The sequence below is a fragment of the Chryseobacterium sp. MFBS3-17 genome (assembly GCF_020687745.1).
In the GTDB taxonomy this organism is placed as follows: Bacteria; Bacteroidota; Bacteroidia; order Flavobacteriales; family Weeksellaceae; genus Marnyiella.
In genome coordinates, this window is record NZ_JAJEWK010000006.1 from 1 (window position 1) to 115,343 (window position 115,343).

111 protein-coding genes (1 of these 111 running past the window's edge) are annotated in these 115,343 nt (G+C 41.7%); 77 read left to right on the top strand and 34 right to left on the bottom strand.

The features are described 5' to 3' along the window. Positions 1-80: 80 nt before the first annotated feature. The 6 genes from LKO26_RS03550 to LKO26_RS03575 form a co-directional block, all read right to left on the bottom strand. On the bottom strand, positions 81-308 hold the full coding sequence (locus LKO26_RS03550; protein WP_227586465.1) for a hypothetical protein: 228 nt from the start codon (positions 306-308) through the stop codon (positions 81-83). Between the two features lie 467 nt (positions 309-775). Next, complete coding sequence (locus LKO26_RS03555; protein ID WP_227586466.1) at positions 776-1,882, bottom strand: hypothetical protein; 1,107 nt, start codon at positions 1,880-1,882, stop codon at positions 776-778. A gap of 48 nt (positions 1,883-1,930) precedes the next feature. Next, complete coding sequence (locus LKO26_RS03560) at positions 1,931-2,140, bottom strand: hypothetical protein (RefSeq protein WP_227586467.1); 210 nt, start codon at positions 2,138-2,140, stop codon at positions 1,931-1,933. A 52-nt stretch (positions 2,141-2,192) separates the two neighbouring features. After that, complete coding sequence (locus LKO26_RS03565; protein ID WP_227586468.1) at positions 2,193-2,885, bottom strand: hypothetical protein; 693 nt, start codon at positions 2,883-2,885, stop codon at positions 2,193-2,195. A 3-nt stretch (positions 2,886-2,888) separates the two neighbouring features. Beyond that, positions 2,889-3,140 carry a DUF3853 family protein gene (locus LKO26_RS03570; protein WP_227586469.1) on the bottom strand — a complete coding sequence of 84 codons (252 nt, stop codon included), beginning with the start codon at positions 3,138-3,140 and terminating at the stop codon, positions 2,889-2,891. Then, positions 3,137-3,424, bottom strand: a complete 288-nt coding sequence (locus tag LKO26_RS03575; RefSeq protein ID WP_227586470.1) for a DUF3853 family protein — start codon at positions 3,422-3,424, stop codon at positions 3,137-3,139. Before LKO26_RS03575 ends, LKO26_RS03570 begins: the two co-directional genes overlap by 4 nt. Positions 3,425-3,558: 134 nt before the next feature. Between LKO26_RS03575 and LKO26_RS03580 the strand changes: the two genes are divergently transcribed. Further along, the gene (locus tag LKO26_RS03580) at positions 3,559-4,005 is read left to right on the top strand and encodes a hypothetical protein (RefSeq protein ID WP_227586471.1); all 447 of its coding nucleotides are present in this window, start codon (positions 3,559-3,561) and stop codon (positions 4,003-4,005) included. Between the two features lie 93 nt (positions 4,006-4,098). Next, a complete protein-coding gene (locus LKO26_RS03585) occupies positions 4,099-5,367 on the top strand; it encodes a site-specific integrase (protein ID WP_227586472.1) in 1,269 nt (422 codons plus the stop codon). A gap of 25 nt (positions 5,368-5,392) precedes the next feature. Here the strand turns inward: LKO26_RS03585 and LKO26_RS03590 are convergent, their stop codons facing one another. Together LKO26_RS03590 and LKO26_RS03595 are read right to left on the bottom strand one after the other, a co-directional pair. Beyond that, on the bottom strand, positions 5,393-5,749 hold the full coding sequence (locus LKO26_RS03590; RefSeq protein ID WP_262907405.1) for an SOS response-associated peptidase: 357 nt from the start codon (positions 5,747-5,749) through the stop codon (positions 5,393-5,395). Positions 5,750-5,983: 234 nt separating this feature from the next. Beyond that, on the bottom strand, positions 5,984-7,267 hold the full coding sequence (locus LKO26_RS03595; RefSeq protein WP_227586474.1) for an ATP-binding protein: 1,284 nt from the start codon (positions 7,265-7,267) through the stop codon (positions 5,984-5,986). 95 nt (positions 7,268-7,362) lie between these two features. Here LKO26_RS03595 and LKO26_RS03600 point away from each other — a divergent pair, with 95 nt between their 5' ends. Genes LKO26_RS03600 through LKO26_RS03620 form a run of 5 tightly spaced genes read left to right on the top strand, consistent with a single transcriptional unit; the run spans position 7,363 to position 15,380 of the window. Further along, positions 7,363-8,634, top strand: a complete 1,272-nt coding sequence (locus LKO26_RS03600) for an SIR2 family protein (RefSeq protein ID WP_227586475.1) — start codon at positions 7,363-7,365, stop codon at positions 8,632-8,634. Further along, positions 8,621-10,405: an ATP-binding protein gene (locus LKO26_RS03605; protein WP_227586476.1), complete on the top strand. Its 1,785-nt coding sequence runs from the start codon at positions 8,621-8,623 to the stop codon at positions 10,403-10,405. The genes LKO26_RS03600 and LKO26_RS03605 overlap by 14 nt, the downstream gene beginning before the upstream one ends. Then, positions 10,402-10,623 carry a KTSC domain-containing protein gene (locus LKO26_RS03610; RefSeq protein WP_227586477.1) on the top strand — a complete coding sequence of 74 codons (222 nt, stop codon included), beginning with the start codon at positions 10,402-10,404 and terminating at the stop codon, positions 10,621-10,623. Before LKO26_RS03605 ends, LKO26_RS03610 begins: the two co-directional genes overlap by 4 nt. Before the next feature lie 2 nt (positions 10,624-10,625). Next, on the top strand, positions 10,626-11,651 hold the full coding sequence (locus LKO26_RS03615; RefSeq protein ID WP_227586478.1) for a hypothetical protein: 1,026 nt from the start codon (positions 10,626-10,628) through the stop codon (positions 11,649-11,651). A gap of 6 nt (positions 11,652-11,657) precedes the next feature. Next, entirely contained in the window at positions 11,658-15,380 is a 3,723-nt protein-coding gene (locus LKO26_RS03620; RefSeq protein ID WP_227586479.1) for an Eco57I restriction-modification methylase domain-containing protein, read from the top strand. On the opposite strand, the gene LKO26_RS03625 is transcribed toward LKO26_RS03620, so the two are convergent. Further along, positions 15,369-16,256, bottom strand: a complete 888-nt coding sequence (locus tag LKO26_RS03625; RefSeq protein WP_227586480.1) for a TaqI-like C-terminal specificity domain-containing protein — start codon at positions 16,254-16,256, stop codon at positions 15,369-15,371. The genes LKO26_RS03620 and LKO26_RS03625 overlap by 12 nt on opposite strands. An 82-nt stretch (positions 16,257-16,338) precedes the next feature. Here LKO26_RS03625 and LKO26_RS03630 point away from each other — a divergent pair, with 82 nt between their 5' ends. The 13 genes from LKO26_RS03630 (at position 16,339) to LKO26_RS03690 (ending at position 31,392) form a co-directional block, all read left to right on the top strand. Next, on the top strand, positions 16,339-16,935 hold the full coding sequence (locus tag LKO26_RS03630) for a master DNA invertase Mpi family serine-type recombinase (protein ID WP_227586481.1): 597 nt from the start codon (positions 16,339-16,341) through the stop codon (positions 16,933-16,935). Between the two features lie 34 nt (positions 16,936-16,969). Then, positions 16,970-17,305, top strand: a complete 336-nt coding sequence (locus LKO26_RS03635) for a hypothetical protein (protein WP_227586482.1) — start codon at positions 16,970-16,972, stop codon at positions 17,303-17,305. A gap of 12 nt (positions 17,306-17,317) precedes the next feature. After that, positions 17,318-19,372 carry an ATP-binding protein gene (locus LKO26_RS03640; RefSeq protein ID WP_227586483.1) on the top strand — a complete coding sequence of 685 codons (2,055 nt, stop codon included), beginning with the start codon at positions 17,318-17,320 and terminating at the stop codon, positions 19,370-19,372. Then, complete coding sequence (locus tag LKO26_RS03645) at positions 19,359-20,285, top strand: hypothetical protein (protein ID WP_227586484.1); 927 nt, start codon at positions 19,359-19,361, stop codon at positions 20,283-20,285. Before LKO26_RS03640 ends, LKO26_RS03645 begins: the two co-directional genes overlap by 14 nt. A gap of 752 nt (positions 20,286-21,037) precedes the next feature. Further along, complete coding sequence (locus tag LKO26_RS03650; protein WP_227586485.1) at positions 21,038-21,889, top strand: substrate-binding domain-containing protein; 852 nt, start codon at positions 21,038-21,040, stop codon at positions 21,887-21,889. A 29-nt stretch (positions 21,890-21,918) separates the two neighbouring features. Then, positions 21,919-22,806, top strand: a complete 888-nt coding sequence (pstC, locus tag LKO26_RS03655) for a phosphate ABC transporter permease subunit PstC (protein WP_227586486.1) — start codon at positions 21,919-21,921, stop codon at positions 22,804-22,806. Then, positions 22,803-23,648, top strand: coding sequence for a phosphate ABC transporter permease PstA (gene pstA / locus LKO26_RS03660; protein ID WP_227586487.1), 846 nt, complete (start codon positions 22,803-22,805; stop codon positions 23,646-23,648). The genes pstC and pstA overlap by 4 nt, the downstream gene beginning before the upstream one ends. Continuing rightward, on the top strand, positions 23,638-24,396 hold the full coding sequence (pstB, locus tag LKO26_RS03665) for a phosphate ABC transporter ATP-binding protein PstB (protein WP_227586488.1): 759 nt from the start codon (positions 23,638-23,640) through the stop codon (positions 24,394-24,396). The genes pstA and pstB overlap by 11 nt, the downstream gene beginning before the upstream one ends. Before the next feature lie 92 nt (positions 24,397-24,488). Then, complete coding sequence (locus tag LKO26_RS03670) at positions 24,489-24,932, top strand: GbsR/MarR family transcriptional regulator (RefSeq protein WP_227586489.1); 444 nt, start codon at positions 24,489-24,491, stop codon at positions 24,930-24,932. A gap of 1 nt (position 24,933) precedes the next feature. Beyond that, positions 24,934-26,163: an efflux RND transporter periplasmic adaptor subunit gene (locus tag LKO26_RS03675; RefSeq protein WP_227586490.1), complete on the top strand. Its 1,230-nt coding sequence runs from the start codon at positions 24,934-24,936 to the stop codon at positions 26,161-26,163. Between the two features lie 9 nt (positions 26,164-26,172). Further along, a complete protein-coding gene (locus LKO26_RS03680; protein WP_227586491.1) occupies positions 26,173-29,319 on the top strand; it encodes an efflux RND transporter permease subunit in 3,147 nt (1,048 codons plus the stop codon). A 51-nt stretch (positions 29,320-29,370) separates the two neighbouring features. Next, a complete protein-coding gene (locus LKO26_RS03685) occupies positions 29,371-30,774 on the top strand; it encodes an efflux transporter outer membrane subunit (RefSeq protein ID WP_227586492.1) in 1,404 nt (467 codons plus the stop codon). A 27-nt stretch (positions 30,775-30,801) separates the two neighbouring features. Next, a complete protein-coding gene (locus tag LKO26_RS03690; protein ID WP_227586493.1) occupies positions 30,802-31,392 on the top strand; it encodes a Crp/Fnr family transcriptional regulator in 591 nt (196 codons plus the stop codon). A gap of 166 nt (positions 31,393-31,558) precedes the next feature. Here the strand turns inward: LKO26_RS03690 and LKO26_RS03695 are convergent, their stop codons facing one another. Then, positions 31,559-32,425 carry an RNA polymerase sigma factor RpoD/SigA gene (locus LKO26_RS03695; protein WP_227586494.1) on the bottom strand — a complete coding sequence of 289 codons (867 nt, stop codon included), beginning with the start codon at positions 32,423-32,425 and terminating at the stop codon, positions 31,559-31,561. 373 nt (positions 32,426-32,798) lie between these two features. Here LKO26_RS03695 and LKO26_RS03700 point away from each other — a divergent pair, with 373 nt between their 5' ends. From LKO26_RS03700 to typA, 3 genes are all read left to right on the top strand, one after another. After that, positions 32,799-34,349, top strand: a complete 1,551-nt coding sequence (locus tag LKO26_RS03700) for an aldehyde dehydrogenase family protein (protein ID WP_227586495.1) — start codon at positions 32,799-32,801, stop codon at positions 34,347-34,349. A 36-nt stretch (positions 34,350-34,385) separates the two neighbouring features. Then, positions 34,386-35,714, top strand: a complete 1,329-nt coding sequence (gene lat / locus LKO26_RS03705; RefSeq protein WP_227586496.1) for an L-lysine 6-transaminase — start codon at positions 34,386-34,388, stop codon at positions 35,712-35,714. A 253-nt stretch (positions 35,715-35,967) separates the two neighbouring features. Then, the gene (gene typA / locus LKO26_RS03710; RefSeq protein ID WP_227586497.1) at positions 35,968-37,773 is read left to right on the top strand and encodes a translational GTPase TypA; all 1,806 of its coding nucleotides are present in this window, start codon (positions 35,968-35,970) and stop codon (positions 37,771-37,773) included. A gap of 110 nt (positions 37,774-37,883) precedes the next feature. Here typA and LKO26_RS03715 read toward each other — a convergent pair whose 3' ends face one another. The 3 genes from LKO26_RS03715 to LKO26_RS03725 form a co-directional block, all read right to left on the bottom strand. Next, positions 37,884-38,786 (bottom strand): hypothetical protein, encoded by a 903-nt coding sequence (locus tag LKO26_RS03715; RefSeq protein WP_227586498.1) that lies wholly within the window; start codon positions 38,784-38,786, stop codon positions 37,884-37,886. A gap of 390 nt (positions 38,787-39,176) precedes the next feature. Then, the gene (locus tag LKO26_RS03720; protein WP_227586499.1) at positions 39,177-40,151 is read right to left on the bottom strand and encodes an OmpA family protein; all 975 of its coding nucleotides are present in this window, start codon (positions 40,149-40,151) and stop codon (positions 39,177-39,179) included. 2 nt (positions 40,152-40,153) lie between these two features. Beyond that, on the bottom strand, positions 40,154-40,342 hold the full coding sequence (locus tag LKO26_RS03725) for a hypothetical protein (protein ID WP_227586500.1): 189 nt from the start codon (positions 40,340-40,342) through the stop codon (positions 40,154-40,156). 273 nt (positions 40,343-40,615) lie between these two features. Between LKO26_RS03725 and LKO26_RS03730 the strand changes: the two genes are divergently transcribed. The 4 genes from LKO26_RS03730 (at position 40,616) to LKO26_RS03745 (ending at position 46,297) form a co-directional block, all read left to right on the top strand. Continuing rightward, positions 40,616-42,184: a glycoside hydrolase family 10 protein gene (locus LKO26_RS03730; protein WP_227586501.1), complete on the top strand. Its 1,569-nt coding sequence runs from the start codon at positions 40,616-40,618 to the stop codon at positions 42,182-42,184. 15 nt (positions 42,185-42,199) lie between these two features. After that, the gene (locus LKO26_RS03735; RefSeq protein WP_227586502.1) at positions 42,200-42,967 is read left to right on the top strand and encodes a TIGR02757 family protein; all 768 of its coding nucleotides are present in this window, start codon (positions 42,200-42,202) and stop codon (positions 42,965-42,967) included. A 24-nt stretch (positions 42,968-42,991) separates the two neighbouring features. Next, positions 42,992-43,534: a DUF1003 domain-containing protein gene (locus LKO26_RS03740; protein ID WP_227586503.1), complete on the top strand. Its 543-nt coding sequence runs from the start codon at positions 42,992-42,994 to the stop codon at positions 43,532-43,534. 147 nt (positions 43,535-43,681) lie between these two features. Further along, positions 43,682-46,297, top strand: a complete 2,616-nt coding sequence (locus tag LKO26_RS03745) for a choice-of-anchor L domain-containing protein (RefSeq protein WP_227586504.1) — start codon at positions 43,682-43,684, stop codon at positions 46,295-46,297. Between the two features lie 342 nt (positions 46,298-46,639). On the opposite strand, the gene rsmA is transcribed toward LKO26_RS03745, so the two are convergent. Beyond that, positions 46,640-47,410, bottom strand: coding sequence for a 16S rRNA (adenine(1518)-N(6)/adenine(1519)-N(6))-dimethyltransferase RsmA (rsmA, locus tag LKO26_RS03750; RefSeq protein ID WP_227586505.1), 771 nt, complete (start codon positions 47,408-47,410; stop codon positions 46,640-46,642). A 165-nt stretch (positions 47,411-47,575) separates the two neighbouring features. Between rsmA and LKO26_RS03755 the strand changes: the two genes are divergently transcribed. The 5 genes from LKO26_RS03755 (at position 47,576) to rluF (ending at position 51,258) form a co-directional block, all read left to right on the top strand. Beyond that, a complete protein-coding gene (locus tag LKO26_RS03755) occupies positions 47,576-48,472 on the top strand; it encodes a cell division protein FtsX (RefSeq protein WP_227586506.1) in 897 nt (298 codons plus the stop codon). A gap of 2 nt (positions 48,473-48,474) precedes the next feature. Further along, positions 48,475-48,777, top strand: coding sequence for a DUF3098 domain-containing protein (locus LKO26_RS03760; RefSeq protein ID WP_227586507.1), 303 nt, complete (start codon positions 48,475-48,477; stop codon positions 48,775-48,777). A 91-nt stretch (positions 48,778-48,868) separates the two neighbouring features. Continuing rightward, on the top strand, positions 48,869-49,684 hold the full coding sequence (locus LKO26_RS03765; protein WP_227586508.1) for an undecaprenyl-diphosphate phosphatase: 816 nt from the start codon (positions 48,869-48,871) through the stop codon (positions 49,682-49,684). 117 nt (positions 49,685-49,801) lie between these two features. Then, positions 49,802-50,515 (top strand): tRNA pseudouridine(55) synthase TruB, encoded by a 714-nt coding sequence (truB, locus tag LKO26_RS03770; RefSeq protein WP_227586509.1) that lies wholly within the window; start codon positions 49,802-49,804, stop codon positions 50,513-50,515. Positions 50,516-50,535: 20 nt separating this feature from the next. Beyond that, on the top strand, positions 50,536-51,258 hold the full coding sequence (gene rluF, locus LKO26_RS03775; RefSeq protein ID WP_227586510.1) for a 23S rRNA pseudouridine(2604) synthase RluF: 723 nt from the start codon (positions 50,536-50,538) through the stop codon (positions 51,256-51,258). Positions 51,259-51,290: 32 nt separating this feature from the next. Here the strand turns inward: rluF and LKO26_RS03780 are convergent, their stop codons facing one another. Both LKO26_RS03780 and LKO26_RS03785 read right to left on the bottom strand, forming a co-directional pair. Beyond that, on the bottom strand, positions 51,291-52,664 hold the full coding sequence (locus tag LKO26_RS03780) for a helix-hairpin-helix domain-containing protein (RefSeq protein ID WP_227586511.1): 1,374 nt from the start codon (positions 52,662-52,664) through the stop codon (positions 51,291-51,293). A 93-nt stretch (positions 52,665-52,757) separates the two neighbouring features. Further along, the gene (locus tag LKO26_RS03785; protein ID WP_227586512.1) at positions 52,758-53,099 is read right to left on the bottom strand and encodes a MerR family transcriptional regulator; all 342 of its coding nucleotides are present in this window, start codon (positions 53,097-53,099) and stop codon (positions 52,758-52,760) included. Between the two features lie 127 nt (positions 53,100-53,226). Between LKO26_RS03785 and LKO26_RS03790 the strand changes: the two genes are divergently transcribed. Continuing rightward, a complete protein-coding gene (locus LKO26_RS03790; protein WP_227586513.1) occupies positions 53,227-54,048 on the top strand; it encodes an SMP-30/gluconolactonase/LRE family protein in 822 nt (273 codons plus the stop codon). On the opposite strand, the gene LKO26_RS03795 is transcribed toward LKO26_RS03790, so the two are convergent. Next, positions 54,045-55,355 carry a DEAD/DEAH box helicase gene (locus tag LKO26_RS03795; protein ID WP_227586514.1) on the bottom strand — a complete coding sequence of 437 codons (1,311 nt, stop codon included), beginning with the start codon at positions 55,353-55,355 and terminating at the stop codon, positions 54,045-54,047. The genes LKO26_RS03790 and LKO26_RS03795 overlap by 4 nt on opposite strands. A gap of 257 nt (positions 55,356-55,612) precedes the next feature. On the opposite strand from LKO26_RS03795, the gene rpsA reads away from it, so the two are divergent. The 3 genes from rpsA to LKO26_RS03810 all read left to right on the top strand — a co-directional run bounded on the left by rpsA (position 55,613) and on the right by LKO26_RS03810 (position 59,043). Further along, positions 55,613-57,394 carry a 30S ribosomal protein S1 gene (gene rpsA, locus LKO26_RS03800; RefSeq protein ID WP_227586515.1) on the top strand — a complete coding sequence of 594 codons (1,782 nt, stop codon included), beginning with the start codon at positions 55,613-55,615 and terminating at the stop codon, positions 57,392-57,394. 124 nt (positions 57,395-57,518) lie between these two features. Beyond that, a complete protein-coding gene (locus LKO26_RS03805; protein ID WP_227586516.1) occupies positions 57,519-58,427 on the top strand; it encodes a DUF3078 domain-containing protein in 909 nt (302 codons plus the stop codon). Positions 58,428-58,608: 181 nt separating this feature from the next. Continuing rightward, positions 58,609-59,043, top strand: a complete 435-nt coding sequence (locus LKO26_RS03810) for a VOC family protein (protein WP_227586517.1) — start codon at positions 58,609-58,611, stop codon at positions 59,041-59,043. A 70-nt stretch (positions 59,044-59,113) separates the two neighbouring features. Here the strand turns inward: LKO26_RS03810 and rplS are convergent, their stop codons facing one another. Next, positions 59,114-59,467 (bottom strand): 50S ribosomal protein L19, encoded by a 354-nt coding sequence (gene rplS / locus LKO26_RS03815; RefSeq protein WP_227586518.1) that lies wholly within the window; start codon positions 59,465-59,467, stop codon positions 59,114-59,116. Between the two features lie 306 nt (positions 59,468-59,773). On the opposite strand from rplS, the gene LKO26_RS03820 reads away from it, so the two are divergent. The 3 genes from LKO26_RS03820 to LKO26_RS03830 are packed head-to-tail and all read left to right on the top strand — an operon-like array spanning position 59,774 to position 61,516. Further along, positions 59,774-60,475 carry a CoA transferase subunit A gene (locus LKO26_RS03820; protein WP_227586519.1) on the top strand — a complete coding sequence of 234 codons (702 nt, stop codon included), beginning with the start codon at positions 59,774-59,776 and terminating at the stop codon, positions 60,473-60,475. A 2-nt stretch (positions 60,476-60,477) separates the two neighbouring features. Further along, the gene (locus LKO26_RS03825; RefSeq protein ID WP_227586520.1) at positions 60,478-61,134 is read left to right on the top strand and encodes a CoA transferase subunit B; all 657 of its coding nucleotides are present in this window, start codon (positions 60,478-60,480) and stop codon (positions 61,132-61,134) included. Between the two features lie 19 nt (positions 61,135-61,153). Next, a complete protein-coding gene (locus LKO26_RS03830) occupies positions 61,154-61,516 on the top strand; it encodes a cupin domain-containing protein (RefSeq protein WP_227586521.1) in 363 nt (120 codons plus the stop codon). A gap of 90 nt (positions 61,517-61,606) precedes the next feature. Here the strand turns inward: LKO26_RS03830 and xth are convergent, their stop codons facing one another. Next, entirely contained in the window at positions 61,607-62,371 is a 765-nt protein-coding gene (gene xth / locus LKO26_RS03835; protein WP_227586522.1) for an exodeoxyribonuclease III, read from the bottom strand. 41 nt (positions 62,372-62,412) lie between these two features. On the opposite strand from xth, the gene LKO26_RS03840 reads away from it, so the two are divergent. From LKO26_RS03840 to LKO26_RS12800, 3 genes are all read left to right on the top strand, one after another. Then, on the top strand, positions 62,413-62,679 hold the full coding sequence (locus LKO26_RS03840; RefSeq protein ID WP_227586523.1) for a hypothetical protein: 267 nt from the start codon (positions 62,413-62,415) through the stop codon (positions 62,677-62,679). A gap of 173 nt (positions 62,680-62,852) precedes the next feature. Further along, positions 62,853-63,512 (top strand): hypothetical protein, encoded by a 660-nt coding sequence (locus LKO26_RS03845; protein ID WP_227586524.1) that lies wholly within the window; start codon positions 62,853-62,855, stop codon positions 63,510-63,512. Between the two features lie 92 nt (positions 63,513-63,604). Beyond that, the gene (locus LKO26_RS12800; protein WP_227586692.1) at positions 63,605-63,847 is read left to right on the top strand and encodes an SdpI family protein; all 243 of its coding nucleotides are present in this window, start codon (positions 63,605-63,607) and stop codon (positions 63,845-63,847) included. A gap of 20 nt (positions 63,848-63,867) precedes the next feature. Here the strand turns inward: LKO26_RS12800 and LKO26_RS03855 are convergent, their stop codons facing one another. Continuing rightward, on the bottom strand, positions 63,868-64,428 hold the full coding sequence (locus tag LKO26_RS03855) for a lipocalin family protein (protein WP_227586525.1): 561 nt from the start codon (positions 64,426-64,428) through the stop codon (positions 63,868-63,870). 448 nt (positions 64,429-64,876) lie between these two features. After that, complete coding sequence (locus LKO26_RS03860; RefSeq protein ID WP_227586526.1) at positions 64,877-66,421, bottom strand: PglZ domain-containing protein; 1,545 nt, start codon at positions 66,419-66,421, stop codon at positions 64,877-64,879. A 206-nt stretch (positions 66,422-66,627) separates the two neighbouring features. Between LKO26_RS03860 and LKO26_RS03865 the strand changes: the two genes are divergently transcribed. From LKO26_RS03865 to LKO26_RS03905, 9 genes are all read left to right on the top strand, one after another. After that, entirely contained in the window at positions 66,628-67,839 is a 1,212-nt protein-coding gene (locus LKO26_RS03865) for an HD domain-containing protein (protein ID WP_227586527.1), read from the top strand. 55 nt (positions 67,840-67,894) lie between these two features. Then, positions 67,895-68,926: a UDP-3-O-(3-hydroxymyristoyl)glucosamine N-acyltransferase gene (gene lpxD / locus LKO26_RS03870; protein WP_227586528.1), complete on the top strand. Its 1,032-nt coding sequence runs from the start codon at positions 67,895-67,897 to the stop codon at positions 68,924-68,926. Further along, complete coding sequence (locus tag LKO26_RS03875; RefSeq protein ID WP_227586529.1) at positions 68,919-70,316, top strand: bifunctional UDP-3-O-[3-hydroxymyristoyl] N-acetylglucosamine deacetylase/3-hydroxyacyl-ACP dehydratase; 1,398 nt, start codon at positions 68,919-68,921, stop codon at positions 70,314-70,316. The genes lpxD and LKO26_RS03875 overlap by 8 nt, the downstream gene beginning before the upstream one ends. Further along, positions 70,317-71,105 carry an acyl-ACP--UDP-N-acetylglucosamine O-acyltransferase gene (gene lpxA / locus LKO26_RS03880; RefSeq protein WP_227586530.1) on the top strand — a complete coding sequence of 263 codons (789 nt, stop codon included), beginning with the start codon at positions 70,317-70,319 and terminating at the stop codon, positions 71,103-71,105. It abuts the gene before it with no gap. A gap of 8 nt (positions 71,106-71,113) precedes the next feature. Further along, the gene (locus tag LKO26_RS03885) at positions 71,114-71,470 is read left to right on the top strand and encodes a hypothetical protein (RefSeq protein WP_227586531.1); all 357 of its coding nucleotides are present in this window, start codon (positions 71,114-71,116) and stop codon (positions 71,468-71,470) included. A gap of 32 nt (positions 71,471-71,502) precedes the next feature. Then, complete coding sequence (efp, locus tag LKO26_RS03890; protein WP_227586532.1) at positions 71,503-72,066, top strand: elongation factor P; 564 nt, start codon at positions 71,503-71,505, stop codon at positions 72,064-72,066. Between the two features lie 140 nt (positions 72,067-72,206). After that, positions 72,207-73,106 carry an LpxD N-terminal domain-containing protein gene (locus LKO26_RS03895; protein ID WP_227586533.1) on the top strand — a complete coding sequence of 300 codons (900 nt, stop codon included), beginning with the start codon at positions 72,207-72,209 and terminating at the stop codon, positions 73,104-73,106. A gap of 468 nt (positions 73,107-73,574) precedes the next feature. Further along, positions 73,575-74,447 carry a succinate--CoA ligase subunit alpha gene (gene sucD, locus LKO26_RS03900; protein ID WP_227586534.1) on the top strand — a complete coding sequence of 291 codons (873 nt, stop codon included), beginning with the start codon at positions 73,575-73,577 and terminating at the stop codon, positions 74,445-74,447. Between the two features lie 15 nt (positions 74,448-74,462). Beyond that, positions 74,463-75,131 carry a porin family protein gene (locus LKO26_RS03905; protein WP_227586535.1) on the top strand — a complete coding sequence of 223 codons (669 nt, stop codon included), beginning with the start codon at positions 74,463-74,465 and terminating at the stop codon, positions 75,129-75,131. Positions 75,132-75,194: 63 nt separating this feature from the next. Here the strand turns inward: LKO26_RS03905 and LKO26_RS03910 are convergent, their stop codons facing one another. Continuing rightward, positions 75,195-75,539 carry a winged helix-turn-helix transcriptional regulator gene (locus LKO26_RS03910; protein ID WP_227586536.1) on the bottom strand — a complete coding sequence of 115 codons (345 nt, stop codon included), beginning with the start codon at positions 75,537-75,539 and terminating at the stop codon, positions 75,195-75,197. A gap of 116 nt (positions 75,540-75,655) precedes the next feature. Between LKO26_RS03910 and LKO26_RS03915 the strand changes: the two genes are divergently transcribed. Both LKO26_RS03915 and LKO26_RS03920 read left to right on the top strand, forming a co-directional pair. Next, positions 75,656-76,009 carry a tRNA-binding protein gene (locus tag LKO26_RS03915; protein WP_227586537.1) on the top strand — a complete coding sequence of 118 codons (354 nt, stop codon included), beginning with the start codon at positions 75,656-75,658 and terminating at the stop codon, positions 76,007-76,009. 86 nt (positions 76,010-76,095) lie between these two features. Next, positions 76,096-76,686 (top strand): hypothetical protein, encoded by a 591-nt coding sequence (locus LKO26_RS03920; protein ID WP_227586538.1) that lies wholly within the window; start codon positions 76,096-76,098, stop codon positions 76,684-76,686. A 90-nt stretch (positions 76,687-76,776) separates the two neighbouring features. Here LKO26_RS03920 and LKO26_RS03925 read toward each other — a convergent pair whose 3' ends face one another. The 6 genes from LKO26_RS03925 to LKO26_RS03950 all read right to left on the bottom strand — a co-directional run bounded on the left by LKO26_RS03925 (position 76,777) and on the right by LKO26_RS03950 (position 82,435). Continuing rightward, positions 76,777-77,988 (bottom strand): acetyl-CoA C-acyltransferase, encoded by a 1,212-nt coding sequence (locus LKO26_RS03925; protein ID WP_227586539.1) that lies wholly within the window; start codon positions 77,986-77,988, stop codon positions 76,777-76,779. 42 nt (positions 77,989-78,030) lie between these two features. Continuing rightward, positions 78,031-78,351 carry an aromatic acid exporter family protein gene (locus LKO26_RS03930; RefSeq protein ID WP_227586540.1) on the bottom strand — a complete coding sequence of 107 codons (321 nt, stop codon included), beginning with the start codon at positions 78,349-78,351 and terminating at the stop codon, positions 78,031-78,033. Between the two features lie 216 nt (positions 78,352-78,567). After that, a complete protein-coding gene (locus LKO26_RS03935) occupies positions 78,568-79,503 on the bottom strand; it encodes a 3-oxoacid CoA-transferase subunit B (RefSeq protein WP_262907406.1) in 936 nt (311 codons plus the stop codon). Further along, positions 79,463-79,915: a CoA transferase subunit A gene (locus LKO26_RS03940; protein WP_262907407.1), complete on the bottom strand. Its 453-nt coding sequence runs from the start codon at positions 79,913-79,915 to the stop codon at positions 79,463-79,465. Before LKO26_RS03940 ends, LKO26_RS03935 begins: the two co-directional genes overlap by 41 nt. A 376-nt stretch (positions 79,916-80,291) precedes the next feature. Continuing rightward, positions 80,292-81,296, bottom strand: a complete 1,005-nt coding sequence (locus LKO26_RS03945) for an alpha/beta fold hydrolase (RefSeq protein ID WP_227586541.1) — start codon at positions 81,294-81,296, stop codon at positions 80,292-80,294. A gap of 44 nt (positions 81,297-81,340) precedes the next feature. After that, complete coding sequence (locus LKO26_RS03950) at positions 81,341-82,435, bottom strand: MBL fold metallo-hydrolase (RefSeq protein ID WP_227586542.1); 1,095 nt, start codon at positions 82,433-82,435, stop codon at positions 81,341-81,343. A 173-nt stretch (positions 82,436-82,608) separates the two neighbouring features. Between LKO26_RS03950 and LKO26_RS03955 the strand changes: the two genes are divergently transcribed. The 5 genes from LKO26_RS03955 to LKO26_RS03975 all read left to right on the top strand — a co-directional run bounded on the left by LKO26_RS03955 (position 82,609) and on the right by LKO26_RS03975 (position 86,277). Further along, positions 82,609-83,037 carry an SRPBCC domain-containing protein gene (locus LKO26_RS03955; RefSeq protein ID WP_227586543.1) on the top strand — a complete coding sequence of 143 codons (429 nt, stop codon included), beginning with the start codon at positions 82,609-82,611 and terminating at the stop codon, positions 83,035-83,037. 232 nt (positions 83,038-83,269) lie between these two features. Beyond that, complete coding sequence (locus LKO26_RS03960) at positions 83,270-84,292, top strand: glutaminyl-peptide cyclotransferase (protein WP_227586544.1); 1,023 nt, start codon at positions 83,270-83,272, stop codon at positions 84,290-84,292. A gap of 46 nt (positions 84,293-84,338) precedes the next feature. Continuing rightward, positions 84,339-85,121, top strand: a complete 783-nt coding sequence (locus LKO26_RS03965) for a hypothetical protein (RefSeq protein ID WP_227586545.1) — start codon at positions 84,339-84,341, stop codon at positions 85,119-85,121. Between the two features lie 122 nt (positions 85,122-85,243). Further along, on the top strand, positions 85,244-85,858 hold the full coding sequence (locus LKO26_RS03970) for a deoxynucleoside kinase (protein WP_227586546.1): 615 nt from the start codon (positions 85,244-85,246) through the stop codon (positions 85,856-85,858). A 71-nt stretch (positions 85,859-85,929) separates the two neighbouring features. Then, a complete protein-coding gene (locus LKO26_RS03975) occupies positions 85,930-86,277 on the top strand; it encodes an ArsC/Spx/MgsR family protein (RefSeq protein ID WP_227586547.1) in 348 nt (115 codons plus the stop codon). Between the two features lie 6 nt (positions 86,278-86,283). Here LKO26_RS03975 and LKO26_RS03980 read toward each other — a convergent pair whose 3' ends face one another. From LKO26_RS03980 to LKO26_RS03990, 3 genes are all read right to left on the bottom strand, one after another. After that, positions 86,284-87,180, bottom strand: a complete 897-nt coding sequence (locus tag LKO26_RS03980) for a TIGR01777 family oxidoreductase (RefSeq protein ID WP_227586548.1) — start codon at positions 87,178-87,180, stop codon at positions 86,284-86,286. Positions 87,181-87,197: 17 nt separating this feature from the next. After that, on the bottom strand, positions 87,198-87,506 hold the full coding sequence (locus tag LKO26_RS03985; RefSeq protein ID WP_227586549.1) for a DUF493 family protein: 309 nt from the start codon (positions 87,504-87,506) through the stop codon (positions 87,198-87,200). A gap of 65 nt (positions 87,507-87,571) precedes the next feature. Next, positions 87,572-88,261 (bottom strand): DUF4197 family protein, encoded by a 690-nt coding sequence (locus LKO26_RS03990; protein ID WP_227586550.1) that lies wholly within the window; start codon positions 88,259-88,261, stop codon positions 87,572-87,574. Between the two features lie 266 nt (positions 88,262-88,527). Between LKO26_RS03990 and purB the strand changes: the two genes are divergently transcribed. Both purB and LKO26_RS04000 read left to right on the top strand, forming a co-directional pair. Then, on the top strand, positions 88,528-89,955 hold the full coding sequence (gene purB, locus LKO26_RS03995; RefSeq protein ID WP_227586551.1) for an adenylosuccinate lyase: 1,428 nt from the start codon (positions 88,528-88,530) through the stop codon (positions 89,953-89,955). A gap of 78 nt (positions 89,956-90,033) precedes the next feature. After that, the gene (locus LKO26_RS04000) at positions 90,034-93,723 is read left to right on the top strand and encodes a phosphoribosylformylglycinamidine synthase (RefSeq protein ID WP_227586552.1); all 3,690 of its coding nucleotides are present in this window, start codon (positions 90,034-90,036) and stop codon (positions 93,721-93,723) included. Between the two features lie 65 nt (positions 93,724-93,788). On the opposite strand, the gene LKO26_RS04005 is transcribed toward LKO26_RS04000, so the two are convergent. Beyond that, positions 93,789-94,145 carry a diacylglycerol kinase family protein gene (locus LKO26_RS04005; RefSeq protein ID WP_227586553.1) on the bottom strand — a complete coding sequence of 119 codons (357 nt, stop codon included), beginning with the start codon at positions 94,143-94,145 and terminating at the stop codon, positions 93,789-93,791. A 112-nt stretch (positions 94,146-94,257) separates the two neighbouring features. Here LKO26_RS04005 and dnaN point away from each other — a divergent pair, with 112 nt between their 5' ends. The 6 genes from dnaN to LKO26_RS04035 all read left to right on the top strand — a co-directional run bounded on the left by dnaN (position 94,258) and on the right by LKO26_RS04035 (position 102,902). Beyond that, positions 94,258-95,385 (top strand): DNA polymerase III subunit beta, encoded by a 1,128-nt coding sequence (gene dnaN, locus LKO26_RS04010; protein WP_227586554.1) that lies wholly within the window; start codon positions 94,258-94,260, stop codon positions 95,383-95,385. A 76-nt stretch (positions 95,386-95,461) separates the two neighbouring features. Continuing rightward, on the top strand, positions 95,462-96,109 hold the full coding sequence (locus LKO26_RS04015) for a J domain-containing protein (RefSeq protein ID WP_227586555.1): 648 nt from the start codon (positions 95,462-95,464) through the stop codon (positions 96,107-96,109). 291 nt (positions 96,110-96,400) lie between these two features. Further along, entirely contained in the window at positions 96,401-99,256 is a 2,856-nt protein-coding gene (gene gcvP, locus LKO26_RS04020; RefSeq protein ID WP_227586556.1) for an aminomethyl-transferring glycine dehydrogenase, read from the top strand. Between the two features lie 95 nt (positions 99,257-99,351). Further along, positions 99,352-100,707: a dGTP triphosphohydrolase gene (gene dgt / locus LKO26_RS04025; RefSeq protein WP_227586557.1), complete on the top strand. Its 1,356-nt coding sequence runs from the start codon at positions 99,352-99,354 to the stop codon at positions 100,705-100,707. Between the two features lie 102 nt (positions 100,708-100,809). Next, positions 100,810-101,727 (top strand): SPFH domain-containing protein, encoded by a 918-nt coding sequence (locus LKO26_RS04030; protein ID WP_227586558.1) that lies wholly within the window; start codon positions 100,810-100,812, stop codon positions 101,725-101,727. Positions 101,728-101,852: 125 nt separating this feature from the next. Then, on the top strand, positions 101,853-102,902 hold the full coding sequence (locus tag LKO26_RS04035; RefSeq protein WP_227586559.1) for a bifunctional transcriptional activator/DNA repair enzyme AdaA: 1,050 nt from the start codon (positions 101,853-101,855) through the stop codon (positions 102,900-102,902). Positions 102,903-102,907: 5 nt separating this feature from the next. On the opposite strand, the gene LKO26_RS04040 is transcribed toward LKO26_RS04035, so the two are convergent. Then, positions 102,908-103,342, bottom strand: coding sequence for a type I restriction enzyme HsdR N-terminal domain-containing protein (locus tag LKO26_RS04040; RefSeq protein ID WP_227586560.1), 435 nt, complete (start codon positions 103,340-103,342; stop codon positions 102,908-102,910). 7 nt (positions 103,343-103,349) lie between these two features. Between LKO26_RS04040 and holA the strand changes: the two genes are divergently transcribed. Then, the gene (gene holA / locus LKO26_RS04045; protein WP_227586561.1) at positions 103,350-104,387 is read left to right on the top strand and encodes a DNA polymerase III subunit delta; all 1,038 of its coding nucleotides are present in this window, start codon (positions 103,350-103,352) and stop codon (positions 104,385-104,387) included. 2 nt (positions 104,388-104,389) lie between these two features. Here the strand turns inward: holA and LKO26_RS04050 are convergent, their stop codons facing one another. Further along, on the bottom strand, positions 104,390-106,597 hold the full coding sequence (locus LKO26_RS04050) for a M20/M25/M40 family metallo-hydrolase (protein WP_227586562.1): 2,208 nt from the start codon (positions 106,595-106,597) through the stop codon (positions 104,390-104,392). 111 nt (positions 106,598-106,708) lie between these two features. Here LKO26_RS04050 and udk point away from each other — a divergent pair, with 111 nt between their 5' ends. From udk to LKO26_RS04100, 10 genes are all read left to right on the top strand, one after another. Beyond that, positions 106,709-107,326 (top strand): uridine kinase, encoded by a 618-nt coding sequence (udk, locus tag LKO26_RS04055; RefSeq protein ID WP_227586563.1) that lies wholly within the window; start codon positions 106,709-106,711, stop codon positions 107,324-107,326. Positions 107,327-107,328: 2 nt separating this feature from the next. Continuing rightward, positions 107,329-107,685 carry an FtsB family cell division protein gene (locus LKO26_RS04060; protein WP_227586564.1) on the top strand — a complete coding sequence of 119 codons (357 nt, stop codon included), beginning with the start codon at positions 107,329-107,331 and terminating at the stop codon, positions 107,683-107,685. Positions 107,686-107,712: 27 nt separating this feature from the next. Beyond that, positions 107,713-108,879: a methylmalonyl-CoA mutase family protein gene (locus LKO26_RS04065; protein ID WP_227586565.1), complete on the top strand. Its 1,167-nt coding sequence runs from the start codon at positions 107,713-107,715 to the stop codon at positions 108,877-108,879. Between the two features lie 96 nt (positions 108,880-108,975). Continuing rightward, positions 108,976-110,049 carry a class I SAM-dependent methyltransferase gene (locus tag LKO26_RS04070; RefSeq protein WP_227586566.1) on the top strand — a complete coding sequence of 358 codons (1,074 nt, stop codon included), beginning with the start codon at positions 108,976-108,978 and terminating at the stop codon, positions 110,047-110,049. 65 nt (positions 110,050-110,114) lie between these two features. After that, entirely contained in the window at positions 110,115-110,345 is a 231-nt protein-coding gene (locus tag LKO26_RS04075) for a hypothetical protein (protein WP_227586567.1), read from the top strand. 138 nt (positions 110,346-110,483) lie between these two features. Then, on the top strand, positions 110,484-111,863 hold the full coding sequence (locus tag LKO26_RS04080) for a dipeptidase (RefSeq protein WP_227586568.1): 1,380 nt from the start codon (positions 110,484-110,486) through the stop codon (positions 111,861-111,863). Between the two features lie 138 nt (positions 111,864-112,001). Beyond that, a complete protein-coding gene (locus LKO26_RS04085) occupies positions 112,002-112,922 on the top strand; it encodes a T9SS-dependent choice-of-anchor J family protein (protein WP_227586569.1) in 921 nt (306 codons plus the stop codon). Positions 112,923-113,061: 139 nt separating this feature from the next. Next, positions 113,062-113,970 (top strand): T9SS-dependent choice-of-anchor J family protein, encoded by a 909-nt coding sequence (locus LKO26_RS04090; protein WP_227586570.1) that lies wholly within the window; start codon positions 113,062-113,064, stop codon positions 113,968-113,970. A gap of 133 nt (positions 113,971-114,103) precedes the next feature. Further along, positions 114,104-115,033, top strand: a complete 930-nt coding sequence (locus LKO26_RS04095; protein ID WP_227586571.1) for a T9SS type A sorting domain-containing protein — start codon at positions 114,104-114,106, stop codon at positions 115,031-115,033. A 60-nt stretch (positions 115,034-115,093) separates the two neighbouring features. Continuing rightward, positions 115,094-115,343 carry the beginning of an SDR family oxidoreductase gene (locus LKO26_RS04100; protein WP_227586572.1) on the top strand. 461 nt of this gene lie beyond the right edge of the window, so the window shows 250 of its 711 coding nt (coding positions 1-250); it begins with the start codon at positions 115,094-115,096; the stop codon falls past the right edge of the window.

The following is a 115,343-nucleotide window of genomic DNA, read 5'->3' on the forward strand; positions in this document are numbered from 1 at the left end:
CCTTTAAAACACCTGCAATCTTTGCAGGACTGAATGTGCTCTTTTTCATTGTCTTAATTACGATTTAAAGTTAATTAATTTTATACTTTTAAACCGTACTGTTTTCGGGGGAGCTTACAAAAACTTCGCCCTGTTCCAAAATCAAAAGCTCTATTTTTGACGAAATCCACCGAAAGACTCGGGGTTTTTTCTGTTCTGTCCAAAGCAAAATAAAACGCCATTTTACCGTTTTCTTTCGCCGGAAACAATTGAAATGATTCCAAAACGATTTTGATGCTTATTTTTTCTTTGATTTTTTTACAATTCATTTTTTTTTCTTTTTAAAGCAACTATTTAATCCACATTTCCCTTTTAAACAAAAAAAAGCTTTTAATTACTTTTATAATACTTTTAGTTTTTCGTTATATCGACTTCTGACAAGATATCAAGCGTCAATTTGACATGAGCACAATTCCGAAAGCGGGATGAGTACAAATCCGAAATATAAATGAGTGCAAATCCGAAAACTGACCAATTTCCGCATGAGCACAAATCCGAAGTCGTGTTTATTAGTTTGTACAAATCATGATGAATTTTTACTCTTATCCACAATTCTTTAAGGTTATCCACATTTTAAAGTCTGTTTGAATTTTGGAATGAGTGCAATTCCGAAAATATGGTTACTAAATTTCGATTATTTAGCATTTTTAGCGGTAAATGAGTCCAAATCCGAATTCGGAATGAGTGCAATTCCGAAAATAGTATGAGTGCAATTCCGACTTGCTCAACTTTTTCTTTAGATAATTGAAGGAAAACCGTTCGGTAAAATTTCTCCCATTTTTGTTTTTTGATATTGCTCTACTAAAATTTTTTGAATTTCTTTTAAGAATAATTCACCCTGATATTTTGTTGATTTAAGTTCTCTTTTTCTATTGATCCGAATAAATTCTTTGAAAGCATTTTCGATCTTTTCTCTCGTTTGAGGAATGTTTTTGTACTGATAAACCAACTGAATCATTTCCTGTTCCTTTAGATTGTATCTCGACTTAAAGTAATTTAATCTTCGACTAATGTTTTTATCTTCATTACGACCTTTCGAGATTTGAAAATTTTCAAGCATTCCAATACTTTTAACGTTATACGGTCTGATAATAATCGTATCTTTTTTGCATTCAAAGTTGAAAGAAATGGTATTGAATTGATGAAGATTAGTTTGAACGGATTTTAAAAATTTGAAACAAAAATCATTGGTAGTTTTATAATTCAAGCCAAATTTTTTATTTAAAGTTGAAAGTTTTAACGCTGTTCCCGTTTCAGGAATTTTTGAAAGCCATATTGCAAAGATGATGTGCTTGTTATTACGGATATTGTACACCAAATTATAGAGCGCATAATTGTATTCCGGGATAACCATCAATTTTTTCAGCCAATAACTACTTATTAAAAACGAAGTGTATCCTCTTTGGTCATAGCTTGGTGTGGAAATAAGTCCGCCAAAAGTTTTTATTTCTTTTCCTTTTGAATTGACTGATTTATACCAACCCATTTTAAATTTAGCTAGAAATTCATACGCATCAATGACTTGTTTGGTAGAACCACTTGGCGAAATTTTGCTGTTTCGGATTTTGATTAAAGCAAAACTATTGTTCTCGGTCTCAAATTCTTCATCGAATAGGGAAAGTTGTTTGGGTCGGTCTTCAGGACGGAATTGCTCGTTGCTGATAATTGAAATAATATTGAAAATCACTCGCAGTGCGTTAATCGGAATGTCGGCTGCTTCTTGATTTTCAAAAATAAAATCATCTACAAAATGATTTCCCAATCGAATCTTGTCGAGGGACTTTTCATCATTGTTTTCAAATTTCTTTCTTATAAGTCGTAAGTCTTTATCAGAAATACCCATTTATCTTTTTCAGTTTTTTAAGTCAACTCTAGGAATTATTGATAAATTTCAATAGACTAATGTGATTTTTTCAGTTTCGAGAGGTTTATTACCATCGTTGGTATTGTAATATTTGAAATCATTTTTATCTTCAAATCTAAAAACCCGCTTCTCAACTTTTCCAAAATTTGAAACCTTAATTTTTTGAATGCCTTGATATTCTGCAAGTTTTCCGTTAATGCTCACTTTCTGTCCGATTTTTAAATCTGCTATTCTCATTTTTGTTTAATTATTTGTATTCATTGTAATTAAAAAATGTTCTTAATCTTCATTAAGCGATCACTTGAGGTCGTTTAATACTTGGAATGGATTGGGTCAAGGTTTTGTTTTCATCATGATTTATTAGATAGGGTAGGATGCTTTTTAATATTGATTTCCAATTGGAAATTGGTTTTCCTGATTTGTTTCTCCAATGATCTTTTAACCAACTCTCATATTTGGTTTTCAGTTGATTATCTAAACTTTTATTGTAAGAATCTAATGTTTTCGCATATTCTATGAAGTCGTTTAAAGAAGGTATATCATTATTTTTGACTGTAGATTTAGTTTTTCCTGAATTAAAAACTTTATTTTTTGATTTTGATTCATTTTCCCTAATTCTAATTGTTTTTTCTAGATCGTTCGATTTGCATTTAGAATTACGTTCAATAATTGTTTTTTCTTGTTTTTCAACTTCAATTACTTTTAAAGGATAATGTAGAATCAACCGATAATAACATGGATAGCCACTTTTGGTTTCAAATTGAATTAATCCATAATTTCGAAGTTTTTCTTTGGTGGTTTTTACCGTTTTTCTAGTGACTCCTAAATTTTTACTTGTTACAATATCTGAAATTTTGAAATCGTAACGATTATTTTCATAACCTGTTTTCAAAAGAAACAAATACATTGCAATAGCTGTAGAACCCAAATCATTATTTTGATTGAATTTCCAAAAGCGATCGATCAATTCAAGGTAATACATAGATTACTTTTTACCGAAAAGCGTTAAAGCTCTCTTTATGTCAATAATGATAATATTACCATTTTGGATAATCGCTTTATCCAAAATACCGGATGATTTTATTTCAGACGCTTTAGATATCGAACAGCCCAAAATCTTAGCAAGTCCTTTTAATCCGTACTCGTACTTCTTATCTGAATTAACACTTTTTGAAACTTCTAAAAATTCTTCGACAGTTAATTTCCATAGCGGAGTTTTTGGGTCTATTGTTTTCATTCACTGTCTTTTTTGAAAAGCTCTAGTGCTTTTTCGGCATCAACAATAATTTTTCGTCCATTTTGAATAATAGCTTCATCAAAAATCCCTTTACTTTTAAGTTTTCCAGCGTGATTTTTTGAACATCCTAATAGTTTTGCTAATCCTAAGAGTCCGTAAACATACTTGTCTCCAATCAAATTTTGAATGATTGGTTTTTCCTCAATATTTGGCTTTCTGGAATCTAAAATTTCTACAAATTCTCCGATGGTCAATTGCCATATGGGTTTATTATAATCTTCCATTTTTCAATTTTTTTATTGAAATTTATTATTAAATGTGCTTATTTACATTTATTTTGCTACATTTGTATTGCAAATATAGAATAAATATTGATAAAAATCTATGTTTTTAAATTGAAAAATTAATTTTTTTAGATATGACAATTACTGAAAGATTACAAATGTACATGACTCACAAAGGCTTAAACCCTAATAAAGTTACCGTTGAAGCTGGTTTGTCAGTCGGGTTGATTGGAAGAGCTCTCAAAAATAATTCTGGACTCAATTCAGATACTATTGAAAAAATTCTATATGCTTACGCCGATTTAAATCCGGAATGGTTTACTACTGAATCTGGCGAAATGCTAAAAACCAACAACCAAACAATTAATAACGGCGATGGTAACAATGTCAATAGTAATATTAACGGTAATGTTGGTGGAAATGTAACCATATCCCATAGTGAGTTTTCTGGAATGATCGAGCTTCAAAAAGGTTATCAAGAAATTCAGAAGGAATTGAATGAAAGACTTAGCATTAGCCAGGAGCAACTTACCGAAAGTATGAAACAGGTAACGATACTTGTAGAGCTTCTGAAGAAGTAATACCAACGAACATAAAAAAATATTTTATCTCAGATACGCTGCTATCTGAAGGTAATTTCTATTGCTCTAATCAAAAACTTTAATTCTTATAAATTGAATATTAAATACCATAGTCAGTTTCTTCTCGACAAAGAGAAAGGTAAGCATACCGCAAAAATTCGTTACCGAATCAAATGGGAAGGAAATGTAGTGGCGTTTAGTTTAGGATATAGAGTAGAAATTGAAAAGTGGAGTAGGGAGACCCAAAGATGTAAAGCCAATACTACCCACGGCACAAAGAAAGTTTCAGCAAGTTTAATCAACAGAAAGATCCAAAAATATGAAACCGCTTGTGAGAAAGTTTTTCAGAAATGTGAATTAGAAGGATTTATTCTTAGAGAAGATAATTTCAGAGAACTTTTCAATGCGGAAATAGGTAATGCTCCTAAGAAAGAAATTAAAATTGAAAAATTGTTTTTTGATGTTTACGATGAATTTACAAAAGAAGAATCTGTAAGAAATCAATGGACAAAATCCACAGAAGGAAAGATGCAAACAATCAAAAAACATTTGACAAATTTCAATGCTGATGTAACTTTTGATTATTTTTCTGAAGAAGGACTTTTGAATTATCAATTATTCCTGCAAAACACTTTAAAATTCAAGAATTCTACAATTTTAAAGAATTTTTCTTTTCTGAAATGGTTTCTGAAATGGGCAACAAAGAAGAAATATAATAAAAATGACGCTTTTGTTACATTTAAACCAAGACTAAAAACTACTCAAAAAAAAATTATTTTTCTTACTCCTCTAGAGTTGAAAAAACTAAAAGAATTTAAAATTCCAAAACAGAAGAAATATCTAAATAGGGTAAGAGATGTATTTCTATTCCAATGTTTTACTGGTTTAAGATATTCTGATGTTGCAAACTTAAAAAAGAGTGATGTAAAAGATGGTTTTATAGAAATAACTACCGTTAAAACCTCTGATAGTTTAATTATCGAACTTAATAATCATAGCAAAGCATTATTGAGGAAGTACGAAAAAGTTGAAGCATTAAATAATCAAGTGTTTCCTGTAATAACGAACCAGAAAATGAATGAATACTTAAAAGAATTAGCGGAATTAGCAGAAATCGATGAACCCGTTCGTCAAACTTATTACAGAGGAAATCAAAGGATAGATGAAGTGACACCAAAGTACGCATTGCTTGGAACTCATGCTGGAAGACGAACATTTATTTGTAATGCCCTTTCTTTAGGCATCGCTCCACAAGTAGTTATGAAATGGACTGGTCATAGTGATTACAAAGCCATGAAACCTTACATTGACATTGCTGATGAAACAAAGATTAGTGCGATGGAGAAGTTTAATTTGTTATAAAATATCGAAAGAAATCTTGCTAATTCTATACAATCTCAGCTTCCAACTCAGGGTCATAATTAGGAAATTCAAAATCGACTAAAGGGTTATCATCGAGCCATCGGTATTGAATCCGCTTATTTAACATGATTGGCATTCTTTGTTTGGTGTTGTGGATTTCAGCCATTAATTCGTTGGCTTGAGTTGTAACAACAGTAACAGTATTAATTTCGTTTCCTGTTTCGGGGTCAGTCCAAACATTGTACAAACCGCCAATTGTTGAAATTGGTTGGTCTTTAACTTTTATTAAATATTGCTCTTTAGTCTTTCCTTTTTCGTCTAAATGTTTCCATTCGTGGAAGCCATTGGCAAAGATGAGATAATGATTAGAAATTGAACACATACTAAACTTAATATTTTTAATGAGTGCTACAATGCTGACATAGCAAAGTCGAAAATTTATTAGTCGAACACAACTCGGAAACACATTCGCCGTGGCGAATATTAGCCAGGTAATGCTTTTGAATGGTGACATCGCATAATAAACGATGTAATAGCTGGGACACGACTCGAATGTCTGGTCTTCAGCATTTGAGCCCAATATTGCATTCCTAATGGTGACATAAATGGTGACATTTTACAATACTTTCCATTCACCGCTTCGATTGTTGCCAAGTCTTGTAATAATTTTATTTTCCTGTAAAATTTTCAGTGTTCTTTTTATAGTTCTGTCCGTAACAGTTAGTTCTTCGGCCATTTTTAAAGCAGTTATTTTACTGTTACTTTGAATTAATTCTAAAACCCTCTGTTCAACACTCACTTCCACAAAATTAAAAATCACATAAAAGCCGTTATGGTCATATTTGAAAACCGGAACAGGAATTTTTGCGGCCTTCGCTTCATTCAGAATCTTAATCGTTCCGCGTCCCCATGATTCAATCAGTCCGACACGAAAAAATGCATTGGCAATGTCCGGATTGTATGGACGGGACGGGTGCTTTACTTTCAGTTTGGCCACAGTCCAGTCTTCCGGTAACTCTCCCTCATTCCAAATAATCAATTTGTTATCATAAACGCTAATTTGAACAGGAATTCCGCTTGCGTAATCCTTGTGGACAATTGCATTCAAAACCGCTTCTCGAAGTGCAGCAGGTGGAACAGGAAAACTTTCTTTTCGTTGCAGTCCGTCATAGGTAATCTGTGCTTTTAGATATTTAGTTAAAAGCAAATCAATTACCTTTTCTGCCTGTTCCAATAATCCACCTTTCACTTCATCCTGAAAAGCCAAATCATCATCGGTTCTGAAGAACCCAATTTTTGTGATCGCACCTGTAAAAAGTTTGTCCGGTTTGGGGTGAAAGAGCAGCACAGCAGCTTTCTTGAGATTTCCGTCCGGAGCAACAAGATTAAGTTTTTCCAGAAGATCTTCGGTTGAATCATCCTGAATGTTCTCATCGAACCGTTCAGTTTCAGAAGCCCGTTCTTTGAACAGGTCAAAAGCCGCATCTGAAAGATCGGCCACCTTGGTGTAAGGTTCTGGTGTTCCGTCCCATTTCAAACCTTGCTTTTTTAGGAGAAACTTGTCCAGTGCAGAGCCTTTTAATTCCTGATTGGTGGCACCACTTCTGTAAAAATAGCTGCCCTTATAATTTACAGGATACGGATAGGCATCGGTAATAATTTCAAGATAATCTTTTCCGGCTTCGGTCTTAATGTTTACATCCACCAAAACACCCAGAATGTCTTTCACTTTATTAGGCAAATCTTCCGACAATTTTTTGGCATCACAAATACCTTTCACATGGCCTTTGTCATCAATACCGATAAACATTATTCCACCATTGGCGTTAGCAAAACCGCAAATCCATTTAATGTATTCGTCGCGCCAGTTTTCTTTAAATTCGGTATTCTGATTTTCCATATTCTGCAGTTTCACAAAAATAAGGATTTTACTTTTCCACAATGTTGCACGGTCACATTAATTTTGGTTATTTTTATACGATAATGATTAATGATATGATGAAACACGATCCTTCGGAGTATATAAGAGGAATTCAGCAAATTTTGATTTCTGATAAAAAGAAAATAGGCTTTCTTTTTGGAGCAGGAAGTTCTTTAGCTAGGAAGAGTGATAATTCACTTACAGTTCCAGCGATCGGTGCGATGACAAAAGAAATAGTAAAAGAAGCCGGCGAAAAACAAGCCAGTTATGGAATTGCACTAGAGCAAATAGAGGTTGAACTTGGCTCTGATAATTTTAACATAGAAACACTGTTGTCAAAACTTGAATTAAAATTAGAAGTTATAGGTGATTCAACTTTAAATTCTTTGACAAAAGAAGATTTTCAAAACCTAATTCAATTCATTAAAAAATGTGTTCGAGAAAAAGTTAGTGTGCACCTTGAAAACGATAAAATTGTACATAAGGACATAGTTAAAGATTTAGTTCAGACTGATTTTGCAAATTGGATAGGGCAAGCGGAACGTAAGTACCCTATTGAAATTTTCACAACTAATTATGATTTTCTCTTTGAATTGGGTCTAGAATATAAAGAAGTTCCGTACTATGATGGTTTCTGCGGAAGTTTAAGAGCGTTTTTTAATCCTGAATCCGTTGAAGACTTTTCTTTCTTGTCAAAACAAACCAAGCTTTGGAAAATACATGGTTCTCTAGGATGGCACTATGACACTGATACTGAAAAAATTTTAAGAGTTAGCCCAGATGATGAAGATATCCTAATTTACCCTTCGACATTAAAATATAAGGATTCTAAAAAACAACCATATGAGAGTTTATTAGATCGTTTATCAAATTTTATTAAGCAAGATGATTCCATTCTCATAACTTGTGGTTATTCTTGGGGTGATGAACACATAAACTCAAGAATAGTTTCTGCACTAAAGACAAACACCACATCACATGTTATAGCACTTTATTATGATAGGTATGACAAAATTGATGAACAATCAAAAGTTGTAAAAATAGGATTTGATAATCCTAAAATCTCCATTTACGCTTCAAATAGTGCAGTAATTGGCTGTAATTTTGGTAACTGGAAAATAAAAAGTGAACCTTCAAAAGAGGATTCGGTTAATATTGATTTGTATTTTGATGAAGATGGAGCCTTGGATGAAGATGCAATAAAAGGAACTGAAACAAAAGGAGAAGAAGATTGGAAAGGAACTGGGGAGTTTGTTTTGCCGGATTTTGGGAAGCTTGTCAAATTTCTCAATTCTATGGTAAATGAAAATGAAATCAAGAAAATTGGAGAAAATGTTAAGAAGTAGAATAACTGAAATTGGAGAAATAGATAGTATTAGCGGGAATAATATTTCAGTTAAACTTTTTGATAGCCTTAAATCTAATATGCCAATAATAGATGGTATTGTTTATAGAGTTGGACAAATTGGATCTTTTATTAGAATACCACTTGGTTATGCAAATCTTTATGGAATTGTAACCCAGATAGGTTCAGCAGCTATACCCGAAAGTTTGAGGGAAGCTGTTGCAAAAGACTATGAAAATTTAAAGAATACTAGATGGATTAATATAGTTTTAGCGGGAGAGCAAGTTGGTCAAAGATTTGAAAGAGGAGTAACGCAGTATCCAACTACAGGAGATAAAGTGCATCTAGTTACAATCAATGACCTTGATATAATATATGGCGGATATGAGGAATCTAATTCTATTTCGGTCGGAAATATTAGTGTTTCTGAAAGTTTAGATGCTAAAATTGATCTGGACAAATTACTATCAAGACATTGTGCCATAGTTGGTTCAACAGGAAGTGGCAAATCAAATTCAGTATCAGTTTTGCTTCAATCTATTGCAAATAGAGATTTTCTTAGTTCTAGAATATTGGTAATTGATCCGCATGGTGAATATAATGATGCTTTGTCTAAGCATTCACACGTAATTGAGGTACATTCAGCAGATGATGCTAATAAATTGCAAATTCCTTTTTGGGCATTACCATTCAATGAGTTGATAAAAATATTCTCCGGAAACTTATCTGACCAAAATCGCGATTATATCAGAGAAAAAGTAGTAGAAGCGAAAATAACGAGTGCATTAAACAATAAAATTGAAGTTGCGAAGGAATCCATTACAGCTGATTCTCCGATACCTTTTAGTATAAAACGTCTGTGGTTTGAATTAACTGATTTTGAGAAGCAAACGTTTACAGACACAACCAGAACTACATTAAGTGCATTAATTGTTACTGGGGATGCTGAAAAGTTAATTTCCAACGAATATACCCCCGCTGGAATGGGTAATAGTGCACCTTTTTTAAATCAAAAAGCTAAAGGTCTGTTGAGTTTTTTGGAAAGCATGCGAAATAAATTAAATGATAGCAGTTACAGCTTTTTATTTTCTCCTGGAAAGTTTGCACCAGATTCTGAAGGTAAAATTGAAAGTGATTTAGATGATATGTTTTTAAAATGGCTTGGTAACAAATTACCAATAACAATTTTAGATTTATCAGGAATACCCAGTGAAATAATGTCTTCTATTTCGGGGACACTTTTAAAAATTATTTATGATGGGTTATTTTGGGGTGTAAATACAAGTGTTGGGGGTAAAAATCAACCTTTATTAATTGTATTAGAGGAAGCACATAGTTATTTAAAAGCGGGTGAGCATTCAATCTCATCAAGGACGGTTCAAATGATAGCTAAAGAAGGTCGCAAATATGGAGTAGGATTACTGCTTGTAACTCAAAGACCATCAGAATTAGATGAAACAGTATTAAGTCAGTGTGGAACTCTAATAGCTCTAAGAATGAACAATTCGAAAGATAGAGGACATATTCGATCAGCGGTTCAAGATGAACTACAAAGTATGGTAGATCTATTACCTAGTTTAAGAACTGGTGAAGCGTTAATTTCGGGTGAGGCTGTGAAGATACCGTCACGAGTTAAGTTCTTTAAAATTGCTAACGCACCTAAAAGTTCTGATCCTAAAGCCTCAGAGAGGTGGTTAATGAATGTTGAGGATTCAGAAAATGAATATAAAAAATTATTAAAATCTTGGAGAAATAAAAATTATAAAATATGAATTTACCAGAAATGACACAAGTTAGTTCTTCTAACATAGCAAGTATAGGTTACGATGAACAGAATCAAGAAGTTTATATAAGATTTCTGAATGGGAGTTTATATGTCTACAAAGGAGTTCCGCAACATGAGTATCAGAATTTGTTAGAAGCCCCTTCTCATGGATCTTATCTTAATAGAAATTTCAAAAACGTTTATCCTTACGAAAGAATCGAATAATCGTGTTAAATTTAAACCAACAACTCAACCGAGTTGAAATAAAAGAATTCGAAATTGAAAACCAAATCGTTTTCAATTACTTCGATAATCTTCCGGTAGCAGAGAGAGATGAAAAACTACTTCGTGCAATTTACATTGGTGTTCTGGCGATGATGGAAGACCGTATTTCTGCTTTTCTTTCAAAAACCAATAACGAGCTCGGAACCGAACTCGAAAGTCTGAAAATGATCTTCGAGATGAAAAAGGAACTGTTTTATAAATCAACAATCAAAGGTGCTTTGGCGGAAGATGAAGTGGCGCAATATCTGAATGAGTTTTTCCAAAATAAAAAACTGAAAGATCGCGCTTATTTAACCGGTAATTCTGCAGGTAATCTTGCTAAAAACAAAACAGGAGATATTCTTTGTGAAATTAATGGAGATCCAAATCAAAGAATTGCAATTGAATGTAAATTCGATAAGAGCATTAAGTTTGGGGAGATTGAAAACAAAGATATTTTCACAAGAAAATCAGATACAGCATGGAGTCAGTTGATTGAAGCTCAGGCAAACCGCGGAACCAATACTGCAATTATCGTTTTTGATATCTCCCTTATTGACAATTCAATCTTAAAGAATTTTGACAATGTAGGTTATATTCCGGAGGTTGGATTTGTAGCAGTTATCAATTCGCAGTCAGGAGACTATTCTAATCTTAGTATTGCTTATATGTTGGCTCGCGATATTATTCTGAATGCAAAACAAGTTGATCTGAATAAAGATATTCTTTCAATGATTGTGAATCGGATCATCAAAGATATTGATCAAATTATGCTGATTCGAAACCTCGTTCACAGCAATATTGAAAACAATAAATCAATTCTGAAACAGCTTGAAAAATCAATGCTGTTAATGGAATTCAATCAGGAATATTTATTAAAATTTTTAAAAGATGGAAACTTAACAAAAGAAGATTTGCTTGAGTTTTATTCAGGCGAAGAAGTTAAAGACCGCTATAAACTGATTGAAAAAGAAATAAGTTCACTGTAATCCTCTATGTCAAAATCCCACCTTTCACCACGCCAGTCCCTCAATAAATCATTTCTAAAACTAAAGCCGAACCGTAAGGAAATTGAAAACTTCAAAAGTAGGTTTATTACGCTTGTGGAGGGAATTAATGAAAAAGAATCTGAAGAATTTCAGAAGAATCTTATTTCCGATTTTCTGAAGAACATTGGCTTTGCACCCGATTATTATATCAACACCAAAGGCAGAAACGATTTGGTTATTCACAACGACAAGGCGCATTCCTGTTCTGTTGGGGTGATTATTGAGACAAAACAGTCTGGGAATAATGCTGAAATGATCAATTCAAAAAAACTGAATTCAAAAGCACTTCAGGAACTGTTGCTGTATTATCTGAGAGAGCGGATTACGCACAAAAATTTGGAAGTAAAACATTTGGTTGCGACCAATGTTTACGAATGGTTCATTTTCGATGCAAACATTTTTGAAAACTGCTTTGCAAAGGACAAGGTACTGATTAAGAAATTTGAGGATTTTGAAAGTAAAAGACTTTCAGGAAACAAAACCGATTTTTTCTATTCCGAAATTGCGAAACCTGCTATTGATGCCGTAATTGAAAGTTTGGAATACACCCATTTCAACCTGAAAGATTTTGAAAAATTTGTCCGAAACGACAGCAAGAAAGACGATAACAACCTAATTGCACTTTTCAAAATATTATCGCCACAACATTTGCTGAAACTTCCGTTTATCAATGACAGTAACACGCTCGACAAAAGTTTCTATAACGAATTACTGCATATTATCGGACTTGTTGAAACCAAGGATGGCGGAAAAAGATTAATCGAACGAAATAAACCTGCACAAAGAAACTCGGGATCTTTGCTCGAAGATACCATAATTCAACTCGATACGTTAGACAAAGTAAATCGTGTGAAGAAATCGTTTCTGTATGGCGAAACTACGGACGAAAAACTCTTCAATATTGCGTTGGAACTCAATATCACCTGGATTAACCGTGTTCTCTTTCTGAAGTTATTGGAAGGCCAATTAATCAATTATCACGGAGGTGATAAATCCTATTCCTTTCTGAATTTTGATAAACTGCGTCAGTATGATGATCTCAACACTTTGTTCTTTCAGGTTTTAGCCAAAAAGTTTGTGGATCGCAATTCTGATGTCAGAAAAGCATTTGAAAAAGTTCCTTATCTGAACAGTTCCTTGTTCGAACCGACCGAATTGGAACATACCACTTTAATGATGAGCAATCTTCGGGATGATAAAAAAATTCCGTTGTTGGCAAATACCGTTTTGAAAGATGGACAAGGCAAAAAGAGAATAGGAGAATTGAATACTTTGCAATATTTATTCGAATTTTTGGATGCTTATGATTTTGCAAGTGAAGGAACGGAAGAAATTCAGGAAGAAAATAAAACCATTATCAACGCTTCTGTTTTAGGACTAATTTTCGAAAAAATCAATGGATATAAGGATGGGAGTTTCTACACACCGGGTTCTATCACAATGTATATGAGCCGTGAAGTATTGCGGAAAGCGGTAATTGAAAAATTCAACAGTTTAAAAGATTGGAACTGTCAGGATTTTACCCAACTCTATAACAAAATTGAGGATGTAAAAGAAGCCAATGAGATTGTAAATTCAGTCAAAATTTGTGATCCTGCAGTTGGTTCCGGCCACTTTTTAGTTTCTGTTCTGAACGAGATGATTTCCATTAAAAATGATCTTGGAATTTTGGTTGATAAAAAAGGGCAAAAATTTAGAGATTGTAATGTGGAAGTTGAAAGTGATGAAATTGTTATTACTGATACCAATACAAGCGAACTGTTCAGGTATAATCCTAAAAACAAAGAGAGCCAGCGCGTTCAGGAAACCCTTTTTCACGAGAAACAGACCATTATTGAAAACTGTCTTTTTGGTGTCGACTTAAACCCGAATTCCGTTAAAATATGTCGCCTACGTTTGTGGATTGAATTGTTGAAAAATGCCTACTATAAATCCGAAACCGAACTGGAAACTTTACCGAATATTGATATCAATATCAAAAACGGAAACTCGCTTATTAGTCGTTTTCCTTTAGACAGCGATTTGAAATCAGCGTTCAAGAAATCGAAAGTTACGGTAGAAGATTACAAAAACGCAGTGCGCGATTATAAAGAAGCAGAGAGCAAGGAGAAGAAAAGAAGTCTTGAAGAATTTTTGGTTGCTCTGAAAAATGATTTCAGAACTGAAATCAGCAGAAACAGCAAAGAGATGAAAAATCTCAATCTGTTGCGCGGAGAGTACTTTACAAAATATGGTAGCGAACAACTTTTCGGTGAGGAATTAACCAAAGCACAGCAAAAAGACAAGAAAGACCTTGAAAATAAAATTCAGAAAATTGAAGATGTTATTGAGGAAGTAAAAGGCAATAAGATTTATGAAAACGCTTTCGAATGGTGCTTCGAGTTTCCGGAAGTGCTGGATGATGAAGGCAACTTTATTGGCTTTGATGTGATTATTGGGAATCCGCCGTATATCCAGTTGCAGAAAATGGGTGCAGAAAGTGATGCTTTAGAAAAAGTGGGTTTTAAAACTTACGCCAAAACCGGAGATATTTACAGTTTGTTTTATGAGCAGGGACACAATATTCTGCGAGAAAATGGTCTGCTGATGTTTATTACTTCCAACAAATGGATGCGGGCAAACTATGGCGAAAGTCTTCGTCGTTTCTTTGTGGAGCAAACCAATCCGTTAACTCTAATTGATTTTTCCGGAAATCAGATTTTTGATACAGCAACCGTGGATACCAACATTCTGATGTTTGCAAAGCAAAAAAATGAGTTCAAAACACAGGCTTGCATTATCAAAGAAAAGCTGTTAAATAATTTGAGCGTTTTTGTTAGTCAGAACTCTGTTTTTTCAGATTTCAGAAATTCTGAGAGTTGGGTGATTCTGTCAACCATTGAAAGACAAATCAAAGACAAAATTGAGAAAGTTGGTAAGCCGTTGAAGGATTGGGATATTTCAATTAATTATGGTATAAAAACAGGATTTAATGACGCATTTATTATCAGTGGTGAAAAGCGAAAAGAACTCATTGAGCAGGATCCTAAAAGTGAAGAAATTATACGACCGATTCTGAGGGGGCGTGATATCAAGCGTTATTCGTATGATTTTGCTGATTTGTATATTATCACAACCTTTCCCAGTTTAAAGATTGATATTGAACAGTATCCTGCGGTTAAGGATCATTTATTAAGCTTTGGCTATGACCGTCTGAAACAAACGGGTGATACTGGCGCAAGGAAAAAGACTAATAATCAATGGTTTGAAACACAGGATTCGATAAGTTATTGGGACGATTTTTATAAGCAGAAAATTGTTTGGGGAAATTTAAACTTAAATGCTTCTTTTGCTTTTGCACCTGAGGGTTTTTTCATTAATGCACCGAGTCCATTGATCGTTTCAAGTAGTCCTTTTTTATTGGCTTATCTTAATTCTAAAATAGCTGATTACTATATCAGAAGTCTTGGCGTAACACGTAATGGAGGTTACTTTGAATATAAACCGATGTTTGTTGAGCAATTACCGATACCAAAAGAAATTGAAAATCAAAATTTAAGCAAAGATTTTGCAGAGCTTATAGCAAATAAAAACAATGAATTTGAAAATAATATTGATAATATTTTCTATAAAATTTTTGGGTTATCAGAAATGGAAATAAATTTTTTAGAAATAAATCTAGCTAACTAAATTCAAAATGTTATCGACAGATCTTTCAATTTCGTCAATTTCTTCCTTATTAAAACCATAAAGAGAATAGACAAAATTATCCACCTCTGAGATATTACAATTATCTTGCGAAAATGAAATCTCCATAGTTTCATTTTTTTGCGGAAAAGGTAAATTTTGAAAATAATCGGTAAAAACCTTGAAGCCTGTTTGATCAAATGAGTAAATATAATATCTAAAAAGATAGCCGCAAAGAGTAGAATTTAATAATAGCCAAAGATATTCAAGATCCTTTCCTACAATAAAATAACAATCATTTCCAAAGAAAAAATTATTATCATTGTCCAGTGTAAAACGAGGGAAATTTATTGAATTACTTTTTGCAATTCTCATAATTCCAGGATAAACAATTTTCTGCTTATAAAAATCGTCCATATATGCACAGTTCCGAAGATTGTAAGGGGTATCGCCTTTGTCAGAACGTTTCTCTAACTGAGGATAGAAAGAATCCAAATGTTTTTTAACTGCAGGATAATCCTCGATATTTACAGGCTTTATCCCTTTTTCCTTAATTCCATTGTGTGTATTAATTAACCATAAATCAGCGAAATCATATCCGTATCTTTTAATGTCCCTGCCACGTAAAATCGGTCGTATTATTTCGGCGGATTTTGGATCTTCCGCAATCAATTGGTCTTTCTTTTTTCCGTCTATAATAAATGCTTCGTTATAGCCAGTAAGAATTCCCCTGTAAATATTAATATCCCAATCTTTCAAAGGTTTCCCAACCGCTTCTATTTTTCGCTTAATACTTTGCTCAATGGGACTTAAAATCACCCAACTTTCGCTGTTTGAAAAATTACAATTTTCTGAGTTCTGACTAACAAAAACGCTCATTTTCCTTGTTATAAAAATAGCTTAGTTTTATTTTATATCGTTTTGGTTTAATTTAAACACTTAAATTTAAAAAAATTAAACTATGATTTACGGTTACATTAGAGTCAGCACCGACAAACAGACAGTAGAAAACCAACGGTACGAAATCAACCAGTTTTGCGAACGAAGTATTGTGGTGGTAGATAAATGGTTGGAAGAAACCATTTCCGGTTCAAAAAAACTCGAAGAAAGAAAACTTGGCAAACTCCTAAAAAAAATGAAAAAAGGCGATGTCCTAATCTGTTCTGAACTTTCCCGTCTTGGCAGAAATTTGTTAATGATTATGGGAATCCTCAACGAATGTATGAACCGCGATATTCAAGTTTGGACCATTAAAGACAATTACCGCTTGGGAAGCGATATCAATTCAAAAGTTCTGGCTTTTGCTTTTGGTTTGTCGGCAGAAATAGAACGCAACCTGATTTCACAAAGAACAAAAGAAGCACTCGCCAGAAAGAAAGCAGAAGGCGTTATTCTAGGTCGCCCAAAAGGCAGAAAATCTGCCAAAACAAAACTCACCGGTCAGGAAAAGAGAATCAAAGAACTTCTGGATAAAAAAGTTTCTTATTCCGCAATCGGCAGAATTCTGAATGTCCATAGATTGACGGTTTCGGCTTTTGTAAAGGAGAAAATGAATTAATTCGCTAAATTTGATCTAACAAAACTAATTTGATATGAAAAATTACGAGATAGAAGGATTTAGGTATGAGAATTTCTTAAACAGGTTTTACAAATTTGACCTCAGACTTAAACGCCCTCATAAAAGTGAATTTATTCAATTAATTGAATTTGAAAACTCAGACCAATCTACTTTTGATTCCAAAATGAATGAAATCAAAGACAGATTAAACAAAGCATTAAATATTTTTGAAGAAAAGGAGATTTTAAAAACAAAAAGCTCTTCGAATTTAACACCCGTTCTTTTTGCAATGGTTGGTAATGCAAAAACAGTTGGAGATCTTAAGAAGTTTCTTGAATTTGCTCTCGATCAAACTGCGGATTATAAATAATGCTTAATTTATATGAGTTTCAAATTAATAGCTATCCGGCCAGGTAACGAATGCAGTAATAGATTTTTGAAAAATCTGATACCAAACCAAATTTATCAGTTTTATAATAATTATGAGTTCTTATTATCAGAAGAATACGAAGGTAATCGAGCTGTAAAATCTATAATCCTAAAAGACGAATTTAAAAATTTTTTTAATATTGATGGGAAATCAACAGAAGTAAACATTTCAGCAATAGTAGGTAAAAATGGTAGCGGAAAGAGTTCATTGCTTGAATTACTATATGCTTCATGTTATGTTATTGCTTCCCGCAAAGAAATTTTATATGGCGTCGGTAAAATATTGCGTAAGTTTAGGTTGAACGATCAAAGAATGTCAGATAATGATGTTAGATATTTAAATGAGATCCAAGGTGTTTTTCGAGATTTGGATGTGCAGATTTTTTATTCGTTGGATGATAAAATTTTTATGCTCGAAATTAATCAAGATTACATAACCCATAAAATTTTGGATGGTAAAGACGAGAATTTTGATGAAGACGGAATTTTTAAAAATGAAAATCAGACATCAGAGTTTGAAAGATATGTGTTTAATAAATTGTTTTTCTATACAATTTCGATAAATTATTCCCTATATGGCTTAAATGAAAATTTCATGGGAAGTTGGGTAAAAGATCTATTTCATAAGAATGACGGTTATCAGACACCTCTCGTTGTCAATCCATTTCGCGAAGAAGGAAATATTGATGTAAATAATGAACTACATTTAGCACAAACAAGGCTTATGTCCAATCTTTTGGATAATCCTTTTATTGTTAACAGGAAGAAAGTTTCCGAAATTATCTTTGAATTAGACATTGATGGTCAAAATTTGGAAAATACTGACCAATTTGAAAGTGACTTTACAAATTTTAAAGAAGCGTTTGGATTTTCGAGTGAAAACTTTGTTACAAACGTCTACAATGGAATCTTCAGGGGAAGAAATCTTAGGCCAGTGTTAATTACTAGACAAAATAATGTGTATTTTGAAATTATTTCGAAGTATATTTTTCGAAAGCTTTTAAAAATTTCGAGAAATTACAAGGAATATAACGGCTTCGTATCTAGTTCAAGTAGAATTCAATTTTTTAAGTTTATACTTTTTTTGAATAGCGACCGAAGTCATATAACTTTAAAATTAAGACAAGTATTAAATATTTTACGGTTTAATATTTTGCACGAAGATGATGGACATAGTTGGATTGCGGAAGAAGATTATTATAAAAAAACATTTAATAAATATTATCGTATTTCTTTAGAAATCCTTTTAGAGAAATTAATAAGTTTATCTGAGAATCATCCAGAGTTTGATATTGAAGAATTACTGCCAATTGGTTTTTTTGTACCGCATATTTTAGTTCAAAATACAGATCATCCAGAATCCTTATCTAATATTGATGAACTTAGTTCAGGCGAGCAGCACTACATTCACACATTACATGCTATTTTTTATCATATAAAAAACCTTAATTCTGTTTTTTATTCGTCCGCTGATAAAATAAAATACCAATACATCAATATTGTTCTTGATGAAATAGAACTCTTCTTTCACCCTGAATTTCAGAGAAAATTCATTTCAGATTTACTCGACGGTTTTGCAAAAATTAACATTGGTAATATACGAGGGGTTAATATTTTACTTGCAACACATTCAAGTTTCATACTTTCAGACATTCCTCATACTAACATTCTAAAAATGGATGAAGGAGCACAACAATTCTATAATGAAGATGACAAAACCTTTGGGGCAAATATCCATGAACTATTAGACAATGATTTTTTCTTAAAGGATGGATTTATGGGAGAATTTGCTAAGAAAAAAATAAAAAATTTATCAGAGTTTTTAACGAGAAAAGAGATTCGGACAGATAAATGGAATAAAGAAAACTCTTTGAAATTTATTGAATTAATAGGTGAACCTCTTTTGAGAATGACAATGAAAGAATTATATTTCAAAAAATACAAGAATCAAATTGATTTAGAAATTGAAAAATTAATGAAAATAAAAGAGAATAATGGTTTCGATTAATACACATAAGGTAGCAGCTATTTTCCTAAAATATCAACAGGAAATAGATCAATACCATAAAAATGCTTATAAAAAGTTACTACAATTCAAGAAAACGAATCGTTTAAAAAATTCTGCAAATAAATTTTTAGTAAAGATTATTTTTCAGTTTTCAAATAGAAATTTTTTTACAGTTGATAATAGAGAATATGACAATTTAGTAAAAGAGATTGGTGCTGTCCCAAAATTAAAAAAAAAATTTTACGGTAAACAAAAGCAAACATATTTAAAAGATGAAATTCTAAACATTTTGAATTACAAAGCAAGAAGAGGGGATTTTTTCCCCAAGTGTTTTCAAATTCTTGAAATTAAGTCTTGCGTTTATTGTAATTCACAATTAACTATTTCTGTTGAAAAAGAAGATAGTGGTATTTCAGCAAAATTTCAATTAGACCATTATTATCCAAAAGATCAATATCCTTACTTGTCTGTTGCACTGCTAAATCTGTACCCTGTTTGTGCGGCATGCAATCTTAGCAAATCAAACAACATTGTTAATTTTATTTTATATGATGATAATTTTTCTAATAATTTCAAATTTGAAATTGATAAGAAAACCTTGTCAGATTTCATTCTTGACAGAAAAACTGACGTGATTGTTAATTTTAAAGGTGATGAACTGTTTGAAAAACAGTTTAATATCAATGCAATATATAAAACACAGTCAGATATTACCGAAGAGTTAATCACCAAAAGTTTAATTTACAGTGCATCATATAGAAGGAAATTAATCGAAAATTTTAGTATTAACAAAATAAATGATTCATTGATAAATAGATTTATTTTGGGCAATTATTCTGAGCCAAATGAAGTTCATAAAAGACCTATGGCTAAGTTTATGCAGGATATTGGTAGAGATATTGGGCTTGTTTAAATCCCCCCGCTTTACCATAGCAAGTTGCATAATGAACATTATGTATCTATAATTCTTTTAGAAACTAAATCAACAAGTGCTAGATGAACCTTAGGGGCACGAGTCTTTAGAAATTTGTTGATATCGGTTCGTCCCAAATTATATACCACATAATTTATATGGGAAGGAATAAAGCGCAGTCGATATTAAGATCGTATCTTACTTATTTACCGACTATCTTGCCAGATAAATTAAGGTGTTTAATATAGATAGTAACGAAACGATTGAAAATATATTTGATCAAGATTAAGGAGATGAAAGTTTCAAAAACGGAATTTTTAAAGATTAAATATATTTCGACTTAATATAAAAAAATTGACTTAAATTTTTAATTTTTTACAATATGCTATGCGCAACAAATACCGTTTTTCAATTGATCTTGCTTACGAAAAATAAATTGAAAATATTTCTATCCCCCAATAATAGTCCCCGAATTAAAAATCAGGGACTAAAATGAGGATTATTTAATAATGTTTGTTGTTATTTAAAAGTTTTATGTTTTAGATAAATAATTGAAAAACAACTTATTATTTATTTATAGTTTCTTATTGTTTTTTTGATTTAATCCCTCTTTCTCCGCCACCAAAAGGTCTTCACACGAAGGCCTTTTTTTGTTCATTTTTGTAAGGCGCCTTTTCCTTAAAATCCGTTAATTCATATTGGGGTAATATTCTGTTCATCATAAGTTTATCTGTGAAGGCTAAATTTGATTGGTGAAAAAATTGAAAGTTATCCTTTATACCATAATGCCGGCCCTGTGGCTTTTCTCATGTGCTGATAAGCAGAATGCCATGAAGATTAAGGGCTCGGATACCGAAGTAAACCTGGCTGTAGAACTTGCGGAAGCCTTTTATGCGGGAAATGAGGCCTATAGCCTCGCTATTTCCGGTGGTGGCTCGGGACTGGGTATTGCCTCATTGTACAACGGTCAGGCAGATATCGCCAACTCCTCGCGTCCGCTTACGGATGACGAACTCTTCCTCTTTAAAGAGAAAGGAATTGAACTGATTACTCATGTATTTGCTGAAGATGCAACAGCCATTGTGGTGCATCCGGACAGCCCGCTGGATGAAATTGATACAGAAACACTGGGCAAAATTCTCAGCGGGGAAACGGATAACTGGAAAACACTTACCGGAGCAGACCTTCCGGTTAATATTTACGGCCGTCAAAGCAATTCCGGTACGCATTCCTTTATCCGGAAAAAACTCGACATTAAATTTTCGCCGAAAGCAAAAGAAATGAATGGTAATGCCCAGATTATGGAAGGGATCAAAGCAGATCCGTCCGGAATTGGATACGTGGGTGCCGGCTATCTTCTGTCCGAAGATCAGCAAAACCTAAAAGTGAAGGCATTGAAAATCAAAGAAACCGGCGCAGCTACGGTCGTGTCACCTTTGGATCATGAGGCCATAAAAGCGAAAGCTTATTTTTTTCAGAGACCGTTGTTTCAGTTTATTCCGGTGCATTCCTGGGAGAAAGTGAAGCCTTTTATTGACTTTGAAAAAACGCCTCAGGGGCAGGACCTGATCCGGAAATCCGGTTATTACGTGGTAGAGGAATAGCTGATGCTGTTGAAAGAAAAAGAAAGAACATGAGTATAACAAAACGCAGAGAATATACCGATACGGTGCTGAAATGGATTTTCCGCATTACAGGATTACTGGTCATTGCGGTACTGGCAGGTATTTTCCTGATGCTGATTTATAATTCTGTGGCATTCTTCGGACATTTTTCACCCCTGGATTTTATCTCTGGCTTGCAGTGGAATCCGTCTTATGAGCAATATGGAATTTTGCCGCTGGTGGTGAGTACCACGCTGGTCACCTTTGGCGCCATGCTTATTGCAATTCCTCTTGGAGTAGGCACCGCCACGTTCCTGTCCGAGTATTGCCCGCCCAGGCTGAAAGCCATCCTGAAGCCGGCCATAGAAATGCTTGCTGCCGTTCCTTCGGTGGCCATCGGTTTTCTGGGAATTGTGTTGCTGGGTCCCGGTATTGCAGATGTTTCCAGCCAGAGCAATGGCCTTAATGCTATTAATGGAGCTGTTCTGCTGGCCATTATGGCTTTGCCTACCATTATCACTGTAAGTGAAGATGCCATCAGTGCTGTGCCGCATACCTACCGTGAGGCAAGTCTTGGAATTGGTGCAGACCGCTGGGAAACTGTGCGCAAAGTGGTGCTTCCTGCTGCAGCGCCGGGCATTATTGCTGCAATTATGCTGGGAGTAGGCAGGGCTATCGGTGAAACCATGACGGTGCTGATGGCCACCGGAAATGCAGCGGCGTTCCCCGGCGGGTTTTTTGACAGTGTGCGCACCATTACCGCTACCATTGCCATTGAAATGGGCGAAGTTCCGTACAATACCGCCCATTACTACGCTTTGTACGCTATAGCAGCAGTGTTGTTTTTCATGACGCTGGCCGTCAATATGCTGGGTGAATATTTTGTAAACCGATTCCGTAAATTCCACGCACTATGAGAAAACTGAACGGATTTTTTGAATGGTTCATCCTGCTCACCTGCACCGGGATTGTATTGCTGTTTTTGGGGGTTATTATTTTTGATATTGTCTTTAAAGGCTGGGATGCGCTCAGTTGGGAATTTCTGAGCCAGTCTCCCCGGAAGGCAATGACCGAAGGTGGTATTTTACCTGCAATATTGGGAACCGTAATGCTCACGCTGCTTACCGCATTATTTTGTATTCCGTTCGGAGTGGCCTGTGCAGTATACCTGAATGAATATGCAAAGGAAAATCTCCTCACCAAGACCATCCGGGCTTCTATCAGGAATCTGTCCGGCGTGCCGTCTATTATTTATGGATTATTTGGCCTGGCCTTGTTTGTTCAGGGAATGAATCTGGGCACTTCCATGATTTCGGCCAGTCTTACTCTGGGTCTGCTATCTCTTCCGTACATCATTACCACCACAGAAGAAGCACTGCGCAGAATTCCCAATTCTACCCGCGAGGCGGCATTGGCAGTAGGTGCCACACAATTTGAGAGCATTAAAGATGTTGTACTGCCTTCCGCCTTACCCGGTATTCTTACCGGAGTAGTCCTCACGCTCTCCCGGGCTGCCGGGGAAACGGCACCCATCCTCTTTACCGGTGTGGCGTTTTTCATTACCGGAAATTCAGGCCACCTCAATCAGGAATTTATGGCACTGCCGTATCATCTGTATATGCTTTCTACCCAGCATCAGGCTATAGAACAGGTGCGGCCATTGGCCTACGCTACTGCGCTTGTGCTCATTATGGTGGTTTTCCTGTTGAGTCTCACCGCATTTTACATCCGTTACAAATATTCAAAAAATGACAAATAGAATTAAACTTTCCGGACAGCATATTAACCTGTGGTTTGGCGATAAACATATACTGAAAGATTGCAATATTGATTTTGAAGAGAATAAAGTGACAGCTCTCATCGGGCCTTCCGGTTGTGGAAAGTCTACATTACTCCGTTGTTTTAACAGGATGCATGATCTGAATGGTGAGGCGCGGATTGAGGGCGGTTTTATGCTGGATGAGGCTGATATCTATGATCCGAAAACGTCGGTTACCGAAGTACGCAAGAAAATCGGAATGGTATTTCAGAAAGCCAATCCTTTCCCGAAAAGTATTTATGAAAACATCAATTACGGGCTTAAAATCAATAATTATCCCACCCGGCAGCGGTCGCAGATCATTGAGAAATCACTGAAGGAAAGTTATATCTGGGACGAGGTGAAAGATGATCTTGGGAAACCGGCAACCCGGCTTTCCGGCGGACAGCAACAGCGGTTGTGTATTGCCAGAACAGTGGCTCTGCGACCGGATGTAATCCTGATGGATGAACCTTGCTCTGCGCTGGATCCTATTTCTACCAAAAAAGTGGAAGAGCTGATTCTTAAACTGAAAAAAGATTATACCATCGTGATTGTGACGCATAATATGCAGCAGGCGCAGCGGGTGGCAGACCGCACATGTTTCATGTATCTGGGAGAAATTATAGAGCACCGGGATACACAGGATTTGTTTAAAAATCCGCAGCATGAACTTACCAGAGAGTATGTGGGCGGAGCTTTCGGTTGATAAAAACCTGATTGTTTTTATCTAAATTCCCGATTGGTTCGGTTGGTTCTGAACTATTTTTCTTATTTTTGTGGTTCGAAATTAAGAGAGCTATGAGTACACCATTGAATATTCGCGAAGACATTTTTCAGGATCTGGTGTCTTTCTCTGCTCAGATCTTTAATCTTCCGCCACTTTCTTCCAAAATATATGCCTATCTGGTCTTTGATTTTGACCGGAATGGAATCAGTTTTGATGATCTGGTAGAAGTATTTTGTGCCAGTAAAAGTTCAATATCCTCCAATGTCAATTTGCTTCTGAGCCGGAAGCTGATTCGGGATTTCAGCAAGATTAACGAACGGAAACGCCTTTTTGTGATCAACGAAATTTTTCAGCGGTTACGTTTTGAGCAAATCATAGACAAATTGGAGAGAGAGGTGCAGATTCTGGATAAACTGAAGGATTTTCATGGAAAACCGGATGAGAAACTGGAAATTTACAGAGAACTTTTAGCCAACAATATTACCAATATAAAACAATCATTAAGCAAACTATAAAATGCAAAAAAGAATATTCCTAAGTACACTGGCTGCCATAGCTATGGTTGCATGCAAGAAGACAGACGGCGCACCGCCGCAAGGCCCGAAAGCAGTTACTACCGTACAGGTAGAGCAGAGAACGGTGACCGGATTTTCTGAATTTCCGGCATCCATTCAGGGAAAGGTGAATAATGAAGTACGTGCCAAAATTCAGGGCTATATAACACAGGTGCTCATAGACGAAGGACAGTATGTCACGAAAGGGCAACCGCTTTTTCGTCTGGAAACCAATACGCTGAATCAGTCTGCCAATGCTGCCAGTGCTGGAATAGGAGCGGCGCGCAGTAATGTTACCGCAGCAGAGGCCAGTGTAAAAGCGGCTCAGTCTGCCGTAAATGCTGCTCAGGTGGAAGTGGATAAACTGCGCCCCCTAGTAGAGAAAAACATCATCAGTAATGTGCAGCTGCAAACCGCTCAGGCTAATCTGAGCCGCGCTCAGGCACAATTGCAGCAGGCTGTAGCAGCCAAACAGCAGGCTGCTGCCGGGGTTTCTCAGGCGCAGGCCAATTACCAGGGTGTTCAGGAAAACATCAACTATTCCATCATCCGGGCTCCGATTTCCGGTGTGGTGGGCAAAATCAATATGAGAAACGGAAGTCTGGTAGGTCCCGGTGATCCTACACCCATTACCACCGTTTCGGATACCAGTTCGCTGTTTGCTTATTTCTCAATGAACGAAAGAGAATATCTGGACTTTCTGAAAAATTCTGAAGGCGCCACACTTCAGGAAAAATTACGCAACCTGCCGCTGGTAGAACTGAAACTTGCCAACGGAGACCTGTATTCTGAGAAAGGAAAAATTGAAGCAGTGACCGGCCAGATAGATCCGGCTACGGGAAGCATCCAGTTCCGTGTTTCTCTTCCGAATCCCAATAAAATACTGAGTAACGGAAACAGCGGGGTCATCCGCGTTCCGAAAACGTATGATCATGCACTGGTGGTGCCGGAAAGTGCCACTTACGAGCAGCAAGGTCTGGTATATGTGTACAAAGTGGTGCAGGATACGGCGAAGAATGCCATGATCACCGTAGAAGACCGGGTAAGTAATATGGTCGTGATTAAAGACGGAGCAGCCAAAGGGGAAACCGTGGTGGCCGAAGGCGTGGGAACCCTGAGACCGGGTACCGCCGTAAAGCCTCAGCCGGGGAAATTTGATGATATTGTGAACGCCATAAAGCCCATATTTTAAAACTGAAGTATGATTAAAAAATTCATTAACAGACCGGTACTGTCTACCGTAATTTCCATTCTGATAGTCATTCTGGGAATACTGGGGCTTGTGGCTCTGCCGGTCACACAGTATCCGGATATTGCGCCGCCTACGGTGCGGATTTCGGCCAACTATACCGGTGCCAATGCGCAAACCGTGATGAACAGTGTCATTATCCCGATAGAAGAACAGGTAAACGGGGTAGAAGGAATGGACTATATCTCTTCCTCTGCCGGGAATAACGGATCTGCTTCTATTCAGGTGTTCTTTAAACAAGGGGTGAATCCTGATATTGCTGCGGTAATGGTACAAAACCAGGTGCAGCGGGCAATGCCGTTGCTTCCTGCAGAAGTAACGCGCTCCGGTGTGCAGGTAAATAAGCAGCAAACCAGCGCCCTGATGTTTCTTTCCTTTTATACAGATAATCCTGATCTAGATGAAGTATGGCTGCAGAATTATATGAACATCAACATCATTCCGGCGCTGAAAAGGGTAAACGGAGTAGGTGATGCCAGTGCCTTCGGCGGGAAAACCTATTCCATGCGGATCTGGCTTGATCCTGCAAAAATGGCAGCCTATGGACTGGAACCAGGCCAGGTTTCTGAAGCCATCAATGAACAGTCGCGTGAAGCAGCAGCAGGATCTCTGGGTGAAAACAGCGGAAGTTCTTTTCAGTATGTGATTACCTATAAAGGAAAGCATGACGAGGTAGCAGAATACGAGAACATCGTCATCAGAGCACTCGGAAATGGTGAATATTTACTGCTGAAAGATATTGCTGATATCAAACTGGATGCATTGTCCTATACGGGAATCGGGGAAAATAACGGAAGACGGGCTGTGAGTATGGGGATTTTCCAGACTCCGGGTTCCAATGCTCAGGACATCATTAACGAAATCAAAGCTTTCCTGAAAGAAACCGAAAAAACGCTGCCGGAAGGCATAGGATACAGCATTAACTTTGATACCAACGATTTCCTGGAAGCATCGATTGCCAAAGTAATTACCACGCTGATAGAAGCATTTATCCTGGTTTTCCTGGTGGTATTTATTTTCCTTCAGGATTTCAGGTCTACGCTCATTCCCTCTATTGCGGTTCCGGTTTCCATTATTGGTACCTTCTTTTTCCTGAATCTGCTGGGCTATTCACTGAACCTCCTTACGCTGTTTGCACTGGTACTGGCCATTGGTATTGTGGTAGATGATGCCATTGTAGTGGTAGAAGCAGTGCACGCCAAAATGGAACAGGGAATGACTGATGCCAAAAAAGCTACCGTAGCGGCCATGGACGAGATTACCGGTGCCATTATATCCATTACTCTGGTGATGGCGGCTGTATTTATTCCGGTTACTTTTCTTCAGGGTCCTACAGGAGTATTTTATCAGCAGTTCGGGATTACACTCATTATTGCCATCCTGATTTCTGCCGTCAACGCGCTTACGCTGAGTCCGGTACTTTGTTCCTTGCTGCTGAAACCGCAGGGACATCATACCAAGGCGTATGCTGATCAGAATTTGATGCAGAAGTTCTTTACCAAATTCAACACCGGATTCCGGGCAGCCACAGAGCGCTATGGACGTTCGTTTGCCTTTTTGTTGAGACATAAGTGGGCCACGGTACTTATTTTCGTGGCCGGCGGACTTACTTTCTGGTGGGCCAACTCTACCATGCCTACAGGATTCATTCCCAAAGAAGACCGTGGTATTATCTTTACCGATATTCAGCTTCCACCGGGAGCCTCCATGGAGCGAACCTATAATGTACTGAAAGATTTACAGGAGGAAGCCAGAAAGATTCCGGGGGTGCTGAACGTGACCTTCACCGCCAGCCGGGGATTCATGTCGGGGCAGGGCCCGAATGTGGGGCAGGCTTTTGTAAGACTGAAACCGTTTGATGAACGGGGTAAGCATGATGACCAGAGTGTGGATGCCATTACCAAAAAACTGTTTGGCATTGCATCCAAATTTCCGGATGCCAAAATTGTGTTTTTCTCGCCACCCAGCGTGCCGGGATTCGGTCAGAGTGATGGTTTCTCTGCTGTATTGCTGGATAAATCCGGCGGAGAACTTACCGAACTGAACCAGGTGACTCAGAATTTCATCGGGCAGCTGATGCAGAGACCGGAGATTCAGTTTGCATCCACATCGTTTAATACCAACTATCCGCAGTACCAGATGGTGATTAATGTGCCCCGGGCCAAGGAAAGTGGTGTGTCGGTTAACAGTATTCTGAGTGTTATGCAGGGCTATATCGGCGGTATTTATTCTTCAGATTTCACTAAGTATGGCAAGCAGTTCCGGGTGATGATTCAGGCACTGCCGGATAACCGTAAAGATATCACCAGTCTGAACGGACTGTATGTGAAAACCAGCAGTGGTGCTATGGCGCCAATTTCACAGTTCCTCACCCTGGAGCGTACATTTGGTCCTCAGTCCATAGAGCGATATAACCTCTTTACATCGGTCAGTATTTCCGGATCCAGTAATCCCGGATATTCTACCGGGGACGCCATCAAAGCCATTCAGGAAACTGCGGCAAATATGCCGGGCGATTATGATGTAGAGTTCACGGGACTTACCAAAGAAGAAATGGCAGCGGGTTCACAGACCTATTATATCTTCCTGCTGAGTTTCCTCTTCGTGTACTTTATCCTTGCGGCACAGTACGAAAGTTATGTACTGCCTTTTGCAGTGATTCTCTCACTTCCGCTGGGGGTAGTTGGTGCATTTTTCGGACAGAGAATATTCGGTTTAGAGAATAATATTTATTTCCAGATTGCCATCATCATGCTCATTGGACTCCTGGCCAAGAATGCAATTCTGATTGTGGAATTTGCCATTCAGCGCCGCATGCACGGTGAAACACTGGCCATGTCTGCTATTAATGCAGCCAAAGCCAGACTGAGACCGATTCTGATGACCTCATTTGCTTTTATCTTTGGGATGATTCCGCTGGTATTTGCTACCGGAATTGGTTCTGTAGGAAACCGCTCCATAGGAACGGGTGCGGCTATGGGTCTGCTCATTGGTACCTTCTTCGGATTACTTGCCATCCCGGTATTGTACGTGATTTTCCAGGCGATTCAGGAAAAAATCTCACCCATTAAAGGGGAAAAAGTAAATCTGAGTGAATAAAATACGGGTGAAGGGTTCTTCACCTGTTATTTGCTTTTAAATTTTAAGTACATGAAAAACAGTTCTTTAATCAAAAATATCGCTATTTCTGCTACCGCCCTGGTATTGCTTCAGTCCTGTGTGGCCAGGCAGCCCTTCGATGAGAAGCAGATCGCCATTAACGAAAATCTGTACCGTACAGATTATATTGCTGCAGACAGCTCCAGCATTGCAACCGTTTCCTGGCGTAATATTTTCACGGATCCCATATTACAAGGTCACATTGAAACCGGACTGAACAATAATCTGGACATCAGAATTGCGGTTCAGAATATTGTAGCCGCAGAAGCTTATCTGAAGCAAAAAAAGGCCGCTTATCTGCCTACGCTTTCAGTAGGTCCCAATTATACTTTTCAGACGCCGTCTCTCAATACGGTACTCAGCAATGAGCGGGTGTATAACCATCTGTTCGATCTGGGGGCTGATCTGAGTTGGGACATCGACATCTGGGGAAAGATGAAGGCAGAAGAGAAAGCCCAGCTGGCCCAGTATCTGGCGACCAATGCTGCACACAAGTCCGTTAAATCTGACCTGGTAGCGGCTATTGCCACTACTTATTATCAGATTATGACGCTGGATGAGCAAAAGAAAATCATAGGCGAAACCATTACCCTTAGAAAATCCAATCTGGAAACCACCCGCGCCCTGAAATCTGCCGGAACCCTTACCGAAGTGGCTGTTCAGCAGAGTGAAGCACTGGTTTTTAATGCCGAAGCATTGCTGGTGGATGTAGAGGTACAGATTGAATTGCTGGAAAATACCATGAGTTTCCTGCTGGGGCAGCCTTCACAGATTATTGCCAGAAGTACTGCCGAGCAGCAGATACTTCCGGGAGATTTTGCACTGGGGTATTCTGCAAGTCTTCTGGCCAACAGAGCCGATGTCACAGAAGCAGAACTCAGACTGCGTTCAGCATTTGAACTGACCAATGCCGCCAGAGCACAGTTTTACCCGTCCCTGCGCATTACCGGCAGTGGCGGACTGCAAGCAACAGATATTGATCAGCTGTTCAGTGTCAATTCGCTGTTTGCTACGGTAATTGGCAGTCTGGTACAGCCCATTCTAAATAAAAGACAGATCAGAACCAATTATGAAGTGACCCTGGCCAATCAGCAGATTGCGTATCTCAATTTTCGCAAAACCATGCTGAATGCCGGCAGGGAAGTAGCTGACGCGCTGAAAGTTTATAACGCACAGGATCGTTTTATCAGCCTGAAACAACAGGAACTTCAGGCGTATCAGAAGTCGGTGAGTGATTCTCAGGAACTGGTGAACTATGGTTTGGCCAATTATCTGGAGGTGATTAATGCCAGTGTGAGCGCACTGAATGCTGAACTCAATATTTCCAATGCCAAATTTGCCAAAATGAAAGCCGGGGTAGAGTTGTACCGGGCACTGGGAGGTGGCTGGAGATAATATTGTATCTTTACTGAAATTTCAACCATGGATACCATCAACCATTATTTGTCTGAAGTCTTTGAACTGCCCATGCAGGAGGTAGCCCTGTGCAATAGTTTTTACACCGAAAAAACACTTAAAAAAGGGGAATATCTGTTGCAGGTTGGAGAGGTGTGCAAATCCACCTTCTTTGTAGAAGAAGGTCTGCTGCGCATGTACTCCATAGACAAAAATGGTAAAGAGCACATCATACAATTTGCGCCGGAAAAATGGCTGATGAGTGACCGCAGTTCGCTCTATTTCAGTGAGAAATCCAATTATTTCATTGATGCGGTTGAGGATTCCAAAGTGCTGATGCTGACTCCTGATTTCTTCATGAATCTCAACGAGCAGTTCCCCGGAACCATTGCGCATAATGATCTTTTGCTGCAGAAACATATCCGGAACCTCCAGAACCGGGTCAATTCACTGCTGGGCGATACTGCGCAGGAACGCTATCTGGATTTCATTAAAATGTATCCCGACCTTATGCTTCGTGTACCGCAATGGATGGTGGCTTCCTACCTGGGCATTACCCCGGAAAGTCTGAGCCGTGTGCGCAAGGAACTGGCGAAAAACAATTTTAGACCTTCATAGAAATTCATTTCATACACGGATTTTACGAAAGCAGAATCCGTTTTTTGTTGGTGTATTTTGAAAGTAGTTTCAGTAGCATTGATTGTATTGTTCTAATCATGTTTCAGCCATTACCATAAAAAAAGGAACCCATTACTGAGTTCCTTTGAAAATCTAACTAAAAAAATTATTTCCCGAGATAGGATTTTAAAATCTTGCTTCGGGTGTTGTGTTTCAGTCGCTTGATGGCTTTTTCCTTGATCTGGCGCACTCTTTCGCGAGTCAGGTCAAAGGTTTCACCGATTTCCTCCAGGGTCATCGGGTGTTTACCGTTCAGGCCGAAATACAGGCGCACCAAATCTGCCTCGCGTGGAGTCAGTGTTTGGAGGGCACGTTCAATTTCAATCTGCAGTGATTCCAGCATCAGGTCTTTGTCCGGACTTGGAGATTCACCGGAGCGCAGTACATCATAAAGATTAGAATCTTCTCCTTCTACCAGCGGCGCATCCATAGATAGGTGGCGGCCGGAGTTTTTCATGGATTCTTTGATGTCTTCTTCGCTCATGTCCAGCACTTCTGCCAGTTCTTCCGGAGACGGTGGTCTTTCATTTTCCTGCTCCAGGTGTGCATACGCCTTGTTGATTTTGTTGATGGAGCCAATTTTGTTCAGCGGCAGCCTTACAATTCTGGATTGCTCTGCCAGTGCCTGCAAAATAGACTGGCGAATCCACCATACTGCATAGGAGATGAATTTGAAACCTCTGGTTTCGTCATATCTTTTTGCGGCTTTCATCAGACCCAGGTTTCCTTCATTAATTAAATCCGGAAGAGAAAGTCCCTGGTTTTGGTACTGTTTGGATACGGATACCACGAAACGCAGATTGGCTTTAATGAGTTTTTCCAGTGCGGCTCTGTCACCTGCCCGGATCTTTTGTGCCAGCTCTACCTCTTCGTCTGCGGTAATGAGTTCCACTTTACCAATTTCCTGAAGATACTTGTCTAGTGACGCAGTTTCCCTGTTGGTAACCTGCTTTGTAATTTTTAACTGTCTCATGTACAAAAAACCAGCCCGTTTTGTATGGGCTACAATTATATATACGCAGCCGAAACCCAAAAGGTTACAAATGTTTGAGAATTAAGTATTCGCCAGGCTGTTTACCTTTTTTTTTAAGGTATTCATGTGGAATTTTGAATGAAAGAAATAATAGGTAGCGTCCAGACCACCGTGGTTTCCCTCTGCACTCGTCACCTAGCCCTGGGCGCTGCGGTTACCCCGCACGCTGCAGTCTGTGGTTGAAACCATGGACTGCAGCGGAGGAGTAGAAGCGGAGCACAGGTTCCCGGCTCCCCGGAAATATTTTATTCCTTCAGATTTTTGTCATTCCTTAAATTCTTCCTACCTTTAAAGTCCTATCAAAAAATGAAATATGGCAAAAAAATCAAACGATTTCGGAATCGAAAAAACATTAAAAAATTTAGGAATCAGCAAGGAAAACAAAGGCGTTTCCGGTGGCGGTAAATACTATGGCAGCGGAGAAGTGATTGAGAGCTATTCGCCCACAGACGGCCAGTTGATTGCCAAAATAAAATCCGGAAACAAAAAAGATTACAATAAAATTATAGAAAAAGCGCAGTCTGCATTCCTGGAATTCCGATTAATGCCGGCGCCAAAACGGGGTGAACTGGTACGGCAATTCGGCCAGAAACTGAGAGAGAAAAAGAACGACCTGGGCAAACTGGTTTCCTATGAAATGGGCAAATCTCTGCAGGAAGGTCTGGGTGAGGTACAGGAAATGATAGACATCTGCGATTTTGCAGTAGGTCTTTCCCGCCAGTTGCACGGGTACACCATGCATTCTGAACGTGCATTGCACCGTATGTATGAACAATACCACCCGCTGGGAATTGTAGGCGTGATTTCTGCGTTTAATTTCCCTGTTGCCGTGTGGTCCTGGAATACGGCACTTTCCTGGATCTGTGGAAATGTGACCGTATGGAAGCCGTCTGAGAAAGTAGGTTTATGTGCAATTGCCTGCCAGAATATCATTGCCGAAGTACTGAAAGAAAACAGCATGCCCGAGGGTATTTCTTCCATGATTGTGGGAGACCATACCGTGGGCGAAGCGCTGGTAGAGGATAAGCGGGTATCTCTGGTATCTTTCACCGGCTCTACCAGAGTAGGACGTAAAGTAGGAACAAAAGTGGCAGAGCGTTTCGGGAAATCCATTCTGGAACTCGGCGGAAACAATGCCATCATCATCACAGAAAATGCAGATCTGGATATGGCCGTCATCGGTGCGGTCTTTGGTGCGGTGGGAACGGCCGGACAAAGATGTACCTCTACCAGAAGACTGATTATTCATGAGTCTGTATATGAAGAGGTGAAAAACCGTCTGGTAAAAGCATACGGACAGTTGAAAATAGGAAATCCGCTGGATGAAAAGAACCATGTGGGGCCGCTGATTGACAAAGATGCGGTGAAGGAATATCAGGCTTCCATTGAAAAATGTAAAGCAGAAGGCGGAAGATTCGCGGTAGAAGGCGGCGTGCTGAAGGGCAAGAATTATGCTTCCGGATGCTACGTGAAGCCTTGTATAGCCGAGGTGGAGAATTCTTATGATATTGTTCAGCATGAAACCTTCGCTCCGATTCTTTATCTCATTAAATACAATACGCTGGACGAGGCTGTAGCGCTGCAGAATGATGTTCCGCAGGGACTGAGTTCCGCGATTATGACCCAGAATCTGCGCGAAGCAGAACTGTTCCTCTCTCATGCAGGCTCAGATTGTGGTATTGCCAATGTAAACATCGGGACTTCCGGTGCAGAAATCGGTGGTGCGTTCGGCGGAGAGAAGGAAACCGGCGGTGGCAGGGAATCCGGCTCTGATGTGTGGAAATACTATATGAGAAGACAAACAAATACCATCAACTATTCCACCACACTGCCACTGGCGCAGGGAATTAAATTTGATTTGTAGAATATCAACAAAAACCATAAACATTTATATTATAATATGAACGATACAGTAGCGCAACCCACTATGAATAAAGTAAAGCAGGTTTTGTCCAGACATATGCTGGCAGATGGATTTGATTTTGTAATGGATATTGATAAGTCCCATGGATCCTATATCCATGACCAGGTTTCCGGAAATGAAATTCTGGACATGTTTTCCATGTTTGCTTCTGCTTCCATTGGCTATAACCATCCGTATCTGATGAAACACGCCGACTGGCTGGGGAAAATGGCGGTGAATAAGCCTACTTTGGCAGATGTCTATTCGCAGGAATTTGCAGATTTCATGGAAGTGTTCAGCAGGGTCGTGATCCCGGAGGAGTTGCAGTATTGCTTTTTCATAGAAGGAGGAACCATGGCGGTAGAAAATGCCATGAAAGCTTGTTTCGACTGGAAGACGCGCAAAAATTTTGAGAAAGAACTGGATCTGGAAGCAGATATCTGCATCCATTTCCGCCAGGCATTCCACGGGCGAAGCGGCTATACGCTGAGTCTGACCAATACCTCGGACCCAAGGAAATACCAGTATTTCCCGAAGTTTGACTGGCCCAGGATTCTGAATCCGCACCTTACGTTCCCCGTGACGGAGGAGAATCTTCAGGAAACCATTAAGAATGAAAATCTGGCACTGGTTCAGATTCAGGAGGCTATTCTGACCAATCCGGACCGTGTGGCGTGCATCATCATAGAACCGATTCAGGCAGAGGGTGGTGACCATCATTTCCGGGATGAATTCTTCGTAGGCCTGCGCAAAATCTGTGATGAAAATGAAGTACTGCTTATATTTGACGAAGTGCAGACCGGCATCGGAATTACCGGTAAAATGTGGGCTTTCCAACATTTTTCTGTACGTCCGGATGTGATTTCATTCGGGAAGAAAACCCAGGTATGCGGTATTTTGGCCAATAAAGAAAAGTTTGATGAAGTTCCGCAGAATGTTTTCCGGGAAAGTTCCAGAATCAATTCGACCTTTGGTGGTAATTTTGTAGATATGATGCGCCTGAAACTCATTCTGGAAGTTATTGAAAATGAGAATCTGGTAGAAAACGCAAGGGTAGTGGGCGATTACCTGCTGAACGGACTGCAGGAGTTGGCGCGTAAATACCCGGAAGTTTTGTCCAATCCGCGGGGCCGAGGACTGATGTGCGCTGTGGATTTGCCGGATGGAGCGCAGCGTGACGCAGCACAGGCGGCGTTGTATCGTGAAAATGTACTGATTCTGATTTGCGGAGACCGCTCACTCAGGTTCAGACCGCATCTGAACGTGACTCAGGAAGAAATTCAACTGGCTCTGAATAAGCTGGAGCAAATTGTTCAGAAAGGATAATTTAGACAAAGACCGGAGGATTTTCCGGTCTTTTTTTTGGTTCGCAGTATGTTTTTCGTTTGCAGCATTGCGGTTTTTATTGCAAAATTTTCACTTTGTTTTTATATAATTTTTAATGCTTTTTGTTGTGTTTTATTTATCATAAACCAAAGAATCGGTTTCAAAATGAATCACATATTGTTAAAAAATAATTAAAATTAAATCTTTCTGCTCTCAGATAAAAAAGCTATTTTTGCGCCGTCAAAAAAAGTTTATGCAAAATATTAGAAATATTGCAATTATTGCACACGTTGACCACGGTAAAACTACTTTGGTAGACAAAATTATTCACGCTACCAATATCTTCAGAGAGAATCAGGAGTCCGGCGAGCTGATCATGGACAATAATGATCTGGAGCGGGAGCGTGGAATTACCATTCTTTCAAAAAACATCTCGGTGACCTACAAGGATACCAAGATTAATGTAATTGATACCCCCGGTCACGCCGATTTCGGTGGTGAAGTAGAGCGGGTTCTGAAAATGGCTGACGGGGTAATCCTGCTGGTGGATGCCTTTGAAGGCCCCATGCCACAAACCCGTTTCGTTTTGCACAAAGCACTGGAACTGGGTCTGAAACCCATTGTGGTCATTAATAAAGTAGACAAGGAAAACTGCCGTCCGGAGGAAGTTCATGATCATGTTTTTGATTTGTTCTTTAACCTGGATGCGACCGAAGAGCAACTGGATTTCCCAACGTTCTACGGATCATCCAAGCAAGGCTGGTTCAATACTTCCCTGGAACCTGCAGACAGTATTCTGCCACTGCTGGACGGAATTTTGAAATACGTTCCGGAACCAAAAGTAGAGCAAGGCTCCCTGCAAATGCAGATTACTTCCCTGGATTTTTCATCGTTCCTGGGCAGAATTGCCATTGGTAAAGTAACCAGAGGAACCCTTTCTGAATCACAGTGGATTGGTCTGGCACAGGAAGACGGCAAAATCATCAAAGGAAAAGTAAAAGAGCTGTATGTTTTTGAAGGGCTTGGCAAGAAGAAAGTTCAGGAAGTTCATGCCGGCGATATCTGTGCTGTGGTAGGATTTGATGCGTTCCAGATTGGCGATACTTTTGTGGATCTGGAAAATCCGGAGCCATTGTCCCGTCTGGCGATCGATGAGCCTACGCTGAACATGACCTTCTCCATCAACAATTCACCGTTTTTTGGTAAAGACGGAAAATATGTTACCTCTAATCACCTGAAAGACCGTCTGGAAAAAGAGCTGGAAAAAAACCTGGCACTGCGGGTACAGCCCACAGATGAAGCCAATACCTTCCTGGTATTCGGTCGCGGGATTCTGCACCTTTCAGTTCTGATTGAAACCATGAGAAGAGAAGGATATGAAATGACCATCGGGCAGCCTCAGGTTATTTTCCGCGAAATTGACGGGGAGAAGCACGAGCCATACGAATCCATGGTGGTAGATGTGCCTGAAGAATTTGCGTCAAAGGTTATTGACCTGGCTACCCAAAGAAAAGGAGACCTGCACATTATGGAAACCAAGGGAGAAATGCAGCATCTGGAGTTTGAAATACCATCCAGAGGACTTATTGGTCTTCGGTCTCAGATGCTTACAGCTACAGCCGGTGAAGCCATTATGGCGCACCGTTTCAGTGAGTACAAGCCATTCAAAGGTGCTATTCCGGGAAGAACAAATGGGGTGCTAATAAGCAAAAATCAGGGTCCGGCTACGGAATATTCCATTGCCAAACTTCAGGATCGTGGTAAGTTTTTTGTAGATCCGGGAGAGGAAATCTATGCCGGAATGATTATTGGCGAACAAAATAAGCCCGGTGATCTGGTGGTAAATATTGTGGAAGCCAAGCAGCTGAACAACATGCGCGCCGCCGGGAAGGACAAAGACGGCAGCATTGCTCCGAAAACATTGTTCTCACTGGAAGAATGTATGGAGTACATTCAGGGAGATGAAGCCATTGAGGTTACGCCGAATTTCATCCGTATGAGAAAGAAAATTCTTTCGGAAGAAGAAAGAAAAAGAGTGGAAAGAACTGCTAAAGCTTAAATTTTAAGCTTTCTTATTCATATGAAGCCGTCCCGATATCTGAATTCGGGACGGCTTTTTTTATATACTGAAAATCAAGAATTGAGAAATTTTCCGGCACTTTTTTTACTTTACAGCACCTTCATACATTCTTTGGTTCTTTTGTGGGTGAATTTTTTGTATAAATCTCTCTTTTTGGGCAAAGCTTGTACTTTATTTAATCCATATTGAGCATCAATAGCTTCAGATTCTGCGGTGGCATCTGCACTATCACCGAGCTGGGTTTCTAAGCACTCTTTTTTGCGTTTATCGAGTTCCGTGGTGCTTTGTTTATTCATCCTGTCGATTAATTTGCATAAGCGAAGCTCGGTCTCCAAACGATTTTGAATCAGTCCTCTGGTGGGGTCCTGCATGGCTGCCATTGCATTTTTTACTTTTGAATCATTCAGCATGTTGCCTCTGGTGGTTTTACTGAGCAGGTCTTGCTGTTCCGTTAGCATCCGTTTTTTTTCAACAGCAATCTCATGTTCAATGCGGGAGCATTCGCTTTCCTTTATTTTCGCAGGTTTGTTCTGTTCTTTCTCTATTTCTTCGCCGGCTTTGGTATAAAATTCTCCTTCAGCAGATTGAAAATCAGCAAGATTTAAAGATATATTCACTTCTTTCCATTTTACGGCGACAAAAGAATTTCCTGTGGCCGGCTTCATTTCTGTAACCATATAGATCGCTCTGTCTGTTTTTAGATATCCAATTCCCGAATAGCCGGTCATTTTGCTCACCTTTAGTTTTTCTGCCGGCGGATAGCCGCAAAACAGGAAAGTTGGTGATTCGCTGCTGCCTGCTTTGTATTTGTACGCCACAAAATTTTGTGGAAGCGTTCTCAAGTTACCCGAATGCTTAAAAATCCAATAGTTACTGGCGGGAATCATAGGGGTATAGTTTGCTATTTCGGTATTCATAGTTGTGTACTTCTTTTCTAAAACGCCTTTTTTTAATCGGTTATAAAAAGATAGTACCAAACCTTTCGGACTCATGTAGGTGAGTTTGAAATCTTTACTGTCGATGTCAAAATTTTCATTTCTCAAAGTTGCCCGTTTTTCAGTTCGGGTAGCGATGGCTCCTGTGGTTGTATTGATGTATAAGTAAATTTCTACAGGTTGGTCTTTAATGGTAGTGTTGATGAGGACAAATTTGTCGAAGCGAATGATTCCGCCCAGAGTTTCTTCGCCGGAATAGCCTCTTTCTAAATAGGGCACATCTAACAAGTTGGTTAGTTCCCGCGGGATATTTGGTCTTTGCCCGAAAAAATAGGTTGTGGAAAAAACAGATAATAGTATGAAGAAAGTTTTCATGGCTTACCATTTTACAAATTCTACCGGGCGATTTTTGGCTTTTCCTTCATTAGACGAATTGCCGGAAATGGGCTATGATTCACCCATTCCAACAGTTGTCATCCGGTGTGCAGCAATAGAAAATTTATTCTGCAGGTAATTTTTTACTGCAATCGCTCTTTTTTCGGAAAGGATTTGATTGGCTTTGTCTTCTCCGTCGGCATCGGTATGGCCAATGATTTTAATTTTCATGGATGTCTTTTGTTGCAAAGTTTCACCAATTTCATTTAAGAGGGTGTAGGAAGAAGTTTTGATGATATCGTTATTCACATCAAACAAAATATCATTGGTAGTAAATTTGCCTTCTTTCTTCAACTGTTTGGCAACCGAACTTCTTGCATCGTTAGTTGCTTCTGTGATGCGTACATTGCCTACCAAAACGCCTTGTTCACTTGCAGGAATGGTGTACACATTGGTAATGAAAAAATTATTTCTCATTCCCGAAGTTAAAGCTCTGGGCAAATCGATGAGTTTTTCTCCGTCAAAATATACCCGGATTCTGCTTCCGTTTATTGCCATGGCTACATGCAAAACTTCGTTTTCGTACTGGGTAAGCGGAAAATTATTTTTGTTGCCGATTAAATCCCGCAAGCCATATTCCACAGCCTGTTCGTTTCGCTCATCGTAGTGATCAATCATGACATAGAATTTCTCTTTGTAGTACAAATCTTCTTTCAGGATATTTTTTACAGGAGTTAAACCGAATTCAATTCTTGGGGTTCTTCCGGCTCCTGAATTTTGAAGAAAAAGATCGAATTCAATGGTGCAATTTTCGGGTAAAGTTTTGCCGGTTTCCGGAGCAACTACAGAATTGTGCGTAATGCTGAACCATTTTCCGCCAAGTCCGTTAATGGTAGTAACAGCACCGCTTCCGGTGGTATTCCAATGGGCAGGAAAATCGCCGGGACCGTCTTTGGAAAAATCATCGTCAAAAATAATTTTTTGATCCTGCAATAAAGTCGCTCGTAGTTTTAGCGGCACTTTTTTTATGGGTTGCAGGACTGCCACTTTTAGCTGAAGTTATTTCTGTTCTGTTTCTTTTTTCCACTCAGAATGCCTTCTATGGCTTCATCCGTCTTTTGTTCTGCTTTTTGCTCTATTTTTCTTTGTGCGGCGTCCTTTATTCTGTCTAAAATCTGTGCATGAGAAACGCCAAATGTAAAGACTAAAATAATGAGATTGGTTTTACCAAATTGCATGGTGAAAAATTCGGTAATTAAATATAAAATAAAAATTACAGATAGCCAATGCCTCTGTTAAATATTTATATTTACTTAAGTAATCTGACTTATTTAATGCGTTTTCCTATAACTTAAATCTTTCAAGTTGTGATTTTGATATCCACCCTTCGTAAAGCTTTTGTGAAACTATATTTAATACCAAATACGCAGGCATTTCACGAACACATGTTCAGGTCTTTAAAATCTGTTAAAATGTTTTGTCGGTGTATTATTTCTGTTATTTTTGTCCTTATGACAAAATATTCACTGAAAGCCACGCCATTGCTTGTGTTGATGATGATTATCGGGGCGTGCTCCTCACAGGAAAAGCCCTTGAAAAGCCCCATAAAACCAAAGGTTCAGACCGTAACCGTTGAACCCGAAACGGCAGCGTCGCCTGCTGCACCACGGTTGCAACTTCCGGCGGTAAACCGGGAATTCCGCGGTGCGTGGATTGCCACGGTGGCAAATATCAACTGGCCTACCAGAAATAACCTTTCCACAGAGCAACAAAAAGCGGAAGCCATCCGCCAGCTGGATTTGCTGAAAGATCTTCATTTCAATGCAGTAATTTTTCAGGCCAGACCTGCTGCAGATGCTTTCTATCAGAGTGAACTGGAGCCGTGGTCCTATTTCCTGACCGGCCAGGCCGGGCGGGCACCGCAACCTTTTTATGATCCGCTGGAATTCTGGATTACCGAAGCCCATAAAAGAGGTATGGAGCTTCACGTATGGCTGAATCCATACCGTGCTCACCATACCACCGGCGGCGCGCTCAATAGTTCTTCTATGGTGCGCAGAATGCCTGCCGAGATTGTGAAACTGCGGAACGGAACGTATTGGTATGATCCGTCTAATCCCAAAACTCAGGATCATGTGTCTGCGGTGGTGCGGGATCTGGTGAAAAGATATGATCTGGATGGGGTGCATTTTGATGATTATTTTTATCCCTACCGGGAGTACAACGGCGGGCGAGATTTTCCGGATAATGAAACCTGGAACGCATATATAAATTCCGGAGGAACGCTGAGCAGGGCAGACTGGCGCCGGGGAAATGTAAATAGATTTATCAAAAGAATATATGAGGAAATCCGTGCCGAAAAAAGCCATGTGAAGTTCGGGATTTCCCCGTTCGGCATCTGGAAATCTGGTTTTCCGGAAGATGTTTCCGGTACCTCACAGTACGATGAGCTCTTTGCAGATGCCCGTTTATGGCTGAATGAAGGCTGGGTAGATTACTTTGCCCCGCAGCTGTACTGGCGGGAAGAAGGCCCGCAGCGGTTTTCGTCATTGCTGAAATGGTGGGAGATGGAAAATACCAAAAAAAGGCATCTCTGGCCCGGACTGAATACCGTGGGGGTAAAAGATGTGCCGGACCGGCCTGCTGAAATTCTGAAGCAGATATCCCTCTCGAGAAATATTCTGCAGGACAGTGACGGTGAAATTCATTACAGCATTGCCGGACTTCTGAACAGTCCGCAGATGCAGTCTGCGCTGAAAAACGGTCCATACCGGGAAAAAGCACTGGTGCCTGCCAGTCCGTGGATGCCTGCAGTGCCGGTAGCAAAACCATCCTTGCAGGTGAAGCATGCTGCAGATCATTATACGGTTCATTGGCAATCCAAAAAGCCGGAACAGGTCTTCCGCTGGGTTCTGTATGCACGGTATGGAAATACATGGGAAACAGAAATATTGGAAAAAATTCAGGAAGTTCCCCCGCTGGCCGCTGTGAAGCATGGTCAAAAACTGAATACCGTAGCGCTGAAAGCTGTGGACCGGCTGGGGAATGAAAGTGACTACGATTCCAAGGAAATTCGCTAAAAATTGGACACGAAAATGGATCTTGATTTCATTAAAAATTATCTGGAGGAAAAAGCAGACCTGTATAACCGGCCGGAGTTTATAGAACACGATCCCATACAGATTCCGCACCGTTTTTCTGCTGATGAAGACCGGGAAATAGCCGGTTTTCTGGCTGCAACCATTGCCTGGGGCAACCGCAAAAGTATTCTGAATTCTGCCAATAAAATGCTGGAAAGAATGGACGATGCGCCCTTTGATTTTGTGATGAATTTTGAGGAAAAAGATGGCGGAGCTTTCAGCGGACAAAGCATTCACCGGACTTTTAACGGTGAAGATTTTGTGTTTTTTCTGAAAAACCTGCAGCGGTTGTACCGCACGCATGGCAGTTTAGAGCCTTTATTCAGATTAGAACCGGGTGAATCCAACTTTTATCACAGTCTGGAGCGCTTCCGGACTGCATTTCTGGGTGGTGTGCCGCACCGTGCGCATAAGCATGTGAGTTCCACTTACAAAAATTCATCGGCCAAGAGGCTTATGATGTATCTGCGGTGGATGGTACGCAGGGATAACCGGAAAGTAGATTTTGGCATCTGGCATCAGCTGGATCAGCGTTATCTGTCCGTACCGCTGGATGTGCATACCGGCAATATTTCCCGTCAGTTGGGTCTGGTTTCCAGAAAGCAGAATGACTGGAAAACGGTAGCAGAGCTGGACGAAGTGCTGCGTCGTTTTAATGCAGAAGACCCTGCCCGTTATGATTTTGCACTGTTCGGTGTGGGGGTAAGCGGAGAAATACTTTAACTTTAAGGACTCAAAAGATTCAATATGAAAGTGACCAGAGAAAACGCAGAGCGCCTGAGTGTGCTGGAGAAAATTGCCAACGGAATTATGTGGTGGGTAGGTTCGGTGCCGTCTCTGGTGGTGCATACCGTGTTGTTTCTCACGGCGTTTCTGCTGCCGGCATTCGGATTGGTGAATTTTGATAAAATGCTGCTTACCCTGACCACAATTCTGTCGCTGGAAGCCATTTATCTCGCTATATTTATCCAGATGTCCGTCAATAAAAGTTCAGAGCATATAGAAGTGCTTCGGGAAGATGTGACCGAAATTCAGGAGGATATAGAGGATATTCAGGAAGATATTGAAGAGATTTCCGAAGATATAGAAGACATCAGTGATGATATAGATGAAATTCAGGAAGATATAGAAGATATTGCCGAAGATGATGAGGAAGAAGATCCTACAGAGCGTGCCAAAAATGTCATGCTGAAAAGCAATGTCTCTACCAATAAATCTGCTATAAAATCATTGAGGGATAAGATTCAGGAGCTGGAAAATCAGATTGAAAACCTCAGAAGTGAAGAATAATTCATTATTTATTGCATAGTAAATTCCATTATTTCAATGGTTTATACTTTTGTTGTAACATGGCGAAAATTTAACGTGTTTTTGTTGCTGTTTCAGCAGAAATAGTTCTATATTTGTTTAAAACTTCGTAAAATGCTAAATTATCGATTGAAAAACTACTTAAGTATTACCATTGTTTCCTTTTTTGTTCTGTTTTCGGGCTACTCCTCATCGCAGGAGAGGAAGCCGGCGAAGAAAGAGATTCCTCCGATGGCAAAGGCTGGAGATTATATAGATGTTAATGTTCCGCCATATCCGGAATCCAACTTTACACCGACACAATTAGTGACGGATGTACTGATTGGTTCCTCTACAGTTTGCGGAACTCCCAATGTTTCCAATGTAAGTATATCACCTAATCAACCGGTTTCTGATAATAACAGATTCTGGGGATATTTTAATAAAGGTACTTCCAACTTTCCGTTTGATGCAGGAATTGTGTTAACTACCGGATATGCAAGAAAGGCGGGGAATGTTGCAGAAAGTTCTATGAATGATGATAATGGAGGAGGAAGTGATGCAGACCTTGTAGCAGCAGTTAATCCGTCATCATCAGTTAATGATGCCGGAATTTTGGAGTTTGATTTTGTTCCGTCGAGTACCCAGATGAAGTTTAATTTTATTTTTGCTTCTGAGGAGTATACCGGCTCTTTTCCATGCCCGCCTTCAAGTTTTGATGATGCATTTGCGCTTTTATTAAAGCCAAATCTGCCGGGTGCCGTGTACCAGAATCTTGCGGTATTACCTGGTGGAGCTGGTCCTGTTTCTGTTACTAATATTTTACCAGCTTCATTTAGTTGTGGCCCCATTAATGCTCAGTATTTTGGATCATTACAACCCAATGCAACCAATTATAATGGGATAACTATGCCTCTTACTGCGCAGGCTGATGTAATACCGGGACAATCTTACCACATAAAAATGGTAATTGCTGACGTTCGCGATGGTATATATGATTCTGCCGTATTTCTGGAAGCAGGCTCTTTTGACATCGGTGTTCAGATTCTGGATCCGGCAGGGGTTGCCCTGCCACCGGAAATTGAAATGTGTGACAACACCCCTACGCCCCTTGCGGCTTCTGTGCAGGTTGCCGGTGCTCTGTATCAGTGGTATCTGGGCAATAATCCGATACCCGGAGCCACCAATGCGGTATATGTAGCCACACAGCCGGGGGTATATTCCGTGGAAGTGTATATACCGGGAAATAACTGTCCGGGAGAAGCGTCCATCACCATTCTGGGCGGTACATCTGCTACGGTGCAGGATGTGACGCTGACACAGTGCTACGGTCCAAGTAACGTATTGTTCAACCTGCTTCTCACCCAGCCGCACATCAGTACTACACCGGGGGTGACCTATACTTTCTATGAAAATCTGGCTGATGCACAGGCACAGAACAGCAACTATATTACCAATCCTACTGCATATTCCAGTCCGGGAAATCAGACCGTATATGCACTCGTAATGTCCACATTCTGTCCGGCCATTGCAGAGGTAGAGTTGGTGAAAGCAGAACAAATAGTGGTTGATATTGCCCAACCTGGAGCGATCAACTGTACCGATCCGCAGATTACACTCAATGCGCTGGCATCTGTTTACCCTGCAGGATCCGTATTCAGTTGGGTGGCCACTAACGGAGGATATATTTTCTCTGGTGCCGATACGCTTACACCTGTAATTGCATCCGGAGGAACCTATACGCTCACCATTACCAAAGCCTATCAGCCCGGTGATGTTGTCTGTTCAGTCTCCGGCAGTGTGACGGTTTCCGAAAGCTTTACGCCGCCGTCTGTAACGGTAATGGCTTCAGACACCCTGGTTTGCCAGGGCGAACCGGTAACCCTTACCGCATCCGGTGGAGTTTCCTACGTATGGAGTCACAGTGCAGATCCTACCGATACCATAACGGTGTTCCCTACTCAAACAACTACCTATACCGTGTATTCTATCGGGGTTAACGGTTGCCAGTCTACCAATCCGGCCAGCATTACCGTAACGGTGATTCCTGCTATATCGTCTCCATTGCAGGCCGTTTCCGGCCAGATTTGTGTGGGCGACAGTATTACGCTGGATGCCGGTGCCGGACCGAACTATACCTACACATGGTATGATCCGGATGATGCAATCATCGGAACTGCCCAAACCATAACCGTAGATCAGACCGGTATCTATACCGTGGTGATTGATAATGGCGAATGTTCTGCAACCTTTACCACCTCTGTAATAGAGGCGCAGGTTCCGCAGATTATCAATGCCATATTCCAGACCAATACCCTGACGCTGGTGGCGAGTAATCCAAGCAACGGACCACTGGAATATTCCATAGACAATGGCTTCACATGGCAGGATTCCAATATCTTTACCAATGTGGCTGCCAATGTGACCCTGACCATTCAGGTGCGGGTGAAACATACGTCCTGTGTGGGAACGCTGATTTATTTCACACTCCATATTCAGAATGTGATTACGCCAAATGGTGACGGTGTGAATGACGTGCTTGATCTGAGTGGCATCAGCAGATATGATGATTTCGCAGCCACTATCTTTGACCGTTACGGTAAAGAATTGTGGAGAGCATCCAGAGAACAGGCGGTGTGGGATGGACGAGCACAAGGCAGAAGTATTCCTACTTCCACGTACTGGTATCAGATACAGTATGAAGATCCGGCAAGTAAGACTCTGGTACAGAAATCCGGCTGGATCATGTTGAAAAACAGAGAGTAAATACAGAAAATATAATCATTAACCCTTCAGCGATGGAGGGTTTTTTTGTGGGCAATGATGACCGCATTAGTGGAAGTGATTTTCACCATCCGGGAAAAGTTCTTGAAATGGATTTTGCAAAAAGGTGAAGAACAATAAACAGTAGGGGGAAACTCAATTGTAGTCTCCGGATCGACAAAGGTTTCGAGCCACAGAAGAAGTGTCAAACCTCAACATAGCCCCGATCGCAGTGGCTACCCCGCACGGATTCCCGCGGTTTTAACCGCGGGAATCCGGAGGAGTAATAGCGGAGAGCGGGAGAGACCAGTGAGCGGAACCCTGAAACGTGCTGCTCCTTAAAAATCAAAGCGCAGCCGCCCACTCACACGTAAATGAGATGAAGTCCTGTACAGAGAGTTCCTCCGCACGTTTGTCCAGGAAAGGATGGCCAGAAAGTACCGCCGGAATCCCGAGTGTTTTCAGTGCATTGGAAAGTTTTTTCCTTCTTTGATTGAATCCCGCCTTGACAATTTTTTCAAACAGTTTCTCATGTCCTTCCAGACCTGCTTTTACATTCCTGCTGAGCCGTATGACCCCTGATTTTACCTTCGGTGGCGGATTGAATACATTTTCATGTACCGTGAAAAGATACGTGACATCGTAATACGCCTGAACCAGTACCGAGAGTATGCCGTAACTTTTGGTCCGCGGTACAGCGGCCGTACGTTCTGCTACTTCCTTCTGAAACATGCCCACCATCTCCGGAATGATCTCTTTATAATCCAAAATTTTAAACAAAATCTGGGAGGAGATGTTATACGGAAAGTTACCAATGACCGCTATTTCGCCATCACCGACAAAGGAAAAATCGGTTTTCAGGAAATCGCCCGTGAAGGTCTTGTCTGTAATCTGACTGTAATGATCTTTCAGATACTGAATGGATTCGGCATCTATTTCTGCCAGATACAGAGTTATATCCTGCTCCAGCAGGTATTTGGTAAGCACGCCCATGCCCGGGCCCACTTCTATAACAGACCGGTACCCCGTATTGCTGAGGCCTTCTACAATTTTTCGGGCGATATTCTCGTCGGTGAGGAAATGCTGACCGAGATGTTTTTTGGCTTTCACGCTCATAACAAAAGAATTCTGATTCTGAAATTCGGGAAAATCCGGTGACGGGTTGGTGCCGCTGTCTGACGCTTTTATCAGCGGATGTTTAAGTTTTTTTTAACACCGAAAATCTTTATTTTACGGCAAATTACGGAAGTTTTTTTCTATTTTAGCCAAAAATTTTGATTAATGGCAAGAACAGTGGAAGATTTTAATCGCAGAAGGCTTAGATCGAGCAATATAACGGTGGTCATCAGTATCGCCCTGGTACTCTTTCTGGTTGGGCTTTCCGGTTTGATTTTAATCAATGCGCAGAAGTATTCGGACTATTTGAAAGAACAACTGGTGGTGAACGCTTATTTCGATCAGGATTATAACCCGAAAGATTCAGCAAAAATAGCCGGTCAGGAACTGAATGCAGTGGAAAAAATAAAGCAACTGACCCCGGTGAAGAAAGCAACGTATATCAGCCGCGACCAGGCTTCCAAAGAAGCCCGCACCAGTCTGGGAATTGATACCGAAAAGCTTTTTGACGCCCATATTTTCCCCTCTTCCGTAGAAATTGCATTGAAAGCTGATTTTATGGATTCTGTAAAAGTGAATGACGCCATTAAACAAATCGCTGCCGTTCCCGGAATTGTAGAGGTGAAAAATAATTCAGAATCACAGCAGATCTATGAAAACCTCAATACCATTCTGAGATGGATTCTGGGCTTCTCCGTCCTGTTCCTGATTCTCGCCTTTGTACTCATCAACAACTCTATCCGTCTAAAGATTTTCTCTAAACGTTTCATCATCAAGACCATGCAGCTGGTAGGTGCCAGACGCAGATTTATCCTCATGCCTTTTATTAAGGAAGCGGTTATTCTGGGAGTATTGGGTGCCCTGCTGGGAATCATTGCCCTTTTCGGCGTGTGGTACTATTTTACAGAAACCATTCAGACCCCGTTTGTGCAGGATACGAACCAGTATATTTTACTGGTGGCGGGCATTGCCCTGGCCGGGATTTTAATTACAGTCTTCAGTACCATAGTGGCTACCTGGAGATTCCTGAGATCTAACATAGACGATTTATACTACTCGTAATCATGGCGAATAAAAAACATCAGTTCTCGGCCGATGATATTGGCAAAAAAGATGCGGTAACTTCTCAGAATAAAGGATTCTACTTTGGTCGCGAGAATTATAAGTTCATGCTCATCGGGCTTGCATTTATTGCAGTGGGATTTCTGCTCATGATGGGACCGGATGCCAATACGGTAAACGGGAAATATGATCCTAATGTCTGGAATGACGGGATTTTTTCCATACGCCGCATCAGGATTGCCCCGCTGCTCATCATTCTGGGTTTTGCCATCGAGGTGTATGCCATTCTGAAGAGAAATAAATAATATAAACACGTTTCAACTTTGTCAAAGTTGATCTTTAACGCGTGAGAACTTCTATCGCGGTAAACTTTGACAAAGTTTTTTTACCACACTTATGGACTTAATCAAAGCAATCATCATTGCCATCATAGAGGGTTTGACGGAATATTTGCCCGTGTCATCTACCGCACATATGATCTTTACCAGTTCCATTTTTGGGATTCAGGAGGATGAATTTGTAAAAATGTTTCAGGTTTCCATTCAGTTCGGAGCTATTCTGGCGGTGGTGTATCTGTACTGGAAGAAGTTTTTTGATTTCAGCAATCTCAAATTTTATTTTAAACTGGCCGTGGCCATCATTCCGGCACTCATCCTGGGATATATTTTTGATGATAAGATAGAAGCTGTACTAGGAGATCCTGTGCCTATTGCTATTGTACTGGTGCTGGGCGGTATTGTGCTTCTGTTTATCGACCGGATTTTTAAGGTACACACCATTGATGACGAAAAAGATATTTCCTATAAAAAAGCATTTACCATTGGGATCTGGCAGTGTCTGGCCATGATGCCGGGCATGAGCCGCAGTGCCGCATCTATCATCGGAGGGATGCAGCAGAATCTGACGCGCCGGGCAGCGGCAGAATTTTCGTTTTTTCTGGCGGTACCTACCATGCTGGCGGTTACGGTGTATTCTGTCTTCGTGAAAGGCTGGGGACCGGAGGGTGCGCAGCAGAAGGGTTACGAAATGATTCTGGCTTCGCAGGACAATATGATCAGCTTTGCGGTAGGAAACGTGGTCGCTTTTGTAGTGGCGGTGATTGCCATCAAGTTTTTCATTGGCGTGCTTACCAAATACGGCTTCAAGCCCTGGGGCTGGTACAGAATCGTCGTTGGGATTGTATTGCTGATTTATTTTACACAGTTTAAATAATTTTATTTTGGGCAGCTTTTCCGCCTTCCACTCCCAATCTTTTGCTCGTCCTGCGTCCTCACAAAAGGATTTCCGCTCAAGTCGGGCTGCGGGTTTCAGCATCAAAGACTATTAAAAATGACAGAGACAGATTTCTTAGAAGGTCAGATTCTTCTGGTTGACAAGCCACTGGACTGGACTTCCTTTCAGGCGGTAAATAAACTCAAGTATAAACTTAAAAGAGAATTCCCTGAACTGCCGAAAAAATTCAAAATAGGCCACGCCGGAACTTTGGATCCGCGCGCTACGGGTCTGCTTATTGTCTGTACCGGCAAATTCACCAAGAGAATCCCGGAAATTCAGGACGCTCCCAAGGAATACATCACCGAAATCAAAATCGGAGTGCAGACCGAATCTTATGATACCGAAAAACCTGAAATTCTGCATCAGGATTATGCTCACCTCACACCGGATATCATTCGGGAAACATTGCTGAAATTTGTAGGGGAGATCAATCAGAAGCCGCCGGTTTTCTCAGCCATAAAAATAGAGGGCAGCCGGGCGTATGATTTAGCCAGAAAAGGGCAGGCAGTGGAAATGAAATCCCGGAAAACGACCATTAATTATATCGAAAATGTAGAAATAGATCTGCCTTTTGTGCGTTTTACGGTAGGCTGTTCCAAGGGAACCTACATTCGCAGTCTGGCTCACGATATCGGCCAGGAATTGGGCGTAGGTGCCTATCTCACTGCCTTGCGCCGTACCAAAATCGGAACCTATCGCATAGAAGACGCTTCCACGAAGTACCTGGATGATGATTTCCGTTTTTCAGATATTGATAATTTTGACTAAATTGAAGTTTTATTTTGTTCATGGAAAAAACCCGCATCAATAAGTATCTGTCAGAATCAGGGTATTGTTCGCGCCGGGAGGCAGACCGGCTGCTGGAGCAGGGAAGAATTACAGTCAACGGAGGGGTGCCGGAACTGGGCACTAAGGTTTCAGATGAAGATGAAATCCGGGTAGATGGCGCATCCATCCGGAAAACTGAGGAAGAGCATGTGTACATTATGCTTAATAAGCCCATCGGCATTGTATGTACCACAGATCAGAAGCGCGAGAAAAATAATATCGTGGATTTCATCAACCATCCCAAGCGTATTTTCCCGGTCGGCAGGCTGGACAAACCCAGCGAAGGTCTTATTTTGCTCACGTCAGACGGTGATATTGTGAACAAAATTCTTCGTGCCAGAAACAATCACGAGAAAGAGTATATTGTACGGGTAGACAAGCCCATTACACCACAGTTTCTTCATAAGATGCGTAATGGCATTCCCATTCTGGGCACGGTGACCAATAAATGTGAGGTAGAGCAGATAGACACCCTCACATTCCGGATTATTCTGACTCAGGGACTGAACCGTCAGATCCGCCGCATGTGCGAATATGTAGGGTACGAGGTGAAGAAACTGAAACGAATCCGCATTATGAACATCAAACTGGATGTGCCTCTGGGGAAATGGCGGGATCTCACTGCATCTGAAATGTCGGACCTGCGTTTGCTTTTGGATGATTCACAGAAAACCCACGACTGAAGTCGTGGGTTCGGCATTGTTAATATGAGGATTTACCTGAGGTAAAGTTTCATTTTTGCTTCATATTCCGGCTTAACTTTGATCAGTTTCCAGATTTTCTTTTCGTCATCCGGATGGCTCAGACGCCAGTACACAATTTTATCTGCAGAGTATTTGAAGTAGGGGTGGGTTTTCAGCCAGCTTTCGGGGGCATCCAGCAAAGTATATTTTTCCACCTGGGCGGTGTTCAGTAGGGCAGTAGCTACAAGTTGTTCTGCCAGTGTGCGGTCTATATCATAGCTCTCAAAAATCTGCTGCGCGTTTACAAAGCCACCGAGTTTTTTGCGGAATGCGATGAAGTTTTTGGCGGCACGGCTGTCAAAACCGAATTCAGTGAGTTGATCATAAGTGATTTGGTTGAGATCGGTTTGGCTGAAATCGGTTTGCTCCGCAGAGGATTTGGGTGCCGGTAAGGCGGGTGTTTCCACAGCAGGGTGGTTGTTTTCGGGGTTGAGAATCAGATAAGGCGCCAGCCTTTTGAACTGATCTTCGGAAACTACGAAGCAGTTTTTCAGATCGTCAGCTGTTTTAAAACTGCCTTTCAGGATTTTATTTTTATAATTCATAATGACCGCCGCTTGTTTTTCAGAAAAACCAAGGGCTTTCCACCCTTCAGCGTCCAGGATGTTGGGGTCAAAGGGTTTTAGCTGCACTGCTTGCTTTGCTTGTTTTATATGGTTTACGTCAAATTCTTTTTGTCCCGGATTCGCAGGGCTGGTTTCGGGTAAAAGCAGATAAGGAGCGAGTTTCCGGTAATTTTCTTCACTGATGATGAAGCAGTCTCTGAATTTTTCTTTACTTAAAAAGCTGCCGCCAAGGTATTGCCGGTATTTTACGATGGCTGCAGCTTGTCTGGCACTGAACCCTATGTTTTCCCATTGTGCAGAACTGTACGTATCGGGATTGAATTTCCCCGGAATTGTAAGCTCCTTTCTGGCATGGTTCACAGATCCCCTTTTGGTATAATTTGATCCATGGTTATTAGATTCTACCTCTTTTTCCGGTAACAGTAAATAGGGTGCCAGGGCATTGTATTTTTCTTCGGATACGGCGTAGCATTTCTGAAACTGCGCTTTGGAAGTAAATGCCCCGCCTACCACTTCCTTATACTTTAGGATGGTGGAGGCTTGCTTTTCGGTGAAACCGATGTTCATCCATTGTTTTTTGTCAAAATCATTCGGGTCAAATTCCATTAAGGCAATGGATTGTCCGTCTTTCATTTCTTCAAAAACAACATCCTGCATAACAGGAACATCTGCTGCACCGGTTTTACTGTAAAAAAAGATTCCGGTGAATGTGATCACTGCCAGAAAACCAAGCAGGATGACCTGCTTTTTTTCCACTGAGAATTGTAGGGTAGTGCTCATAATTAAATTTCTTTGTACAAATTTAACAGCACTTATAGTCTACTTTTTAAGGGAAATCCCCGTTTCCGATACAGGAAAATCACCCTTTTTTTTCTATTCTGGTTTTTCTGTGAGCGATTCTTTAAGTTTCTGTAATTCAGCCTTTACGAACTCCAGCCGGTCTATAATAGAGATGGTTTCAGAGATTTTACTGTTGGTGGTGAGCGCAATTCGGGCACCATCCAGCGTATAGCCTTTTTCTTTTACCAGATGGTAAATAATTTTCAGATTGCCCACATCTTCCGGTGTAAAATAGCGGTTTCCTTTCTTGTTTTTTTTGGGCCGCAGAATTGGAAATTCCTGTTCCCAATAGCGAATCAGCGAGGTGTTGACATTAAATGCCTTGGCAACTTCGCCTATTGAATAATACAGTTTGTCCGGTAAATTGAGTTTCATTGTGAAGAATCAGATTTTCAAAGATAATTATTTTTAATTCTTTTCCGCAAATCCGCATCAGGAATGGTTTGCACTTTCCGGTTTGCAGGATTTTTGCACTTGTTTGCGGAATCATAAAACGGAAGCAATGAGATTGATAAAAGGAACATTAAAACGATTGTCAGACCGGTTCAGTTTTACGGAGGGGCCTGCCGCAGATTCTGCCGGAAACGTGTACTTCAGTGATCAGCCGGAAGATCTAATTTACCGCTGGGACTGGAAATCCGGAAATATTGATCTTGTGACGGATAAATCCGGACGTGCAAACGGGTTGTGCTTCAACGCACACGGGGAGCTACTCTGTTGTGCCGATGAGTCCGGGGAAATCAGGAAAGTTTTGCCCGATGGCAATATGGAGGTTCTGGTTGCCGGACCTGCCGGTAAAAGGTTTAATGGACCTAATGACCTCTGGGCAGACGGTTCAGGCGGAGTTTATTTTACAGATCCGTTCTACGACCGGACCTACTGGAATTGTGATGCAGATTTTGTTCCGGAAAGAAATCTGTATTATCTGGACAAAAATGGTAAACTCTGCACATTGGAAGCATTTCAGCAGCCCAATGGAATTACCGGGAGCACTCTCTTAAAGAAACTATTTGTGTCTGATATTGATGCCGGCCAAACCTGGGTGTACGACATCGCCGGGGTAGGCCATCTTGCAAAAAAGAAACTGTTTTGCAATTTCGGATCAGACGGAATGACGCTGGACAGTGAAGAAAATCTGTATCTTACCGGTGATGGCGTCACCATCTTTAATAAATGGGGCGAAAAAATTGAAACCATAGCTGTTCCGGAAGACTGGACGGGCAATCTTACCTTCGGAGGTCCGGATTTTTCCACGATTTTTATTACGGCATCCCGGTCCGTGTTTACACTGGAGATGAATGTCCGGGGTATGCAACAGCGCTAATAGGCAATTTCAATTTTCACCTTTTTGCCCTTTAACTTTTCTGCAGTCAGGTTTTTCAGCAGCTGCACGGTTTTTTTACGGTTCACGGCCACATAGGCGGTGGTGTCTTTTACTTCTATAAGGCCAATGTCCTCTTTTTCCAGTCCGCCTTTCTTAATCAGATAGCCTACAATGTCTACCTTATTTACCTTATCCTTTTTGCCGGCACTGATGTACAGCGTCTGGTTCGGAGTCCGCTCTGGCACCGTGGTGAAACCGGTAACATCCTCAGTGGGTGTTTTTTTTGAGTCGATGAAAGGGAAATGTTCTTCTTCGGTCATGATGAGATAGGCATAGCCTTTGGCTTTCATTCTAGCGGTTCTGCCATTCCGGTGAATGAACGCATCCTCTTTGGGTGGCAGTTGGTAGTGCACGATGGATTCTACCTCGGGAATGTCCAGTCCGCGGGCTGCAAGATCAGTGGTAATCAGTATCCGGGCAGAATCATTCCGGAATTTCAGCAGGGCACGCTCCCGTTCATCCTGTTCCATTCCTCCGTGGAAAGTTTCGCAGGCAATCTTTTTGCCCTTCAGTAATTCAGAAATTCTGCCGGCCGCATCACGGTGATTACAGAAAATAAGGGTTCTTTTGTTTCCGATTTTACAAATGAGCTGAAAAAGCGTATCCAGTTTTTCTTCGGGCGTTGTCAGCACTTTTCTGAACTGAATATCGGGTTTGTCTTCCCCAGTTTTCAGGAAACTGACGATTTTTTCCTGTTGCAGGCCGGTGAATGGCGGTATTTCTTCCATGGCTGTGGCAGAGGTCAGTATCCGCTGTTGCAGATTCGGAAAAGAGCTGATGATGAATTCCATATCTTCCTGAAAGCCCAGCTCCAGTGCTTTGTCAAATTCATCCAGAACCAGCGTGCTGATGCTTTGCGGATCAAAATTTGCGTTTCGAAGGTGGTAGGCCACTCTTCCGGGCGTGCCGATGAGGACTGCGGGGGCCTCCTTCAGATTGTTGACTTCAATTTTTTTGTCGTGTCCGCCATAGCAAACGGTGACTTTAAAATCGGTCCCCATTTTTTTGAAAACCTGCTCGGTTTGCAGCGCCAGTTCGCGGGCCGGAACCAGAACAACGGCCTGGATGCCGGTGGCAGCTGGGTTCAGATTCCGAAGCACCGGAAACAGAAAAGCCAGGGTTTTCCCCGATCCGGTGGGCGACAGGAGCACCATGTCTGTATGGTTTTCAGAGGCTGTGAAGGCAGATTTCTGCATCTGATTCAACTCCTGAATCTGAAGTTTATCAAGAAAAGGCTGTATTTGCATGGCGCAAATTTACGGGAAAGTATCGGTTTTGGCTGCCTTGCCGGGTTTCAACTTTGCGAAACCTGCATCAATGCTTTTATTTTTAGCCCAAAATTTAGAAATAATTAGGTCAGGATATCAAATATTTCCTTAAATTTGCACCACTTTTGTGGAAACCCTTTGGCGAAGTTAAAACATTAACAATTAACATCTTCCGTATTTTTCATCTGTCCACAGTAAGCCGGGGAATGAAAATGAAGGAATACAAATTTTTTATTATGTCTGAAATTAAAGACGAGGTTCTGATGAACCAAAACGTAGCACCTGAACAATTTGACTGGGATTCTTTCGAGTCCGGACTGGATGCTGATGCAAGAAAAGAAAAAAGTGACCTGGAGGAAATCTACAAAGGATCACTGACCAATCTTGCTGATAATGATGTGCTTACCGGAAAAGTGGTTAGACTTACCGACAAAGAAGCCATTGTAGACATCAACTTCAAATCTGAAGGTGTGATTTCTCTGAACGAATTCCGTTACAACCAGGGTCTGCAGGTAGGAGACGAGGTTGAAGTAATGGTAGACAGAAGAGAAGACAAAACAGGTCAGTTACAACTTTCTCACAAAAAAGCCAGAACACTGAAGGCGTGGGATAAAGTAAATGAACTGCACGAAACCGGAGAAATTGTAAATGGTTACGTGAAATCAAGAACTAAAGGAGGTATGATTGTAGACATACACGGTATTGAAGCATTCCTTCCTGGTTCTCAGATCGATGTGAAGCCTATCAAAGATTACGATCAGTACGTAGGAAAAACCATGGAGTTCAAAGTGGTTAAAATTAACCCTGAGTTCAAAAACGTGGTGGTTTCTCACAAAGCGCTTATCGAAGCAGATCTTGAAGGTCAGAAAAAAGAAATCATCGCTCAGCTTGAAAAAGGACAGGTTCTGGAAGGAACTGTTAAAAATATTACTTCTTACGGAGTATTCATCGACCTTGGCGGCGTAGACGGACTGATCCACATTACCGATCTTTCCTGGAGCAGAGTAAACCACCCATCCGAAATCCTGGAAGACGGACAAACAGTGAAAGTGGTAATTCTGGATTTCGACGACGAGAAAACAAGAATCCAACTGGGTATGAAGCAGCTTGAACCACATCCGTGGGATGCACTGTCTGCTGATATGAAAGTGGGTGACAAAGTGAAAGGAAAAGTAGTTGTTCTGGCTGACTATGGTGCATTTGTAGAAATTGCTCCTGGTGTAGAAGGTCTGATCCACGTTTCTGAAATGTCCTGGTCTACTCACCTGAGATCTGCCGGAGATTTTGTGAAAGTAGGAGATGAAGTAGAAGCAGAAGTACTGACTCTGGACAGAGAAGACAGAAAAATCTCTCTGGGCATCAAGCAATTGTCTAAAGATCCATGGGAAAATATCGAAGCGAAGTATCCTGTAGGTTCTCAGCATGTAGGAACCGTAAGAAACTTCACCAACTTCGGTGTATTCGTAGAGCTGGAAGAGGGAATTGACGGTCTGATCTACATCTCTGACCTTTCCTGGACCAAGAAAATCAAACATCCGTCTGAGTTCTGCGCAGTAGGAGATAAATTAGATGTAGTGGTACTGGAACTGGATACTGCTTCCAGAAGACTTTCTTTGGGTCACAAACAACTTCAGGAAAATCCATGGGATAAATTTGAATCCAAATATGCCGAAGGAACCGTACATGACGGTAAAGCTACAGATGTATTCGATAAAGGAGCTCAGGTTCAGTTCGAAGATGCTGAAGTAGAAGCCTTCTGCCCGTCCAGACTTCTGGAAAAAGAAGATGGTACCAAAATCAAAAAAGGTGAAGAAGCACAATTCAAAGTAATTGAATTCAACAAAGAATTCAAGAGAGTGGTGGTTTCACACACCGGTATCTTCAGAGAAGAAGAAAAGAGAAATGTAAGAGAAGCAAGCTCCAAGCCTGCCGTTACATCTTCAGGTGAAGAGAGATCTACACTGGGAGATATTGACGCTCTTGCAGAACTGAAAAAGAGAATGGAAGGAGGTGAGTAATCACTGAATCCGTTACTGAATAAAGCCACTTCGAAAGAAGTGGTTTTTTTATGTTTACATCCATGACTCTGAGCTTTTTTTAATATTTTGTAAATTTGCATCCTCATTAAAAATTTAAACTTTTATGAAAAAATTATTAGGGTTCGCTGTTCTTTTTTGTGGCATGGCAGCGGCGCAGGAAGTACAGGAACCGGTACAGGATTCACTGAAAAGCTGGTCTGTAGAAGGACAACACACGCTCATGCTGAACCAGGCAGCTTTCTCTAACTGGGTAGGCGGTGGTGCCAATAACATCGGGTGGATTGCCGGGGTCAATTATAACCTGACCTATGAGCAGGACAAAGATCTTTGGGAGAATATTGTAATTTTGGGCTACGGGCAGAATGATACCAAAGGAATCGGCAGCAGAAAAACCCAGGACGTTATCAACCTTTCTACCAACTACGGACGTAAAATCGTCGACAACTGGTACGCATCTGCCGGTGCAAGCCTGCTTACCCAGTTCGGGCCGGGTTACGAAGATGGTAACAATCCGGAAGCGGCCAAAATTTCCAACTTTATGGCACCGGGTTATGTAAATCTGGGAGTCGGTTTTACCTACAGGCCTAATGATAATTTCACCATGACCCTGCGCCCGGCCAATGCCCGCTGGACTTTTGTGCTGGATGATGATTTGCAGTATGCCGGAAATTACGGCCTGAAAAATGACGGTGATTCCTCACTCTTTCAGTTTGGTTTTCTGGGTACCGCACAATATAAAGTGCAGCTTATGGAAAATATCTCCCTCGTGAATACGGCTTCTGTCTTTTCCAATTACCTGGAACATCCCGAACGGCTGGTGTTGTCTTACGGCGGTGTGCTGAACATGAAAATCAACAAATACATCTCTTCTGTAGTGACTGTAGATCTGGTGTATGATCATAATCAGATTCAGAAAACCCAGTTGAAACAGACCCTGGGTGTCGGTTTTGCATATAATTTAGAGAACGGTAAAAAACGATCAGAGAATAAAGATCATCAAAGCTGGAAATAGAAATTTCCACCTCATGAAACTCCTGCCTGGTGCGGGAGTTTTTTATAATGATTGTTTTTATGTCTTATGACAAGAATAATATTGAGAGAAAGTTTTAACTTTGATTGAGTAAAACATTTGGAGTGTACCGTATGGCGCTTCATCTGCATCATATTATAATGTATAACCAAAATAATCTGTTATGAAATTAAACCCTTATCTGAATTTTGACGGAAACTGCGAAGAAGCTTTTAATCATTATAAAAATGTTTTCCGCACCGGATTTGCCGGCAATGGCGTGATGAAATTTTCTGATGTCCCCGGAGAAGGCATGCCTCCCATGTCTGATGACATAAAAAACCGTGTGATGCATGTAAGCATACAGCTCGGAGACCAGATGCTGATGGGTTCTGATACCATGCCGGGTATGGGCAAACCGTTCTCTTCCGGAATCAATAACTACATCAGTGTGCATCCGGATTCACGGGAAGAAGCAGACCGCATCTTTGCAGAGCTTTCTGAAGGCGGTGAGGTGGAAATGCCGATGGAAGATCAGTTCTGGGGAGATTATTTCGGCAGCCTGATCGATCGGTTCGGCACGCCGTGGATGATTAACTTTAATGAAGCCTACAACTAACTTCATTCCTTTAAAGCAAAAACCCATCAGAATAATTTTCCTGATGGGTTTTTTATGGTTGTTGTCTGAATTACTTTTTGTAAGCAGCGTCTTTAATTCTCGCTTTTTTACCTCTCAGGTTTCTGAAGTAGTAGATTCTTGCTCTTCTTACTCTACCTCTTCTGTCTACTTCAATTTTTTGAAGTGCAGGCATGTTGATTGGGAAAACTCTTTCTACTCCTACATCACCACTCATTTTTCTGATGGTGAAAGTTTTGGTAGCACCGGTTCCTCTCAGTTGGATTACCACACCTTTGAAGAACTGAGTTCTGGTTTTGTTTCCTTCTTTAATTTCTGTGTAAACGGTGATGGTGTCACCCGCTTTGAATTCAGGGAATTCTTTTTTAGCAATGTACTTATCCTGTACGTACTTTAATAAATCCATTTTTGTAATAAAAATTTGTTGTCAAGCTAAGCAACATTCACGTCCTTCGTCAGAGGTTGGTTAACAGGTTGCAAAAATACTACATTTTTTCTATACTGCAAATGTTTTATGCTTTATATTTTACTGTTTTTAAACCGGTTAAAATAAACAAGGAGCCAAAGCTACGGGCGCATATAAATTGTTACAACAGAGGTGGGGAATTCAGATAAATTGCCGTATTTTTATCAGCAGAAAACGCCACGGCGGTTTCCGGATCGGTTTTTACACTGGACGGAGGCTGGATTGCGCAATAAATCTAAAAGAATTATGATAGACAAAAGAGTGAATAATGCCAAAGAAGCCATTGCTGGTATTACAGACGGTATGACGGTGATGCTGGGCGGTTTCGGACTGTGCGGAATCCCCGAGAATTGCATCAGTGCCCTGGTAGATAGCGATGTGAAAAACCTGACCTGTATTTCCAATAATGCCGGCGTAGATGATTTCGGATTGGGCTTGTTGCTTCAGAAAAGACAGATTAAAAAAATGATATCCTCCTACGTAGGAGAAAATGCAGAGTTCGAAAGACAAATGCTCTCCGGCGAACTGGAAGTAGAGCTCACGCCGCAGGGAACACTGGCCGAAAAGTGCAGGGCAGCACAAGCGGGTATTCCCGCATTTTATACCCCCGCAGGCTACGGTACCGAAGTGGCAGAAGGGAAGGAGGTGAAAGAATTCAACGGTAAAATGCATATACTGGAGCACGCTTTTCAGGCAGATTATTCCATCGTAAAGGCCTGGAAAGGAGATCATGCCGGTAACCTTATTTTCAAAGGAACCGCCAGAAATATGAATGCGCCCATGACGGGAGCCGCCAAAATTACCATTGCCGAAGTGGAAGAACTGGTAGAGCCTGGCGAACTGGACCCCAATGAAATCCATATTCCGGGAATCATGGTGCAGCGGATTTTTCAGGGTGAGAAATTTGAAAAGAGAATTGAACAGAGAACCGTTAGAAAAAGAAATTAATCATGGCATTGAATAAAGAACAGATAGCACAAAGAATATCCAGAGAACTGAAAGATGGTTACTACGTAAACCTCGGAATCGGGATCCCGACACTGGTGGCCAATTATGTGCCGGAGGATATTTCCGTAGAATTTCAAAGTGAAAACGGCGTGCTGGGCATGGGCCCGTTTCCGTATGAAGGTGAAGAAGACGCAGACCTGATCAACGCCGGTAAACAAACCATTACCACTCTGCCGGGTGCTTCTTTTTTTGATTCGGCATTCAGTTTCGGGATGATCCGGGCGCAGAAGGTAGATTTAACCATCCTTGGTGCCATGGAAGTCGCTGAAAACGGGGATATTGCTAACTGGAAAATTCCGGGGAAAATGGTGAAAGGAATGGGCGGCGCTATGGATCTGGTAGCCTCGGCCGAAAATATCATTGTCGCCATGATGCATGTGAACAAAGCCGGCGAAAGTAAAATCCTGAAAAAATGTACGCTTCCGCTTACCGGCGTAGGTTGTGTGAAAAAGGTAGTGACGGAACTTGCCGTCATGGACGTAACACCTCAGGGCTTCAAGCTGCTGGAGCGTGCTCCGGGGGTTTCTGTGGAAGACATCATTAAAGCTACAGAAGCAGAGCTGATTATTGAAGGAGACATTCCGGAGATGCAGTTCTGAACGTAGAATACCAGTCATTATGGCTAAATATAAACTTCAGCAGTATCCTTTTGTGGTACCCACGGAGGATGGCAAAATCATCAGGGAAATCTGGGGGCACTCTACGGGGCACCCCGGCATTTCCATTGCACACATGCACGCGCCACCCGGGTGGAGCGAACCGCATCAAACCCCGGAGTTTGATGAATTCACCTACATCCTGAAAGGGAAAAAGCAATTCGAAATCGATGGTGAAACGGTGATTCTGGAAGCAGGCCAGAGTATTCTCATAGAAAAAACCGCTCGCGTACGCTACAGCAATCCTTTTGCGGAACCTTGCGACTATCTGGCCATCTGCCTTCCGGCCTTTTCCATGGATCTGGTGCACCGGGAACCGGAATGATTCGATTAAGCCTAATTCAGCACCGTTTTCAAAGTTCTTATAATAAAAATTCACGGAGCTCGGAATGGATCACCGGATTCTGTGTGCCGGTTAAATGTCCAGTTCTGCCATCACCGGGCAATGGTCAGAGTGAACCACCTCTTTCAGAATGACCGCACGTCTCAACTGATCTTTTAGCGGGTATGAAACGAAATTATAATCCAGTCGCCAGCCTTTGTTGCGTGCTCTGGAGTTCTGCCGGTAGCTCCACCAGGAATAATTATCGGGCTGGTCGTTAAAAAATCTGAAACTGTCTATCAGTTCGCATTCATCTATGAATCTGGACAGCCATTCTCTCTCCACAGGCAAAAATCCGGATACATTTTTCAGGCCTTCAGGATTGTGGATGTCAATGGGTTTGTGACAAATGTTAAAATCTCCTGAGATCAACAAATTAGGAATGGTTTTGCGCAGTTCCTTGATGTATTCCAGAAAATCCTCACAAAATTGCAGTTTGAAATCCAGCCGGTCTATGTTGGATGCAGAAGGCACATACACCGAAATCACCGAATACCCTTCAAAATCTGCACGGATAATGCGTCCTTCGTGGTCGTATTGTTCGATGCCACAACCGTAAATCACTTGTTTAGGTTCAATTTTGGAAGCAATGCCCACCCCGCTGTAGCCTTTGCGCACCGCCGAATGCCAGTAACTGTGGTACCCCAGTTTTTCAAAACTTTCAATATCAATCTGGTCATTTCCTGCCTTGCTTTCCTGTATGCAGATGATATCGGGATCAGCCACTTTCAGCCAGCCGGTAAAATCTTTGGTAAATGCCGCACGGATTCCGTTTACATTATAGGAGATAAGTTTCATGGTACAAAAATACAAAACAGTTTTGGGGAAACAGAAAGCACTTGTTATTAGGATTAGAAAGAACGAGTAGAAGGGTAAGTCTTGAAATGGGGACACTTATCAATAAGCCATTAAAATGGAGATCATTGCTTGATATTCATAGTATGTTGAATGATAAGAAGTATAACATTTTTATTTTTCAAGATGAGTTGGATTCAAAACTTGAAAAAGGCAATTATGTTTTAATTTCTGAAGAAAGAATTCCATGGGCTTGGGCAAAAAACTTTAATGATCCAAGGCAGAAATACTATAAATTTATTATTAAATGAAAGTCATCATCAATCCTTATAATATATGTCGATCAATGCTGGCTGTTGGAACTTTACTAACTTTAGTATCTAATTCCGAATAAGTATTATTTGGTAATCAATCTCCGGTTGGTAATTTAGGATTAATAGAGTATACGTTGTTTGCAATTTTTAACAATTTTATTGCGAAATTAGTGGCTATTATTGGATTGATATTCGTTATTTCTGGCATATATCCAAAATTCACTGGAATTATTCATGCATATATTACATATAGTTTCCTTTCTTATTGTGATGTAATTGATGGAGGAGACCATTTAGCTTCTAATTTGACCTTACTATTAATTCCAATAACTTTGCTTGATAATAGTAAAAATCATTGGTTGAAAAATGGATTACTATATAGAAAAAACTACTATTTAAAATTAATTCAAAAAACTTTTTATACGTTAATTCATATACAGGTTTGTAGCGTTTATTTGCACGCTTTTGTAGGTAAACTTTTTATTGATGAATGGTTGAATGGTACTGCAGCTTATTATTGGTTAACAAATAAATATTTTGGAGTTCATGTTATGTTTACTGACCTGACAGTAAAAATTTTATCAAACGAGTTCGTAACAACATTTGTTACCTGGGGTACATTATTACTAGAGTTTGCATTAGCTTCATTCATTTTTGTAAGTAGGAAGAGTTTGAAACGTAGATTTTTGCTGTTTATCATTGCCATATTATTTCATTTCTGTATTTTCATTTTTCATGGATTAGCTTCTTTCTTCATGGTTATGTTTGCAGCTGCTACAATATATCTGATTCCTAAAAATATAAATTATCAAGTCAATTTTAAATCATGACAGAATCTCTTCAAAATATCCTGATTTTAGATGCAACGATATTTGCAGTGGTGGTTTTCTTCTATTTTTATAAATCGCCCGAAATTAATTTTATGATTGGATACAGGACTAAAAGGTCTATGAAGAATCAAAGAAATTGGGAATATGCTCAAAAGAATTTCTTCCAAAAATGGTTATTGGTGATACCGGTAATGCTGTTTACGCAAATCCCTGTTTTTTTCGGATATGATTCAGAACGGATATTGGAATTATCTTTTTTTGAATTCCTGATTATCTCGGTGTATGCCATAATAGATACGGAAAGGAATTTAAAGAAGATGGACAGTAACCATTAATAAATTCAAATAAGTAAGAATTACTTGTTCAGATACGGATTGTCATCCCGGTCGTGCGTTACCCAGGTCAGGCGGGAAGTGTCATAGCCTGCGTCCTGCGCTATTCTCAGATAGTTGGTTTTTACCGCTTCGGGAATGGTGGTACTGCGGGACAGAATCCAGAGGTAGTCCAGATCCTTGCCGGCCACCAGCGCATAGCGGTAATCTTCATCCAGCGCAATCACATTGTAACCGGAATAAAACGGACCGAAGAAACTTACCTTCAACTCGGCAATATGCTTTTCGCCCCGGAATTTGGCTTTGCCCTCAGCTTTTTCCCATTCATTTTTCTTGTAATCAAAGCCGCTGTTCAGCACCTTTACCATACCGGATGGCTGCAGACTGTACTGCGCAGAAACGTTGTCCATATTGCGCTCATGTTTGAAATCAATCCGGGCAATTTCGTACCACGTACCCATGTATTTTTCTGCGTTGAAGTTTTGGACAGCAGTTGCGTTTCCGGGGATTGATTGACAACTGCTCAGAAAAGCAATGACGCCTATAGAAAGTGCTGCAACAAGAAGTTTCTTCGTTGTATTCATAATATTGAGATTTAATGTTTTACGGAGAACAGGACTACACCCAACCCAGTGGTGAAGTATAGGGTGGTGTTTTTTTGTTGCTAATGCTGTGCCACTGATCCATCTTTATAGATGACCTTAATTTCTTATATAATTTCGTTGAAATTATGTAATTGCTTTTCCCGAAAATTTTCGTTATATTGTTGGTTGCCAAAGTAAAATAACAAAGGATATGGAAAATTTCAATTTAGGGCTGTTTGCAATACAGACTTTATTTATTGCAGGGACTGCAGGAGCAGTTATTTTATTGTGTGTTCTCATAAGAAATCTGTGGTTCAGGTTTTATGAGAACAGATAGCAAGAGCGCCCGCTGATCGGGCGCTTTTTTTGTGCATAAAAAAGCGGAAAAAATCCTGGGATTTTTTCCGCCATCTGCCCAAATATTCAAAATAAACTATGAAAAAAAAGACTATTTGGGCTCCAGTATACTGAATGGTACAATGCATTCTTCCAGAGAGATGCCGCCGTGCTGGTAGGTGTCTTTGTAATAGTTTACATAGTGGTTGTAATTCTTGGGGTAGGCCAGGAACATATTATTTTTCGCGAAGATGTACTTTGAACTCAGGTTTCCCTTCGGCAGAAACAGTTTCTCCGGATTAGAAATGGCCCACACATCGCCCTCTTCATAGGTCAGGCTTTTTCCGGTTTTGTAACGGATGTTGGTAGAGGTTTCCCGGTCGCCCACTACTTTGCTCGGTTTTTTCACATAGATTGTTCCGTGATCGGTGGTAATTACCAGCTTAAAGCCACTCTCAGCTGCAAGTTTTATGATTTTCAGCAGATAAGAATTTTCAAACCAGTTATAGGTGAGGGAACGGAAGGTCTTATCGTCCCGGATCAGTTGGTCTATGATGTGATTGTCTGTTTTGGCATGACTCAGAATATCAATAAAATTATATACGATTACCAGTAAATCATTGTTTTTGTGCTGGTTAAAGTCTTCGAAAATTTTCTTTTCAAAATCCGCATTCAGGATTTTCAGGTACTTGATGGATTTCGAGGAAAGCCCGAGACGCTTCATCTGATCATCCAGAAATTCGCGTTCGTGTTCATTTTTGTTGCCTTCTTCATTGTCATTAAACCACTTGTCCGGAAATCGTTTTTCTATTTCAGACGGAAGCAGTCCTGCAAAAAAGGAATTCCGGGCGTACTGTGTGGCGGTAGGCAGGATGCTGTAGTAATAATCTTCGCTGGTTTTATTGTAAAATTTGGTAAACAGGGGTTCGATAACTTTCCACTGGTCATAGCGCAGATTATCCACCATCAGGAGGAGTACTTTTTCTTTTTCCAGTTCGGGCTTCACTTTTTCCTTAAAGATGGTGTGACTCATCATGGGTTTTTCGCCGCCGTGCAGCCAGTCTTCGTAATTCTTTTCAATATATTTGGCAAACTGAATATTGGCTTCTTCTTTCTGGCTTTGCAGCAAATCCGAGAACTCGTTATCAAAAACTTTGTCGAACTTTATTTCCCAGTTCAGGATTTTCTTGTAATAATTAGCCCACTCATCATAATTTTTCACATAAGACAATTCCATGGAAAGATTCCGGAAGTCCTGTTGGTAAGATTGTATGGTATGTTGCTCTACCAGTTCATCTTCCCGCAGGTTTTTTTTGAGGGACAGCAGAATCTGACTCGGGTTTACAGGCTTCAGAATATAATCTGAAATTTGGGAGCCGATGGCTTCTTCCATAATGTGTTCTTCCTCACTCTTGGTCACCATGACGATTTTCAGGGCATTATCCAGCGCTTTAATCATGGGAATGGCTTCTATACCGGATATTCCCGGCATGTTTTCATCCAGAAAGGTCAGCTGAAATTTTTCCTGTTCTATCAGTTCCAGTGCTTCATTTACATTGTTTACGGGGGTTACATGGTAGCCTTTGTTTTCTAAAAAGACAATATGGGGTTTCAGTAAATCCACTTCATCATCAATCCATAATATTTTTCCTGACATAAATTTGTTTTAAGTTGATTAATGCCGGTTCAGAATTCCGGCAGCATTTTATCTTTCAAAAATACGACCAAAACTTCTTAAATTTAGCCTAAAATAAAAAACTATTCGTTAAAGTTCAGTTAATATTCTGCAGTACTGCCGCGGGCATGCCACATCACCCGTTTTTTCATTCTATATTCGTAACTTTGACGGCCATAATTGCGTACATGCAGAATAAATTTAAAATCATCAACGATCCGGTACACGGGTTCATTAAGATTCCTTACGAGATTCTTTTTGACATCATAGAGCATCCCTACTTTCAGCGGTTACGCAGAATTTCCCAAACCGGTCTGCTGAGTCTTATTTTTCCGGGGGCCACCCATACCCGTTTTCACCATGCCATCGGAGCCATGCACCTCATGTTTACCGCACTGGAAACCCTGAAGCTGAAAGGCGTTCAGATTTCCCGGGAAGAAGAAAAATCTGCCATGGCCGCCATTCTGATGCATGACATTGGCCACGGACCGTTTTCGCACGCCCTGGAAAATTTGCTGATGGACAACTGGCATCATGAGGATTTGTCACTGCTTCTTATGGAGAAGCTGAATACGGAAATGAACGGGGAGCTTACGACTGCTATTCAGATGTTTAAAGGAATTTACCACCGGCAGTTTTTCAATCAGCTCATCTCTTCGCAACTGGATGTGGACCGTCTGGATTATCTGAAACGAGACAGTTTCTATACCGGAGTTTCCGAGGGAAATGTTAATACTCAGCGCATCATCTCCATGATGAATGTTGCTGATGATCAGCTGGTGATTGATGCCAAAGGGATTTACTCCGTAGAAAATTATCTGACGGCCAGAATGTTCATGTACTGGCAGGTGTACTATCATAAAACGGCCACGCTGGCAGAATTTTTACTGGTAAAAGTGATGAACCGGGCCAAGAAGCTGGCTTCTGAAGGGGTGGAACTGCCTGCTTCTGAAAATCTGCGCTATTTTTTATATAAAAACCACTTTGACAAAGCTTCAGAAGAAGATATTGCACGCTTTACCGAGCTGGATGATACAGATATGATTGCGGCTATGAAACAATGGCAGTTTTCAGATGACTTTGTGCTCTCTTATTACTGCAAAGCACTCATGAAACGCAAATTCCCGAAAACGATCATCTCTGCCGAACCTTTTACTCCGGACTTTATCCGGGAAAAAACAGATCAGGCCAATGAATATTTCGGGATTACAGAAGGTGATTTGCTGGTACATGAAATCAGCCGCAGTTTATTGCCGTATAATCACAATAAACAGCCCATATATCTGTTAAGAAATAATGGCGATAAAACGCTGCTGAATGAGTTTGAGGGTCAGATACTTTCCTCCAAAATCACAGAGCCGGCCACCAAATATATATTATCTTTTCCGCGTATAGAATGACAAAATTTTACGCGGAAATCAATGCCTTTTAGGGAATTTATTATCTTTGCACGATATGGAATTTACTGCCTCACAAATTGCGGGTTTTATTGAAGGAACAATCATAGGAGACGAGCATGCGCTTATTACCGGAGTTTCACCTATAGAACGGGGTGAAAACGGTCATCTTTCCTTTATTTCCCAGGATCGCTTTGCCGCTTATCTGGACACTACAGAATGTTCTGTACTGGTGGTTTCCAGGAAGCTGCTGGAAGACAAACCGTACCGTCCTACCATCATTGCGGTGGAGGATGCGTATCAGTCTTTTCAGGTCCTGATGAATATTTATCAGCAGATGCAGGGACGCAAAACCGGAGTGGAAGAAGGGTCCAGAATTCATGATACTGCAGTACTGGGAGAGGGAGTGTACATTGGAGCCTTTACCTATATTTCAGAGAAAGTTCAGGTGGGAAAAGATTCACAAATCCATCCGCAGGTGTACATTGGCAAGAATGTGAAAATTGGTGAAAATTGCCGTATAGACAGTGGTGTGCGCATCTATGATTATACGGTGATCGGAAATAACTGCACCATTCATTCCAATTCGGTTATCGGCAGTGACGGTTTCGGATTCCAGCCGTCCGGTAATGGTTATTCCAAAATTCCGCAACTCGGAAATGTGGTGATTCATGATGATGTGGAAATAGGTGCCAACTGCAGTATAGACCGCGGTACCATAGGTTCTACCATCATTGGTAAAGGAACCAAGATTGACAATCTGATTCAGATTGCGCATAATGTGAGCATAGGTGAGCATAATGTGATTGCGGCGCAGGCAGGCATTGCGGGATCCACTACCATAGGAGACTGGAACATGATTGGCGGCCAGACCGGTGTGGTAGGCCATATCCGCATCGGTAATCAGGTGAAAGTCCAGGCACAGAGCGGTGTGAATTCCAATGTAAAAGATGGTGAAGTGCTGTATGGATCGCCGGCTATTAACGCCAGTGACTACCGCAGAAATTACATACATTTCCGCAACCTTACCGAAATCGAAAAAAGAATTACTAATCTCGAAAATAACTCAAAAGAACAGTCCAATGAGTGATATGCAAAAAACCCTGAAAAAGGAAGTATCCCTTTCGGGTAAAGGCCTACATACTGGTAAAGAAGTAACGCTGACCATAAAGCCGGCGAAGGAAAATACAGGTTTCGTATTCGTGCGAACCGATCTGGAGGGAAATCCTCAGGTGGAAGCAGACGTGAATTATGTAACCACTACCGAACGCGGTACCACGCTGGAGAAGCTGGGTGTACGCATCCATACCTGTGAGCACCTGCTGGCGGCACTGGTAGGCTGCGATGTAGATAATGCCATTCTGGAAATGAACAGTGCAGAGCCGCCCATTCTGGACGGATCTTCCAAATATTTTGTAGAAGCCATAGAAGAGGCCGGCCTGGAAACACAGGAGGCAGAACGTGAGTATCTGGTCATCAAGGAAGTAGTTTCCTATACCGATCCTACTACCGGTTCTGAAATCACCATGATTCCGGCTGATAATTATGAAGTGACCACCATGGTGGATTTCGGTACCAAAGTACTGGGAACCCAGAACGCTACTTTAAAAGACATCTCAGATTTTAAAACTGAAATTGCATCTGCCAGAACCTTCAGCTTTCTGCATGAACTGGAGATGCTCCTGGATGCGGGCCTGATCAAAGGCGGTGATATTTCCAATGCCATTGTGTATGTGGACAAGGAACTGACACCGGATACTGCAGAAAAACTTAAAAAAGCATTTAATAAAGAAGATATTGCCATCCGCCCGAACGGAATTCTGGATAATCTGACCCTGAATCATCCCAATGAAGCGGCAAGGCATAAACTGCTGGATGTCATTGGTGATCTGGCGCTGGTCGGTGTGAAGCTGAAGGGCAAAGTGATTGCCAATAAACCCGGACATTTCGTAAATACGCAGTTTGCCAAGAAACTGAACCGCCAGTGGAAATTACAGAAGAAAAAAAATATCCCGGATTTTGACATCTATAAGGAACCGGTGTTTGACATCAATGGAATTATGAAGTTAATGCCACACCGTTATCCGTTTCTTCTGATAGATAAGGTGCTGGAACTTTCAGACAGTCACGTGGTAGGGTTGAAGAATGTAACCTTCAACGAGCCTTTCTTCCCGGGCCATTTCCCTAAAGAACCCGTAATGCCCGGCGTGCTTCAGGTAGAAGCCCTGGCACAGACAGGCGGTATTCTGGTGCTTGCCAGTGTGCCCGATCCGGAAAATTATTCTACCTATTTCATCAAAATTGATAAGGTGAAATTCAAGAGAAAAGTTGTTCCGGGAGATACCATTATCTTTAAAATAGAATTAATTACACCTATCCGCAGAGGCATTGTACATATGCAGGGATTCGGTTATGTAGGAGACAGTATTGCCGTAGAAGCAGAATTAATGGCACAGGTGGCAAAAAATAAAACAGACTAGATGATTCATCAATTAGCCGCCGTTGATAAACGTGCAAAAATCAAAAAAAATGTAATCGTAGAGCCGTTTACAACTATTGCCGGTGACGTGGAAATAGGTGAGGGTACCTGGATTGGTCCCAATGTGACCATTATGGACGGCGCCCGCATCGGAAAAAACTGCAGAATCTTCCCCGGAACCGTCATTTCTGCCATACCGCAGGATCTGAAGTTCGACGGCGAGGATACCCAGGTCATCATAGGAGACGGAACCACCGTGCGCGAGTGTGTCACCATCAACCGCGGAACCAAAGCACTGGGCTATACCAAAGTAGGAGAGAACTGCCTGATTATGGCCACATCCCACATTGCCCATGACTGTGTTCTTGGAAATAATGTCATCATCGTCAATGGTTGCGGTATTGCCGGCCATGTGGAAATAGGAGATTATACGGTGATGGGCGGACTTTCTGCCGTACATCAGTTCGGAAAAGTAGGCAAGCATGTTATGATCTCCGGAGGAACACTGGTCCGCAAGGACATTCCGCCGTATGTGAAGGTGGCCCGCGAACCCATGACCTACGCCGGAATCAATTCGGTGGGATTACGCAGAAGAGGTTATACCAATGATAAAATCTTCGAAATTCAAAAAATTTACCGTGCGATTTTTCAGCTGAAAATGAACGTTTCTCAGGCCGCAGACTTCATTGAAAAAGAAATGCTTCCTACCGCAGAACGGGACGAAATCCTGGAGTTCATCCGCAACTCGCCCAGAGGAATTGTCAAAGGGTATGGTACCGGTAAAGAATAAACCGCAATATGAAAAAATTAATCTTCATAGTAACCGTATTTCCAGCACTTGTGTTTGCACAGCAATCTGTACTCTTTACAAAACAGGAAAATGATTCTCTGGCACACAGAAATGTGAATTCAGTATTGCATCATGCCAAAAGATCTTTCAGCCAGAATAGTTTTTCCAGACTGTATCTTTCAGAAATACAAGCAAATGTGTCTGAGTTGGTACGCAATACCCATACGTTCAACACAGGTATGCGCGGATATTTTGAACCGGAATATAATTCGGTTTTTGTACAGCCCTATCCAGGCAGAATCCTGGAAACCAATCCTGCAGCAGTACGCTCTGTGATGAAGGTGAATCTTTTAGATAAAAAATAACAAAAAAATAAACGACAAACAAAAAATCAGCAATGGCAACCAGCAACGATATTAAAAAAGGAATGTGTATCGAGTACAGTAACGATATCTTCAAAATCATTGAATTCCTGCACGTAAAACCGGGTAAGGGACCAGCATTCGTCAGAACAAAAATGAAATCTGTAACCAATGGTAAAGTCCTGGAAAATACATTTTCTGCCGGTCACAAGATTGATGAGGTGAAGGTGATTACCAGAAAATACCAGTATCTCTATGATGATGAAAATGGATTCCACTTTATGAACAATGATGATTTCTCACAGATTTACCTGAATAAGGAAATGATTGAAAATTCGCAGTTCATGAAGGCAGGAGAAGAGGTAACCATCATCCTGAAGGAGGAAGATGAGACGCCGCTTTCTGCAGAAATCCCGCCTACGGTATATCTGGTCGTAATAGAAGCAGATCCGGGTGTGAAGGGCAATACCGCTACCAACGCTCTGAAAAATGCCATCGTAGAGACCGGAGCCCGTGTTATGGTGCCGCTTTTCATAGAACCGGGAGACAAAATCAAGGTCAATACCGAAGACGGAAATTACCTGGAAAGAGTAAAATAAGTTTTATTGGGGCAGCTTTTTCCGCCCTCCGTTCCCGCTTTTTTGCAAATGGCCCGGCTAAAGCCTGCGCATCATTTGCAAAAAGAGCTCCACTCAGGTCGGGCTGCACAGCGGTTTTCATCAGAATTTACTAGAAAAGTATGACCTTTAATCAGCCTCAGACGCTTAGAAATATCGCAGAAATCATCGGTGCCAGAATGTTGGGTGCCGATGATTTTCCGGTGTTGGGTACCAATGAAATCCATATGGTAAAACCCGGAGAAATTGTCTTCGTAAACCATCCTAAGTATTACGAAACGGCACTGAACTCTCCGGCAACCGTAATTTTGATAGATAAAGAAGTGGATTGTCCGCCCGGCAAAGCCTTGCTCATTTCAGATGATCCTTTCCGGGATTTTAACCGGATCAATACCCACTTTACCCGGATTTATAACTTCACCGAGGAACTGCATGACCTGGAAGTAGGCGAGGGCACCAGGATTCATCCCTCTGCCATCATCGGAAACGAAGTGAAAATCGGAAAAAACTGCATTATTTTCCCGAATGTGGTCATAGGCGACCGCACCATTATCGGAGACCATGTGGTGATTCAGGCCAACACAGTCCTGGGTGGTGATGCCTTTTATTACCGGAAGTTAGATGGAAATTTTGACCGGCTGATCTCTGTGGGAAATGTCGTTATTGAAAATAATGTGGAAATAGGCAACGGTTGTACCATAGATCGGGGAGTGACAGATTCTACGGTCATCGGAGAAGGCTCAGTGCTGGACAATCAGATTCAGATCGGTCACGATACCGTGATTGGCAAAAGATGTCTGATTGCTTCACAGACCGGTATTGCGGGCTGTTGCATCATTGAAGACGAAGTCACCATTTGGGGACAGGTAGGCATGGCATCGGGTGTTCGCATCGCTTCGGGTACTGTGCTGCTTGCAAAATGCGGGGTAAACCGTGATCTGGAAAAAGGCACTTATTTCGGATTTTTGGCAGAACCGTTCAGAGAGTATCTTCGAAAGGAAGTGAAGTTGAAGAATTTATAAAATGTAATCAACACTATTTGATAAGTTGAAGTACCCTTTCAATATTAGAAATATTTTAATCTTAATCTTGTGTATCATAGTAATCACCTGTTGCGGTTTTGTTATTAATTTATTTTTTGATTCCAGTAGTGACCCGACAAATTGTTTCAGTTATGAAACCTTCAAAAAGTACCTGTTGAAATATTTCATCATATCAATTGCGGTTACGGTCATTCATGTTTTATTCAACTTTAGATTAAAAAACAACAGTGAGCAAATTTAAAATTCAACAAACCTTCGGATCTGTTCTGGAGGTTTTTTTGTGGAAAACCCTGCCGCTGAAACACGGATTCATGATAAATGCCGCAAATCGGTAAAATCTACGGGAAATATGACAATTGTTTCACCGAAAAACCTTAATTTTACGCGTAATTTTTTTTAAATTTCACTACTTTTTAATTTAACGATATAATTTAATAAAACAATAAAATGTCAGTATTAGTAAACAAAGATTCTAAAGTAATCGTACAGGGTTTCACAGGAAATGAAGGAACGTTCCACGCAGGTCAGATGATTGAGTATGGAACCAATGTAGTAGGGGGAGTAACACCCGGAAAAGGAGGTTCTGAGCATTTGGGAAAACCCGTTTTCAATACGGTAGCAGATGCTGTGGAGCAGGCCGGAGCTAATGTGTCCATCATTTTTGTACCACCGGCGTTTGCTGCAGATGCCATTATGGAAGCGGCAGATTCCGGAATCAAAGTAATCGTATGTATTACAGAAGGAATTCCTGTGGAAGATATGGTGAAAGTGAAAGCGTATATTGCTGACAGAGATTGCAGACTGATTGGTCCTAACTGTCCGGGAATCATCACTTCTGATGAAGCCAAAATCGGAATTATGCCGGGCTTCGTTTTCAAAAAAGGAAAAGTAGGGATTGTATCAAAATCCGGAACCCTTACCTATGAAGCAGCAGATCAGGTAGTAAAAGCCGGATTCGGTGTTTCTACGGCCATCGGTATTGGTGGTGACCCTATCATCGGTACCACTACCAAAGAAGCGCTGGAACTTTTCATTAACGATCCGGAAACTGAAGCAGTAGTGATGATTGGCGAAATTGGTGGTTCCCTGGAAGCTGAGGCTGCCAGATGGTACAAAGCCAGCGGTTCTACTAAACCTGTTGTAGGATTTATTGCAGGACAAACTGCTCCAAAAGGAAGAACAATGGGTCACGCAGGTGCCATTGTAGGCGGAGACGACGATACGGCGCAGGCAAAAATGGCCATCATGAGAGAAAACGGAATTACCGTGGTAGACTCACCGGCAGACATTGGTGCTACAGTAGCTAAAGTTTTAGGCTAAACATAAAAACACAATATGAAAAAGTTTATTATTTGTATGTCCGTACTGATGGCGGCACCGTCTTTTGCGCAGATTGATTTCAGCAGTACCAGATTTGGTGTAGCGGCGGGTTATAACTATTCCCGTGTTCGGCATGCCCACAATCCTTCGGGAGCACGCAGTACTTTTCAGGCAGGAGGTCTGGCACTCATTCCCATAGGAGGAGATGATCAGTTCTATCTGCAGCCGGAACTTGTATATTATGGTGCCGGTGAAACGGGAAAGAACAAAGATATGAAAGGAAAGCCGGGTTATGATGCCGTGTATGCTCATGATTACATCAGTTTGCCGGTTTATTTCAAGGGGTATTTCTCTGAAGCAGAATCCGAGTTTTTTGCACTGGTAGGACCCAGATTTAATTATGTAGTCAGCCAGAAGGTGAAAAATCCTTCCCGGGAATACTATAATATTGAGGGCGATCCCGCAGTTCCGGGAGTGAACGGAAAGGTGACACCCTTTACCATGGCCATTGGTGGCGGGGTAGGGTTTAGTTTTAACCGGACGCTGGAAGTCACGCTCCGTGCAGACCTGGGACTGACCAATATGTACAAAAACCTGATGCGTGAGCCGGGCACAGATGTGGCCATCATGAAACAGAAAAAAGAAAATGTACTGAGCGTAGGCGTTAATTACATTTTTGAATAATTTTAAATAAAACAGGTTGTCCAAAACGGACAACCTGTTTTTTTATAACTTCCGGACTTTAGATCAGCCGTTGAAACTCAGTTTTTGATACTCCGGAATCAGATGTTTTTCTGCCCATTGTATAATTTGCTGCAGTACAGGAATCAGATCCAGACCTTTTTTGGTAATCCGGTAATGATAAACGAGTTTGTTTCTCGTACTTTGTTGCTTGTTCAGAATGTCCATTTTTACCATTTTCTCCAGGCGGGTAGACAGCGTGTTGCTGGCAATGCCTTCTTCCATCTGGCTTAACTCTTTGAAGGTGGTTTTTCCATGTAGTGCCACGTCCCGCAAAATCAGGAGTGTCCACTTGTCACCGAAAACATCAAGGCTGTTTGCGATGAGACAATTTGATCTCTCTTTTTTCATAATGTGTTGTTTTTTGTCAGATATGAATTTTTCATTCATATCTTAGGTAAAAGTACATAAAAATTGATGAGTATTCGTATAAATGTTTAAATTTAGTGTAAAATATTTAATGTGCTATGAATAACAATATGGTAAAGGATCTGATCAGTTGGTCCGATTTTGAGAAAATTGACATCAGAACAGGCACGATTCTGCATGCTGAAGTTTTTGAAGGCGTGCGAAATCCTGCGTATCAGTTGGAGATTGCTTTTGGCGAGCTGGGCATCAGGAAATCTTCAGCGCAACTCACCAAACGCTACACTCCGGAGGAGCTCATCGGCAAGCAGATTATTGCCGTGGTCAATTTTCCGCCAAAACAGATCAAAAATTTCTTTAGCGAATGTCTGGTACTGGGTGTTCCTGGTGAAGATGGCGATGTGCCGCTCCTCACTGTTGATTTACCTGTAAAGAATGGGTTGAAGATAAGTTGAAAAATTTGTATCTTTCCATTTCATAAAAAGAGTTGAATCTTTAGGCAGATGTCAATATATAAACTAGAGAAACATTATTGATCACAATGAATGATAGAATAATTTCAAAATTGTATATTGTTGTTATTTTTATTACAACAATTAGTGTTTATTCACAAAATAAAGAGTTTACAATTAATGATGAGGGACTTTCTAAATTTGTTGTATCTGAAATTCCGGGTACGCTTAAAGATGAGGCCTATCGTAAATCTGTTGAATGGGTAAATAGAATATTTAATACTCCAGAAAAAGTAATAAAAGGTTCAATAGAGAATGAATACCTGAGAATTGAGGGAATTAGTAAAACTGCATGGCGTGCACCAGCAATAGGGGGAACTGTTTTTTTGCCCATAAAATATGAAATTGAAATATCATTTAAGGATAATAGATATAAGTTTGAGATTATTTCATTGCAGGAGGAGGAACCATTATATCCACAATTCGCCAGCAGTCCTTTTTCTGTCTTAAACTTATCAAAAAAAGGTAATAATGATGGGTATAATAGAGTTAGAAAGCTGAACGGAGAGTTCAGGTCACGTTATAAATATGTTTCTGATTTACCACAATACTTCAATAATCTAAATACTAATTTACAAGATTATATTTTAAATGGTGTGCCAAAAAATGAAGATTGGTAATCTATGCAAAAGCCGTTTTATAATTATGTAAAACGGCTTTTTTGGATGGAATTACGCTAGATTTCTGCTCCATTATAATTGATGAATTACTTACGCTCTTTCCAGTACCATGGCATAACCCTGGCCTACGCCAATGCACATGGTGGCCAGCGCGTATTTCTTTCCGGATTTCTGCAGTTCCAGAGCTGCAGAATAGGTAATTCTGGTTCCGCTCATGCCCAGCGGGTGGCCCAGCGCAATGGCGCCACCATTTACATTAACCCGGGGGTCATCTTGGGCAATGCCCAGTTCCTTCAGGCAGGCAATGCTTTGTGCAGCAAATGCTTCATTCAGTTCAATCAGGTTCATCTGCTCCAGGGTCAGTCCGGCTCTCTTTAAGGCCAGTCTGGATGCTTCTACAGGACCAATACCCATAATTCTGGGCTCGCAACCGGTAGCGGCAGCGCTCAGAATTTTTGCCATTGGCTTCAAACCGTATTTTTGCACCGCATCTCCTGATGCTACAATTACTGCCGCAGCACCATCATTCAGACCAGAGGAATTGCCTGCAGTTACCGTTCCGTTTTCCTTTACAAAGGCGGCCCGCAGTTTGGCCAGACCTTCGGCAGTGGAATGAGGTTTTATGAATTCATCCCGGTTCACAATGACCGGATCACTTTTGCGCTGAGGAATGACGATGTCTGATATTTCCTCGGCCAGCCTTCCGCTTTCCTGTGCACGGGCTGCTTTTTTCTGAGAATTCAGTGCAAATTCATCCTGCTCTTCCCGGGAAATCTGATACAGTTCGGCCAGATTTTCAGCTGTTTTTCCCATAGCCTCTGTGCCGTACATCTTGTCCATTTCCGGGTTAATGAAACGCCATCCGAAACTGGAATCATACATTTTGGAATCGGTACCATAAGCGGTTTCGGGTTTGGAAATGACATAAGGTCCCCTGGACATTCCTTCTACACCACCCGCGATGAACAAATCTCCTTCTCCGGATTTGATGGCCCGTGATGCCTGTGCTATGGCACTCATTCCCGAAGCACAGAGCCTGTTCACGGTTTCTCCCGGCACCGTCACGGGCAGTCCTGCAAGCAGTAACGCCATACGGGCTACGTTCCGGTTGTCTTCGCCGGCCTGATTGGCACAGCCTATAATCACATCGTCAATCTGATCTGAGGGAAGTCCGGGGTTTTTAGCCATTAAACTTTTAATCACGGAGGCCATCAAATCATCTGTTCGTACAGGAGCCAGCTGACCTTTAAAATTGCCAATAGCACTACGGGTGCCGTCTATGAGATATGCTTCTTTAGCCATAAATGTTTTTTTATTGCCTTTTAATTTCAGAAAGGCGGTTAATTATCGTTTGTAAATGGACTGAATTATTTTTCTGTGTGTAAATTTAATAATAATTGCGGTAGTAACCGTGATCAGCAGTCCGATAATGCATCCCAGTGTGACCGAAAGAAACCGTTCCAGTGAGCCTGTAAACCCATCGTCCTGTCTTTCAATCATCACAATGATTAAGGCCACCACTGCACTGCGGCTTACATTGGCCAGATTCAGGTATTTGCAAAGCAGAGAAGCCGCGGCAATTCCGATGATGATTTTCAGGTAAAGTTCCAGCGGCAGGGCATAGACAATGATTCCGGAAACGGCACCTATAAAATTGGCTTTCACCCGCTCTACAGATAGTCGGGGGGGAATCTCCGCCTTCCTGTGAAATGACGAGCAGAACGGAGATCAGTGCCCAGAAAAGGTCATATTGAGGGAAGTTTTCCATCAGATAATAACCTGCGGAAAATCCGAGAATACACCGAAGAATATAAATGGTAATCGGTGAAAAAATAATCCTTCTGAACTTCCTCTTTCTGAGCAATTTTCTATGTTTAATGTTTAAATCAGTTGTTCCTCAAAATGGGCAGCAGTTTTCGCCCGCACTTCTTCCAGCGTGGTGCCGGGCATCAGTTCGGTTAAAGTCAGCTTGCCGTCAGAGTACCTGAAAACCGCCAGATCAGTGATGACCATATCCACAGATTGTAATGCAGTTAAAGGAAGATCACAGGCAGGTACAATTTTTGGGGTGCCGTCTTTTTCGGTATGCATCATGGTAATGATAAGTTTTTTAGCTCCCGATGCCAGATCCATGGCACCACCTACACCCAGCAAAGGCTGTCCCGGCATTGCCCAGTTGGCCAGATTGGCCGCTTCATCTACCTGCAGTCCGCCCATAATAGCCGTGTCTATATGTCCGCCACGAATCATGGCAAAAGATTCCGTACTGTCAAAATAACTGCTTCCCGGTAAAGCAGTTACCGGAATTTTACCGGCATTTACCGGATAATCCGTGGCACCGCCACCGTCTTGTGGTACAGGACCCACGCCCAGCATACCGTTTTCTGTGTGCAGGATGATGCCGTGTTCTTCAGTAATGAGATCCGCTACAAGTGTCGGAATTCCGATTCCCAGATTGACGACCTCGCCTTTTTGAAGTTCTGCCAATGCCCTTTTGGCCATATTCATCCTTTTCTCCGAAACAACTTTGGATTTGCTTACAGATGCAGAACTTCCCAACCCTTCTTCTGTGGTATGCACTTCTACCAGATAGTCCACATAACTGCCCTGGGTATGAATGTTTTCAGCGGCAATTACTCCTACCGGTAAAATTTCTTCTACTTCTGCGATCACCAGGTCTGCAGCAGTGGCAAAGGCCCGGTTGAAATTCTGCTCGGTCATCCGGTACTGCAGGTTGCCGGCAGTATCGCCCTTCCAGGCACGGATGAAGGCTACATTACCCCGGATTCCCGGCCACGAAAACCATTTCTTTACCATTTATGACTTTGGTCTCCCGGTCTTTTGCAATTTCGATCCCCTCAGATGTCACGGTATAAAAACCGCCAATACCCGCACCGCCGGCACGCACGGCTTCTGCCAGAGTCCCTTGTGGAATGAGTTCGTAGTCCACATCGCCATTCTGAGAGGCTTTTACTGCTTCCGGATTGGAGGTGAAAAATGAGCCGATCATCTTTTTTATCTGTCCGTTGCGCAGCAATCTGCCACCGCCCAGGCCGGGTTCTCCCACATTATTGCCTATGAAGGTTAAATCTTTGGTATCGGTTTCTGCCAGTGCGTGCATCAGGTGTACAGGATTTCCGGTCATCCCGAATCCGCCCTGCAGCAAAATATCTCCGTTTTTTACGAGTGCAGCAGCTTGCTTTGCTGATATCTGAGGAACATTTTTCATATGACTTTTTATTTAAAAACTGAATCAGCGCATGGTTGAATTCAGTTGGTTTCTCAAAATTGGAAAGGTGGCAGGCTTCCAGAACGATATGTTCTGAGCCGCTGATCTGTTTTTGCAGGGAATTTCCGTGCTCCGGGGTGGTTACTTGATCATACTTTCCGGAGATGATGAATACGGGCGTCTGTATGGCATGCAGATCTTTTGTGAAGTCGGCATCACGCACCATTGCACAGTTGGCCACATATACCTCCAGAGGGGTTTGGGCAAAATCATTAAGAATATTCTGCACTTTGAGCGGATGATTTTCGTTAAATCCAGCGGTGAACCACCGTTCTGCTGTTTTAAACTTTATCGGTCTTTTTCGTTCGGTATAATTTTATTGTATAAATTGTAACAAAGGAACAATGAAGCGGTCAAAAGCTTCAATATGAGGAGAATGGCCTATGTTCTCCAGTTCTACCAGTTTTGAATTTTTAATCTTTTGCTGGGTTTCTTTTCCCAGATTCTGATACATACCCATTTTGGGTTGTAAGGACTTGGGTGCATACGCTTTTCCGATGGCAGTGCGGTCCCGGGTGCCAATGATGAGCAGGGTAGGTACACTGATTTTTTCAAAATCATCTACCACGGGTTGGGTATAAATCATGTCGCTGGTAAGGGCAGCATTCCAGGCGGTAACGGGAAAGTCCTTAGAAATGGTCCAGCCGGCCAGCAGATTCAGCCACCGGTCGTATTCCGGCTTCCATTTTCCGTCATAATAATATTGCAGCTGATAATTTTTGTAGGAGTCATGCGTGTTTTTCAGCTCTGCCGCATATTGCTTGTCAATATTCTGATAAGGAGAGAATTTACGGTAATCTTCCAGGCCTATGGGGTTGGCAAGGATGAGTTTTTCGGTATTTTCGGGATACATGACCGCCATTTTAGTAGCCAGCATTCCACCCATGGAATGTCCCAGGATGATGAAGCGGTCAATGTTCAGGCCGTCCAGTACAGATTTTGTGTTTTCTGCCAGTTGCTGAAAGCTGAACTGGTATTGTCTGGGTTTGGATGATTTGCCAAAACCAATCTGGTCCGGCATGATGACCCGGAAACCTTCTTTCTGAAGTGTTCTGGCAGTCTGCTCAAAATAATAGCCATTAAAATTCTTTCCGTGAAGCAGAACAATGGTTTTTCCGTTGGGTTTTTCCGGTTTCACATCCATATAAGCCATTTTCAGCTCCTGACCCTGGTTTTTCACCATTTTAAAATGCACGGGAAACGGATATTTCACCTGCGTCAGTTCAGCATCCAGCGGACGAAGCACAGATAAATCCTGTGCGGTGAGCATGGAATTGAAAAATAGCAGTAATATCAGATAAATTATTTTGGACGATTTCATTGATTTTGTTTTTAATATTATTTATTTCACGCACAGCAGGATGCCTAGTCGTACATTTCCCACCATTCTTCATACAGCGCACTGTCATCTTCCCAATGTATTTTTTGTCCGATTTTTGGGGTGATGATTCTGCTTTTTTCGGTGTTCATTTCAACCAGTTTTTTCAGCGGTTCGTTCCAGGCGTGCATGGCCAGGGAAAACTTGGAGTTGTGCACCGGTATCATTCTTTTGGCATTCAGTTCCCTCATGGCTTGTATATTTTCTCCCGGCATAAAATGAATGTGTTTCCAGTCTCTATTATATTGTCCGTTTTCCAGAATGGCAAGGTCTATACTGCCGTATTTTTCTCCTATTTTCTTAAAATGGTCATCATATCCGCTGTCGCCGCCGATGTATATTTTTTGAAGCGGTGTTTCCAGAACAAAACTTGCCCAGATGGCCTGATCACGCTTCAGCCCCCGGCCGGAGAAATGTCTGGCGGGTTCGGCGGTAATTCTGAATCCGGGACTCAGGTTTTCACTTTCGTGCCAGTCCAGTTCTATAATGTTTTCGGGGTTGTATCCCCAGTATTCCAGATGAGCACCCGTACCCAGTCCGGTGATGATTTTTTTTACCCTTGGAAAAAGTTCAGTGACCGTTTTGTAATCCAGATGATCCCAGTGATCGTGTGTAATGATCAGGTAATCCAGATCGGGAATGTCTGCTGTGTGGTACACATCTGAACCCGCAAACGCCTTCGTGGTAAAGGAAACCGGTGAGGCAAATCCGCTGAGTACAGGATCTACCAATATTTTTATTCCTTCTGCCTGCAGATAGTATGAAGAATGACCCATCCATATATAAACATTTTCATCCGGCTGAAGAGTATGCAGATCTGTTTTTTCAAAATGAAGTGCTTTTGCCGGGATTTTATTTTCGGTCTTTCCAAATAAAAACCGGAACATGACTTCCGCCATATTCGTGTCTTCGCCCACTGCAGGCGTGTAGGTCAGATTTTGAAATTTGCCGTTTTTGTAGTTTGGCGATTGCTTAATGCGCTCCAGCCTTTCTCCGGAAGGGGCTTTGCCGAAATTTTTCTGGTTGATGAAGATATAAACGGCACCAAACAATACCGCAGCGGTGAGTAAGAGGGTAATCATTATTTTTCTGATGAACATAGAGGGTGATGAAAAGTTAATACACTGAAATTCATTATCACTCAAAAAACATACAAATTTAATCTTATTTTGAAAAAGTGAGTAAAATCATCACGATATATAAAATTCATGAGCAATAATTGCATAACTTTATTACAATCAAAAAACATCATATTATGCACGAGAACGTAGTTGTAAAACAAAGAGTAAACGCGCCGGTGGAAAAGGTTTGGAACGCACTGACCGATAAGGCGCAAATGAAAGAGTGGTATTTTGATATACCGGATTTTGAACTGGGAATTCACAACGAATTCAATTTTTATGAGCCGGGAAGTAACAGGAAGTTTCACCACCACGCAGAAATTCTGGAAGTTATTCCTCACGAAAAAATTAAACACACCTGGTCCTATCCGGAATTCTCCAAAGAGAAAACCATCGTGCGCTGGGAGTTGGAGAAAGACGGAGACGGAACCGTAGTCACTCTTACGCACAAAGGTCTGGAAAATTTTGACCATCTGGGCCCGGATTTCAGAACCGAAAGTTTCGAAGCCGGGTGGAACGAAATTCTCGGTAAGAATCTCAAAGAGTTTATGGAGAAAAATTAATCGGTAACAGAGTAATGAACACGCTTTCCGGCGTGTTTTTTTTATTTGATTACCTCAGGTCTGTGGGTTCTTTTTGTGCTTACCTGAACTGCGATTGTGGTAGAAGTTACAGCAGGTGATTTTTAAACCATAAGATGAAGGATATGTCTGATGGATTCAGTCTTAAAGATTCACCAGTCTGTTGACCGGGTATAACTATTAAATTTCGTATTTTTGTGGAAAATCAAATTTAATGAAGAAATCGTTGCTCATGTCATTTCTGGCGCTTACCTTACTGGCCTCCTGTAATAAAGATAAAGAAATCCTGAACTCGCTGAATGAGTACAATCTCTCTATGGAAAGCCAGGGCTATCATTTTGGTGATCCGCTTACACTCCCGGCCAATGTACTGGCAGATGCAGACAAAATTACCATCAGCTTCGGAGATAAGGAACTGACCACTATGGTGGTGGATCCCGCATATTTCATGCTTGGAGATAATGCAGTGACTTTTAATATCATCAAAAAAAATGGCGACATCCTTACACAGGACGCCACGATTAATGTTTTTGCCAAAAATCCGGAAGCGAAACTCAGCTATACCGTGGTACAGGAATACCCGCACGATACGGCAAACTTTACCCAGGGCTTTCAGTTGGAAGGCAATACGATTTATGAATCTGACGGCCAGCAAGGCTCATCGCGCATTCTGAAATATACGCTGGGATCTGTGACGCCCATTGCAGAAACTGCACAGCCGGCCGAAATATTCTCTGAAGGAGCTACCATCATTGGCGATAAAGTGTACCAGCTGACCTGGATGCACAAAAAAGGCTATATCTATGACAAGGCAACACTCTCCCTGCTTTCAGAATTTGCCTATCCCAATATCATGGGCGAGGGTTGGGGGCTTACCTACGACGGTACACATCTGATTGCCTCAGACGGTACCAAAAACCTGTATTTCCTGGATGCTTCAGATCCTTCAAAAATGGTGAAATATCTTTCTGTGGCAGGAAATACCGAAGCGTATGACCAGCTGAACGAACTGGAATATCACAATGGCTTTGTCTATGCCAATGTCTGGCAAAGACCCATTATCCTGAAAATTAATCCCGCAACCGGCGAGGTGGTGGGCAAATTTGACTTTACAGAAATAGCAGCGCGTCATACCACCGGAAATGATGATGTGCTGAATGGCATTGCCTTCAAGGGGAATAATATGCTGGTTACCGGTAAAAACTGGCCGGTGATTTATGAAGTAAGCATTCCGTAATTTTGTCCTTCTTTCAGGAACTGGGCAGAATCTCAATTTTAATGGCATGAAAAACCTGATCTGCATCGCCGTACTTTTTATTTGTTCCTGTGTGCAGGCACAGAGGTTACTGCCGTTTGACTCCCTGAAACTGAGGGAAGCGCAGGAGATGTTTGCAGATGATTACCGCAATGTGTACCTCTATAAAAATAAGGACTTCAGCCTCACCAAATATGATTCCCTGGGCCGTCAGAAAGGACAGCTCATGTTTACGCTGCCCTTTAAAATCCAATCGGTGCAGAATCCGATGAATATTTTTGCTTTTTCAGAAAATGCCCAGGAACTGCGGATGTTTGATCAGAATCTTGTAGAAATTCAGAAGGTGAATATCCGGCAGAAGTTTGGTTCTGTAAAAATGGTTTTTGCCGAAGATTTACAACAACTCTGGTTGCTGGAAGAAAGTACCAGACGGCTGGTGCGTTATAATTTCCGCGAAGACAGAATCCTGAATTCCTATTCCCTGAATCTGGAATATGAACAAGTGCGGGATCTCCATATTTTCGACAACAGAATCTATGTGTTGTTCAAGGATGCTTTTTCTGTATACAATCTGAAAGCTGAAAGGATTTTTCATACTGTGATGAATGGTGGCAAACGTATATTGCGGGAAAATGACCGCATTATGGTGGTTACTCCGGATGCTGTGTTCCGATACACAACTCATGATCTGCAGAAAATTTTTGAAGTTCCCGGCGCTGCAATTGTGGATAAAAACTCCACCCATTACTTTGTAATCAAGCAGAACAAACTCTATCTTTACCCCGCCGAACAGATTTCCGCTCAACCGTAAAAGTTCACTGTATAAAACATTGATTATCATAGCGTTGTATTCAAAAGGAAAGCCTGTGCTTCAAACTGAAGCGGATGATTCGGCAAGCATATTTATTGAACTTTTAAAGTAAATTTTAGGAAATGCATATAGCGGTAACCGGAAACATTGGCGCAGGAAAAACCACATTAACAACCATGCTGGCCAAACATTACGGCTGGGATGCCCAGTTTGAAGATGTAGATCACAATCCTTATCTGGAGGATTTTTATGCAGATATGAACAAATGGAGTTTTGCGCTGCAGATTTATTTCCTGGGAAGCCGCTTCAAACAGGTGAAAGAAATCCGGGAAAGCGGCAAAAACATTGTGCAGGACAGAACCATCTACGAAGACGCTCATATTTTTGCGGAAAATCTGAATGAAATGAAACTGCTTACCGACCGGGATTTTCAAAACTATTCTTCAATTTTTGAATTGATGAAGAGTTTTGTTTCGGCACCGGATTTGCTGATTTATCTGAAGTCCGATGTTCCGAATCTGGTGAAAAAAATCTACAAAAGAGGCCGGGATTATGAAGCCTCAATTTCTATAGAATATCTCACCAAACTGAATCAGAAATATGAAAACTGGATTTCTGGTTACCGGGAAGGCAAGTTACTGATTATTGAAGTAGATGATCTTGACTTTGTGGAAAGACCGGAGGATTTCGGATATATTCTGGAAAGAATTGAGGCAGAACTGCACGGTTTGTTTTAAAACCGAATCATTTTGATCCGCAGGCAGGGCTCCGGTGACTTTTTTTTACACCCATATTAAAATCTGAAAGCATGATAAAAGTTCTTCATAATAATTCCTGCTCCAAATCCAGAGCGATATTGGAGCATCTGGATGAAAACAATGTGGCCTTCGAAATTATTGATATCATTAAAAATCCTCTTTCAGAGGCTGAACTCCGTACCGTACTGAAAAAACTAAATACAGATGTGCACGGGCTCATCAGAAAAAATGATCCTTATTTCAAGGATAATTTTGCCGGAAAAGAACTGTCTGAAGATGAATGGATTCAGATTCTGGTAAAACATCCGAACCTGATTCAGCGTCCGGTTCTCATTAAAGATTCTGTGGCCATGATAGGCAGACCGCTGGAGAATGTAAGGTTTTTCATTGAGAAATAAGCCTTCTTATTGCATCAGTTGGCGAAGTGCTGGCTCCAGATCCGGATATTGAAACCGGAATCCCGCAGCTTTCACTTTTTCATTTGAAATCCGGCTTCCTTCCAGTATGATTTCACTCATTTCGCCCAATATTGTTTTCATCACGACCGCCGGTATACTGACCGGCAGAAACCATTTGTTCATGCTGTGCGCCAGCGCTTTCATGAAATCACGGTTATTGGGAATGTCATCTGCTACTGCATTGTAAATTCCATTGAACTGTGGTTGTTCCACTGCCTGCACATACATATTGACCATATCCTGAAGATGAATCCAGTTGAACCATTGTGTCCCTTTACCGATGGCAGAACTCAGATTCAGGCGTGCAATTTTCTGGAGAGGTTCCAGAGTTCCCCCACGGGCCGAGAGAACCGGTGCTGTTCGTAAAATGACAATTCGCTCTGCAGAATCTTTAAACTGATGCACTGCATTTTCCCACTTTGTGCAGACTTCTGCCAGAAAATCATTGCGCCTTGCCGGCATTTCTTCAGTTAAAATCTCCTCTGTAGTGAAGGTTCCGTAGTAATTGATTCCCGAAGCGGAAATAAAAGACTTTAACTGAAGATTCTGCAACCTGCATTGCTGATGCAAGAATGCTGCACTTTTGATGCGGCTGTCCTTCAGTTCTTTTTTATACCGTGGGGTCCAGCGTTTACCAATGCTGGCTCCCGCCAGATGGATGATGCTTTCTACACCGTTCAGCGCGCCGTCTTCCAGATAGTCTTCTTCATAATTCCACAGAAAATGATGCGGCAGTGGACTTTTCTTTCGTACCAGGATATTCACATCATGCCCCCGGCTGCGCAGTTCGGTTGCCAGCGCAGTGCCTACCAGACCGGTTCCTCCGGATATCAGAATTTTCACGGTGCCTGTATTTGGAGTTATAGCATCACCACACCTTCTATGGTGCTTACCTTTTTGTACAAGTCAATCACCTGGTTGGCATCTAGCACAAAAGCCAGGATGCTGGCGGAGATATACTTTCCGTTTTTGCTTTCACGGGTAGAAATGGTGTACTTAATCTGATCAAAAATCTGATACAGTTCCGTAAGTTTGGTATGTTCATTGGGAAAAATGAATTTATACAGGTAATCTTCCGGAAAATCGTGGTTCTCTTCCAGTTTTGTTCTGAGTGATTCGTAAAATTCATCTTTATTAAGACCGTCGGTATCCTTATATAGTGGATTCATATTGCTTTGTCTTTCTGTTATAAAATCTGGCTGCTCTGTGTGGCAGCCGGTCTCTGGTATTATATTTACTGCCCGGATCTGTTGAAGGCTCCCAGAATACTGCTGCGGTTCTGGTTTTCGTAATCTGCCATAATGTAGAAGATGCCGTTTACCATTTGCTCAGAAGCCAGTTTACTGAGGCTGTTGGATGCTGCTCCGGTAGAACTTTGGTTGCCCAAAAGGCTCCCCAGCAGACTGTTGCCTTGCAATGCCGTATTGATGGTGCGTACAATCCCGAATTCATTCAGTTTTTCATCAACTTTGGGCATAATGGCCTGTACCAGTTGAATTTCAGTTTTTTCACGCAAAATCTGGGTGGCAATTCCGTCTCCGCCCTGCATGATTCTGGTTACATCGTTGGTATTCAGGTTGTTGATGGCGTTGTTCAGAATCGGTGTGGAAATATTAACCGTATAAGCGGCGGTTTCTGCCACATATTCTTTGCCTTTTGTGGTCAGGTTGGGGGCAATCCGGTCCAGTGTATTATAAACGCTTCGCAGGTTGTCTGGTAACGCTTTCAGAATCAGATCATTTTGAAGAAACGCCTGTTTGTTGCTGAAAATGCCGGAAGCTTTATTCACGCCGCCTGTCAGTACTCTTTTAATCACGGCAAGCCCCAGGTCAGATGTGGCCAGGGTAGTACAGGAGGTTGTGGTAGTGGTGACGAATGCGCCTGCACTGAAAATGAGTACGGCAGCTAAGATAATTTTTTTCATTTTAATGGTAATTGCTGTTGTGGCAGGCTCAAAAATTAAGCCAAGCCTTCCGTTTGTCGTTTAATGATGCTAATTAACGAAAAATTTGCCGTTTTTCATTTGCGGTGTTGCCAAAAAGCCGGTGCGGGAATGCCATAATGCGTGGCAGAGTACCGGATACTGTTGTTTTGTACGGTTAATGAGGTGGTCTTAACTTTATAGAAAACTAGTCTCTAAATCTCGCTGAAAATCTGTAAATTTGTGGCTGTAAAAAGTAAAAAGAAAGAATGAATTCCTACAAAAATCCTCTTGAAGAACGCTATTCAAGTGCGGAAATGCTCTACAATTTTTCTCCGAACAACAAATTCAGAAACTGGCGGAAATTGTGGATCGCCCTTGCAGAAATTGAAAAAGATCTGGGTCTGGAAATCAGTGATGAACAAATTACTGAACTCAAAGCTCAGGCAGAAAACATTGACTATGACAAAGCTGCCGAATATGAAAAAAAATTCCGGCATGATGTCATGGCTCATGTGCATGCGTATGGAGATGTGGCTCCTTCGGCAAAGGGAATTATCCACCTGGGAGCGACTTCGGCGTTTGTGGGAGATAATACCGACCTCATACAGATGCGCGATGGTCTGCTCATCATCAGAAAGCAACTGGTCAATGTTATTAAGAATCTGTCAGATTTTGCCTTGAAATACAAGGATTTACCTACCCTGGGATTCACGCATTACCAGCCTGCTCAGCTTACTACGGTAGGAAAAAGGGCTACGTTGTGGTTGCAGTCACTGATTCTGGATTTTGAAGAACTCGAGTTTTTTCTGGAAACACTTCGCTTCCGCGGAGTAAAAGGAACTACCGGTACTGCCGCAAGTTTTCTAGAACTCTTTAATGGCGATTATTCCAAAGTGAAACATCTGGATAAGGAATTGTCCCGCAGATTTGGGTTTGAAAAGGTCTTTGGCGTTAGTGGCCAGACCTATGACCGTAAAATTGATGCTAAAGTAGTGGCTTTGCTTTCAAACATTGCCCAGTCTGCACATAAATTTACCAATGACCTCAGACTATTGCAGAACCTCAAGGAAATTGAAGAACCTTTTGAGAAAAATCAGATCGGTTCCTCGGCTATGGCTTATAAAAGAAATCCCATGCGTTCCGAAAGAATTGGTGCTCTGGCAAAATATGTGATGTCTCTTTCTTCCAGTTCTGCCATGGTGGCCAGTACACAGTGGTTTGAGCGTACCCTGGATGATTCTGCCAATAAACGGCTTACCATTCCGCAGGCTTTTCTGTCTGTAGATGCCATCCTGCTGATCTGGAATAATATTTTGAATGGTATTGTGGTGTATGAAAACAGAATTCACAAACATATCATGGATGAACTGCCTTTTATGGCTACCGAATACATTATTATGGAAGAGGTAAAAGCCGGTGGTGACCGCCAGGAAATTCACGAAATCATCCGTGTACATTCCATGGAGGCCAGCAAGAAGGTGAAAATGGAAGGCAAGGAAAATGATCTGATTGAAAGAATCATGAATGACCAGTCCCTGAAAATGGATAAATCCAAAATCATGGAAGTGTTGGATCCTAAAAATTTCATTGGTTTCGCACCGGTGCAAACAGAAGAATTTGTCGCCAATGAAGCGCAGCCAATTCTGGATAAATATTCATCACTGATCGGACTGGAAGCCGATTTGAAAGTTTAAAAATTTTTGCAGTCTTTCCGGGCTGCAATTTTAATGGGTTAATATAAATCTTCAGTGCATACTGAGTGAAAAATAAAAATGAATAAAAGAATTTTCGTAGAAAAAAGAGGAATTTTCGATGTGGAAAGTCCAAAGGTTTTTGATGAAATAAAAAGCTCAGTTCCGGGTGTACAAAACGTAAAAGTGTATAATGTGTACGATGTTTTCGGAACGGAGAAAGAAGAATTGAATCAGGTGATTTTCAACACCTTTGTAGATCCGGTAACCGATATTCTGCATCATGAAAATCCGGCCGTAAATCTGCACTTTGCCACCGAGTTTTTACCCGGACAGTATGACCAGCGTGCCGATTCTGCTCAGCAGTGCATTGCATTGCTTACCGGAAATGAACAGTCCAAAGTAAGAAGCGGTAAACTCATTGAAGTAACCGGAGTTTCGGACGCAGAGCTTCAAATCATCAAAGATTTGCTGATTAACAAGGTAGAATCGCAGGAGAAAAACCTGAACATCCTGGAAATTCCGGCAGAAGAAACGCCCGAACCGGTCATCACCCACCAAGGATTCACCGGCTTTTCAGCAGATGAACTGAAAGATTTTTATAACCAAAATGGTTTTTCCTTCGGGCTGGACGATTTGGAATTTATTCAGCAGTATTTTGTAACCGAAAACCGAAACCCTACTGAGACCGAACTACGGGTACTGGATACCTACTGGAGTGACCATTGCCGTCATACCACCTTTGAGACCGAACTTAGCGGTATTGAGTTCCGGGGTGCCTTTAAGGAAACGCTGGAGCGTATTTTCAACGATTATCTGGAAAAAAGAAAATTTCTGGGCCGGGAAGCCAAGCCGGTTTCACTTATGGATCTGGCTACGGTATGTGCCCGGTATTTCCATAAAACTGGAAATCTGGAGGATCTGGTCGTGTCTGATGAAATCAATGCCTGTACCATAGAAATAGAAGCGGAATTCGACGGTAAGAAAGAGCCATGGTACCTGCTGTTCAAAAATGAAACCCATAACCACCCCACAGAAATTGAACCGTTCGGGGGAGCTTCCACTTGTCTGGGCGGGGCCATCCGCGATCCATTGTCGGGAAGAGCATTTGTATATCAGGCCATGAGACTCAGTGGTGCGGCAGATGTCCTGGAGCCTGTTTCTGAAACCATTCCGGGGAAATTGCCTCAAAGAACCATTACCAGACAAGCGGCCAACGGCTATTCTTCCTATGGCAACCAGATTGGTCTGGCCACGACATCCGTCAATGAAATTTACCATGAGGGATACAAAGCCAAGCGCATGGAAGTAGGATTTGTAGTGGGTGCCGTGAAGAAAGACTGGGTACGCCGTGAAAAACCGGAAAATGGTGATCTGGTGATCCTGCTGGGCGGTGCCACCGGAAGAGACGGAGTAGGTGGTGCTACCGGAAGTTCAAAAGAACAGGACGAAACCTCAATTCATACTCTCTCTACCGAGGTTCAGAAAGGAAATGCGGTGGAGGAAAGAAAAATACAGCGGCTTTTCAGAAATCCTGAAGTAACCAGACTGATCAAGAAATCAAATGACTTCGGTGCCGGTGGCGTTTCTGTAGCCATTGGTGAAATTGCGGATTCACTGGAAATTAATCTCGATATTCTGCCGCGGAAATATGACGGACTGAATGGTACTGAGCTTGCCATTTCGGAGTCTCAGGAAAGAATGGCAGTCGTGATTGAGGCCAAAGATAAAGATCTGTTTATCCGGTTTTGTGAAAAGGAAAACATCCGTGCGGTGGAAGTTGCGAAAGTAACTGGTTCCGGCAGGATGCAGATGTTCTGGCAAGGCGAAAAAATCGTGGACCTGAGCAGAAATTTTCTGGATACCAATGGTTGTGCCAAGACACAACAAGCAGAAGTATCTCACTTGCAAACTGTTGAGAATCAAAATATAACATTCAGTGAGGCGAACTTTCTGAATCTGCTTTCAGATAAAAATACGGCCTCGCAAAAGGGACTGGCAGAAATGTTCGATGCATCTGTGGGCGCGACTACCGTGGCCATGCCTTTTGGTGGAAGGTATCAGGAAACTGAAATGGAAGGCAGCGTGCAGACATTACCGGTACTGAATGCCAGAGATATAGAAACTGTATCCCTGGCCAGTTGGGGATTTGATGCGGAAATTTCGTCCCGCAACTCTATGGTGGGTGCTGCAACTGCCGTGGTGGAAAGTGTGGCCAAAATTGTCGCCATGGGCGGTGATTATCATAAGATCAGACTCAGCTTTCAGGAGTATTTTGAAAAATTAGGAAGTCAGCCTGAGAAATGGGGGAAACCTCTGGCGTCACTTCTGGGAGCGTATGATGCGCAGATGAATTTGGGACTGGCGGCGATTGGAGGTAAAGATTCCATGAGTGGCACTTATCAGGATCTGAATGTGCCGCCTACGCTGATTTCGTTCGCATGTGCACCGGGAGAAAAGAAAAATATCATCTCACCGGAATTGAAGTCGGCAGGGAATAAACTGTATGTTTTCCGTCATATTCCTCAGGAAAACGGAATGCCGGATTATGATTCCTTAAAAGAAATCTTTGGCTACATTACAGAGCAGATCCGGAATGGTAAGATCGTATCTGTGAAAACTGTGAAAGACGGAGGGGTAGCAGTGGCGCTTGCAAAAATGAGTTTTGGAAACCGGCTGGGTGCAGATGTGACTGCCGATGAGGCGTTGCTGCTAAATAAAAATATAGGTTCTCTGGTCATAGAATCTTCAGAAGAATTGAATCATGAAAATATTCAACTGATAGGTGAGGTAAATGATAGTAAATACTTATCTATAAATCAATTGCAGTTTTCTATTGAAAATTTACTTGAAATATGGAAGTCTACTTTTGAGGATTTGTTCCCTACGCGCGAAAAGGAGAAAATCGTAATTGATATCAAATGTAAATTCAATGCGGTAGATTATAAAACCATTGAAATTAAAAAGCATGGTATTGCAAAGCCGAGGGTCTTTGCACCGGTTTTTCCGGGGACCAACTGTGAATATGAAACTCAGAATGCATTCGCAAAAGAAGGGGCAGTGGTGAGCAGTCTTCCCCTCATCAATCTGAATCACCGGCTGCTGAATGAAAGTCTGGATGCCTGGATTTCAGAAATCAGTCAGTCACAGATTCTGGTTTTCTCCGGTGGTTTTTCTGCGGGTGATGAACCGGATGGCTCTGCCAAATTCATTGTGAATGTACTGAAGAATGAGAAAATGAAGGCGGCGGTGCATGAATTACTGGCTCGCGACGGAATGATTCTCGGGATTTGCAACGGATTCCAGGCACTGGTGAAATCCGGATTATTACCGTATGGTGAGATCCGTGATCTGGATGAACATTCGCCTACCCTGGCACACAATGCGATAGGAAGACATATCTCACAGATGGTGGATGTGCGGGTGCTGAATGATGCTTCTCCATGGTTGAAAGGCATGAAGGATCAGGTGTTCACCATTCCGATTTCGCACGGAGAAGGAAGGTTTGTTGCCTCAGAGGAAGTGCTGATTAAACTGTATGAAAATGGTCAGATTGCCACACAGTACATTGATCCGGACGGAAATGTGGCTCACGGAATGCCGTTCAACCCTAATAATTCTCTTTTCGGAATTGAAGGAGTGACCTCGCAGTCCGGAAAAATATTTGGCAGAATGGGCCACCCGGAACGTTTTTCAGAAGGTCTGATGCGCAATATTCCGACAGCGAATTATCATAATATTTTCAAAAACGGAGTAGATTATTTCAAATAATCACCCGAATTTTATTTATAGAGCACGATACTTGCCTTAGCGGTAAAGTGTTGTGCTTTTTTTCATTAGCCCAGAAGATAAGGAGTGTAGATCAGAGTTCCAACGAGGACGGCGCCCAGTGCCAGAATGAGGACTGCGCCTGCTGCAATATCCTTGATGAAGCGAATGCGTTCATCGTATTCCGGCTGGCAGAAATCGCAAATGCGCTCCATGGCAGTGTTCAGAATTTCGGCAGAGAGGACTGCAAAACAGGTGAGGATGATGATGGCGGCCTCTGTTGCGGTCACTTTTAATACCACAATGAGCAGCAGGTTCACCAGGAAAGCAAGCATTTCCAGCTGAAAATTTCGTTCGGAGCGCAGCATCAGGTAAATTCCCCGAAAGGCATGGCGAAAGCTTTTATGTACCGGTGGTTTTCTCATGGCAGAACTTGTGCAGCAAAGATAGTTTTTTATTAAAATTGTTGATAAGTCATGGAAGATAGTTTTTAAAATTTGTCCCAAATCATTATATTTGTCCAAATAATATTTACAAATGAAGTTTATTGTTTCAAGTGGAGAATTGCAGAAAGCCCTGCAAACTGTAAGCGGGGTGATTTCAACATCACAGTCGAGACCGATTTTAGAAAATTATCTTTTTGAAGTAGAAGAAAACAGTCTGAACATCACTGCATCAGACGGTGAGACGACTCTGGTTACGACGCTGGAAGTAAAATCCGATGAAACGGGCAGACTGGCGGTTCCGGCCAAAACTTTTCAGGATTTTGTGAAAACTTTTGGTGAGCAACCCTTTACACTTTCTGTAAAACAGGCAGAAGACGGAAATGGCAGCATCCTTGAAATTTTAGACGAAAAAGATAACTTCGCGGTAGCGCTGGACAATGCTGAGGATTATCCGGAACTTCCGGAATTTGATGCTTCGCAGAGTGTTACCATCCCGGCAGGCGTGCTTTCAGAAGCTTTGAGCAATACGCTTTTTGCCACTTCCAGTGATTCACTGCGCCCGGTAATGACCGGAGTTTTGTTCCAGTTTGGTGAGAATGAAACCAATTTCGTTTCTACAGATTCACACCGCTTGGTGGTGTACAAAAGAACCGATCTGGTGGCGGAACCTATGGAATTCATCATGCCGAAAAGACCCCTCAGTATCTTTAAAAATATTCTGGCATCAACAGAGCAGGATGTGCTGATTGAGTTCAGTGAAAATATGGCCAAATTCAGTTTTGGTAATAATGTGTGGGTCTGCAGACTGATAGACGGTAAGTACCCGAATTATTCTGCGGTAATTCCTAAGGAAAACCCGAACGTTTTAACCATTAACAGAAATCTTTTGCTGAATGCCATCAGAAGAGCCTCCATTATGTCTAATAAGTCTACCAACCAGGTGAGATTCAAGCTTTCCGGAAATATCCTGCACCTGCATGCAGAAGATACCGAATTTGCAAACAAGGCAGATATGCATGTTCCGTGTGATTATCATGGAGAAGATATCAATATTGGTTTCAGCTCTAAGTTCCTTACAGAAATGCTTTCCATTCTTCGTTCAGATGATATTACCATGAAAATGTCTCAGCCTAACCGCCCGGGAATTATAGAGCCGGTAGATGGTCTGGAAGAAAATGAGAGCCTGCTGATGCTTTCTATGCCGGTAATCGGAATGTAAGCACATCAATTTTTAGCATAAAAGAAGCCCGAAGTGATTCGGGTTTCTTATTTTTACACCAACAATTTTTATCAGTTTGAAGAACTATTATTATTTTCTTGGAATACAGCAGGATGCGACGGAGGAGGAGATTAAATCTGCGTACCGCAAACTGTCCATGAAATACCATCCCGATAAAAATGAAAATGACGTCTTCTTTGCTGCCCGTTTTCTGGAGATGCAGGAAGCGTATGAAACACTCATAAGCCCTGCTCTCCGCAAATCGTATGATTCGGGTCTTGATGCAGGTCTTCGCCATGAAAAATCTTCACTGGCACCGGTCATCAAGTCTTTTACGGCCAATAAAATTCATGCTGCCAGGGATGAGGAAATCATCATTAAGTGGAATACCATGCATGCAGACACGGTAAAGATTCTGCCGTTCGGGCTGGAACGTGCCTTTGGCGAACGTACATTTAAAATCACCGAATTTAAGGAAGGGAAATTTGTGCTGATTCTGCATGCGACCAATTCGCACACCCGGCAGACTGCCGTACAGGGAATTACCATCACACAGGTTGCACCGGGAGACCGGGAGCGTTTTCGTGAAGAAACTGAAAAATTATTCCGGGAAAGGGATACATCGGCCGCACAAGGGGAAGCCAAAGTGAGCCGTGCGGTTCAGATTATTCTGGCACTGCTGTTTGTATTGCTGGCACTGTACTTTTTACTGAGTGTATTTTAAGAAATCTTCAGGCGTCCCGGGCATTTTTTGCACCGTTTTCCTTTTTTAAATTTCTTGCAACACTTCTTTTTTCCGCAGTACATTTCTTCTGAAAATGAAGCAGCAGGAGCAAGCGGAGCAATTTTGAAAGGCGTAATTCCGATATTCATACCGCAAATATAAAATTAAATTAGAATAATTCAAAATAAGAAACTTAAACCGATGAATATCATGTTTCCCATGGTTGTCTGAAACCTGAAAAATCCTTATTTTTACAAATCTATATACGACAATAAATAAATCTTTATAAGAATGAATACACAGCAGTTTGTAAGTCGCCACATCTCCATGAATGAAGGCGATAAAAAGGCAATGTTGGAAAAGATTGGTGTTTCCAGTATTGAAGAACTTATCTCACAAACCATTCCTGCTTCCATCCGTGCAGACAAAGATCTTAATATTTATGAGCCGTTGTCAGAGTATGAAATGATTCGTCATTCTACAGCCATGTCTCAGAAAAATCAGGATTTTACTCATTATATTGGTTTCGGATATTTTAACAGTATTTTGCCGGCACCCATCCAGAGAAATATTCTGGAAAACCCGTCTTGGTACACAGCGTACACCCCTTATCAGGCCGAAATTGCACAGGGAAGACTGGAAGCATTGCTGAATTTTCAGACTGTAGTGGCTAATCTTACCGGGTTTCCTCTTGCCAATGCTTCGTTGTTGGACGAAAGTACTGCGGCGGCTGAAGCCATGAATATGTTCTTCTCAAACAGAACTAAAGAACAGAAGAAAACGGCAAACAAATTCTTTGTTTCAGACCTGGTTCTTCCTCAAACGGTAGCAGTACTTACTACCAAAGCAGAAGGCCTGGGAATTGAAGTGGTCATCGGTGATCATGCAGCACAGGAACTGGATGAAACTTTCTATGGTGCGCTTTTGCAATATCCTGGTAAAAACGGTGTGGTGATTGACTATACAGACCAGATTAAGAAGTATAAAGAACTGGATCTGCAGGTAGCAGTAGCCTGTGACCCTATGGCATTGGTAAAACTGAAATCGCCGGCAGAAATGGGTGCAGACTGTGCAGTGGGGACTACCCAGCGTTTTGGAATTCCGATGGGGTACGGCGGACCACACGCCGCATTTTTCTCTTGTAAGGAAGAATATAAAAGAGATCTGCCGGGCAGAATCATCGGGGTTTCTCAGGATGCGAACGGCAACAGAGCGCTGAGAATGGCACTGCAGACCAGAGAGCAGCACATTAAACGTGAGAAAGCCACCTCCAACATCTGCACCGCGCAGGTACTGCTGGCGGTAATGGCCAGCACTTACTGTGTGTACCATGGACCAAAAGGACTGGAGTTTATTGCCAATCAGATTCATTATAAGGCCAATGCACTGGCTTCTGCGCTGAAAGCACTGGGGTACAATCTGGTAGAAGATGCATTCTTTGATACCCTGAAAATAGAACTGAGTGAAGACGACAAAAGCAGCCTGCAACGACTGATGCGGGATAGAAGAATCAACCTGAACTACTTCACAGAAGGTTTTGTAAGCATTTCACTGGATGAAAGTACTACACTGGAAGAACTGAATACTCTGGCAGAAGCATTTGCGAATTTCATTGGCAAGCAGGCATTCAAGCTGGAACTGAAAGAAGAAATTACCATTCCGGAAGAACTCATCAGAAAAGATGAAATCCTGACAGAGGAGGTGTTCAATAGATACCATACGGAAACAGAACTGATGCGCTACATTAAAAAACTGGAGCGCAAAGACCTTTCCCTTACCCATTCCATGATTTCACTGGGATCTTGTACCATGAAACTGAATGCGGCTACAGAAATGTTCCCAATTACAATGCCTGGCTGGGGCAATGTGCATCCTTTCGTGCCGATAGAGCAGGCAGCAGGATATCAGGAAATGATTCGCGGTCTGGAAAACGACCTTTCAGAAATTACCGGTTTTGCGGCCACTTCATTGCAGCCCAACTCCGGAGCTCAGGGAGAGTATGCGGGTCTCATGGTCATCCGTGAATATCACAAATACAATGGCAACGGCCACAGAAATATTGTACTGATTCCTCAGTCTGCACACGGAACCAACCCTGCATCTGCTGTACTTTCCGGAATGAAAGTGGTGGTGTGTAAAAACTTGGAGAACGGAGAGATTGATCCGGAAGACTGGAAGGCAAAAGCAGAACTGCACAAAGAAAATCTTGCAGCGGCCATGATTACGTATCCTTCTACCTACGGTTTCTTTGATGCCAATATTAAAGAAATCATCCAGATTGTGCATGATAATGGCGGGCAAGTCTATATGGATGGTGCCAACATGAATGCACAGGTAGGATTTACAAGTCCGGGACTCATCGGTGCCGATGTTTGTCACCTGAACCTGCACAAGACATTTGCTATTCCTCACGGAGGCGGTGGTCCGGGCGTGGGACCCATCTGCGTGGCATCTCACCTGGTGAAATTCCTGCCGAGCAATCCGAATATCCGCATCGGAACACCGGATTCTATTGATGCCATTTCTTCTGCACCGTTCGGATCTGCGCTGGTTCTTAATATTTCGTATTCTTACATCAAACTGCTGGGTGCTTCCGGCCTGAAGAAATCTACAGAGCATGCCATTCTGAATGCGAATTACCTGAAAGAAGTGCTGGCAGAGCATTTCCCGATTCTATATAAGAATGAATCCAACCGGGTAGCCCATGAGTGTATTGTGGATTTCCGTCAGTTTAAATCGCTGGGAATTGAAGTGGCAGATGTGGCCAAGCGTCTGATGGATTACGGTTTCCATGCACCTACTGTTTCCTTCCCTGTGGCAGGAACGCTGATGATAGAACCTACAGAATCTGAAAGCAAAGCTGAAATAGACCGTTTTGCCGAGGCACTCATCAATATCAAAAAAGAAATTGATGAAATTGCCAGCGGTGAGGCAGATGCACAGAATAATGTACTGAAAAACGCACCGCATACTGAGCAGGTGGTGATTTCTGACAATTGGGACAGACCATACAGCAGAGAAAAAGCGGCCTATCCGCTGGATTGGGTGCGTGAAAACAAATTCTTTGCTTCTGTATCCCGTGTAGATGATGCCTATGGCGACAGAAACCTGGTATGTACCTGTGAGCCTATTGAAGCATATATGTAATGTTGCATTTCTGATTTTTCAGAAAAATTATTAAAAACAGTCCCTGTGCGAAAGTACGGGGACTTTTTTTGCGCTGAAATGCCTATTTTTGAAGCATGATACTCAATGAGATTTTCACCAGCCTCCGTACCGGAAATCACGGCACTACCCAGTCTGCCCGTACAGATTTTCAACGTGATTTTGACCGGATTGTTTTTTCATCAGCATTTCGCAGATTGCAGAATAAAACCCAGGTGTTTCCCTTGCCGGGCAGTGTTTTTGTCCATAACCGCCTTACGCATTCGCTGGAGGTTTCATCTGTAGGCAGAAGTCTGGGAAGCATGGCCGGCCGCTATATCGCAGAAAAGTACTGTTCGGATCTGAATGAAGTGGCAGTGGATTTTTACCGCCATCAGCTGGGAAATGTGGTGGCTGCCGCCTGTTTATGTCATGACGTGGGAAATCCTGCATTCGGACACTCCGGTGAGGACGCCATTGCCAGTTATTTTGAAAGGAATGAAAGTGGTTTAAAATCAAAATTCAATGACAAAGAATGGTCAGATCTGGTGAATTTTGAGGGAAATGCCAATGCCATCCGGGTGCTCACCCATCAGCAGACGGGAAAAGATACCGGTGGCACACAACTTACCCATACCACGCTGGCCAGTATTGCCAAATATCCTTGTGAGGCCATTGGCAAAAAGAAAGGCATTATTCATCGGAAGAAATTCGGATTTTTCCAGACGGAAAAGGATACTTTCAGAAGCATTGCCGAATCGGTGGGAATGAAAACAGAACAGGAGGATCCGCTGATCTACAAAAGACATCCGTTTGTATGGCTGGTAGAGGCTGCAGATGATATCTGCTACAATATCATTGATATGGAAGATGCCCACAGGCTCGGAATTGTATCTACAGGTGACATAGAAAATCTGTTTATAGAACTCATCAAATCAGAGAATGCGGATGTTTCAAGGGTCAATGAGAAACTCGAGGCAATCGGGAATGCGAATGAGCGCATTTCGTACCTGCGCGCAAAAGTCATCAATGCACTCATCAACAAGGCCTACCATAATTATATAAAACATTTTGAATCAATTTTAGAAGGCAGTCTGGAAACCGGATTGCTGGATTTTTACAGAAAAGAAAATAAAGCACTGCAGGAAATCGAACGCTTTTCTATTGATCACATTTATGGGCACCGCTCTGTGGTTGAAATAGAAAATGCAGGTTATAATGTCATGTACGAACTTATAGACCATTTTGTGGTTCCGGTTTGCAAAGAATCACATGCGCTGAAAAGCTATGATAAAAAAGCCCTGCAACTGATGCCTTCTCAGTTTCATTATAAAGACGGTACTACATACGAAAAAGTGCTGGGCGTGCTGGATTTCATCTCCGGAATGACGGATAATTTTGCCACAGACCTATACAGAAAAATCAAAGGAATTGATATCGGTATGACGGTGTAAGGGCTTCAAAATATTTGTGCATAAACCTTGTATTTACCGGGCTGTTTCAGCAGAATTTTGTATCTTTAAACGATTTTAAACACAATAATTAAAAATTAAACTATGAGTTATTTAGGTTTTCTGATTTTCTTTGCGCTTGTGGTCCTGTTCATGTCTTTCTTCACGGTGAAGCAGGCTACAGCAGCCATTATAGAGCGTTTGGGCAAGTTTCATTCCGTACGTCATTCGGGATTGCATCTTAAAATTCCGTTCATAGACCAGGTGGCCAAAAGAATGAACCTCAGAATACAGCAGCTGGATGTCATTATTGATACAAAAACGCTGGACAATGTATTTGTAAGGATGAAGGTGTCTGTGCAGTACCAGGTGATTAAAGAGCAGGTAGCAGACTCTTTCTACAAGCTTGAGAATCCTGAAAATCAGATTACGTCTTATGTATTTGATGTGGTCCGTGCAGAAGTGCCGAAGATGAAACTGGACGATGTTTTTGTGCGCAAAGATGATATTGCAATCGCTGTAAAAGGCGAATTACAGGAAGCGATGCAGAGTTATGGTTATGATATCATCAAAGCACTGGTAACGGACATTGACCCAGATGATCAGGTGAAACATGCTATGAACAGAATTAACGCTGCTGAACGTGAAAAAACTGCTGCAGAATATGAATCTGAAGCACAGAGAATCCGGATTGTAGCCGTGGCCAAAGCCGAAGCAGAGTCCAAAAAATTACAGGGACAGGGTATTGCAGACCAGCGCCGCGAGATTGCGAAAGGTCTGGAAGAATCTGTAAAAATGCTGAATAATGCCAATATCAATGAGCAGGAAGCTTCCGCATTAATCATTATTACCCAGCACTACGATACCTTGCAGTCTATTGGTAGTAATAATCGCAGTAATCTTGTATTATTGCCCAATTCTCCTACCGCTGCCAGCAGCATGCTGAACGATCTGGTGATATCTATGGCTGCCACGCAGAAAATGGATGATTTGTCCAAATCTGATATGCCGCCGCCAAGGTAAAGTTTTTAACTGAATATTCCTCAAAGCTGAACAATCGTTCAGCTTTTTTTTTGGAATTGCCTGTTCAGTTTTCGGTTGCCGGGAAATCAGTTTAATTTTAACTTTGTGTCGATAAGATGACTAAGATGCTTTTAAATCACGAAATCATGTACCGGGCTTCGGTAGAGAAAAATCCCGAATTTGAAGGGGTGTTCTGGATGGGAGTGAAGACCACTGGAATTTTTTGCAGACCCACCTGTACTGCCAGAAAACCCAAATCTGAAAATGTAGAGTTTTTCTTTTCTGTGGCTGAGGCGATGGAAAAAGGATACCGGCCATGTAAAATTTGTCGTCCTCTGGAGAATCCCGGCACAATGCCGGAAGCCATAGCCGTTATGATGAATGAACTTACCGGAAACCCTGATCTTAAAATTACAGATGAGGAGCTCAAAAAACGGAACCTGGAGCCTGCCACGGTAAGGCGCTGGTTTCTGAAACATTACGGAATGACTTTTCAACAGTTTCAAAGGTCGTTCCGGCTGAATGCAGCAATGAAAAAATTACAGCAGGGCAATTCTGTTTTTGATGCAGCCTATGATTCCGGTTTTGAAAGCCTGAGCGGTTTTCAGGACGGTTTTAAGAAAGTATTCGGGGTGGCTCCGTCTCAAAGGTCGCAACAAAAAGCGATGGATGTGAAGCGCATTGAAACCCCGCTGGGAACCATGTACGCAGGAGCAGTGGAGCAGGGCATCTGCATGCTGGAGTTCGGTGACCGTTCCAATCTGCCGGAAACCTGTGCCAGGGTAGCACTGTTGCATGATGCCAGGGTTGTGCCGGGTGCCAATGTTCATTTTGACCATCTTGAAACCGAACTTCAATCTTATTTCGCCGGCGCATTGACCTCTTTTACGGTTCCGCTGGCTCCTGCAGGAACAGATTTTCAAAAGCGGGTATGGCAGACCCTGCAGCAAATTCCGTACGGCGAGCGCTGGACGTACCGGCAGCAGGCTGCAAAACTTGGCAATGAACGTAAAGTCCGTGCAGTAGCGAATGCCAACGGGCTGAACCGGATTTCTATTGTAATTCCCTGTCACCGGGTCATTGGCAGTGACGGAAAACTGACCGGCTACGGCGGTGGTGTATGGCGGAAACAGAAATTACTGGATCTGGAACGCTCTGTTATCGGAGGGTTGTAAAGTGATTAAAAATCAAAATTGTAGAACTGATAGCCTTCTGTGGTAAAGCGGGCGTTAATATGGTGAATGCCATTGCTCAGTATAATTTCAGGAGCGGCCAAAACTGAATTGTAACGGGCAATTTGCTCAAAAGTTTTTTCGGTGAGTTTTACCGAGGGTGCTTTGCATTCAATCAGGATTTTGGGGTTGGTTTTTTCGGTAACCAGCAAATCGATCCTTTTGGAAAGACCATGCAGAACCACTTTTCTTTCACTGATGAGGGCAGAGGTTGCATATCCTTTGCAACTCAGAAAATAATGAACCCAATGTTGACGCACCCATTCTTCCGGCGTAAGCAGCAGGTAGGATTTACGGGTCAGATCATAAATAAAAAAGTTATCTTTGTCTTTCCTGAAATTAAAATTGAAAGTTTCTGGGAAATTTAGTTTTGGCAGTTGCAAAGTTTGTATGAAAGAATTAGAATTAATCCTCAAAAGTATTAAAAATAAAACACTTCTCCCCATGTATTTTTTCCACGGAGAGGAGCCTTATTTCATGGATATTGCAGTGAAGGCTTTTGAGAATGAACTTCTGGAGGAAGATGAAAAAGCATTCGGGCAAACTGTGGTGTACGGAAAAGATACTTCTCTGCCCGAAATTATAGCCGCTGCACAGCAGTTTCCCATGTTCGGAAACATCAATCTGATTATTGTAAAAGAAGCACAGGATCTTAAATTTACAGAGGATCAGGTTCCGGCGCTGGAACATTATATAGAGAATCCGGTGGAAACCACGGTGCTGGTATTTGCCCACAAGCATAAAAAAATTGATACGCGCCGGAAATTTTCGAAGCTTTTAACCAAAAATAAATACCTGCATCTCAGCGAAAGCCTTAAGGAATATCAATTGGCCAGATGGATTGCAGAAGAATGCGCAAACATGGGCATTCAAACAGCGCCCAATATTTCGCATTTGCTGGCAGAGTACCTGGGTAACGACCTTTCGCGCATAGCCAACGAACTCAACAAACTGAAACTCATTTTACAGGAAGGAGAAATACTGGACAGTAAAATGGTGGAAAAGCACATTGGAATCAGTAAGGATTATAATGTGTTTGAGCTTCAGAAAGCATTGGGAACCAAAAACGCAGCAAAGGCGATGCAAATTGTTCATTATATCGGGAAAAGCCCGAAAAATAATCCCCTGCCTATGATGATGGGCAATCTGTATAACTATTTTTCAAATCTCATCATCTTCCATACTATGCATGGAGCCAGCCAGCAGGAATTAGCCGGAGCCATGGGCGTCAATCCCTATTTTGTGAAAGATTTTGCAGAGGCTGCGCGCTACTATCCGCTGAAGCACCTCTCGCGTATTATCTCGCTGCTGCGTGACACGGATATGAAAAGCAAAGGTCTGGGGTCTAACCAGACCGATGATGCTGAACTTTTTCAGGAGCTGATTTACAAAATCCTGTTTGTAGACCAGCTGAAGGTGAAAACCTGATCTCAGAATTTCACTGCCAGAACTTTGCGCTGACCATTGCGCATAATCGTGACCGGAAGTTCGTCCCCGGCATTTATTTTTGACAGACATTCCATATAGGAATATACCTCCTGAATCTTGCATTCACCTATTTTTATCAGAATGTCGCCTGCTTCTATGCCTGCTTCATGAGCAGGACGGTTTTCGGAAACACCATCTATATGCAGTCCGTCCTTGGTGTCTGCATAGCTCGGCATAATGCCCAGAGTCACTTTGTATTTGGGAACAGCACGGCTTTGCGAAACTTTGGTTTTTGTGAAAGGAATTTTTTCTGTTTCGGCAAGTTCGCCGGCAATTCCATGTACATATTTCGTAATCGTTCTCAGTCCTTCCAGGTTTATTTTTTCTGAATCATCACTGGGTTTATGGTAATCTGCGTGCGTTCCTGTGAAGTAAAAGAGCACCGGAATATCCTTCAGATAAAAACTGGTGTGATCACTGGGGCCGACACCGGAACTGTCTATGGCAAGATTATAGCCGGCAGGTTTATACCGCTGAATGAGCCCGGTAAAAGCTGGCGAGGTGCCCACACCGCCTACGGTAAGCTCTTTGTCCTGATTCAGCCTGCCCACCATGTCCAGATTGATCATGGTCACTACGTTCGGGTAGCGGGATTTTACGGTTTCAGCGAAATGTTTGGATCCCATCAGGCCGTCTTCTTCGCCGGAAAACAGCACAAAAACGTAATTGGCCTTTTCTTTGGTCTTATTTTGAGAAAACATTCTTGCCAGTTCCATTACAGCAGAGGTTCCGGATGCATTGTCATCTGCACCGTTATGAATCTGACCATACGCATTCATCTGGGTAGAATTGTGATGCTCATTAAGTCCCAGGTGGTCATAGTGCGCTCCAATGATGATGGTTTTGGATGCCTGATTATCCAGATACGCACTCACATTGCGGCTGGAAATGGTGACTGAAGAATTTTCCTCATGCGGATTCAGTTTTACGGAGTATTCAAACGGCTCAATTTCTGTTTTCAGGCCATAGCTTTTCAGTTTGGCAGCAATATAATCTGCTGCTTTTTTTTCACCGGCACTACCGGCCAGACGTCCCTGAAGTTCATCAGATGCCAGATATTGCACGTTGGTACGCAGGTGATCCACAGAAGGGATATCGTTCGGATCGGTATCTACCCAGTCTGCAATGAACACATTGGTTTCATGGGCTTTATCGCCCTGCCGGTTACTGGAAAAAACAAGTTTCCGGCCATCGGGAGAGAACATCGGGAAAGCATTGAACTCACTTTCATAAGTTATTTGCTGCAGATTTTTTCCGTCAATATCTATGGAGTAAATATGAAAATCATAGCCGCGGGTAGAATGGTGATTAGATGAAAATAGAATTTTTTTGTCGGATGGATGAAAGTACGGCGACCAGTTGGCTTTGCCCAGTTGGGTAATCTGTTTCAGACCGGTACCGTCTATATTCATGGTGTACAGTTCCATCTGAGTAGGAGCCACCAGGTTTTGGCTGAGCAAATCTTTGTATTCTTTCACTTCCTCCGGTGTTTTGGGACGGGATGAGCGGAATACCAGTTTTTTGGAATCGTGAGAAAAAAAGGCACCTCCGTCATAACCTAGATCAAAAGTGAGTTGCTTCAGGTTTTTGCCGTCTGCATCCATCCGCCAGAGTTCCAGATCACCGCTGCGCATGGAGGTGAATACAATATATTTTCCGTTTGGCGAGAGAACAGCCTCGGCATTGTAACCCGGGGTATCGGTCAGTTTTTTAACGATTTTTCCTTTCAGGTCTGCTATATAAAGGTCAAATTCGGGATAGATAGGCCACAGGTATTTGCCATCAGGCCGTGGCGCCGGTTTGGCAGGACATTCCGGAGAAGCTTCGTGGGTAGAGGCATACAGAATATGTTTGCCGTCCGGCATAAAGAATGAGCATGTGGTTCTGCCTTTTCCTGTGGAAATCAGATTCAGATCCTGCACATTGCCTTTGCGTCTTGCCAGATCCAGCAGATAAATCTGGTCACAGTGAGCGCCAAGTTGCGGATTGGTGACCTGCAGGGTGAGTTTTTTACTGTCCGGCGAGAAATAGGCCTCTGCGTTATCGCCCCCAAAGGTGAGTTTTTGAATATTTCTGAGGTGATGTTCCTGAGCAGAAAGTGAAAGTCCGGAAATCATCAACAGTGAAAGTAAAAAGTTGCGCTGATTCATAAGAGTTGCTTTGAGACAAATTTAGTTAAATAATCGGTTGTTTTATTCAAAAAATGATGGATGTATCGGTTTGATTAGCGTAAAATAGTATATTTGTGCAAAAGATTTTATATGCTCGTTATTGGAATTGCAGGCGGAACCGGATCCGGGAAAACCACTGTGGTCAACAAAATTCTGCAGCAACTTAACACAGAGGGGGTTAATGTGCTTTCGCAGGATAATTATTATCATGACAACCAGCACCTTACCTTGACGGAAAGAGAAATGCTGAACTACGACCATCCGCATTCCATAGATTTTGAATTGTTGCTGAATCATGTTCAAATGCTCAAGAATAACCAGACTATAGAACAGCCGGTGTATTCATTTGTGACGCATTCCCGAACCGGAGACCATGTGCTGGTAGAACCGAAAAATGTGCTGATTGTGGAAGGAATTCTGGTCCTCAGCAATAAAGAGCTTTTGAAAGAATATGACCTGAAGGTTTTTGTGCAGGCAGACTCAGACGAGCGCCTCATCAGAAGAATACGCAGAGATACCCAGGAACGCGGACGCGACCTGCAGGAAGTGCTTCATCGCTATCAAACCACGCTGAAGCCTATGCATCAGGAATTTATAGAGCCGTCAAAAAATCATGCAGATCTTATTGTCCCCAATATGAAGCATAACACGGTGGCTATTGATTTCCTTTCTACCGTAATCAACAATACGCTCAAAAAAGTCCATTAACCATGGAAGATCCGTTAATTAAAGATATAAAGCCAAAATCTCCGGTGGTGAAGTTTATCCGGAAGTATATTCTTGATAAGTATTTTGTCACCATACTCTTGTTTCTGGTCTGGATGATTTTTTTTGACAGTACCTCGTTTCTGGTCATTAATGACATGAATTCGGAAATAAAAAAATACGAGGAACAACTCGAGTATTATAAAACCGAATACCGGAAAAACGATGATTTTTACAAAAAACTCATGAACAATAAGGAAGAAAAGGAAAAATACGCACGGGAGAATTATTTCATGAAAAAACCAAATGAAGAAATCTTTATTCTGGTGGTAGACAGCACGGAAATTACAAAGAAAAATTAATCAATTATCAGGATAAAATACAGCAGTATGTTCGCAAAAACATCATTGACCGACTGGGAAAATATAGTTAAAAAACAATTAAAATCTGAAGATTTGTATGGCGCTCTTCAGAAGGATAATCTGGAAGGTGTCCTGGTGAAACCTTATTACGGTAAAAGCAAAGACGGCCTGTCGCCATTGCCGAAAGTGGCAGAATCTACCCATCTGGTGGCAGAATACAGCGCAAGTCTGGATGAAAATGTTTCCGCAATACTGCTGAATCAGAATGTGGAAATGCTGGAGGATAAAGTGATTTTCATTAACAATAAGGATCTGGCAGAGCATATCTCACCATTAGAAAGCAACCAGTATTTTTCGCTAATTGATGTTTTTTCTGATGATACCGATGGTGTGCTGAAGGAAAACCTGGCCAAAGAGCTCCTGGAAAAATCTTTCGGCCGCAATATCTGTATTGATGTTGCTTTGCATCAGAATGCGGGCGCGTCAATTATTCAGCAACTGGCACTGGCACTTTCTAAAACTAAAGATCTGCTGGAGGTATTTGGCGCTGAAATTCTGGACCGTCTGGTATACAGATTGGCTGTGGGTGGTCATTATTTCTTTGAGATTGCCAAAATCCGTGCCTTGAAACTTTTAGTTAATGAACTTTTCAAAGAGTACGGCCGGGAGGGAATACCCTTTATTTTTGCCGAAAATACCCTCCGCAACAAGTCAGCTCATGATCCGGAAAATAATCTCATCCGTTCTACACTGGAAATGTCTGCGGCCATGGTGGCAGGTGCTGATGCGGTGTTTTCTCATGATTTCAAAATGGAAGAAGGAGATGGTCTTTCTGCTGAAATTGCTTTTAAGCAACAGATTGTGCTGGCTTATGAAAGCATCATCAATGTTTTTGAAGATGCGGCCGGTGGCAGCTATCTGGTAGAAGATCTTACCCGTCAGTTTGCAGAAAAATCCTGGCAATCGTTTCTGGAAATGGAGGAAGCAGGGGGTTACGCGGAACTTTTCAAATCAGGGAAAATTCAGAAAGAAATTTATAACCATGCAGTGCTGGAACAGCAATGGGTAGAGGACGGGAAAATCAGCCTCATTGGCGTGAACCTTTATCCGAAACTAGAAAAAACAAAATCTGTGGAAGAATTATATGACCCTTTTGCGCTTAAGGCCGTACGCTGGTCGGCAATGTATGAATAATACCTATTGAAGTATCATTTGAATAGTGCTATATTAAATACGGAGGTTCAGCAATATATCCATGCAAATCTGAATTCGGATTTGCATGCTTTGTTATTGAAAAAATCCCCTTTTGAAGGGGTCTCCATGCAGGAAATTGCACAGCAGGTTAAAGGCCGCAAGGTGGCGCAGAAAAAGTTTCCGTTTTTGCTGAAAGAGGGCATTGTGTTTCCGCCGGGTCTGAACCTGGAACAGGCCTCTTCTGAATCAACCGCCATGTGGAAAGCGCAGGAATTAGAGGGGAAAACCTTTGCAGACCTTACCTCCGGATTTGGCATTGATGCCTACTTTCTTTCAGAAAAGTTTGAAGAAGTTGTTCTGATAGAGCAGAACCCCGGTTTGCTGGAAATTGTACAGCATAACTGGGAAACTCTAGGCCGGAAAGCCCGTTTCATCAACCGGAATTTGCAGGATTTTATTTCTGAAAACCATAGTCGTTTTGACGTGGTGTATCTGGACCCTGCGCGGCGGGATGATGCGCTGCATAAAAAGTTTCTTCTGGAAGATTTATCGCCCAACCTTCTTGAAATCTGGAAAGATTTGTCCGCTATTTCAAATCAGATTATGGTGAAACTTTCGCCACTTATAGACATCAGTTACCTGATTTCTGTTATTCCCGGGATTACTGAAATAGATATTATTGCCGTGCGCAACGATGTGAAGGAACTGATATTGAAAGCCGGAAAAGCATCAGAAGCCAATGGTCTCCGGATCCGGTGCGTGAATCTGGAAACCCACGAGCCCGAGTTCTTATTTAATTACGACGCCGAAAAAACGGCCTCGGCAGCGTATTCCAATGTGCAGAATTTCCTTTATATTCCGAATAATGCAGTGCTGAAAGCAGGTGCTTTTCAGACTTTAGCCGCTGCATTTAATCTCCAGAAACTGCATCCCAATACCCATTTCTATACCTCAGATGAGAAATTGACCACATTTCCCGGCCGGATACTTGAGGTAGAAGCTATAGAAGCCAGAGAGATTCGTAGCGGCGAAAAATTCAATATCATCTCCAAAAACCATCCGCTGACTCCGGATCAAATCCGGAAAAAATATAAGATTTCGGACGGTGGAAACCGCTACCTGATTTTCACGCAGACGCAATCCGGGAAAATTATCCTGAAATCAAAGTGAAAATTTTGTGCAGACAATCTATATTTCTTATTTTTGGACAAAATATTAATAAAGATAATTGAGATATGAAAAAATTGGTAATGGTATTGGCTGCTGCAGCGTTCGTGGTAAGCTGTAAGAAAGTGGCTGCCGGCGGAAATCAGGGTGTATTAAGAATGGGAGATGATGTAGAACGCTATGATACTCATGAAACAAGAGCCGCACAGCCAGAAGCAGAACGTGCAGAAGTTGTCGTAGTTACAGACAGTGCTGCTGCATTGGCAGTTCCTGCAGCCGTTATAGACTCTGCGCAGTAGTCATAGTCCTGCGACAGACTGTCCTCCGAAACAATTTAAGCCTTGCCGGTGCAGGGCTTTTTTCGTATTTTTACGTCATTGTTTTTCTGCAGAACGCAGAAAGATTCACATGATTATCAACTTAGTTTATTTATTCCTATGCAAGAAACACTGAAATACATTCAAGAAAACAAACAACGTTATATAGACGAACTTTTTGAACTGCTCAGAATAGCGTCTATCTCTGCAGACCCTGCGTACAAAGATGAGGTGCTGAAATGTGCCGGTGTAGTAGCCAATCACCTGAAAAACGCCGGAGCAGATGAGGTGGAAGTTTGTGAAACCCCGGGAAATCCGATTGTTTACGGAGAAAAAATCATTGATAAAAATTTGCCCACCGTTCTGGTGTATGGTCATTATGATGTACAACCGCCGGATCCGCTGGAATTATGGAATAAACCACCGTTTGAGCCGTACATTCAGAAAACAGAAATCCATCCTGATGGTGCCATATTTGCCAGAGGTTCTGCTGATGACAAAGGGCAGTTCTTTATGCATGTAAAGGCCTTTGAAGCCATGATGCAAACCAATTCCCTGCCTTGTAATGTGAAATTCATTATAGAAGGGGAAGAAGAAGTGGGATCTGTGAGTCTTGCCGGCTGGGTGACCGAAAATAAGGAGAAACTGGCCTGCGATTGTATTCTGATTTCGGACACCGGACTTTATTCCCGGGAACAGCCTACTGTAACCACCGGACTTCGTGGTCTTAGTTACGTGGAAGTAGAGGTAGAAGGGCCGGACAGAGATCTGCACTCCGGTCTGTATGGCGGTGCAGTTCCCAATCCCATTCATGTGCTGAGCCGCATGATTGCACAACTGATTGATGAGAAGGGCAAAATTACCATCGACGGTTTTTACGATAATGTGCTGGAGGTTTCTACTGAGGAGCGTGCCGAAATGAATAAATTGAAAGATGACCCGGCAAAGTTTATGGAATCCATAGGTCTGAAGGGAGTGGAAGGAGAGGAAGGTTATACCAAACTGGAGCGCACATCCATTCGCCCTACGCTGGATTGTAACGGGATTTGGGGTGGCTATACCGGCGAGGGTGCCAAAACCGTAATTCCAAGCAAGGCTTTTGCTAAAATTTCCATGAGGCTGGTTCCTTATCAGACACCGGATGAGATTACTGAGAAATTCAAAAATTATTTCGAAAAGATTGCTCCGGATAACGTGAAAGTGAAAGTCACGCCTCATCATGGCGGTATGCCCTATGTATTGCCAAGTGATACCAAGGAGTTTCAGGCGGCCAGAAAAGCCATGGAAACCGCATTCGGTACAGAGGTTTTGCCGTACAGAAGTGGTGGCAGTATTCCGATTACAGCGATGTTTGAGGATGTGCTGGGCGCCAAATCTGTGTTGATGGGCTTCGGGCAGGACAGTGATGCGATTCACTCGCCGAATGAACATTACGGATTGTTCAATTTTTATAAAGGTATAGAAAGTATTCCGCTGTTCTTTGAGAATTACGCACAGTAATTTTAAATGAAGCAGATCACATATCATTTTCCCGGCCCGGTGCCGGGATTTTTTTTCGCATAATTGTGATTATATGTAAAACTGTATTGTCATATTGAATAAATGTTTTAACTTTACTAAAGTAAACTTACTATTATTATGAAAAGACTTTTATTCTCATTAATGCTGGGCGGTGCTGTATGCGCTCAGGCACAAACTACTCTTCTGGACGAAGGTTTTGAAAGTTATACAGATTTCGCTATTACCGGTTTTGGATCTTGGCTCACTTTGGATCTTGATTTATTGCCAACTTATTCGGGTGGTCTTGCAAATCCCACCTGGCCCAATGTGCATCAGCCTATGGCTTTTCAGATTTTCAATCCCACAGCTGCCGGAGTGACAAATTCAACAGACCCGTTAGATGAACTGAGAAATTTTGATCCTCACGGAGGTTCTAAATATGCTGCGGCATGGAATGCAGTTCCCTCTGCTACTGTCCCGGGAAATAATGACTGGCTTATTTCGCCTGCATTACAATTGGGAACATCCGGAAACGAACTGACTTTTTGGGTGAAATCACTGAGCAGTAGTTATGGATTGGAAACCTATAAAGTGGGGGTGTATGTCGGTTCCGGCACACCAACATCAGCGGCAGACTTTACCATAATTTCCGGAGCAACTCCGCTTACAGCGCCTTATCCGAACTGGGAACTGAAGACTTATAATCTTGATAATTATTCCGGGCAAATGGTACGGGTAGCCATACAGTGTGTTTCATCAGATAATTATATGTTTATGGTAGATGATGTCAAAGTAACGACCATGGCTCCGCTGGCTACAAACGAGGTGCGTGGAAAGGATGTGAGCGTGTCAGTGTATCCAAATCCTGCTTCAGATGTGTTGAATATCAAGACTAAAGATCAGATTAAGAGCATAACCGTATTTGATTCGTCTGGAAGAAAAGTAAATGTAAACGCTTCGGATCATATAGTATATGTGAAGTCACTTACCCCCGGTACTTATCTGATCATTATCGAAACGGATAAAACTACAGTTACCGAAAAATTCATTAAAAAATAAGATGTCAATTATTTGCGAGTGAATTCCGGCCCGGCGCCGGGATTTTTTTTCACTTAATTGTGTTCATTCATAAAAACATATTGTCATATCCAATAAAAGTTTTACCTTTACTACATTAACAATCAAAATATTACAAATTATGAAACGTATTTTATTTTCTGCAGGCATTTTTGTTTCTGCATTTTTCACCGCTCAGACCACAGTTTATGAATATGGATTTGATGTCGCCTTTTCGGCGGATTGGATTATGACCAATCAAAGTACGGCACCTCCTACAACGCCGGTTTTATGGTCAAAAGCTAGTTATACAGCAACTTCTGCTGCTATTTTCGGAAGTGGTGGCGGAATTCCTGACGGTCATGCCGGTGGCGGAAATTCATTTGCAATAGTCAATTATACCAGTACAAACACCGGAACCATTAGCAACTGGCTGATTACTCCCGTAGTCAATGTTCAGGATGGTGATGTAGTGTCCATTTATACAAGAAAAGGCACAGACGGAACTACAGACTATCCGGACAGACTGGAAGTACGGTACAGTACTGCTGCAACAGCCGTAGTTCCCACTGGAGGTCCTACAGATGTGGGAAGTTTTACAAACTTGGGAGTCACCATTAATCCCAATCTGGCACAGGGGTTTGTATATCCTAAAGCATGGACCCAATATACTTTTACCGTGGCTGGTGTGGGGGCAACTCCGGTACCGGCAAAGTTTGCCTTCAGATATCATGTGACTGATGCAGGTCCCGCAGGTACTAACTCTGATATTATTGGAATTGATACATTCAGTGTGACCAGAGCCACTATGGGTACATCAGAAACTCTGTTATCTAAAACATCTGTTGTTCCGAATCCGGCATCAGACTATATTACCATAACAGGAAATGAACGAATTAAATCGGTTTCTGTATATGATACGAGCGGAAAACAATTGAAAGTGAGAGTCATCAATAATAAAGTAGATGTAAGAGAATTGATCCCGGGATCTTACATTATTAACATTGAGACAGAAAAAGGTAAGATTTCTGAGAAGTTCATTAAAAAGTAATTTCTACTTTTTATTTATAATATCCCGACAGAATTCGGGATATTATGTTTTAAACAGTATGTGATGCCAAACCCTTGTTACTATTTGTTTTTTTTTCTTACTTTTACAGCAATAACATTTTAATTATAACAACATGAAAAAAGTTCTATTAGGTTTATGTGTAGTGGCAGCACATTTTATTTCTGCACAATCACTTATTTCTTTTGAGTCCGCGGAGGGATATACCGTTGGTAATGTAGATGGTCAGCAAGGCTGGACAACCACAAGTACGGGAGCAGGTTCACCTAATATCGCCAATCAAACAATTAGTACCGAAGATTTTGTATCTGGTTCGCAATCATTGAAAATCACCAAAGAGGCTGCTTTTCCTGGGCAGACAAACCCAATCGTGGGCGCTTTCAAACAGATTGGTTCCTCTATTCCGTATAATAATTTCGTCCTTTCTTTTGACATTAAAATAACAGAACAAACCGCTAATTCATCCCTTTATGAATTTCAAACTGTAGGGGCTGGTCCTACTGGTGGTGTGTACGTAATCAGATTACGTTTCTCTGAATCTGGTGCTATTCTGGCTGCTCAGACCGTAGGTACTACCTCGTCTTTTGCTACAACTACAGGAACTTGGGCTCCCAATACTTGGTACCGTGTAAAAATAGAAGGAACAGCTAATGGCTTGACCTATTATCTGAATGGAGCGCAGATTTTCTCAGGTGCATTCTTTCAAGAATATCCTTTCACAGAAATGAGATTTGTTCATGATAATTATGCGGGCAGTGCTTTTATAGATAGAATTGCGATTAATAATGAGGCATCATTATCTACTGTGGAGATTGCAGAAATTGCCAATATGGTTTCAATCTATCCTAATCCCGTTACAGATGTTCTACATATCAAAACAAAAGATCGTATCAAATCTGCTGCAATCTATGATATGAGCGGCAAGAAAATCAACGTACGGGTGAAAGATTCTCAGATTGATGTGTCTGCACTTCAAAATGGTAATTACATCATCACCGTACAAACAGACAAAGGAGAATTTTCAGATAAATTCATTAAGAAATAAGTTCAATAACTTCTCAAGTTCAAGCCCCGGATTATCGGGGCTTTTTTTTATCTTTAGGCCATGGAAAACAAAGTGATTTATATAACTGGCGGTACCAAAGGGATCGGGTTGGGAATAGCAGAAATCCTGCTGAAAAATAGCTTCTCGGTTGCCTTTTCCGGGCGGCGCGAAAACGATGTGCGGACCGCAGAATCTGAACTCCGGAAAATTTCCGGAAATGTCCTGGGTCTGGTTTCAGATGTTCGTAACTTTGGTGATGAACAGCATGCCGTACAGGAAATTATAAGCCGGTTCGGAAGACTGGATGGTG

Coding starts and splice junctions, on each gene's coding strand:
- LKO26_RS03550 (WP_227586465.1), bottom strand. CDS start 308: ATGAATTGTAAAAAAATCAAAGAAAAAATAAGCATCAAAATCGTTTTG.
- LKO26_RS03555 (WP_227586466.1), bottom strand. CDS start 1,882: ATGGGTATTTCTGATAAAGACTTACGACTTATAAGAAAGAAATTTGAA.
- LKO26_RS03560 (WP_227586467.1), bottom strand. CDS start 2,140: ATGAGAATAGCAGATTTAAAAATCGGACAGAAAGTGAGCATTAACGGA.
- LKO26_RS03565 (WP_227586468.1), bottom strand. CDS start 2,885: ATGTATTACCTTGAATTGATCGATCGCTTTTGGAAATTCAATCAAAAT.
- LKO26_RS03570 (WP_227586469.1), bottom strand. CDS start 3,140: ATGAAAACAATAGACCCAAAAACTCCGCTATGGAAATTAACTGTCGAA.
- LKO26_RS03575 (WP_227586470.1), bottom strand. CDS start 3,424: ATGGAAGATTATAATAAACCCATATGGCAATTGACCATCGGAGAATTT.
- LKO26_RS03580 (WP_227586471.1), top strand. CDS start 3,559: ATGACAATTACTGAAAGATTACAAATGTACATGACTCACAAAGGCTTA.
- LKO26_RS03590 (WP_262907405.1), bottom strand. CDS start 5,749: ATGTGTTCAATTTCTAATCATTATCTCATCTTTGCCAATGGCTTCCAC.
- LKO26_RS03595 (WP_227586474.1), bottom strand. CDS start 7,267: ATGGAAAATCAGAATACCGAATTTAAAGAAAACTGGCGCGACGAATAC.
- LKO26_RS03600 (WP_227586475.1), top strand. CDS start 7,363: ATGATGAAACACGATCCTTCGGAGTATATAAGAGGAATTCAGCAAATT.
- LKO26_RS03605 (WP_227586476.1), top strand. CDS start 8,621: ATGTTAAGAAGTAGAATAACTGAAATTGGAGAAATAGATAGTATTAGC.
- LKO26_RS03610 (WP_227586477.1), top strand. CDS start 10,402: ATGAATTTACCAGAAATGACACAAGTTAGTTCTTCTAACATAGCAAGT.
- LKO26_RS03620 (WP_227586479.1), top strand. CDS start 11,658: ATGTCAAAATCCCACCTTTCACCACGCCAGTCCCTCAATAAATCATTT.
- LKO26_RS03625 (WP_227586480.1), bottom strand. CDS start 16,256: ATGAGCGTTTTTGTTAGTCAGAACTCAGAAAATTGTAATTTTTCAAAC.
- LKO26_RS03630 (WP_227586481.1), top strand. CDS start 16,339: ATGATTTACGGTTACATTAGAGTCAGCACCGACAAACAGACAGTAGAA.
- LKO26_RS03635 (WP_227586482.1), top strand. CDS start 16,970: ATGAAAAATTACGAGATAGAAGGATTTAGGTATGAGAATTTCTTAAAC.
- LKO26_RS03640 (WP_227586483.1), top strand. CDS start 17,318: ATGAGTTTCAAATTAATAGCTATCCGGCCAGGTAACGAATGCAGTAAT.
- LKO26_RS03645 (WP_227586484.1), top strand. CDS start 19,359: ATGGTTTCGATTAATACACATAAGGTAGCAGCTATTTTCCTAAAATAT.
- pstC (WP_227586486.1), top strand. CDS start 21,919: ATGAGTATAACAAAACGCAGAGAATATACCGATACGGTGCTGAAATGG.
- pstA (WP_227586487.1), top strand. CDS start 22,803: ATGAGAAAACTGAACGGATTTTTTGAATGGTTCATCCTGCTCACCTGC.
- pstB (WP_227586488.1), top strand. CDS start 23,638: ATGACAAATAGAATTAAACTTTCCGGACAGCATATTAACCTGTGGTTT.
- LKO26_RS03670 (WP_227586489.1), top strand. CDS start 24,489: ATGAGTACACCATTGAATATTCGCGAAGACATTTTTCAGGATCTGGTG.
- LKO26_RS03675 (WP_227586490.1), top strand. CDS start 24,934: ATGCAAAAAAGAATATTCCTAAGTACACTGGCTGCCATAGCTATGGTT.
- LKO26_RS03680 (WP_227586491.1), top strand. CDS start 26,173: ATGATTAAAAAATTCATTAACAGACCGGTACTGTCTACCGTAATTTCC.
- LKO26_RS03685 (WP_227586492.1), top strand. CDS start 29,371: ATGAAAAACAGTTCTTTAATCAAAAATATCGCTATTTCTGCTACCGCC.
- LKO26_RS03690 (WP_227586493.1), top strand. CDS start 30,802: ATGGATACCATCAACCATTATTTGTCTGAAGTCTTTGAACTGCCCATG.
- LKO26_RS03695 (WP_227586494.1), bottom strand. CDS start 32,425: ATGAGACAGTTAAAAATTACAAAGCAGGTTACCAACAGGGAAACTGCG.
- LKO26_RS03700 (WP_227586495.1), top strand. CDS start 32,799: ATGGCAAAAAAATCAAACGATTTCGGAATCGAAAAAACATTAAAAAAT.
- lat (WP_227586496.1), top strand. CDS start 34,386: ATGAACGATACAGTAGCGCAACCCACTATGAATAAAGTAAAGCAGGTT.
- typA (WP_227586497.1), top strand. CDS start 35,968: ATGCAAAATATTAGAAATATTGCAATTATTGCACACGTTGACCACGGT.
- LKO26_RS03715 (WP_227586498.1), bottom strand. CDS start 38,786: ATGAGTCCGAAAGGTTTGGTACTATCTTTTTATAACCGATTAAAAAAA.
- LKO26_RS03725 (WP_227586500.1), bottom strand. CDS start 40,342: ATGCAATTTGGTAAAACCAATCTCATTATTTTAGTCTTTACATTTGGC.
- LKO26_RS03730 (WP_227586501.1), top strand. CDS start 40,616: ATGACAAAATATTCACTGAAAGCCACGCCATTGCTTGTGTTGATGATG.
- LKO26_RS03735 (WP_227586502.1), top strand. CDS start 42,200: ATGGATCTTGATTTCATTAAAAATTATCTGGAGGAAAAAGCAGACCTG.
- LKO26_RS03740 (WP_227586503.1), top strand. CDS start 42,992: ATGAAAGTGACCAGAGAAAACGCAGAGCGCCTGAGTGTGCTGGAGAAA.
- rsmA (WP_227586505.1), bottom strand. CDS start 47,410: ATGAGCGTGAAAGCCAAAAAACATCTCGGTCAGCATTTCCTCACCGAC.
- LKO26_RS03755 (WP_227586506.1), top strand. CDS start 47,576: ATGGCAAGAACAGTGGAAGATTTTAATCGCAGAAGGCTTAGATCGAGC.
- LKO26_RS03760 (WP_227586507.1), top strand. CDS start 48,475: ATGGCGAATAAAAAACATCAGTTCTCGGCCGATGATATTGGCAAAAAA.
- LKO26_RS03765 (WP_227586508.1), top strand. CDS start 48,869: ATGGACTTAATCAAAGCAATCATCATTGCCATCATAGAGGGTTTGACG.
- truB (WP_227586509.1), top strand. CDS start 49,802: ATGACAGAGACAGATTTCTTAGAAGGTCAGATTCTTCTGGTTGACAAG.
- rluF (WP_227586510.1), top strand. CDS start 50,536: ATGGAAAAAACCCGCATCAATAAGTATCTGTCAGAATCAGGGTATTGT.
- LKO26_RS03780 (WP_227586511.1), bottom strand. CDS start 52,664: ATGAGCACTACCCTACAATTCTCAGTGGAAAAAAAGCAGGTCATCCTG.
- LKO26_RS03785 (WP_227586512.1), bottom strand. CDS start 53,099: ATGAAACTCAATTTACCGGACAAACTGTATTATTCAATAGGCGAAGTT.
- LKO26_RS03790 (WP_227586513.1), top strand. CDS start 53,227: ATGAGATTGATAAAAGGAACATTAAAACGATTGTCAGACCGGTTCAGT.
- LKO26_RS03795 (WP_227586514.1), bottom strand. CDS start 55,355: ATGCAAATACAGCCTTTTCTTGATAAACTTCAGATTCAGGAGTTGAAT.
- rpsA (WP_227586515.1), top strand. CDS start 55,613: ATGTCTGAAATTAAAGACGAGGTTCTGATGAACCAAAACGTAGCACCT.
- LKO26_RS03805 (WP_227586516.1), top strand. CDS start 57,519: ATGAAAAAATTATTAGGGTTCGCTGTTCTTTTTTGTGGCATGGCAGCG.
- LKO26_RS03810 (WP_227586517.1), top strand. CDS start 58,609: ATGAAATTAAACCCTTATCTGAATTTTGACGGAAACTGCGAAGAAGCT.
- rplS (WP_227586518.1), bottom strand. CDS start 59,467: ATGGATTTATTAAAGTACGTACAGGATAAGTACATTGCTAAAAAAGAA.
- LKO26_RS03820 (WP_227586519.1), top strand. CDS start 59,774: ATGATAGACAAAAGAGTGAATAATGCCAAAGAAGCCATTGCTGGTATT.
- LKO26_RS03825 (WP_227586520.1), top strand. CDS start 60,478: ATGGCATTGAATAAAGAACAGATAGCACAAAGAATATCCAGAGAACTG.
- LKO26_RS03830 (WP_227586521.1), top strand. CDS start 61,154: ATGGCTAAATATAAACTTCAGCAGTATCCTTTTGTGGTACCCACGGAG.
- xth (WP_227586522.1), bottom strand. CDS start 62,371: ATGAAACTTATCTCCTATAATGTAAACGGAATCCGTGCGGCATTTACC.
- LKO26_RS12800 (WP_227586692.1), top strand. CDS start 63,605: ATGATTGGATACAGGACTAAAAGGTCTATGAAGAATCAAAGAAATTGG.
- LKO26_RS03855 (WP_227586525.1), bottom strand. CDS start 64,428: ATGAATACAACGAAGAAACTTCTTGTTGCAGCACTTTCTATAGGCGTC.
- LKO26_RS03860 (WP_227586526.1), bottom strand. CDS start 66,421: ATGTCAGGAAAAATATTATGGATTGATGATGAAGTGGATTTACTGAAA.
- LKO26_RS03865 (WP_227586527.1), top strand. CDS start 66,628: ATGCAGAATAAATTTAAAATCATCAACGATCCGGTACACGGGTTCATT.
- lpxD (WP_227586528.1), top strand. CDS start 67,895: ATGGAATTTACTGCCTCACAAATTGCGGGTTTTATTGAAGGAACAATC.
- LKO26_RS03875 (WP_227586529.1), top strand. CDS start 68,919: ATGAGTGATATGCAAAAAACCCTGAAAAAGGAAGTATCCCTTTCGGGT.
- lpxA (WP_227586530.1), top strand. CDS start 70,317: ATGATTCATCAATTAGCCGCCGTTGATAAACGTGCAAAAATCAAAAAA.
- LKO26_RS03885 (WP_227586531.1), top strand. CDS start 71,114: ATGAAAAAATTAATCTTCATAGTAACCGTATTTCCAGCACTTGTGTTT.
- efp (WP_227586532.1), top strand. CDS start 71,503: ATGGCAACCAGCAACGATATTAAAAAAGGAATGTGTATCGAGTACAGT.
- LKO26_RS03895 (WP_227586533.1), top strand. CDS start 72,207: ATGACCTTTAATCAGCCTCAGACGCTTAGAAATATCGCAGAAATCATC.
- sucD (WP_227586534.1), top strand. CDS start 73,575: ATGTCAGTATTAGTAAACAAAGATTCTAAAGTAATCGTACAGGGTTTC.
- LKO26_RS03905 (WP_227586535.1), top strand. CDS start 74,463: ATGAAAAAGTTTATTATTTGTATGTCCGTACTGATGGCGGCACCGTCT.
- LKO26_RS03910 (WP_227586536.1), bottom strand. CDS start 75,539: ATGAAAAAAGAGAGATCAAATTGTCTCATCGCAAACAGCCTTGATGTT.
- LKO26_RS03915 (WP_227586537.1), top strand. CDS start 75,656: ATGAATAACAATATGGTAAAGGATCTGATCAGTTGGTCCGATTTTGAG.
- LKO26_RS03920 (WP_227586538.1), top strand. CDS start 76,096: ATGAATGATAGAATAATTTCAAAATTGTATATTGTTGTTATTTTTATT.
- LKO26_RS03925 (WP_227586539.1), bottom strand. CDS start 77,988: ATGGCTAAAGAAGCATATCTCATAGACGGCACCCGTAGTGCTATTGGC.
- LKO26_RS03935 (WP_262907406.1), bottom strand. CDS start 79,503: ATGGTAAAGAAATGGTTTTCGTGGCCGGGAATCCGGGGTAATGTAGCC.
- LKO26_RS03940 (WP_262907407.1), bottom strand. CDS start 79,915: ATGAAAAATGTTCCTCAGATATCAGCAAAGCAAGCTGCTGCACTCGTA.
- LKO26_RS03945 (WP_227586541.1), bottom strand. CDS start 81,296: ATGAAATCGTCCAAAATAATTTATCTGATATTACTGCTATTTTTCAAT.
- LKO26_RS03950 (WP_227586542.1), bottom strand. CDS start 82,435: ATGATTACCCTCTTACTCACCGCTGCGGTATTGTTTGGTGCCGTTTAT.
- LKO26_RS03955 (WP_227586543.1), top strand. CDS start 82,609: ATGCACGAGAACGTAGTTGTAAAACAAAGAGTAAACGCGCCGGTGGAA.
- LKO26_RS03960 (WP_227586544.1), top strand. CDS start 83,270: ATGAAGAAATCGTTGCTCATGTCATTTCTGGCGCTTACCTTACTGGCC.
- LKO26_RS03965 (WP_227586545.1), top strand. CDS start 84,339: ATGAAAAACCTGATCTGCATCGCCGTACTTTTTATTTGTTCCTGTGTG.
- LKO26_RS03970 (WP_227586546.1), top strand. CDS start 85,244: ATGCATATAGCGGTAACCGGAAACATTGGCGCAGGAAAAACCACATTA.
- LKO26_RS03975 (WP_227586547.1), top strand. CDS start 85,930: ATGATAAAAGTTCTTCATAATAATTCCTGCTCCAAATCCAGAGCGATA.
- LKO26_RS03985 (WP_227586549.1), bottom strand. CDS start 87,506: ATGAATCCACTATATAAGGATACCGACGGTCTTAATAAAGATGAATTT.
- LKO26_RS03990 (WP_227586550.1), bottom strand. CDS start 88,261: ATGAAAAAAATTATCTTAGCTGCCGTACTCATTTTCAGTGCAGGCGCA.
- purB (WP_227586551.1), top strand. CDS start 88,528: ATGAATTCCTACAAAAATCCTCTTGAAGAACGCTATTCAAGTGCGGAA.
- LKO26_RS04000 (WP_227586552.1), top strand. CDS start 90,034: ATGAATAAAAGAATTTTCGTAGAAAAAAGAGGAATTTTCGATGTGGAA.
- LKO26_RS04005 (WP_227586553.1), bottom strand. CDS start 94,145: ATGAGAAAACCACCGGTACATAAAAGCTTTCGCCATGCCTTTCGGGGA.
- dnaN (WP_227586554.1), top strand. CDS start 94,258: ATGAAGTTTATTGTTTCAAGTGGAGAATTGCAGAAAGCCCTGCAAACT.
- gcvP (WP_227586556.1), top strand. CDS start 96,401: ATGAATACACAGCAGTTTGTAAGTCGCCACATCTCCATGAATGAAGGC.
- dgt (WP_227586557.1), top strand. CDS start 99,352: ATGATACTCAATGAGATTTTCACCAGCCTCCGTACCGGAAATCACGGC.
- LKO26_RS04030 (WP_227586558.1), top strand. CDS start 100,810: ATGAGTTATTTAGGTTTTCTGATTTTCTTTGCGCTTGTGGTCCTGTTC.
- LKO26_RS04035 (WP_227586559.1), top strand. CDS start 101,853: ATGCTTTTAAATCACGAAATCATGTACCGGGCTTCGGTAGAGAAAAAT.
- holA (WP_227586561.1), top strand. CDS start 103,350: ATGAAAGAATTAGAATTAATCCTCAAAAGTATTAAAAATAAAACACTT.
- LKO26_RS04050 (WP_227586562.1), bottom strand. CDS start 106,597: ATGAATCAGCGCAACTTTTTACTTTCACTGTTGATGATTTCCGGACTT.
- udk (WP_227586563.1), top strand. CDS start 106,709: ATGCTCGTTATTGGAATTGCAGGCGGAACCGGATCCGGGAAAACCACT.
- LKO26_RS04060 (WP_227586564.1), top strand. CDS start 107,329: ATGGAAGATCCGTTAATTAAAGATATAAAGCCAAAATCTCCGGTGGTG.
- LKO26_RS04065 (WP_227586565.1), top strand. CDS start 107,713: ATGTTCGCAAAAACATCATTGACCGACTGGGAAAATATAGTTAAAAAA.
- LKO26_RS04075 (WP_227586567.1), top strand. CDS start 110,115: ATGAAAAAATTGGTAATGGTATTGGCTGCTGCAGCGTTCGTGGTAAGC.
- LKO26_RS04080 (WP_227586568.1), top strand. CDS start 110,484: ATGCAAGAAACACTGAAATACATTCAAGAAAACAAACAACGTTATATA.
- LKO26_RS04085 (WP_227586569.1), top strand. CDS start 112,002: ATGAAAAGACTTTTATTCTCATTAATGCTGGGCGGTGCTGTATGCGCT.
- LKO26_RS04090 (WP_227586570.1), top strand. CDS start 113,062: ATGAAACGTATTTTATTTTCTGCAGGCATTTTTGTTTCTGCATTTTTC.
- LKO26_RS04095 (WP_227586571.1), top strand. CDS start 114,104: ATGAAAAAAGTTCTATTAGGTTTATGTGTAGTGGCAGCACATTTTATT.